The sequence below is a fragment of the Arcicella rigui genome (assembly GCF_034929435.1).
GTDB lineage: Bacteria > Bacteroidota > Bacteroidia > Cytophagales > Spirosomataceae > Arcicella > Arcicella rigui.
The window spans coordinates 1-115,343 of record NZ_JAYFUM010000018.1; the positions used below are offsets into that span (position 1 = coordinate 1).

Annotated in this window: 93 protein-coding genes and 2 tRNA genes (1 of these 95 running past the window's edge); 51 read left to right on the plus strand and 44 right to left on the minus strand. The window is 36.2% G+C overall.

Features of this window, described 5'->3' with window-relative positions; genetic code table 11:
* Window positions 1-495 precede the first annotated feature (495 nt).
* Window positions 496-1,185 (plus strand): NgoBV family restriction endonuclease, encoded by a 690-nt coding sequence (locus VB248_RS14965; protein ID WP_323297606.1) that lies wholly within the window; start codon window positions 496-498, stop codon window positions 1,183-1,185.
* Here the strand turns inward: VB248_RS14965 and dcm (VB248_RS14970) are convergent.
* The 9 genes from dcm (VB248_RS14970) to VB248_RS15010 all read right to left on the minus strand — a co-directional run bounded on the left by dcm (VB248_RS14970) (window position 1,175) and on the right by VB248_RS15010 (window position 16,539).
* Window positions 1,175-2,560, minus strand: coding sequence for a DNA (cytosine-5-)-methyltransferase (gene dcm / locus VB248_RS14970; protein WP_323297607.1), 1,386 nt, complete (start codon window positions 2,558-2,560; stop codon window positions 1,175-1,177). The genes VB248_RS14965 and dcm (VB248_RS14970) overlap by 11 nt on opposite strands.
* Window positions 2,550-2,855, minus strand: a complete 306-nt coding sequence (locus VB248_RS14975; protein WP_323297608.1) for a DUF6471 domain-containing protein — start codon at window positions 2,853-2,855, stop codon at window positions 2,550-2,552. The genes dcm (VB248_RS14970) and VB248_RS14975 overlap by 11 nt, the downstream gene beginning before the upstream one ends.
* A 215-nt stretch (window positions 2,856-3,070) precedes the next feature.
* Window positions 3,071-4,456: a cellulase family glycosylhydrolase gene (locus tag VB248_RS14980; protein WP_323297609.1), complete on the minus strand. Its 1,386-nt coding sequence runs from the start codon at window positions 4,454-4,456 to the stop codon at window positions 3,071-3,073.
* Between the two features lie 6 nt (window positions 4,457-4,462).
* Window positions 4,463-6,223, minus strand: a complete 1,761-nt coding sequence (locus VB248_RS14985; protein WP_323297610.1) for a glycoside hydrolase family 9 protein — start codon at window positions 6,221-6,223, stop codon at window positions 4,463-4,465.
* Between the two features lie 109 nt (window positions 6,224-6,332).
* The gene (locus tag VB248_RS14990; RefSeq protein ID WP_323297611.1) at window positions 6,333-8,201 is read right to left on the minus strand and encodes a glycoside hydrolase family 44 protein; all 1,869 of its coding nucleotides are present in this window, start codon (window positions 8,199-8,201) and stop codon (window positions 6,333-6,335) included.
* A 193-nt stretch (window positions 8,202-8,394) separates the two neighbouring features.
* Window positions 8,395-10,173, minus strand: a complete 1,779-nt coding sequence (locus VB248_RS14995; protein WP_323297612.1) for a hypothetical protein — start codon at window positions 10,171-10,173, stop codon at window positions 8,395-8,397.
* Window positions 10,174-10,446: 273 nt separating this feature from the next.
* Entirely contained in the window at window positions 10,447-11,625 is a 1,179-nt protein-coding gene (locus VB248_RS15000) for a hypothetical protein (protein ID WP_323297613.1), read from the minus strand.
* Window positions 11,626-11,691: 66 nt separating this feature from the next.
* Window positions 11,692-13,329 (minus strand): RagB/SusD family nutrient uptake outer membrane protein, encoded by a 1,638-nt coding sequence (locus VB248_RS15005; protein WP_323297614.1) that lies wholly within the window; start codon window positions 13,327-13,329, stop codon window positions 11,692-11,694.
* Between the two features lie 33 nt (window positions 13,330-13,362).
* A complete protein-coding gene (locus tag VB248_RS15010) occupies window positions 13,363-16,539 on the minus strand; it encodes a SusC/RagA family TonB-linked outer membrane protein (RefSeq protein WP_323297615.1) in 3,177 nt (1,058 codons plus the stop codon).
* 262 nt (window positions 16,540-16,801) lie between these two features.
* Here VB248_RS15010 and VB248_RS15015 point away from each other — a divergent pair, with 262 nt between their 5' ends.
* From VB248_RS15015 to VB248_RS15025, 3 genes are all read left to right on the plus strand, one after another.
* On the plus strand, window positions 16,802-17,386 hold the full coding sequence (locus VB248_RS15015) for an Rpn family recombination-promoting nuclease/putative transposase (RefSeq protein WP_323297616.1): 585 nt from the start codon (window positions 16,802-16,804) through the stop codon (window positions 17,384-17,386).
* 55 nt (window positions 17,387-17,441) lie between these two features.
* A complete protein-coding gene (locus VB248_RS15020) occupies window positions 17,442-17,657 on the plus strand; it encodes a hypothetical protein (RefSeq protein ID WP_323297617.1) in 216 nt (71 codons plus the stop codon).
* A gap of 332 nt (window positions 17,658-17,989) precedes the next feature.
* Window positions 17,990-18,388, plus strand: a complete 399-nt coding sequence (locus VB248_RS15025) for a hypothetical protein (RefSeq protein ID WP_323297618.1) — start codon at window positions 17,990-17,992, stop codon at window positions 18,386-18,388.
* Between the two features lie 71 nt (window positions 18,389-18,459).
* Here VB248_RS15025 and VB248_RS15030 read toward each other — a convergent pair whose 3' ends face one another.
* Window positions 18,460-20,181, minus strand: a complete 1,722-nt coding sequence (locus VB248_RS15030; RefSeq protein ID WP_323297619.1) for a tetratricopeptide repeat-containing sensor histidine kinase — start codon at window positions 20,179-20,181, stop codon at window positions 18,460-18,462.
* Between the two features lie 59 nt (window positions 20,182-20,240).
* Between VB248_RS15030 and VB248_RS15035 the strand changes: the two genes are divergently transcribed.
* On the plus strand, window positions 20,241-20,882 hold the full coding sequence (locus VB248_RS15035; protein ID WP_323297620.1) for a response regulator transcription factor: 642 nt from the start codon (window positions 20,241-20,243) through the stop codon (window positions 20,880-20,882).
* 265 nt (window positions 20,883-21,147) lie between these two features.
* Here VB248_RS15035 and VB248_RS15040 read toward each other — a convergent pair whose 3' ends face one another.
* Window positions 21,148-24,000: a putative LPS assembly protein LptD gene (locus VB248_RS15040; protein ID WP_323297621.1), complete on the minus strand. Its 2,853-nt coding sequence runs from the start codon at window positions 23,998-24,000 to the stop codon at window positions 21,148-21,150.
* A 121-nt stretch (window positions 24,001-24,121) separates the two neighbouring features.
* On the opposite strand from VB248_RS15040, the gene VB248_RS15045 reads away from it, so the two are divergent.
* Together VB248_RS15045 and VB248_RS15050 are read left to right on the plus strand one after the other, a co-directional pair.
* Entirely contained in the window at window positions 24,122-24,934 is an 813-nt protein-coding gene (locus VB248_RS15045; protein ID WP_323297622.1) for an N-acetylmuramoyl-L-alanine amidase family protein, read from the plus strand.
* Window positions 24,935-25,007: 73 nt separating this feature from the next.
* Complete coding sequence (locus tag VB248_RS15050; RefSeq protein ID WP_323297623.1) at window positions 25,008-25,964, plus strand: MlaD family protein; 957 nt, start codon at window positions 25,008-25,010, stop codon at window positions 25,962-25,964.
* Between the two features lie 105 nt (window positions 25,965-26,069).
* On the opposite strand, the gene VB248_RS15055 is transcribed toward VB248_RS15050, so the two are convergent.
* Both VB248_RS15055 and VB248_RS15060 read right to left on the minus strand, forming a co-directional pair.
* Window positions 26,070-26,537, minus strand: coding sequence for an Lrp/AsnC family transcriptional regulator (locus VB248_RS15055; protein ID WP_323297624.1), 468 nt, complete (start codon window positions 26,535-26,537; stop codon window positions 26,070-26,072).
* 33 nt (window positions 26,538-26,570) lie between these two features.
* Window positions 26,571-27,473 (minus strand): LysR family transcriptional regulator, encoded by a 903-nt coding sequence (locus VB248_RS15060; RefSeq protein ID WP_323297625.1) that lies wholly within the window; start codon window positions 27,471-27,473, stop codon window positions 26,571-26,573.
* Window positions 27,474-27,657: 184 nt separating this feature from the next.
* On the opposite strand from VB248_RS15060, the gene VB248_RS15065 reads away from it, so the two are divergent.
* The 8 genes from VB248_RS15065 (at window position 27,658) to mnmD (ending at window position 38,767) form a co-directional block, all read left to right on the plus strand.
* Window positions 27,658-28,182, plus strand: a complete 525-nt coding sequence (locus VB248_RS15065; protein WP_323297626.1) for a GNAT family N-acetyltransferase — start codon at window positions 27,658-27,660, stop codon at window positions 28,180-28,182.
* Window positions 28,183-28,395: 213 nt separating this feature from the next.
* The gene (locus VB248_RS15070; protein ID WP_323297627.1) at window positions 28,396-30,795 is read left to right on the plus strand and encodes a 3-hydroxyacyl-CoA dehydrogenase/enoyl-CoA hydratase family protein; all 2,400 of its coding nucleotides are present in this window, start codon (window positions 28,396-28,398) and stop codon (window positions 30,793-30,795) included.
* 152 nt (window positions 30,796-30,947) lie between these two features.
* Window positions 30,948-32,123 (plus strand): acetyl-CoA C-acyltransferase, encoded by a 1,176-nt coding sequence (locus VB248_RS15075; protein ID WP_323297628.1) that lies wholly within the window; start codon window positions 30,948-30,950, stop codon window positions 32,121-32,123.
* 465 nt (window positions 32,124-32,588) lie between these two features.
* Window positions 32,589-34,106 (plus strand): F0F1 ATP synthase subunit beta, encoded by a 1,518-nt coding sequence (gene atpD / locus VB248_RS15080; RefSeq protein WP_323297629.1) that lies wholly within the window; start codon window positions 32,589-32,591, stop codon window positions 34,104-34,106.
* A gap of 103 nt (window positions 34,107-34,209) precedes the next feature.
* Window positions 34,210-34,440: an ATP synthase F1 subunit epsilon gene (atpC, locus tag VB248_RS15085; RefSeq protein WP_323297630.1), complete on the plus strand. Its 231-nt coding sequence runs from the start codon at window positions 34,210-34,212 to the stop codon at window positions 34,438-34,440.
* 237 nt (window positions 34,441-34,677) lie between these two features.
* Entirely contained in the window at window positions 34,678-36,333 is a 1,656-nt protein-coding gene (locus VB248_RS15090) for a hypothetical protein (RefSeq protein WP_323297631.1), read from the plus strand.
* 426 nt (window positions 36,334-36,759) lie between these two features.
* Window positions 36,760-37,857, plus strand: coding sequence for a glutamine-hydrolyzing carbamoyl-phosphate synthase small subunit (gene carA, locus VB248_RS15095; protein WP_323297632.1), 1,098 nt, complete (start codon window positions 36,760-36,762; stop codon window positions 37,855-37,857).
* 256 nt (window positions 37,858-38,113) lie between these two features.
* Entirely contained in the window at window positions 38,114-38,767 is a 654-nt protein-coding gene (mnmD, locus tag VB248_RS15100; protein WP_323297633.1) for a tRNA (5-methylaminomethyl-2-thiouridine)(34)-methyltransferase MnmD, read from the plus strand.
* Between the two features lie 57 nt (window positions 38,768-38,824).
* Here the strand turns inward: mnmD and VB248_RS15105 are convergent, their stop codons facing one another.
* From VB248_RS15105 to VB248_RS15115, 3 genes are all read right to left on the minus strand, one after another.
* Entirely contained in the window at window positions 38,825-40,249 is a 1,425-nt protein-coding gene (locus tag VB248_RS15105; protein WP_323297634.1) for a TonB-dependent receptor, read from the minus strand.
* 264 nt (window positions 40,250-40,513) lie between these two features.
* A complete protein-coding gene (locus VB248_RS15110; protein ID WP_323297635.1) occupies window positions 40,514-41,359 on the minus strand; it encodes an N-acetylglucosamine kinase in 846 nt (281 codons plus the stop codon).
* 63 nt (window positions 41,360-41,422) lie between these two features.
* The gene (locus VB248_RS15115; protein ID WP_323297636.1) at window positions 41,423-41,653 is read right to left on the minus strand and encodes a cytochrome b5 domain-containing protein; all 231 of its coding nucleotides are present in this window, start codon (window positions 41,651-41,653) and stop codon (window positions 41,423-41,425) included.
* Between the two features lie 90 nt (window positions 41,654-41,743).
* On the opposite strand from VB248_RS15115, the gene VB248_RS15120 reads away from it, so the two are divergent.
* Window positions 41,744-42,214 (plus strand): hypothetical protein, encoded by a 471-nt coding sequence (locus VB248_RS15120; protein WP_323297637.1) that lies wholly within the window; start codon window positions 41,744-41,746, stop codon window positions 42,212-42,214.
* A 115-nt stretch (window positions 42,215-42,329) separates the two neighbouring features.
* Window positions 42,330-43,358 (plus strand): thiamine-phosphate kinase, encoded by a 1,029-nt coding sequence (gene thiL, locus VB248_RS15125; protein WP_323297638.1) that lies wholly within the window; start codon window positions 42,330-42,332, stop codon window positions 43,356-43,358.
* 97 nt (window positions 43,359-43,455) lie between these two features.
* Here the strand turns inward: thiL and VB248_RS15130 are convergent, their stop codons facing one another.
* Window positions 43,456-44,346 carry a geranylgeranylglycerol-phosphate geranylgeranyltransferase gene (locus VB248_RS15130; RefSeq protein WP_323297639.1) on the minus strand — a complete coding sequence of 297 codons (891 nt, stop codon included), beginning with the start codon at window positions 44,344-44,346 and terminating at the stop codon, window positions 43,456-43,458.
* A gap of 221 nt (window positions 44,347-44,567) precedes the next feature.
* Between VB248_RS15130 and bshA the strand changes: the two genes are divergently transcribed.
* The 4 genes from bshA (at window position 44,568) to VB248_RS15150 (ending at window position 48,892) form a co-directional block, all read left to right on the plus strand.
* A complete protein-coding gene (gene bshA, locus VB248_RS15135; RefSeq protein ID WP_323297640.1) occupies window positions 44,568-45,734 on the plus strand; it encodes an N-acetyl-alpha-D-glucosaminyl L-malate synthase BshA in 1,167 nt (388 codons plus the stop codon).
* Window positions 45,735-46,037: 303 nt separating this feature from the next.
* Window positions 46,038-46,688: a sterol desaturase family protein gene (locus VB248_RS15140; RefSeq protein ID WP_323297641.1), complete on the plus strand. Its 651-nt coding sequence runs from the start codon at window positions 46,038-46,040 to the stop codon at window positions 46,686-46,688.
* A gap of 95 nt (window positions 46,689-46,783) precedes the next feature.
* Entirely contained in the window at window positions 46,784-47,470 is a 687-nt protein-coding gene (locus tag VB248_RS15145) for a response regulator transcription factor (RefSeq protein ID WP_323297642.1), read from the plus strand.
* Window positions 47,471-47,515: 45 nt separating this feature from the next.
* The gene (locus tag VB248_RS15150; protein WP_323297643.1) at window positions 47,516-48,892 is read left to right on the plus strand and encodes a HAMP domain-containing sensor histidine kinase; all 1,377 of its coding nucleotides are present in this window, start codon (window positions 47,516-47,518) and stop codon (window positions 48,890-48,892) included.
* Here the strand turns inward: VB248_RS15150 and folK are convergent.
* Window positions 48,868-49,386, minus strand: a complete 519-nt coding sequence (gene folK, locus VB248_RS15155) for a 2-amino-4-hydroxy-6-hydroxymethyldihydropteridine diphosphokinase (protein WP_323297644.1) — start codon at window positions 49,384-49,386, stop codon at window positions 48,868-48,870. The two genes, VB248_RS15150 and folK, sit on opposite strands and share 25 nt — an antisense overlap.
* Before the next feature lie 167 nt (window positions 49,387-49,553).
* On the opposite strand from folK, the gene VB248_RS15160 reads away from it, so the two are divergent.
* The 4 genes from VB248_RS15160 (at window position 49,554) to VB248_RS15175 (ending at window position 51,224) form a co-directional block, all read left to right on the plus strand.
* The gene (locus VB248_RS15160; RefSeq protein WP_323297645.1) at window positions 49,554-50,108 is read left to right on the plus strand and encodes a YqgE/AlgH family protein; all 555 of its coding nucleotides are present in this window, start codon (window positions 49,554-49,556) and stop codon (window positions 50,106-50,108) included.
* 9 nt (window positions 50,109-50,117) lie between these two features.
* Window positions 50,118-50,579, plus strand: coding sequence for a hypothetical protein (locus VB248_RS15165; protein WP_323297646.1), 462 nt, complete (start codon window positions 50,118-50,120; stop codon window positions 50,577-50,579).
* 79 nt (window positions 50,580-50,658) lie between these two features.
* Window positions 50,659-50,952, plus strand: coding sequence for a hypothetical protein (locus VB248_RS15170; RefSeq protein WP_323297647.1), 294 nt, complete (start codon window positions 50,659-50,661; stop codon window positions 50,950-50,952).
* Window positions 50,943-51,224 (plus strand): type II toxin-antitoxin system RelE family toxin, encoded by a 282-nt coding sequence (locus VB248_RS15175; RefSeq protein WP_323297648.1) that lies wholly within the window; start codon window positions 50,943-50,945, stop codon window positions 51,222-51,224. The genes VB248_RS15170 and VB248_RS15175 overlap by 10 nt, the downstream gene beginning before the upstream one ends.
* 52 nt (window positions 51,225-51,276) lie before the next feature.
* Here the strand turns inward: VB248_RS15175 and VB248_RS15180 are convergent, their stop codons facing one another.
* The 3 genes from VB248_RS15180 to VB248_RS15190 form a co-directional block, all read right to left on the minus strand.
* Window positions 51,277-52,776, minus strand: coding sequence for an NAD(P)H-hydrate dehydratase (locus VB248_RS15180; protein WP_323297649.1), 1,500 nt, complete (start codon window positions 52,774-52,776; stop codon window positions 51,277-51,279).
* Window positions 52,777-52,899: 123 nt separating this feature from the next.
* Complete coding sequence (locus VB248_RS15185) at window positions 52,900-53,493, minus strand: precorrin-2 dehydrogenase/sirohydrochlorin ferrochelatase family protein (RefSeq protein WP_323297650.1); 594 nt, start codon at window positions 53,491-53,493, stop codon at window positions 52,900-52,902.
* A 118-nt stretch (window positions 53,494-53,611) separates the two neighbouring features.
* Window positions 53,612-55,264, minus strand: a complete 1,653-nt coding sequence (locus VB248_RS15190) for a fatty acid--CoA ligase (protein WP_323297651.1) — start codon at window positions 55,262-55,264, stop codon at window positions 53,612-53,614.
* A gap of 353 nt (window positions 55,265-55,617) precedes the next feature.
* Here VB248_RS15190 and VB248_RS15195 point away from each other — a divergent pair, with 353 nt between their 5' ends.
* Complete coding sequence (locus VB248_RS15195) at window positions 55,618-56,658, plus strand: WD40/YVTN/BNR-like repeat-containing protein (RefSeq protein ID WP_323297652.1); 1,041 nt, start codon at window positions 55,618-55,620, stop codon at window positions 56,656-56,658.
* Window positions 56,659-56,686: 28 nt separating this feature from the next.
* On the opposite strand, the gene VB248_RS15200 is transcribed toward VB248_RS15195, so the two are convergent.
* The 10 genes from VB248_RS15200 to tsaD form a co-directional block, all read right to left on the minus strand.
* Window positions 56,687-57,616, minus strand: coding sequence for a DMT family transporter (locus VB248_RS15200; protein WP_323297653.1), 930 nt, complete (start codon window positions 57,614-57,616; stop codon window positions 56,687-56,689).
* 152 nt (window positions 57,617-57,768) lie between these two features.
* A complete protein-coding gene (gene der / locus VB248_RS15205) occupies window positions 57,769-59,091 on the minus strand; it encodes a ribosome biogenesis GTPase Der (protein ID WP_323297654.1) in 1,323 nt (440 codons plus the stop codon).
* A 243-nt stretch (window positions 59,092-59,334) separates the two neighbouring features.
* The gene (gene era, locus VB248_RS15210; protein ID WP_323297655.1) at window positions 59,335-60,240 is read right to left on the minus strand and encodes a GTPase Era; all 906 of its coding nucleotides are present in this window, start codon (window positions 60,238-60,240) and stop codon (window positions 59,335-59,337) included.
* A 160-nt stretch (window positions 60,241-60,400) separates the two neighbouring features.
* Window positions 60,401-60,473, minus strand: a tRNA-Met gene (locus VB248_RS15215).
* A gap of 79 nt (window positions 60,474-60,552) precedes the next feature.
* Window positions 60,553-60,825, minus strand: a complete 273-nt coding sequence (locus VB248_RS15220) for a hypothetical protein (RefSeq protein ID WP_323297656.1) — start codon at window positions 60,823-60,825, stop codon at window positions 60,553-60,555.
* 85 nt (window positions 60,826-60,910) lie between these two features.
* The gene (locus tag VB248_RS15225) at window positions 60,911-61,633 is read right to left on the minus strand and encodes an ABC transporter ATP-binding protein (protein ID WP_323297657.1); all 723 of its coding nucleotides are present in this window, start codon (window positions 61,631-61,633) and stop codon (window positions 60,911-60,913) included.
* 39 nt (window positions 61,634-61,672) lie between these two features.
* A complete protein-coding gene (locus VB248_RS15230) occupies window positions 61,673-62,134 on the minus strand; it encodes a PH domain-containing protein (protein ID WP_323297658.1) in 462 nt (153 codons plus the stop codon).
* A 38-nt stretch (window positions 62,135-62,172) separates the two neighbouring features.
* The gene (locus VB248_RS15235; protein WP_323297659.1) at window positions 62,173-62,634 is read right to left on the minus strand and encodes a hypothetical protein; all 462 of its coding nucleotides are present in this window, start codon (window positions 62,632-62,634) and stop codon (window positions 62,173-62,175) included.
* A 37-nt stretch (window positions 62,635-62,671) separates the two neighbouring features.
* Window positions 62,672-65,122, minus strand: a complete 2,451-nt coding sequence (locus VB248_RS15240; RefSeq protein WP_323297660.1) for a tetratricopeptide repeat protein — start codon at window positions 65,120-65,122, stop codon at window positions 62,672-62,674.
* A 77-nt stretch (window positions 65,123-65,199) separates the two neighbouring features.
* Complete coding sequence (gene tsaD, locus VB248_RS15245) at window positions 65,200-66,198, minus strand: tRNA (adenosine(37)-N6)-threonylcarbamoyltransferase complex transferase subunit TsaD (protein WP_323297661.1); 999 nt, start codon at window positions 66,196-66,198, stop codon at window positions 65,200-65,202.
* Between the two features lie 177 nt (window positions 66,199-66,375).
* On the opposite strand from tsaD, the gene VB248_RS15250 reads away from it, so the two are divergent.
* Window positions 66,376-70,905, plus strand: a complete 4,530-nt coding sequence (locus VB248_RS15250) for a translocation/assembly module TamB domain-containing protein (protein WP_323297662.1) — start codon at window positions 66,376-66,378, stop codon at window positions 70,903-70,905.
* A 6-nt stretch (window positions 70,906-70,911) separates the two neighbouring features.
* Here the strand turns inward: VB248_RS15250 and dapF are convergent, their stop codons facing one another.
* Together dapF and VB248_RS15260 are read right to left on the minus strand one after the other, a co-directional pair.
* Complete coding sequence (gene dapF, locus VB248_RS15255) at window positions 70,912-71,679, minus strand: diaminopimelate epimerase (protein ID WP_323297663.1); 768 nt, start codon at window positions 71,677-71,679, stop codon at window positions 70,912-70,914.
* 36 nt (window positions 71,680-71,715) lie between these two features.
* Entirely contained in the window at window positions 71,716-72,237 is a 522-nt protein-coding gene (locus tag VB248_RS15260) for a DinB family protein (protein WP_323297664.1), read from the minus strand.
* 117 nt (window positions 72,238-72,354) lie between these two features.
* Here VB248_RS15260 and VB248_RS15265 point away from each other — a divergent pair.
* The 11 genes from VB248_RS15265 to VB248_RS15315 all read left to right on the plus strand — a co-directional run bounded on the left by VB248_RS15265 (window position 72,355) and on the right by VB248_RS15315 (window position 84,811).
* A tRNA-Asp gene (locus tag VB248_RS15265) sits at window positions 72,355-72,428 on the plus strand.
* Window positions 72,429-72,591: 163 nt separating this feature from the next.
* Window positions 72,592-74,376, plus strand: a complete 1,785-nt coding sequence (locus VB248_RS15270; protein ID WP_323297665.1) for an McrB family protein — start codon at window positions 72,592-72,594, stop codon at window positions 74,374-74,376.
* Complete coding sequence (locus VB248_RS15275) at window positions 74,373-75,656, plus strand: McrC family protein (protein WP_323297666.1); 1,284 nt, start codon at window positions 74,373-74,375, stop codon at window positions 75,654-75,656. Before VB248_RS15270 ends, VB248_RS15275 begins: the two co-directional genes overlap by 4 nt.
* 93 nt (window positions 75,657-75,749) lie before the next feature.
* Window positions 75,750-76,100, plus strand: coding sequence for an S-adenosylmethionine decarboxylase family protein (locus VB248_RS15280; RefSeq protein WP_323297667.1), 351 nt, complete (start codon window positions 75,750-75,752; stop codon window positions 76,098-76,100).
* A complete protein-coding gene (locus tag VB248_RS15285; protein WP_323297668.1) occupies window positions 76,069-77,427 on the plus strand; it encodes a DUF4178 domain-containing protein in 1,359 nt (452 codons plus the stop codon). Before VB248_RS15280 ends, VB248_RS15285 begins: the two co-directional genes overlap by 32 nt.
* Window positions 77,428-77,435: 8 nt before the next feature.
* Window positions 77,436-77,609, plus strand: a complete 174-nt coding sequence (locus tag VB248_RS15290; RefSeq protein ID WP_323297669.1) for a hypothetical protein — start codon at window positions 77,436-77,438, stop codon at window positions 77,607-77,609.
* Window positions 77,610-77,663: 54 nt separating this feature from the next.
* On the plus strand, window positions 77,664-77,882 hold the full coding sequence (locus VB248_RS15295) for a DUF350 domain-containing protein (RefSeq protein ID WP_323297670.1): 219 nt from the start codon (window positions 77,664-77,666) through the stop codon (window positions 77,880-77,882).
* Window positions 77,883-77,884: 2 nt separating this feature from the next.
* Window positions 77,885-79,381, plus strand: a complete 1,497-nt coding sequence (locus tag VB248_RS15300; protein WP_323297671.1) for a polyamine aminopropyltransferase — start codon at window positions 77,885-77,887, stop codon at window positions 79,379-79,381.
* A complete protein-coding gene (locus VB248_RS15305) occupies window positions 79,378-81,030 on the plus strand; it encodes an FAD-dependent oxidoreductase (RefSeq protein ID WP_323297672.1) in 1,653 nt (550 codons plus the stop codon). The genes VB248_RS15300 and VB248_RS15305 overlap by 4 nt, the downstream gene beginning before the upstream one ends.
* On the plus strand, window positions 81,027-82,067 hold the full coding sequence (locus tag VB248_RS15310; RefSeq protein WP_323297673.1) for a hypothetical protein: 1,041 nt from the start codon (window positions 81,027-81,029) through the stop codon (window positions 82,065-82,067). The genes VB248_RS15305 and VB248_RS15310 overlap by 4 nt, the downstream gene beginning before the upstream one ends.
* A gap of 320 nt (window positions 82,068-82,387) precedes the next feature.
* Window positions 82,388-84,811 carry a TonB-dependent receptor gene (locus VB248_RS15315; RefSeq protein WP_323297674.1) on the plus strand — a complete coding sequence of 808 codons (2,424 nt, stop codon included), beginning with the start codon at window positions 82,388-82,390 and terminating at the stop codon, window positions 84,809-84,811.
* 87 nt (window positions 84,812-84,898) lie between these two features.
* Here VB248_RS15315 and VB248_RS15320 read toward each other — a convergent pair whose 3' ends face one another.
* The 6 genes from VB248_RS15320 to VB248_RS15345 all read right to left on the minus strand — a co-directional run bounded on the left by VB248_RS15320 (window position 84,899) and on the right by VB248_RS15345 (window position 93,330).
* On the minus strand, window positions 84,899-85,288 hold the full coding sequence (locus VB248_RS15320) for a group III truncated hemoglobin (protein ID WP_323297675.1): 390 nt from the start codon (window positions 85,286-85,288) through the stop codon (window positions 84,899-84,901).
* A gap of 88 nt (window positions 85,289-85,376) precedes the next feature.
* On the minus strand, window positions 85,377-86,189 hold the full coding sequence (locus tag VB248_RS15325) for a phytanoyl-CoA dioxygenase family protein (RefSeq protein WP_323297676.1): 813 nt from the start codon (window positions 86,187-86,189) through the stop codon (window positions 85,377-85,379).
* A 102-nt stretch (window positions 86,190-86,291) separates the two neighbouring features.
* On the minus strand, window positions 86,292-87,038 hold the full coding sequence (locus VB248_RS15330) for an acyl-CoA desaturase (RefSeq protein ID WP_323297677.1): 747 nt from the start codon (window positions 87,036-87,038) through the stop codon (window positions 86,292-86,294).
* A gap of 250 nt (window positions 87,039-87,288) precedes the next feature.
* Window positions 87,289-89,226, minus strand: a complete 1,938-nt coding sequence (locus VB248_RS15335) for a DsbA family protein (protein ID WP_323297678.1) — start codon at window positions 89,224-89,226, stop codon at window positions 87,289-87,291.
* Window positions 89,223-90,392 (minus strand): pyridoxal phosphate-dependent aminotransferase, encoded by a 1,170-nt coding sequence (locus VB248_RS15340; protein WP_323297679.1) that lies wholly within the window; start codon window positions 90,390-90,392, stop codon window positions 89,223-89,225. The genes VB248_RS15335 and VB248_RS15340 overlap by 4 nt, the downstream gene beginning before the upstream one ends.
* Before the next feature lie 520 nt (window positions 90,393-90,912).
* Window positions 90,913-93,330: a heavy metal translocating P-type ATPase gene (locus VB248_RS15345; RefSeq protein WP_323297680.1), complete on the minus strand. Its 2,418-nt coding sequence runs from the start codon at window positions 93,328-93,330 to the stop codon at window positions 90,913-90,915.
* A gap of 205 nt (window positions 93,331-93,535) precedes the next feature.
* On the opposite strand from VB248_RS15345, the gene VB248_RS15350 reads away from it, so the two are divergent.
* From VB248_RS15350 to VB248_RS15365, 4 genes are all read left to right on the plus strand, one after another.
* On the plus strand, window positions 93,536-94,228 hold the full coding sequence (locus tag VB248_RS15350; protein ID WP_323297681.1) for a Crp/Fnr family transcriptional regulator: 693 nt from the start codon (window positions 93,536-93,538) through the stop codon (window positions 94,226-94,228).
* Window positions 94,229-94,426: 198 nt separating this feature from the next.
* Window positions 94,427-94,792 carry a Crp/Fnr family transcriptional regulator gene (locus VB248_RS15355; RefSeq protein WP_323297682.1) on the plus strand — a complete coding sequence of 122 codons (366 nt, stop codon included), beginning with the start codon at window positions 94,427-94,429 and terminating at the stop codon, window positions 94,790-94,792.
* 102 nt (window positions 94,793-94,894) lie between these two features.
* Complete coding sequence (locus VB248_RS15360; protein ID WP_323297683.1) at window positions 94,895-95,728, plus strand: universal stress protein; 834 nt, start codon at window positions 94,895-94,897, stop codon at window positions 95,726-95,728.
* Between the two features lie 114 nt (window positions 95,729-95,842).
* Complete coding sequence (locus VB248_RS15365) at window positions 95,843-96,607, plus strand: Eco47II family restriction endonuclease (RefSeq protein ID WP_323297684.1); 765 nt, start codon at window positions 95,843-95,845, stop codon at window positions 96,605-96,607.
* On the opposite strand, the gene dcm (VB248_RS15370) is transcribed toward VB248_RS15365, so the two are convergent.
* The 3 genes from dcm (VB248_RS15370) to VB248_RS15380 all read right to left on the minus strand — a co-directional run bounded on the left by dcm (VB248_RS15370) (window position 96,583) and on the right by VB248_RS15380 (window position 99,312).
* Window positions 96,583-97,821, minus strand: coding sequence for a DNA (cytosine-5-)-methyltransferase (gene dcm / locus VB248_RS15370; RefSeq protein ID WP_323297685.1), 1,239 nt, complete (start codon window positions 97,819-97,821; stop codon window positions 96,583-96,585). The two genes, VB248_RS15365 and dcm (VB248_RS15370), sit on opposite strands and share 25 nt — an antisense overlap.
* Window positions 97,822-98,033: 212 nt before the next feature.
* Complete coding sequence (locus VB248_RS15375) at window positions 98,034-98,921, minus strand: glycerophosphodiester phosphodiesterase family protein (protein WP_323297686.1); 888 nt, start codon at window positions 98,919-98,921, stop codon at window positions 98,034-98,036.
* Between the two features lie 217 nt (window positions 98,922-99,138).
* Window positions 99,139-99,312 (minus strand): hypothetical protein, encoded by a 174-nt coding sequence (locus tag VB248_RS15380; RefSeq protein WP_323297687.1) that lies wholly within the window; start codon window positions 99,310-99,312, stop codon window positions 99,139-99,141.
* 172 nt (window positions 99,313-99,484) lie between these two features.
* On the opposite strand from VB248_RS15380, the gene VB248_RS15385 reads away from it, so the two are divergent.
* Together VB248_RS15385 and VB248_RS15390 are read left to right on the plus strand one after the other, a co-directional pair.
* The gene (locus VB248_RS15385) at window positions 99,485-100,180 is read left to right on the plus strand and encodes an XRE family transcriptional regulator (RefSeq protein WP_323297688.1); all 696 of its coding nucleotides are present in this window, start codon (window positions 99,485-99,487) and stop codon (window positions 100,178-100,180) included.
* A gap of 141 nt (window positions 100,181-100,321) precedes the next feature.
* Window positions 100,322-100,948 (plus strand): NAD(P)H-dependent oxidoreductase, encoded by a 627-nt coding sequence (locus tag VB248_RS15390; protein ID WP_323297689.1) that lies wholly within the window; start codon window positions 100,322-100,324, stop codon window positions 100,946-100,948.
* A 90-nt stretch (window positions 100,949-101,038) separates the two neighbouring features.
* Here the strand turns inward: VB248_RS15390 and VB248_RS15395 are convergent, their stop codons facing one another.
* Window positions 101,039-102,007 carry an AraC family transcriptional regulator gene (locus tag VB248_RS15395; protein WP_323297690.1) on the minus strand — a complete coding sequence of 323 codons (969 nt, stop codon included), beginning with the start codon at window positions 102,005-102,007 and terminating at the stop codon, window positions 101,039-101,041.
* Window positions 102,008-102,292: 285 nt separating this feature from the next.
* Between VB248_RS15395 and VB248_RS15400 the strand changes: the two genes are divergently transcribed.
* Together VB248_RS15400 and VB248_RS15405 are read left to right on the plus strand one after the other, a co-directional pair.
* Complete coding sequence (locus tag VB248_RS15400; protein WP_323297691.1) at window positions 102,293-103,843, plus strand: aldehyde dehydrogenase family protein; 1,551 nt, start codon at window positions 102,293-102,295, stop codon at window positions 103,841-103,843.
* 99 nt (window positions 103,844-103,942) lie between these two features.
* Entirely contained in the window at window positions 103,943-104,320 is a 378-nt protein-coding gene (locus tag VB248_RS15405) for a DUF779 domain-containing protein (RefSeq protein WP_323297692.1), read from the plus strand.
* Between the two features lie 141 nt (window positions 104,321-104,461).
* On the opposite strand, the gene VB248_RS15410 is transcribed toward VB248_RS15405, so the two are convergent.
* The gene (locus tag VB248_RS15410) at window positions 104,462-105,985 is read right to left on the minus strand and encodes a serine hydrolase domain-containing protein (RefSeq protein ID WP_323297693.1); all 1,524 of its coding nucleotides are present in this window, start codon (window positions 105,983-105,985) and stop codon (window positions 104,462-104,464) included.
* Window positions 105,986-106,312: 327 nt separating this feature from the next.
* Between VB248_RS15410 and VB248_RS15415 the strand changes: the two genes are divergently transcribed.
* The 5 genes from VB248_RS15415 to VB248_RS15435 form a co-directional block, all read left to right on the plus strand.
* A complete protein-coding gene (locus VB248_RS15415; RefSeq protein ID WP_323297694.1) occupies window positions 106,313-106,915 on the plus strand; it encodes an RNA polymerase sigma factor in 603 nt (200 codons plus the stop codon).
* 70 nt (window positions 106,916-106,985) lie between these two features.
* Window positions 106,986-108,089, plus strand: coding sequence for a FecR family protein (locus VB248_RS15420; RefSeq protein ID WP_323297695.1), 1,104 nt, complete (start codon window positions 106,986-106,988; stop codon window positions 108,087-108,089).
* Window positions 108,090-108,284: 195 nt separating this feature from the next.
* Window positions 108,285-111,701 carry a SusC/RagA family TonB-linked outer membrane protein gene (locus VB248_RS15425; protein ID WP_323297696.1) on the plus strand — a complete coding sequence of 1,139 codons (3,417 nt, stop codon included), beginning with the start codon at window positions 108,285-108,287 and terminating at the stop codon, window positions 111,699-111,701.
* Window positions 111,702-111,713: 12 nt separating this feature from the next.
* Window positions 111,714-113,168, plus strand: coding sequence for a RagB/SusD family nutrient uptake outer membrane protein (locus VB248_RS15430; RefSeq protein ID WP_323297697.1), 1,455 nt, complete (start codon window positions 111,714-111,716; stop codon window positions 113,166-113,168).
* A 441-nt stretch (window positions 113,169-113,609) separates the two neighbouring features.
* Window positions 113,610-115,343, plus strand: the 5' portion of a protein-coding gene (locus tag VB248_RS15435) for a glycosyl hydrolase (RefSeq protein ID WP_323297698.1). The gene runs 1,140 nt beyond the window's last position; 1,734 of the gene's 2,874 nt are visible here — the first part of the coding sequence; its start codon is at window positions 113,610-113,612; its stop codon lies beyond the right edge, outside the window.

Consider the following 115,343-nt stretch of genomic DNA (forward strand, 5'->3'; position numbering starts at 1 on the left):
GACTTATCCATAAAAATGACAATTATTGTTCCTAAGTTATTTAAAGTTTTTTGTTGGGGCTTTGATTTTTTAAAAAATCAAAGCCCCAACAAAACTTACACAACTAAAGGGAGGGTGCCGGAGGGTGCCTGAAATTCAAAAAACAACTTACACAAAATATGGGATAGTGTCTACAATAGCTCATTGTTACACTACTTTAAACTTTTTACGTGTTACAATGGCTCATTGTTACACTACTTTATAATTTTTACGTGTTACAATGGCTCATCGTAATACGACATAAAAGTTAAAACCATTTACTAAAAAATAAACGAAACAACCAAGGCTATTTTTTATACCATAAAAAACTCAAAAACAGCCTAAAACAAGGTTTAAAAAGCCTTTTTTACCGTTTAATAAAAATACAAAAAGATTTTATTAAGGAATTTTGATTGTTTGATGGGAATGGGGAAATTGGAGATTATTTACTTACAACTTTAACAATTAACGCTTAGAATGATAGAAAAGAAAAAAGTTACTGCTCATGAAATTTATGATTTGTTATTAAATGACTTCAAAATAAAGGAACAAATTGGAAGTGTTGAAATTATTTTTGGAGGTATTTCAGCAAGATATAAAGGAAGAGATGCTCTTGGTGATTTAATTCAAGAATGGATTGGTAAATGGCTCAGTCAAAATAATATATTTTATAGAACAAAAATCAACACTCAAGAATTTCCAGACTTTCTACTATCAGAAGATGATGATAAAGGCTTTTTAGAGATTAAAACATTTAATGCAAATGCAAGTCCTGCCTTTGATATTGCCAACTTTAATGCTTATAGTCAATCACTTTTATCAAAACCTGAAAGACTTGATGCCGATTATTTAATACTTAGCTATAAAATGATTGATGGAGCATTAAGCATTGATAATATTTGGCTCAAAAAAGTTTGGGAAATAGCAGGAAGCTCAGGAACCAACCCTATTAATCTACAAACTAAATATTCGCAACCATACAACTTAAGACCTATAAAATGGTATGGGAAAACTAATAAAAACAAACCATTTGAAGATAAATTAAGTTTTTTAAAAGCGATAGCAGAAACTCACAACAAGTATGAAAATACTTCTAAAAGTTATAGTGAAAATTGGCTTGAGAAAGTTTGTAGTAAATACTTTGAACATACTGGTATTAAACTATAATACCAGTATATTCAAAATCCATTACTTCAACGTCTAAGGTTTCTATTACATCTAACATTCTTTCTGCTATCGCTTTAATTACTGGCACAACAACAGTATTACCTAATAAATCGAAAGCTAAAGTTTCCTTTACTGGTATCTCATAATCTTCTGGATATCCAAACAAACGTAAACCCTCTCTTTTGGTTAATCTCCTTATTCCATTACCATCTGGTACAACAATTTTCACCATGTCCGTTGCAACTAATGTTGGGGCTATTTCAAATGGATGTAATATTTTATTAATTTCAAAACTTAGCTTACCCGTAACAATATTATATCCTTTTGGTTTTGTCTCATCATAAACTCTGGATGTAATTACTCCATTTGGAGTAGCTTCACTGACTAATTTTTTAGGATGTTCATATCTTATGTATCCTTTATCTACCAAATCATCCAAAAGTGTTTTTACATCGAAACTTTCAAATAAATTATTCGCAGGGAAAAACGATTGAATTTGCTTTAAAGTTAATGGCATGCCATCCATCCAATCAATACCTATTTCACTTGCCCATTGTTTTTTTCTACGTTCTTTAAAAAGCCTATTTAATACATTTATTTGGTCTTTGGTACATTCACCTTTAATACCTATATCCCAGCTATGAATATTATTTTCTCCTCCACGTTTATCTTTAATAGACTTACCATAAAGTTCTTGTATGGAAAAATGTGAGAAAAGTTTTTTGGTAAAATCAGTATCCATTGTGGGCTTATCTTTTTCCAAAATATCGTTTAATACTTTATAGGTAGGTTCAAAATTATCCAAACAAACTTTTTGATCTTTTGTACCAACAATAAAGACACGTTTTCGAGATTGTGGAACACCAAAATGAACACTATCTAATACTTTCCATGAAACTCGGTATCCTAATTCTGTTTCGAGCTTATATAAAATCGTTTTTAACGTTCTTCCAATTGAATCACTCTTAGATTCTAAGTCATGCTTTACCAGTCCTTCAACATTCTCAAGAATAAATCCTTGAGGTTGATGATAATTGAGAATTCGTTCGATTTCAAAAAAAAGAGTTCCTCTGGTATCTGCAAAACCATTACGTTTTCCACTTGCACTAAAAGGCTGACAAGGAAATCCCCCAAACAAGAAATCAAATGGTGGAATATCTTCATTTTTAACTTGAAAAATATCTCCTACAAAATTTTCATTTTGAGATTCATCTTTTAAAAGATTATGTTTTAGTGTCTGAATTGCATAAGGCTTAATTTCTGAAGTTAAAACACACTCTGTTTCAATACCTCTTTCTCGACACGCCTGTTCAAAACCAAGACGTATGCCTCCAAGACCAGCAAATAAATCTATAAACTTTAATTTAGTTTTCATCTCTTGATATTTTTAAATCGGTTTTAGGTTCTGCAACTAACAAGTTAGATGGCTGAGAAATGATAAAACTTGAATTAAATTGTTCAATTTCAATTTTTGTACAGCCAATTACATAGAGACATTGCATAAAAAAAGATGCACTAAAAGTTCCTCTACTAATTTTACTATCAACACTTGATTTTGTTTCTGCACAGCCATTTGAGTTTAATAAAACGGTTAAATCTTCTGTTGACAAACCTCTTTTCACTAACTCTGATTTGAGTAATCTTTTGACCTTATGATTCCATTCTGACATAACACCAATATTTATATTTGCAAATATGAGAATATTAGATTAGATATGCAAAAAAATACATATTAAAGACCCTAAAGAGATTTCAGGAATATAAGAAGAAGAATATATGAGAGAGAAATATATTGTAGAAGTAAGGTGTATTTCCGTAGCACGCATTTCCAATCCAACAAAAAACGTCTATTCAATGACGGATTGGAAATCCGTGTTACGGTTTGTTATAATTTGATGATTTTTTTATAGCCTAAAATTCTATTTTTGGCATCAAAAAACTTTAAAATATACATCCCTGAAGCCTGTGTACTTAGTGTGATACTATTGTTGATTAGCTCAAATCTACCAATCATATTTCCTTGTAAATCTATCAGTTCTGATGTCGCAATGTTGTTGGCCGTATTCCTAACGATAAAAATATCTTGACTGGGATTTGGGAAAACTTCAATATTATTCAGTTCTGGTACTTCGTTTAAACCCAATACTTTTAAAGTATAGTTTTCAAGTGCCAATTTCATACAAGCAGAAATCTCTGTTGTTCCTTTTTGAAACATTGAAAAACCTGCGTCCCATTCCCACCAAGCAGAAGGAATTTCTAATAAACCCAAAGCTTTATAAATCGCCGTGGCATGACGGCAACGACTGTCTGCGTCTGAAAACTCGCTGTATGAACCAAATTCTCCCAGAAAAATAGGGACATTCTTTTGTAGAGACCAATCTTTAGCCCTTGAAAGGGCATTGTAAATCACTTCATCAGTACCTTCGTTGGCATAGTTCTTAATACTTCCTTCTATCCACGTACCTTTGGCGGATGCTGGCACTGTAATATTGGGATTGATACTGTACGGAAAAGGAATATTTCTTAAATCCTTAATTTCTGGACTCGACCAAGTTGCTCCTTGATGTGTGAAAATAAAAGGGTCATAATAATGAAAAGTATAAATGATGTTTGCATCCGCAAATGGTTCAGACTGAATCATGGCATTTCGTCCATTCCAATCATGAAAACCCACAATAAAAGTATGATTTGGGGCAATAGCACGAACTGTACTAATCAATTGATTGGCTTGTATCCGCCATTCAGTAGCAGTGACATCGTGCGGTTCATTTTGTAATTCAAAAAATACTTTTTCAGGGTCTGTATTTTTATACCTTTCAGCGATAGATTTCCACAAAGTAAGTTTTCGTTCAATCGTATTCGCTCCTTCAATCGAGCCGTCAAACTCAGGATGATGAAAATCTACAATTACTTTTAAATTATTGTTTGCACACCATTTTAACATGGAATCCACTGCCGTAAGTCCAAGAGGAAAATCCCATTGGTAAGGAGCTTGAATACTGGCAAATGCACTAAAACAAACGGGAAGACGAACAGTTTTAAAACCTGCTTTGGCAATATTAGCAAGCATTACTTTCCGTTTCATTAGCTCAGTCATATTTACAAAATCACCAAAATGATTCGCTCTTGAACCACCCCAATAATTATCTAAATAAGAAAGATTCATTCCCAAACCCATTTCAGAGGCTCTTTTAGAAGCCAGATTTTGAGCAGATAACTTATGATTCAATCCAAAACATAAGAAAAGTATGCAAACAATAAGATTTTTCATCAAGCTTTAATTTAAAATACTTGCCTGCAAGGCTTCTATTGCTCCCGCTAAATATGCCATCGGAGCATTCCAGTTGATAGCAATTTCGTTGGTTGAATAGGAACAATCGACATCTAAATAACTTTCGTCGGCTACTTTAGTTTTGTAACCTTCGCATTTATCTTGTTGTCCGGGATTAGTACCACCTGATAAAAAACCAGGTAAAGGTTCTACAATACCGTCGGCAATTGACAAGCGATGATGTGGGTGCATGGGTGTTTTTGAACCAAAAGCAGTCAGGAAAGAATAACCTGTTCCGTTTCTGCCTAAAATATAGTCAAGATTCGTCAAAGCGTAAGTTAAGTATTTTTTATCTTTCGTGAGTTGATATACTTGTATCATCGCAATGCCCTGATTGGCTGCTACTGCTGTACTTCCCCAAACAAAATCTTTGGCGGTTTTTCCCATCAAAGTCTGAAACGAGCGTTTTTCGATGCCACTTGCCAAAGTATCAGCAAAAGCAATAAGGCTTTGTTTCAGAGCTGGAAAATCTTCTTTGGCTTTGCCTGTCAACTGCTTTTGAAATCTTACCAAAGAGTAATAGCCCAACAATCTTACTTGATTCCATGATGGTACAAGCATTTTTTGTGCAGGAATGATTTGTAAAGTTTCGTAGTACTTTTCGTTTTGGGTTGTAATGTACAATTCAGAAGCTGCCCATGTCCATTCGTCAGAAAAATTACTGTCGCCATAAGCTCCTGTGGTGATTTTGGGCAAAAACTTTTCATTCATTTTATCTTGTTCGTAATGCACATCAGGGTTTTTAATCGCCCATTCCCAAGCACGAGTAGAAGCCGTCAAACAAGAATCTGCCAAAGCAGGAAATTCATTCGGAAATTGCTTGAAAATACGTGCCGCTTGTGCCATGACAGCAGCAAAATCAAGCGTTGCGGCTGTGCCTTTTTGTACAACATAGCGAGGTTTCTTTGCTTTTTTGGGCATTATCATCCCATCAAAATTGGCATTTGTCAATTTATGATATACTCCGCCGTCGGTATCTTGCATGGTTAGCATCCAACGTAAATTCCATAAAGCTTCGTCCAACACATCAGGAACAGCATTATTACTTTCAGGAATATTTAAGTGTTGTTGTTGGAAATAGGCAGGAAAATCTTCGTACATCGCAAAGAGAGTTCCCATCGTAATGCCCGAATTAACGATATACTTGTTGTAATCGCCAGCATCGTACCAACCTTTGGGCGAGGAAATCACCGTTCCTTCGGGTCTTTCAGCCGAAACGGCAGAAGCATGCACCAATACTTTATCGTCTGGATGAGCGAAAGGTCTTGCCCATTTTCCTGCAAATTTTTCAGGAATTTCGGTAGAAACTCTTTGATAATAAAAGGCTTTCAAAGACGCTTTAGCTGCTGCATCGTGTACTTTTTCCGAAATTTCAAAAGGATACGAAACGCCTAAATCAGGTACTTCTACAAGGTATTTTCCTGTTTGATTAAAACTTGAAAAATCAGCGATTTGGGTAGTTTTTTCTGAAAATTCAGAATTACGTGGCTTACTTAATTTTCCGATAAGTACGGTAGTTTTCGAATCAGCAGTTTTCACTAAAAAGGTTTGAGCCTTGGCATTTACGATAACCGCTAATTTGGGGGCATTAGGATAAAAACCTACTTGATTGAGGCGAATATCTTCGGATATTTTTTGTGCATTTAAGGCACAAGTGTTTATAATGGATAGACAAAAACCTAAGCCAAAAATGTGTTTAATTTTCATGATATAATTTTATAAATGGTTGGTAGTGATGTAACTCTTGGAAACATCTGCAATATTTTACTGTATAAATTTCTGAAAAACAAAGCAATTCGCTGTGTGTACTTGTTTGTCAAAGGGCTAATATTTTCTTGACAACCAAAGATTTATCGTTGGATATTTTCAATAAATACGTACCCGATTTTACTTTGGGACTTACGCCAATAACAGTTTCGCCGTTGGCTATGCTTTGCGTGTAAACTTGCTTACCCATTTCGTCGAACAGTTCAATTTGTTTGAATTTCTCTGTGCCTGTATCAACCGTAAATTCGTTTGCAAAAGGATTGGGGAAAACTTTAATGTTACTTTCTGGCTCAGTTGAAGTACCTAAAACGGCGGAGTATTGTCCTACTTTACCAGCCAATTGTATTGAAGTAATAGACAAAGCAGGGAGCGTCAGCGAAATGGTATTATTGGCTATGCTTACATTGCTTTTGCTCAAAGCATTTTGTGTGTGCGATACAAAAGTTTCGGTACTGGGCAAAGATTTCAAAGCCAAAGCGGTGGCATTTTTACCCGACAAAACGAAATTATTAAAACTCACAGTAGTCGTTTTTGAACTGTTTGTAGAACGATTCACTAACACTACAGTCAAAGAATCTTGACTTGCATTAATACTTGGATATGCCGAAACAAGGGTTTCGTCAGTAGAAGAACTTTTGATAGAAAAAGGCTGATTGTAACGACTGAATAAATGAACCGTTTCCCACATTCCCACTGGCCAAGACCAAGGCGTAAATATTTCAACTTCATTTTTCATAAACTCACCCAAAGTAGAAGCATACCAAACAGCAATAGCGTTGGGGTCAGAAATATTGATACCTGACTCGGTGATGCCCAATTTCACGCCATGATTTGTACCTAAATATTTATCTAACCAATCGTTGACTCTGCCAAAAATATACTCTTTTGTCTGCGAATTATCGTAGCCACCATTGATAGTTTTCACACCGTTGGCTTCGGGATATACATAATCTCTATCAAAGAAAACCCGATGGTATTGCATTACTTCATCTACTTTGTTGCTTCCCGGATAGTAATGAATGTCCAGCACATCCAGCAATTTAATACCAGAACTTTTTTGTTCTTCGGCTACTCTTTTGATGAAAAATTCTAACCACGGATAACTTTTTCCATTGACGGAAATACCATTGGGCCAGTTGTACCATTGCCATTCATTGGCTGTAACGGGGCCAACTAATTTGATATTCGGGAATTTCGCACGGGCTTTCTTGGCTACTTCGAAGTACTTTTGCATAAATGCTTCGGCTGAAATCTGTACAGGCATTACGTCGTCGTGTGTGCCATTCCAGATTTCTACTTCATTGTCCATGTTCCAGTAGGTCAATGAATTTTTGTCTAAAGCTAAATCCTTGAACCAATGGTCTAAGATGCCTACCGTAGAATCGGCGGGCCAATCTTCTAAGTATAAATTTATATCTCCTTCCACTTTAGCTTTAGAACCCGTAGGATTCAGCACCCCATTTCCTGCTAAATTCTGATTGACTCCCTCCCACCATTGCGATTTGTTGTAATCCCAATCGGCAAAATTAGCTTTGTTTGTTTTGGCTACTTTGCCCAATAGTTGAAAAGCCCACATTCCCTGTGCTTTGGGCATATTGCTGATGAGGGATTTTGCCGCAACATCCCAATCATTGCCATAAACATTATTGTACCAGTCAGGATGCGAAGATAATTTCTTTCGCCAATTGTATTTTGTAGAATTATTACCGCCACTTTCTCTGAAAAAAGTTATCCCTGCATCTTTTAGCATCGTCCAATTGATATTCAATACTTTTCCGGGGTCTGTTGAAAGAGAATTATTTCTACCATACAAGTACGGAGAAATCGCTTTTTTTTCGGCAGTAGCATCAATTTTAATAGATACTTGTGCTTTTATCGACCAACTGATAAAGACGAAAATGAAAAAAATGTATTTCATAACATTTGAGATTTGAAGCTTAATGTTTTACTGATTGGCAACAAGCAGTCATTAGTCGTGCTTTAGGCTATAAGCTTTAGGCAATAGGCAAAATGTTTATTTTTTAACGAAAAAAGTATTTTTGCTTACTGCTTACAGCCTATTGCCTAAAGCATTACAATTAATTTAATACTGCCTAATTACTTACTGATAATTACTTTTTATCAACCATCATACAAACTGAACCATAAGCAGGAACAATTACTTTGATGCCACCCGCAGTACTGGCAGAACGAGCTTTCAAGGAATGATAGTCAGCAGGGCCGCCAGCAGCTCCTTTTGGGCCAATTCCATTTACCAATACTTTTCTTGAAAATTCACCATTGTCGTTACTTCCTTCTAAGCTGTACCAATAAAAACGAGAACCCATGCGGAAGTTACTCGTTTTTACCTCCACTGTCAGTGGTACGTTTGAAGTATTCAAGAGTGTAATATTTACTTGTCCAGTCGAATAAGTTGAAGCATAAGATTTGATGGCTGTATTTCCTGTACCTGTTACAGCCGACGAAACCAATCTATCGCCAATCATTTTCTGAAAATAATACATATAATAAAACGAAGGACGAGGATTCCAACGAGGGTCGTCGCCACTACCGCCGTCGCTGAAAAGTCCGTGGTCATTACCATTTTCCCAGCCATTCAACAAGTCCCAGCGAGCCGCCAAACCGTAGTTATTTTTAATGGCTTCGCCTTGTACTGTCAGGGCAAAAAGTCCACTGATATTCGATACTTGTTGTTTCAAATCCAAAGCCCACATATTCCATTCTGTAAAAGCGATTGGCTTGATTGCTCCTCCATTTTGAGTGATTTCGTTTGTTACAAAACTCATCATTTGGGCAGGAACAGTTTGGGCAGCGGTAAGGATGGTAGCGGCATTTGATTTTTGTCCATAAGGCGTAATATAATTATGCACAATATAAAAATCAGCTTGATTATTGATTTCTGGAATCAAGGTCGCATTCCAAGTTTTGGTCGTATTGTTTTGCCAAGCTTCCGTTTTTGATTCTTGCATAACAGCCCCAATTTTGATTTTTGCTCCTACTTCTGCCGCAGCTTTTCGCATCGAATCGGCATATACTTTAAAATGTTGTGCGTATAATTTTCCTGTTAAAAATTCAGGTTGTCCGTCTTTGTTTTTACTTACATCAATTCTATAACCTGCTTCCCAGTCGGCATAATTTTCATTTCCGATTTCCCAGTATTGGGTTCTTCCTTTGTCGTAGCGTACCCATTCTGCGGCAAGGTGAGCGGCAGTTGCCACAGGATTGGCACTTGTTCCATAGCGAGCAAAGCCATAATTTACAGTGATGATACCTTTATTATTGGTTTGGCGAAGCATATCGTAATAATTAGTCAATGAAGCTCTCCAATTATCATTGGTTTGTCCATAGAAAAAGAAAGCATCTACCGCATTTCCGTCTTTGTCGATATGTTTATCTGGCACGCCCCAATCTTTCATGTACTGAGCCGAAGGTCTTTGTCGGCTACTATTATTGGGGTCTTGTGTTGGCGAAGCATTCCAGAAGTAGCCATCACTTCCACTTCCTGCTGGCCAACGAATGATGTTTGGTTTTAGATTGCTAATGTCGTTAATAAAGCTTGGTGTATCGGTAAATGTTCCCATCCAAGTATTAGCATTATGTCCAAAGATTTGTGGGGGAATTTTAGCAATAATCTTAGAGGCATCTAAAGTAACCGTTGTAAGGGCTTCGGTCGGAGCAGTGAACTCTGTATAACTGGGAACAATATAACTTTTAGGTTGCCATTCATCTAAAAAGAAACCAACGGTAGTAGCTACTTTAGGGTCAACGGCTGGAGCTACCGAAACCGTAGTATCAACGATAGCGGTAATTTGTTCGTCTGTTCCTTTTGAGCATGAAGTACACACACAGAGAGACGCTAAAAGGTAAAGCTTGTCAAATAATAATTTCATAAATCTATGTTATTAGTGAATTGAGATGAGTCAGGAATCGAGTGCTGGTATAAAAGTAGTGATTGGTATTTCAATCTTCTGAATATAAATGATTGATAGAAAACAAAAACTTACTTCAATAATTGACATACTAATAGTTGATGAATCGTAGCTAAATTGTAAGATAGCGTTAAAAAAAATCCTTCTATCAAAGCGTAGAAGGATTTTTAACCATTATACAATTTACCTAAATTATGAATGTGTTTTAGGACTACACAAGACGACCTTTGCGACTTATTTTACCAACATTACATCATCAAAGTACAAAAGGTCTGTTTTGTCTGGGCCTTTTGGTCTGAATCCGACTCTTGGTGTGATACTTCCCGAGTACATAAAGTCTAAATCTGCAATCGCAATTTTGTAATAATTCCATACTTTGGCTTTTACTTCAATTCTGTTTTTGTCAGGAAATTCTGCAAAACCTGCTTTGGTAGCATCCGAAGTAATCCAAAGTGGCATATCGTTCGCTCCGCCTTTGATAGCAAAAACTAAGTATTTATAATCTGTTGAATAGTAAAATCTTGGCCACCAACTTGTAAAACCAAACCACGACCAACCGCCTGCACTTAGAGCGATTGAGAAAGATTTTTTTCCTGCAAAAGCTTGGTCAGCGTTTACCGTTACTGGATTTCCCCATGAATCTCCATTCCATTTTCCATCGCCGTCAGGGCTTGTAAACGTTCCGAAATCTTCTGTAAAGAATGGTAAAGCAACATCGGCATTCACGAATACGTCCGAACCTTTGGTTGTACCGCTTGAGTTAGTGAAGTTAAGCGTTACACGGCTCAATTTTGTACTTGGGATTCTCACGACCAATTTATCCGTAGTTTTAGAAACTACTGTACAAACGATACTGTCTTTGATTACTTCCGTTGGGCTGTCTCTGTCTTTGTAAGCCACTACTTTTGTTACATCTTCAAAGTTTTTACCTTTAAAAGTAATGTCACCTCTACCAGTACCGAAATTATAAACATCAAATGAACCGATATTAGGCTTCGCAATAATTTTAAAATCAAAAGTAGCTTCGCCATGAGAAGTCACTAATTTGATTTTATTGCTCACTTTTGAGTCTGTTGGCGTATCGCCCGAAATACGGATAATCAAATCTGTGTTTGTATTGTAATTGGTATTGAAAGAAGTTTCGTAATCGTTGATATAGGCTCTGATAACTCCACCGAGGTTTTCGCCATTGATTACAATTAAAGTATAAGGTTCAGCCCCCACGATGGTACTGTCTTTGTGACGAGTGATGGTATCCAACACATATACTTTTTTGATAACGGGTGTGCCAGTACTGATAGGCTCTACCGAATCGGATTCTTTGCAAGACGACAGTACTACATTTGCAATTACTACCAAGGATAGTATCACAAAACCCAGTTTGCCAAATATAAAATCTATTGTTTTTTTCATTGTTCTAAGTATTTTGAAAGGAGCATTTTTCAGCTCCTTTTGAATTTTTCAAGAGGAATATTCTTGCTAAAACTTGTATGGCACTGGCGGTTTTCTCAGGTTCGGAGCTATCGCCAATTCGGTATCTGGATAAGGCAAAAATATTGTGGCATCATTGACCGAGAAGTTTCGTGGATTCACGATAGTAATCTGGAATTCACGTGCTTTGTTGGGTGCATAAGTACCCGGCTTGATGGTCAATTTATAATCCCCTTTTACTTGTGCGTTAATGTAAGCTTTTGCTTTGGTAGGATTGTAATAATACAAGCGAACAATATCATACCAAGCGTCGCCCTCAACCGCAAATTCATAGCGGCGTTCGTGCAAAAGTTGGTCATAAGTAAATGACTTAACGGCTGGCAAACCTGCTCTTGTTCTTACGGCATTGAAGTATTTTACGGCTTCTGGGTCGCTGGTTGAAGAGTTATTTCCCAAAATTGCTTCTGCATAAATCAAATACACATCCGCCAAACGTTGCATATAAGTATTGTTGCCAGTAGCTTGTACTTGTCCTTTTCCGTCGTTATCGTCGGGCGAGCCTACAATGTATTTTTTGAAGTGAGCAATGTTGGCATAAGTATTAGCATCTGGAATAGGTTCAGACCATCCTCCTCCTTTTTTGTTCAATTCAGGATAATGGTCGCCTGGGAACATATAAGTTGCTTTTCTACGGATTGAATCGCCCGGTTCAAGATTGATGATATAATCGGCAGAAGCACCGTGTCCACCACCCCAACCATCTGAACCACCAGTGATTAAGCTGTTTGCTGCAAACTGAGACTGAAAAGTATTACCAACTCCCCAAGGGTCACGCAAAGGAACCCACTGTAAACCAAACAATTGCTCTGGATTGTTATTGTTTTTAGTAAAGAATAAATCAGCATAATTTTCCATCAATTTATATTGACTGTTCATAATCACATCTCTTGCATAATACTTGGCACTATCTAAATATGCCTGACTTCTTTGTCCGTTGGTAGAACCCAAACCTGCACGAGTCAAGTAAAATCTTGCCAACATACCTTCGGCAGAATACTTTGTCAAACGACCATTTGTAGTAGTTACTGGCAAGTTTGCCACCGCATATTGCATATCACGAATAGCAAATTCCCAAACGCTTTCTACGGTATTACGAGTAAGCGTAGTATCGCCACCTTGTTTGATGTTATCAGTAATAATCGGTACTGGCCCCCAGTTTTGCACCAAGTACGAGTACGCCAAACCACGCATATAACGAGCTTCGCCAATGGCGGTTCTCTTCGCTCCTACCGAAACTGCTGGTTTTGAATAAGAGTTTACGTTACTAATCAATACATTCGCCTGAGCAATGATATTGTAGAAAGAAGACCAAGAGTCTTTTAAAGCACCGTTGGTATTTGAAACCGCAAACGTACAGAACTGCAACCAGTCAGCTACGTAAGGCGTAAAGAAGTTTCCTCCACGACCATCACCAAAAGACAAAAGCGATTGTCCGTTAGCCCCCGCCCACACTTGGTTGTACAAAGCACCTGTACTTGCCAAAAGTTCAGCATCAGTATTAAAGAAAGTACCAGCCGTTAGGTTACTTAGTGGCGGTCGTTCTAAGAAGTCTGTCTTACAGCTACTTGCCAAACCGCAAAGCGTTAGAAAGATAAATATGTATTTTAAAAGAATATTTTTTTTCATTGTATTATCATTTAGAAAGATGAAATGTAAAAATTAGAAGTCTGCCGACAAGCTAAAAGTGTACATTCTCGAAGATGGATAACGACCATTGTCAAAGCCCGGTACATTGGCTGAATTTCCAACTTCAGGGTCATAACCAGTATAGTTTGTAATCGTAAAGGCATTCTGAACACCCGCTGTTACTTTCAATCCATTGATTGGCAAGTATTTTTTCAGAATTTCTTTTGGTAATGAATAGCCCAAAGTGATGTTTTTCACACGCAAGTACGAGCCATCTTCTATAAATTTATCCGTTGCTCTACCATTGCCGTTTGGCGTATTGCCTACTCTTGGCACGTTGGTGTCTGGGTTCAAAAGTGTTGCCGATTCATCATAACTACTCGGACGAGCAAAAGTGATAGCTTCTTTATAAGCTCCACGGATAAGGTTCGTAAAACCAGAGTTGTTTAATTTTAATTGGTTGAAAATCTGATTTCCGTAAGTTCCCTGCATGAAAATCGACAAGTCGAAGTTTTTATAAGAGATATTGTTGTTGAAACCAAAAGTGAATTTTGGCCAAGGATTTCCGATAAGCGTTCTGTCTTGGTCGTCGATAATGCCATCGCCGTTTACATCCACAAATTTCACATCACCTACCCAAACGCCCTCTCTGCTGATAGGTACATTGGCAGGTTTAGCACTGTTTACTAAATCTTGGTAATCTTTGATAATTCCTGCATACTTATAAGAATAGAATTGCCAAAGTGGTTGCCCAATATCTGAACGAGAAATTACGTCTGTAAACCAAGGCTTACGAGTAGCAAAAGCTCTTTCTGTGTTTAGTTTTAACAATTTGTTTCTGTCTAAAGAAATATTAAATCCAGTTCTCCAAGTAAGTCCTTTTAAAGTCTTTGATTCAATTGGAACAAGGTTTACAGAAACACCAAGTCCTTTATTTTCCAAATCGCCAAGGTTCACTACTGGCGAACCAATCGCACCCGTTCCCGTTGTTCCTGCATAAGCGGGCAATGGAAGTTCAGTAATTAAGTTACTGGTTTTTCTGAGGTAAGCATCAAATACAATCTGTACTCTGTTTTTGAAAGCGTGTAAATCAAAACCAATGTTGTACGACTGTGTACTTTCCCATTTCAAATCAGGGTTAGCAAAATTGGCTGCCAAAAATCCTTGTCCTGTTTGCGTAGGAATGGCATTCAAAGAAGCATAAATCGGTTTTCCATAATACTGGTTTCCGGTTGTACCCATTTCTAATCTTAATTTCAAATCGTCCACAAAACGAACGTTTGTCATAAATGGCTCTTTTGAAACACGCCAAGCGGCTGAAATAGAAGGAAAATATCCCCATTTGTTGTTAGGACCAAAGTTTGACGAAGCATCTGCACGATAAGTAGCCTGTAAAATGTATTTATCATTATAAATATATCCCAAACGAGTAAAGTACGATTCTTGCGAGCTTGCATCTCTGTAACTACCACTGATAGAAGTTTTCAAATCTCCAGCTGATAATTCAGGAATGTTGTTACTGGTATAGCCCGTTACTTGTCCTGAAAGATTTTCATAGAAACTGAATTGTGCTTCGTGACCAACCGTGATATTCAAATCATGTTCTTTAATTCTTTTTGAATAATTTATACGTTGGTTGGTACTCCAGTAATAGCTATTGCTGGCATTTCTTCTTGAAGAAGTAACCGCATTGCTTGCTCCTTGTGTAATATTGTTCGCTCCAAATTGATACGAAGGATTGAAAATAGCACGAGTATCATTTCCGAAAGTACCGTTAAATTCAGCATGGAAAACCAAATCTTTCAAAGGTGTAATGTCGGCATAAACTGCCCCGAACGAACTCACACGATTGTAAATATTGCTATTGGTATAAGCCAAAGCCACGGGATTGGTTACAAACACATAAGAAGGCGTACTTGGGGTTACGTTTTGTGGACCACCCCAAGAACCATCTCCATTATAAAGGGGTGTGGCAGGTGATTGTTGAATGGCTGTACTGATAATATTGTCATCACTGATAGATAGCTTTTCAGAAGTACCAGAAACAGAAATATTTGCTCCTAATTTCAGATAACTGCGTACTTTATTTTCAAGATTTAATCTGAAAGATTTTCTGTCAAAGCCTGAATTCGGAGCAAGTCCATCTTGATTTAATAATTCAAAAGATAAATAATAAGTAGTTTTATCGTTACCGCCACTCAATGAAAGCTGTTGTTTTTTCATTGCCGCCGTTTTGAACAAAGCCGTTTGCCAGTTTGTACCTTCTCCTAAAATTGAAGGGTCTGAAAATTCAGCCTGACGACCATATCCCACAGCATCCGACCAAGCATTGCTATAAACAGCGTATTCTCTGAGGTTCATTACAGGCAATTGCTTTGGCAAAGTCTGGAAATTGTACATCGAAGTAAAGTTAATCTTCGTCTCGCCTGCCTTTCCTTTTTTAGTTGTTACTACAATTACACCATTTGAGGCTCTCGAACCATAGATTGACTGTGCCGAAGGACCAGTAAGTACGTTCATCGACTCAATGTCGTCGGGGTTTAAGCTTGCAAGAATGTTCGATTGTCCTTCCGAATCCGTAGTACTTGGAGGCATAATTTGTACGCCATCAATCACATACATTGGTTGCGTATTACCATTAATAGAAGATACCCCACGGATATATACGGAAGCCGCACCACCCGGTTTTCCAGAGTTACTGGCAACATAAACGTTAGCCGCACGTCCTTGAAGAGCTTGGTCAAGTGAAGTATTGACAGTTCTTTTAATCTCAGCTTCACCGATATTAGTTTGTGAACCCGACAGGTAACGGGTTTTCTGAGAACCATATCCCACTACTACTACCTCATCTAAAGAAGAGATATTTTCCACCATCGTTACGTTGATTCTTGTTCTGCCAGCCACTTTCACTTCTTGTGGCGAAAAACCCACCGAAGTAATAATCAAAGTAGCATCCGAGTTAGCTTCAAGCGTAAATTCACCTGCACTATTGGCAGTATTACCGATTTTCGTACCTTTCACCATAATTGTTGCTCCGGGAATTGGCTGATTATCTTGCGAAGACACAATTTTACCAGTAATTTTTTTTGAAGCATTTTGCGCATTTACGTCAAATAATTGAAACAAACACACGAAAAGAATCATAGCGAATGAAAGTACCTGTATTTTACCCACTTTTGGTGGGCCACTGCTTGGGAGAGTTGTTTTCATAAATAATTGTTTATTGAGCTACTTTTGATAAAATATGAGCAAAAAAGGGTTTACTTGAAAAAGTTAAATTTTTTGAAAGGATAGTCTAAAAAATTATAGTACAAAATTGTGTTTAATTTGCACTATATAAATCAGGGCTTTCCCCTAATTTAAAAATCAAGGGTAAACCCTTAGTTTTTGAAAAAAAATTGATAAATTTTAGTATGAAATCTTATATGGAGTGATAATAGTTAAAGTATTCTGAGACTTTAGTTTTTTTACAATGATGAGAACGTTATACACGGATAATCAAATATTTATTCCTATAATATCAGACTATGGTTTTAAAATAACCTTTGGTAACGAAGGACACACACTTTTTCTTCGAAAAGCTCTACAAGCATTTATCAAATCTGATATACCAATTAAAGAAATACAATTTGATAAAAATACTTTTGAAGGTATTACTCAAGACGGGAGAAGTGGCATTTTTGATTTAGCATGTACCGATGAAGCGGGCAATCATTTTATTGTAGAAATGCAATATGGTGAAGCTCCTGACTTTGTTCAGCGTATGAAATTTTACGCTTTACATAAATTCAATGCTATGGTAAAAAAAGGTAAATTCGATTATGGGCTACTAACTAAAATATATTGCATCGCAATTTTAGCTAATAATATTCTACCCTATCCTCAATTTCATACGCTCGCAAATCTAAGAAATGAACAAGGAGAACTTTTTGACGAGCAATTAACTTTTATTACAATAGAATTAGATAAATTTACAATTCAAGCATCTGATTGTCAGACAGATTTAGAGAAATTAATTTATACTATGAAAACTTACTCAAGCTACTCAATTCCCTAAATTTTGGGATGAAGACTGGTTAAAAATTGCTATTGATGAATTAGATAGTAGGAAAATGACTCCTGATGAAAAAGCAGCATTTGAGATGTTAGTAGCAAGAAATGCAGAAGCTGTAAAAGCTGAGAATAAAAAAATTAATCACGAAAAAGAAAGATTCATCAATTATCTATTACTTGAATCTAATAAAACTATTGAACAAATTTCTGAGATAGTGGGCGTTTCAGCTGAATTTGTAAAATCAGTTCAACAAAAAATCACTGAGAAAAAATAATCCAAACACTCCTTTTATCTAATATTTATATTGAAGAAATACATAATTTTCTTCAAAAAATTTAACTTATCCGTATTTTCTCCACTTTTTCAACTCCTTCAAGGTTAAATTGCCAATCTTTACCACTTCTTTTGAGCCATTTTTTTTCAAAAATCCTTCAAAAATACCGCTTATCAATTCCGAAAACCGACCATTCGTTTTTGTATTGAAAGCCCAGCATCTTCTGCTAATTTTGATTCAACAATAAGACGAAAAACAACATAAGTGTCTCACAAACAGTTGTTTAAAGTCAACAATCAAAAGATTTAACCGTATCTAAACAAATAAAAAAAATGAAAACTTTTGCTCAAATCATCGCCATCGCAACTTTAACAACAAGTTCAATTTTTGCTAATCCTACTATTGGCGAAACAAATGCTAAACCTAATAAAACAAACAGCTTCGCTATCGGAATGTACCAAAGCACTGGTACTTTAGCCATGCACTTAACTCTTGACAAAGTAGCTGGCAAAGTCGTAACAATTACGATAAAAGACAAAGATGGCAAGACGCTTGAAACTGAGAGAATCTCTAAAAATACTCGTTCATACCACGGGAAATTTGATATGCAGGCTTTAGGTGATGGTACTTATACCGTAGAAATTACTGATGGTTCTGAAACAATTACTCGCCAAATCAATATCAATTCTGCTAAACCTCAAGAAATTACTCGTTCAATTGTAGTTGAATAAGCGTAACAAAATTGATTTAACCTCTAAATAATACGAAACGAGGCTTTCGCTAAACCGAAAGCCTCGTTTTTTTATACAAAGGGAATTGAAATAGTGACCGAAGTACCCGACGAAGGGTCGGAATGGAAATTGATAATGCCCTGCAAATAATTCACTCTTGAACGAATATTATTCCAACCATTGTTTTCTGGCTGTACGTTTGTATCATCAAAACCAATTCCGTCGTCTTCTACCGTTATCGTTAAAGTCCTTTCTTCTTGATACACAATTTGAATCAAAATTTCTGTGGCTCTGGCGTGCTTTAGGGCATTGGTGAGGAGTTCTTGAATAATTCTAAATATCATCAAACTATTTTCGGGCGAAATTTCAAACTCTTTACCAAAATGCTGAAAAATGATATTAGGTACTGTACTTTTTTGTTTCAAAACCAAATCATCAATCGAGCGAATCAAACCAAATTTAGCAAGTGCATTGGGCTGTAAATTGCTCGAAATAATCCGAACTTCTGCACAGGCATCATCAATCATTTCAGCAATTTGTTCTTTTGATGTAGCGTTGTTTTCTGTCTGAAACTTTATCCTTGACAGCAATGTACCCAAGCCGTCGTGTAGTTCTTGTGATACTCTCAGACGCTCAATTTCCTGTCCGTTAATCAATGCTCTCAGCGTTTCAATCTGTATATTTTTCTTTACTTTATCAGCCTCCAAACGATTGAATCGCTGGCGACTGATGTAGGTATAAGCCAAAATTCCGATAAAGAAAACAGCTAAGAGTATCGACAAAATATATAGTTTTTGCCTTGATTGTAAGGTAGTTAAGGCTGCGTCTGTCAACTTTTTTTCTAACTCTATTTTTGCCAATTGGGCATTTTGCTCTTCAATTAATTTATACTCTCGTACCGAACGCACGTCTAATTCAATACTTGAATTATAATTACTTTCGCTACTGTACAAAGCCATTTGAAAATAATGATTGGCTTGTTTGTAATCGCCACTTTCTTCGTATAAATAGCCCAAATTTCGATATACCTCTTTCCTTAAAGGCAATTGAATAAAGTCGTTTTCGGTAAGTTTTAGGCTTTGCATTAGGTTTTCGGTAGCTTCTTTATTTTTCTGAAACATTTTGTTACAAACACTCAAATAAAAATACGAAACAGCTTCTAACCAGTTCACTTTCAAGGATTTAGCAATTTTCAAACTTTTAATTGCATACACGTAAGCCGTTTTCATATCCTTATTTCGGCAGTATAAATCGGCATAAGCCCCCGCAATTCTGCCTGCATAAAGGCTATCTTTTACATAGACGTTTAATTTTTCACAACGCTTCAAAAGCTTTAAGGCTACTTTAAAATTATCTTCATAAATGTAGCTACTTGCCAAATTGATAAGATGCCCAATTTCGCTTCGGGGTAATTTTTTCCTACGAAAAAACTCAGAACTTTGACTTAAATATTCACGGGAATACTTATTAAAAAACGGACGTCCCATAAAGTAAATACCCAATGAACCGTTGGCTTCATGATAATTGATAGAATCTTTTACCATCATAAAAAATTCCATGCTTTTGCGGTAGCTCTTCACTGGTGACTCATCGGCGGTGTTCCAACGCTCTTGATTTTTTGCATAGGTCAAGTATGTAAACGCCAAGCCTGCGGTATCTTTTTTACTTTGATAATATTGAAGATACTGCTCCAAAGATGCTTTAGAATAATTTTTCTGTGGGTCGGGATAGGGCTTTTGTCCGAGTACCGAAAAACTAAGCAAAAACATTAAAAGTAATAGTTGATGATTCATCTGGTCATTTCTTTATAATTTCGTCTATCAAAATTCACAATTTTATTTAAAAACATCCCATGATTCGTATTTTATTAGTTGATGACCATAAAATTTTTACGGAAGGACTTTATTCCATTTTGAGCCAAGAGGATGATATTGAAGTAATTGGCGAATGTCAAAATTCATCTCAGACTTTTGAAATGTTGAAAAAAACGCCTTGCGATGTGATTTTGTTGGACATCAATTTAGGAAACGAAAGTGGGCTGGACCTTTGTAAAAGTATTACTGACCAATTTCCGAGTGTAAAAGTATTGGCGATTTCGATGTATCATGAAGAAAGTTTTATCACCAAAATGTTGAAAAATGGAGCTTCGGGTTACTTACTCAAAAATACAGGAAGACAAGAATTGTTAAAGGCGATTCGCTGTGTGCATGAAGGCGAAACGTTTCAGAGTAAGGAAGTGACTGATATAATTTTGAAAGGTTTGAGTCGCCAGAAACAGCAAACCAAAAGTATTTATCAAATTAAATTTACCAGAAGAGAAAGAGAAATTTTAGACCTTATCGGCAAAGGATTAACCACCAAAGAAATTGCTACTGAATTGTTTATCAGCGACAAAACCGTAGAAACACATAGAAGTAATTTATTGGCAAAATTTGAAGTAAAAAATGTAGCTGGTTTAATTAAATTGGCTATTGAATATGGATATTTGAAATAGTTTACAAGCCATAGAAAATAGATTTTACTCTGAGTCAATTTTTGTATTATACCATTTCTGAAATCAGGAATATAGGTTTTACAAAGTTTTATGCCATTCCCGAAATCAGGAATATAGGTTTTACAAAGTTTTGTACCATTCCCGAAATCAGGAATATAGGTTTTACAAAGTTTTATGCCATCCTTGAAATCAGAAATAGAGGTTTTACAAAATTTTAAGCTATAAATCATCTCATAACTCATACATCATAATTCATATCTAATACTTAGAATCCACCTTTATCGTAGAAAGTATTTCTACGTGATAATTTTAGTTCTTGTAACAAAGATGATTTTACACGAAGGGTAAATGAGTAAGTACTCGCACGACCGTAGTAAGGGCTGGCGATAGGTGTCCAGTCGAAATTGGCTTCCCAACAGTGTAAATCTCGGTGAATACTGATGTTTGTCAAAGACATTCCTTTATTCACAAAGTCGTAACCTGTACTTATCGAAAAATTCCATTTTTCGGTCAATTTCACATCGCCTTTGGCTGTCATTGCCATTACTGTTGTAGCTGGTGCAAGACCAGTACGATACATGTTATAGTTGACCGCAAACTGTAAATTCCAAGGCACAGTCCAGTCCACATAATCATTGATATTTCTGTTGATTTGGTTCATTTGTCCTTCAGTTCCGTTTGCATTTGTCTTTTTAGCATTCGCTGACTGAGGCTTGAAGCTTTTACTTAGTGCAAAGTTGAAACTTGCCAACTTCGCAAAACCTTCGCCCAAACTAAACAAAAGCGTATCAATTTTTCGTCCTGTGGTTGAATAGCCATCATTTACGTACTTGTAAGGGTCGAGTGAACCACCCAAATTTATATCAAACTTTTTCACTCTCGAATTGGCAGAGAAGTTCAAGTTTGAAAGTTTGTACTGTGTAGCAAAAAAGTTGTAGTTACCCGTAAGCGAGAAATTATCAATCAAGTTTATCTTTTCAAAATCTTTCTGAGCCGTATCCGATTTTGCTCTGAGTTTAGCTTCTAAAGTATTCTGAAAACCAAAACTTATACCCCCTGATTGGCTACCTCTGTTGGTTTGTGTTGGATTAAAAGTTGAAATATTCAAATAATCGCCCGGCAAAGTTTCTTGCCCAATCATACTACTTGGAATCGTTTCTCCTTTTTGGTAAGTATGCACACGGTTATTGATTTGAACCGTTTGATAAAAGCCATACTTAGGGTCGGTAAAATCTGGCGTATAACTGATACTTATGTTCGGCGACAAAGTATGACGAATGCCTTGTAATCTACCTTTTTTGAAATTGATTGTTCCATACAAACGAGTGTTCATACTCATGGTAAAAGCATAGGAATAATCGGCATAAAATGCTCCTCCACGCAATGTATCTATTTGCACTGCCCCTTTTCCAGCTGTGGTGTCTTTACTATAAATTGCAGCTAAATCGTTGTATGATTTAAAATTATATCGATACTTCTGACGATAAATATTTCCAGACAAACTAAAGCCCGGTGTAAGGTTGATATAGCGACCAATTTTGATATTCGGTAAGGAAATCGGAATACTATACTGAGCCTTGAATGTGGCGTTTTTTAGTAAATCTGGTAAGGTTTGAAGGTTGAACGGAATTACACCATCACGAGCAAGATTAGTCGTAGTACTTGTAGAAGACGTAACGGTTAAAGCTTTGGTTTGGTCGAGGTCAAGCGTATCAATCATTCTATAAACCGTGTAACCTAAGTTGTTATAAGAACGGTTGGTCAATGCCACTTGGTTTGTAATTCCATAAGAACCCGAAATATCTAAACCCATACGGAATTGGTCGATAAAACGGTCAACAACAGCATTTTTCTTTTTAAATGGCTGAAATTGATTCAAGCCCAAAGTATAGTTTGTATTTACGTTTACCGCTTTCGTAATAGTATTTTGGTCAGCTTGCAAGCTCACACTGGTACGTACAGTTTGACCAATATTACGTGAATATTGAATAGACGAGTTCAAAGCAGTAGAAAGATAACTACTGGTACTCAAACTGTTATATTGGCTGTTTGAATTACTCTGTAAGTTTACAGAAGCCGAAAAACTCGAATTTCCTCTACTCTGTGGCGAGTGCGACCATTGAATCCCGTAGTCATTTCTGGTCAATCTATTAAACTCATCGCCATTATTACTTTGGCGGAAGTTTACATTAAAAGTACCTGCATAACGATAACGCTTGATATACTGCGAATTGGCAGTTATACCAAAACTACCTTTAGAGTAAATCTCACCCGTAAGTCTCAAACCTATATTCGGGCTAATAGCAAAATAATAACCACCGTCACGCAAGAAGAACCCTCTACCTTGTGGCTCTTCGCCATAAGTAGGCATGATAATACCCGAAGTACCCGATTCTTGTGGGGGTTTGTATGGGAAAAATCCAAAAGGTAAACCAATTGGTAAAGGAATTTCGTTTAGCTCAAAATGAAATGGCCCAGCCACAATTTCACGTTTACCTACTACTTTAATTTTGGTAGCTCTGATATTAAAATGGGGATGTTCGAGGTTACAGGTTGTATAAATGGCATTACGGATATACAAATTATCCTCATTGTCTTTTTTTACTTTTTGCCCTTGAATAAACCCTTCGCCTTGCGTAGTAATTAAGCCTTTGATAAGTGCTTTTTTAGACTTGAAATTATACTTAATTTCGTCGGCATCGTAGGGGTCGTTACCTTGCTTAAAAATGGGTTTACCTTTTATTTTGTGGGTAGTCGAATCCATCGTACCATGGGCAGTTACTTCGTTCTTTGCCCAGTCTAAAAGTATAAAATCTGACTCCAAAGAAATATCTCCATAGGTTACTTTTGCATCACCGTAGAGATAAACCATTTGGTGTTCGGTGTCCATAATGGTAGAATCTTTGGCAGTGTAAACAACTGTTGTGGTAAGTTCACTCTCTTTTTTCAAAGAGTCTGGAATGGTTTTCGCAAGGCTTAGGTTGGTAGTATCTTTCCGAACGGTATCAGTTGGAGTGATATTTTTACTTTTTTTACTCTCAGGTTTATAGGCTTTTCCGCCCAATAGTCGCTGTGATGAGGCTTTATTGACGAATAAAAGCCCCAAAAGTAAGCACATTGCGATACTGAATATGTTGATTGCTTTTTTCAGAAGTCTTTAAAATTTATATTTGTACTTTATTAATAGATTACAAAAATACTCCATTACTCTTTGAACATTGCGAAACAACCCGAAAATAATGTTAAAGTTTGTTAAAGGTTTTTTATTAATCACTTCGATATGCTCGCTGAGTGGTTTCACGCTTAGATATTCAGTTGAAGAAATTGTCGAAAAAAAAGCTACTCGTTTCGACAGTAGAATACGAACCATCGTCATTGATGCTGGGCATGGAGGAAAAGACCCAGGCTGCCACGGAGCTTCCTACAACGAATCGAAAATCGCTTTGAAAATTGCCTTGGAATTAGGGGCAAAAATCAAAGAAGAGTACCCAGAAGTACGAGTTCTTTATACAAGAATGAAAGATGTCTTCGTTGACTTACACGAAAGGTCGGCTATTGCAAACAGAAACAAAGCTAATTTATTTATTTCTATTCATTGCAATTCGCACCCTTCTTCAAAATTTGCGGGAACTGAGACTTACACAATGGGGTTACATAAGACGAACAATAATCTTGAAGTAGCCAAAAGAGAAAACTCTGTAATTTTGCAAGAAGCCAATTACGAAAAAAACTATAATGGTTTCGACCCCAATTCGCCACTTGGGCATATTATGATGGCAAATTACCAAAGTGCTTTTATGATGAATAGCATTAAGTTGGCACAAAAAATTGAACGACAGTTTAAAAGACAAACCGAAAGAAACAGCTATGGCGTAAAACAAGCTGGATTCTTGGTACTTTGGGAAACGGCTATGCCGAGTGTTTTGGTAGAAACGGGTTTCTTAACGAATAAATACGAAGAACAATACTTGGCATCTTGGGAAGGACAAGACGAAATAGCAGACTCTATTTTCAGGGCCTTCAAATCTTACAAAGAAGAAATCGAAAATTAATGCTTTAATATTTTAGCTTGGGGGGCTATCAAGTGTTTTACAAAATGACTCTAAAACTTCAGTAATCAACATTATGACTATTTCAAAAGAAACTAAAATAGGTATTTTTGCCCTCACGAGCTTTGCCATTTTATATTTAGGATTCAATTTCCTCAAAGGAAAAGACTTTCTTACTCAAGAAAATAAATATGTTGTCATTTTTGATAATATAGAAGGTTTAACCGCCGCCAACCAAGTTTCCTTGAGCGGTATGAAAATTGGAAGAGTAAAACAAATTGAATTATTATACGACCAAGCCAACAAAGTAAAAGTTACGCTATCAATCCGAAAAGATTTACAACTTCCTGCGGGAACACAAGCCATTTTAGCTTCCGATGGTCTCTTAGGCGGTAAATTAATCAAACTGAAAATGGGGCGTTTGGGCGGTGAAATTATCCAAGATGGCGGTAGTTTGGTGGCTTCTTCCGAAACAGGTGTTACGGATTTATTAAAAGAAAAGGCTCTTCCTTTGATTCAAAATTTAGATTCTCTCACAAAATCTCTTCGCTACGTAAGTAAAAGTTTTGAAGGTACAGGTGTATTAGTAAATGGTTTAGTCAGAAATTCCGACCGTTCATTATCTACCATTTCTTCGTCTTTAAACAGTACTATTCTTGAAAATCGCAATAATTTAGCTGGAATTTCAAGCAATATGAGAGTACTTTCAGGTAACCTTATCGAAACCGAAAGAAGTATCAAACCACTCATTGGGAAGTTTAATACAATGGCCGATTCGTTGAACGCCTTAAAAATTGGTCAGGCTTTGGCTACTACTCAAAAATCTTTAGAGGGTTTACAGAAAATCATGCAAGGACTTGAAGCTGGACAAGGTTCTATGGGCAAACTTATCAAAGATGATTCGCTTTACAGCAATTTGAACCGCTCTTTAGCTGACTTAGATAAGCTCTTGATTGACTTTAGATTAGCTCCAAAACGTTATGTGCATCTTTCTGTTTTTGGCAAGAAAAATACGCCACCAGTTGTTAAATGATGTTTTATGATGTATGAGATATGATGTGTTATACGAGGTACGATGTATTAAGTATGAGAAAGTAATTTACAAACAACATCATATATAACACATCATACATCTATTTCAAACATCAATCGGCACAGGCGTTTGGCTTTTTATTTCATTGACTACAAATCTGCTTTGAGCATTTCCAATATTCGAGAGTGTCGCTAATTTATGTAAAATAAAATGGCGATACTCGTCCATATCTTTCACTAATACTTTCAGTAAAAAATCTGAACCTCCCGAAATACAATAACATTCTACTACTTCTGGTAAAAGTAACACGTCTTTTTCAAATTGTTCCAAAAAACTGGCTGCGTGTTCTTTCAGCGTAACATCCACTAAAACTACCAGACTTTTCCCAAGCTTTGATTTATTCAGAATAGCCGTATATTTCTCAATAACCCCCTCATTTTCAAGCCTTTTTATCCTTTCGTGAATAGGTGTTGTGGTTAAATTCAACCTTGCCGCAATCTCCTTGTTGGTCATCAAAGCATTGGCTTGAAGCAACTGTAAAATCTTTAAATCTATGATGTCTAAATTTGCCATGTCTATATTTTTAAATGCAATTACAAACGCATTTTAAGAACGATAATTAGCGTTTTGAAAATCAAATAACTCTGTAATTTGAAGAAACTTTTGTAAAACTGGATTGTTATCATCATTTCTCCAGACAATCGAAAGTTGTGTTTTTTCAGGAATTTTCTTGAGTTCAATAAATTTTACTCGCATTGCCGAGCCAAATTTATACGAAATAGGCATCAACGAAATACCTAAATTATGCTCTACCAAACGTAAAATGGTAGCCCCATAATTCGACTCATGAACGATATTCGGAATAAAATTTTCACGCCAACATATACTCAAAAGCATATCGTAATAAGTAGAGCTTGAACTTTGAGGTGGCAAAATAAAATTTTCGTGTTTTACTTGTGCCAAGCTTTCAAAGTTATCGTCATTGATAGAATGACTTTCGGGCAATACCAAAGCAAAAGATTCTTTATAAAGTACTTTAGCATTTAAGTACTTGTCTGGATAAATCTCACGAATAAAACCCACATCAATTTCATGGTTTTTCAGGGCTGTCAGGATATAATTGTCCAAAACCTCTGATAAATTCGCCTTGATATTGGGAAAATGTAATTTTAGACTTGACAAAAGTGGAGGAATCACCGAATAAATAGCCGAACCGGGATGCCCAATTCTAATATCTCCCTCCTCCCCTGAATGTATCAATTGCGTTCTTTGTTTGATATTATTTAGTTGTGAAAGTAATCGTGAAGCTTCAACACAAAGGTACTCTCCAGCAGGCGTAAGTTTTACATTTCGCTTGTCACGTTCAAATAAAAGTACTCCTAAGTTTTGTTCTAATTGTTGAATCTGTCGGCTAAGAGCAGGCTGTGCGATAAACAATTTTTCAGAAGCCTTCGAAAAATGAAGCTCTGAAGCAACACCTAAAAAATATTCCAACTGTCTAAATTCCATTTTTTTTGATTCGTTCAGTATTGTGACTCACGGGCTTATACGAAACTTGGCGTATAATCTTACAAAAAACAATATTATTAATACCGAAAAAGCATTAATTAATACAAATTAAGTATTTTTTATTATAAATAGAAATCAGTTTCTTTGCTCAGAAAATATTTCTTTCATTCACAAGTAGAAAAAAATGAGTATAAACATTCATATAAGGAAAGCAACATTAAAGGATTTACCTGCTCTCTGTGAAATATCAGAAAGTACTTTTGTTGATACTTATCAAGAACATAATACTCCCGAAAATCTACAAAAATATTTAAAAGAGCATTTCAACGAAAATCAATTAAAAAATGAAATGCTCACGCCCAACACTTATTTTCTTTTGGTAGAATTAGAAAATTCAATTATTGGTTATGCTAAATTAAGGGTAAATACACAAGAATTTTTAGACAAAAACGCCATTGAACTGGAACGAATTTATATAAAAAAGACGTTTCATGGGAAATCATTCGGTTTGAGCCTTATGGAAGAATGCGTTGATTTTGCAAAAAAATTACACTTTGATTTGATTTGGCTTGGTGTTTGGGAGTATAATCACAAGGCAATTAACTTCTATAAAAGATACGGCTTTGAAATTTGTGGCGAACACATCTTTCAATTTGGCGAAGAAGCTCAGACAGACTATCTCATGGCAAAGACATTGAACATACCATAAGTATATGTACTTACACAGCATTTACGTAAGTATATTCAACAGCATTTACACAATTCGTGTGAATTTTTAGAAAAGGTTAATACGCAAAAAACTCACCATTTTGGTGGGTTTTTTTGTTTTATTTCTACAAATAAAATAAAAATAAAATAGTATGCTTGCATAACAATTTTATTTTTATTTAACTTTACCTATATAATTTATAAAACAACCAACATGAACCGTTCAATTAGAAAAGTAGCCGTACTTGGCTCTGGGATTATGGGAAGCCGTATTGCTTGCCATTTTGCTAATATTGGCGTTGAGGTCATGCTTTTGGATATTGTTCCGAAAGAACCCAACGATGCAGAAAAAGCTAAAGGGCTGAGTATTCAACATCCTGCGGTACGAAATCGCATCGTGAACACAGCCTTTCAACAAACTTTAAAAGCTAATCCAGCGGCATTATATTCTGCCTCTTTTGCCAACCGAATTAAATTAGGAAACTTTGATGATAACCTTTCGGAAATCAATCAATACGACTGGGTAATTGAAGTTGTGGTTGAAAATTTAGCGATTAAAAAATCTTTGTATGAAAAAGTAGATGCTTTTCGTAAAGCAGGAACTTTGATTACTTCTAATACTTCGGGGATTCCAATTCACTTAATGGCAGAGGGGCGTTCGGAAGATTTCCGAAAACATTTCTGCGGAACACACTTTTTCAATCCTCCTCGTTATCTAAAATTGTTGGAAATCATTCCAACACCTGCTACTGATGCTTCGGTCATTGATTTCTTGATGCACTACGGCGACCGTTTTCTGGGTAAAACTACCGTTTTGTGTAAAGATACTCCTGCTTTCATCGCCAACCGTGTGGGTGTGTACTCGATGATGAAAACCATGCAAGTAGTGGAAGAAATGGGGCTGACCGTAGAAGAAGTTGATAAACTTACTTCGGTAGTGGTTGGTCGCCCGAAATCTGGTACTTTCCGTTTGTCTGATGTTGTGGGTTTAGATACCACTATCAATGTTTCTAATAATCTGTACGCTGGTTTAACTGACGACGACGCTAAGGATACTTTCCTTTTGCCAGCAATGGTGAAGAAACTCCAAGAAAATAAATGGTTGGGCGATAAAACTGGTCAAGGTTTTTACAAGAAAATCAAAGGAGCAAATGGCAAATCAGAAATTTTGGCATTGAATCTAAAAACGTTTGAGTACGCACCTTCACAGAAAGTAAAATTCCCCGTTTTTGAACAAACCAAAACTTTGGCTTTGAAAGACCGCTTTGCGGTTTTATTGGCCGACAAAGGCAAAGCAGGCGAATTTTACAGAAAGACTATTTTAGATGGCTTTAGCTACGTAACAAAACGTATTCCTGAAATTTCAGATGAATTATACCGAATTGATGCCGCCATTTGTGCAGGTTTTGGTTGGGAAATGGGTTTGTTTGAAACTTGGGATGCCATCGGTGTAGAAAAAGGTCTTGAACTGATGCAAAACGAAGGCATGAAATCAGCAGATTGGGTGCATGAAATGTTGGCTTCGGGTGCAAAAACTTTCTACAAAAGAGAAGGCGGAAAACGCTTGTATTATGATATTCCGACGAAATCTTATAAAGTAATTCCGGGAACAGAATCCTTTATTATTTTAGAAAATCTTTCTAATAATATCGTCTGGAAAAATGCTGAAAGTAATGTGTATGACTTGGGTGATGGCATTCTGGGTTTAGAATTCCGTTCAAAAATGAATACAATGGGTGCTGGCGTGATTGAAGGTATTCAGAAATCAATTGCTTTGGCAGAAAAAGACTTCCGTGGTTTGGTTATCGGAAATGACAGTACAGAAGCTTTTTCGGCTGGGGCAAATTTGGCGATGTTATTCATGTTTGCAATTGAGCAGGAGTATGATGAAATCAATATGATGATTGCTCAGTTCCAACAAACGATGATGCGAGTACGATACTCTTCAATTCCTGTGGTGGTTGCTCCGCATTCTTTGGCTTTGGGCGGTGGTTGCGAAATCAATCTTCATGCCGACAGAGTAGTGGCTGGTGCTGAAACTTATATGGGTTTGGTAGAAGTTGGCGTAGGTTTGATTCCTGCGGGAGGAGGAACAAAAGAAATGGCTTTGCGTTGCTCTGATTTATACAAAAATGGCGACCCAGAATTGAATACTCTGCAAAATGCCTTTATGAATATTGCAATGGCAAAAGTAAGTACTTCAGCACAGGAAGCTTTTGAAATGAATTACTTGCGTCGTGGTGATGAAATTGTTTTGAATCGCTCTCGCTTGATTGCCGATGCCAAACAAGCTGCCATCGAATTAGCCGAGGCAGGTTATACGCAACCTAAAAAGCGTACTGATATTAAAGTACAAGGCAAAGCAGGTATTGCTCTTTTCAAAGCAGGTATTCAAGGAATGAAAATGGGTAGATACATTTCAGAACATGATGCCAAGATTGCAGAGAAATTAGCCTACGTAATTTCTGGGGGAGATTTGAGTTATCCACAATTGGTTTCAGAACAGTACTTATTAGATTTAGAACGTGAAGCTTTCCTTTCGCTTTCGGCAGAGAGAAAGACTTTAGAGCGTATGCAAGGATTACTGAATGGAGGGAAACCACCAAGGAATTAGGTTAAAGCTGTGAGCCTTGAGCTACGAGCTTTTTCAAAAACAGCTCAAGGCTCACATCTCAAAGCTTCAAACCAATTTATTCAAAATCACAATAGTTTAACAGCTCAAAGCTCATAGCTCAAGGCTCAAAGCTATACAAAAGCTAAATTAACATGAACGCATATATCGTAGCGGGCTATCGTACCGCTGTTGGAAAAGCCCCAAGAGGTGTTTTCCGTTTTACAAGACCCGATGATTTGGCAGCGGAAGTTATCAAACATTTGGTGGCACAAGTACCTGCTTTAGACCCTACTCGTGTAGATGATTTAATTGTAGGTAATGCCGTTCCAGAAGCAGAGCAAGGAATGCAAATTGCTCGCTATATTGCTCTTTTATCTTTACCACAAAATGTACCCGGTTTTACCATCAACCGTTATTGTGGTTCAGGTTTAGAAGCCATCGCTTTGGCTTCTGCTAAAATTCATTCGGGTTTAGCAGATTGTATCATTGCTGGCGGAGCAGAATCTATGTCTTTAGTACCCACAACGGGCTACAAAATGGCATTGAATTTTGAAATTGCTCAGAAACATCCAGATTATTATATCGGAATGGGCTTAACTGCCGAACAAGTACGTGAACAATTCAAGATTTCTCGTGAAGAGCAAGATGAATTTTCGGTAGAATCTCATACCAAAGCTTTGGCTGCACAAGCCAATGGTTTGTTCAAAGATGAGATCGTACCAATTACGGTGAAGGAAACTTATTTTGATGCCAATACTGGCAAAAAGAAAAACCGTGAGTACGTAGTGGACACCGACGAAGGTCCAAGAGCTGGTACAAGTATGGAGGCTTTGGCAAATTTGAAACCTGTTTTTGCCGCAGGCGGAACAGTAACGGCAGGGAATTCTTCCCAAACTTCAGACGGTGCTGCTTTTGTAATGGTAATGTCCGAAGCGATGGTAAAAGAATTAAATCTTGAACCGATTGCTCGTATGGTTACTTATACCACGGCTGGCGTTGAGCCTCGCATCATGGGTATTGGGCCAGTGGCAGCTATACCTTTGGCACTGAAAAGAGCAGGATTGAGTATCAACGACATCGACCAAATAGAGCTGAACGAGGCTTTTGCGGCACAGTCGTTGGCGGTTATCAAAGAATTAGATTTAGACCGCTCCAAGATTAATGTAAATGGTGGAGCAATTGCTTTAGGACATCCACTGGGTTGTTCGGGAGCAAAACTTTCGATACAATTATTTAATGAAATGCGTCGTAGAAATCAAAAATACGGCATGGTATCGGCTTGCGTTGGTGGCGGCCAAGGCGTAGCTGGTATTTATGAATTGTTATAGTTTAGGTTTACTAATTATAAAAAAAGGGTCGGTATTTACTGACCCTTTTTTTGTTTGTTTAGGGTTTTATTCGATTATTAGCACCTAAAAAGTTCATCGGACATCCTTTTAAGGTCAATGGAAAGGCTCGGAGTATGTTTTGACAAACAAAAAGAGTATCAAAAAGAATCTGATACAGCTTAACAAAGCCAAGATGTCCTCTGGGAAGCCAATATTCCTTTTGTCCAATCCAATATTGCCGCTCTGATAAAATAATCCTTATCTATCTGAATAAAGTATAAAAATGAAGTGGCACTCTTAAAGCAATCCAACAAAACGATACTTTTTAAGCAAAAAATATGGTAAAAATCCAAAAACAGAATTGTTTATCTGAATTTTACCAAGTAGTTTTGCAATCTGAAATACTACGTTAAGTACTGAAAAAACGTAATCACTTGACAATCAGATAACAAAATCACAATACAAATGGCAAATGCAGTCAATAAAGGGAAAGTTACGCAAGTAATCGGCCCAGTTGTGGACGTGAGCTTCGAGGGTGCTGACTCTCATCTCCCCACAATTTTGAATGCCTTGGAGGTTACAAAAGCCAACGGCACCAAAGTTATTCTCGAAGTACAACAACATTTAGGAGAAGACCGAGTTCGTACCATCGCAATGGAAGGTACAGAAGGACTTCAAAGAGGTCAAGAAGTTATTGACTTAGGACAGGCAATCTCAATGCCTACTGGCGATAGTATCAAAGGTCGTCTTTTCAATGTAGTTGGAGAGGCAATTGATGGAATTGCTCAACCTGTCACTAACAAGAAAATGCCTATTCACCGTCTTGCACCTAAATACGACGAGTTGGCTACTTCAACAGAGGTGCTTTTCACAGGTATCAAAGTAATTGACTTACTTGCTCCTTATGTGAAAGGTGGTAAAATTGGTTTATTTGGTGGTGCTGGGGTAGGTAAGACCGTATTAATTATGGAACTTATCAACAACATCGCTAAAGCTTACGAAGGTCTTTCTGTATTCGCTGGTGTTGGTGAGCGTACTCGTGAGGGTAACGACTTATTGCGTGAGATGATTGAATCAAACGTAATCCGTTATGGTGAAGATTTCAAACACGCTATGGAAGAAGGTCAGTGGGATCTTTCTAAAGTAGATGAAGAAGCTCTTCTTACTTCACAAGCTACTTTGGTGTTCGGTCAAATGAACGAACCTCCTGGAGCTCGTGCAAGAGTTGCTCTTTCTGGTTTGACAGTTGCTGAATATTTCCGTGATGCAGAAGGTGAAGACCAAGGTCGTGATATCCTTTTCTTTATCGATAATATCTTCCGTTTTACACAAGCAGGTTCTGAGGTATCAGCCCTTTTAGGTCGTATGCCTTCAGCGGTAGGTTACCAACCAACGCTTGCTACTGAAATGGGTGCGATGCAAGAGCGTATTACTTCAACAAAAAGAGGTTCAATTACTTCAGTACAAGCGGTTTATGTACCTGCCGATGACTTAACTGACCCTGCTCCTGCTACAACATTTACTCACTTAGATGCTACAACGGTATTATCTCGTAAGATTGCCGAGTTAGGTATCTATCCAGCCGTAGATCCATTAGATTCTTCTTCACGTATTTTGTCTCCAGCAGTATTAGGTGACCTTCACTACAACACTGCACAAAGAGTGAAAGAGATTCTTCAACGTTATAAAGAATTACAAGATATTATCGCCATCCTTGGTTTGGATGAATTATCAGAAGACGATAAATTGGTAGTATCTCGTGCAAGACGTGTTCAACGTTTCTTATCACAACCATTCTTCGTTGCTGAACAATTTACAGGTTTGAAAGGTGTATTAGTTGATATCAATGATACTATCAAAGGTTTCAATGCTATCATCGACGGTACTTATGACCACCTTCCAGAAGCAGCTTTCAACTTAGTTGGTAGCATCGAAGATGCCATTGCGAAAGGAGAAAGATTAGTAGCAGAAGCATCGAAATAATTTGAAAATTTGAAAGTGTGTTAATTTGAAAATAATTGACACACTTTTGATTTGAATTCTTTTTCAAATTTTCAGATTCTCAAATTTTCAAATTCTTATAGAAATGAATTTACAAATCATTACTCCCGATAAAAAAGTGTTCTCAGGTGAAGTAGAAGTAGTTACTCTACCCGGCACAAATGGTTCTTTTCAAATTTTGAAAGACCACGCTCCTATCGTTTCTACTTTAGGAAAAGGAACATTAGCGGCTGACAAAGAAGTATTCACTATCGACGGTGGAGTTGTTGAAGTATTAAACAACAAAGTATTGGTTTTGGCAGAAGCAGTATTGTAATTCGTAATTGTGAATTAATTTCCAATTACCAAAAAATATTAAAAGCACAGGCTCTTTGGAGTTTGTGCTTTTTTTTGTTTGAACAACATAAAAATATATTGTATAATTTATAAAAAAGAGTTTTAATATTTTTTCATTTTAAAGTTGAATCAGATTAATTTTCTCACAATAATTAAAGCGAACTTAATAAGGTTTGAAAAAAAACTTTTCTTTAAACCAAATAAAATATAATTGAAAATGAAACGTCCGGACATTATAAAAACTATACAAGCCTCTCTTTTCACTCAAGTAATACAAGCTAAAAAAGGAGAGGAAGATTTATGGAAAAATTGGTTTTTTAATAATGAAATACGATTAAACAATATTGGTATCAATCAAGAGATTAAACTTGATACTAAATATGAATATCCTTATCCAATAGTGATTTCAGATTGTTCTATAAATAGTATAACATTTAACGAAGGTATTTTCAATAAATATGTAAAATTTGAAAACTCTACAGTAAGCCATATTAGAATAAACTCAGATATAGTTTTCAATAATCAATTATTAGTAACAGGTTGTGAAATTGGCAATTTGTTCCTTGATGGCTCTTATCAAGATGAAGTTTACATATTTTATAATAAAATCAAGAGTATTTTTGAGACACGAGGACCAATTTTCTGGGATAAAATAGTACTTGACAATAACACTTTTGAAAAAACTGTAAGATTTTGGGGAGGTACTTTTAAAAGAGAGCTTTCATTTTATGATTCGATATTTAAAGGAGATGTTTCATTTGAAAATTCCTGTTTTGAAAAAGGTTTGCGAATTGGAGAAAATACTATCTTTGAAGCCGACCTTAATTTTCATTCTGGAAAATACAAATCACTATCAGTGTTTGGTGGACAGTTTAAAGAGATTGATATTAATGGAGGAGAATTTGGAAAGCTAAGTTTTTCAGATAACATCAAAGTAAATGATAGATTAAGACTATCTTTTTATTTTAACTTAACCGTAAATGACTTACAAATAGATTTCACAAAATTCAATTGTAAAAAAATTTTATTTGAAAATAGAAATGGACAAATTTCATCTCTCAAATTAGAAGGAATTATTCCAAAAGATACTTACTGTGAGTTTGTTAGTATTAATACTCCAACAAATATTAATATTGATAATCTAACCAATTTTGGAAATATTTATTTTAAAGATGTCACTTATCCTACACCCAAACTCAACAATGAAAAAATGGGATTTTTTATTATAAAGAATTCTGATTTGGGGAAAACTACGTTTATGGGTTCAGATTTTTCCAGACTATATCTATATTTTAAAAGCTCAAAAATAACGGAATCATTTCTATCCGATACTGTTATGCCCTTTGAAATTAAATCCGATGATGGTACAATTAGTTCAGAACAACAACGTCTTGGCTATGGGCAATTGAAAAAAATCTATGAAAATAGAGGTGATGCAGTTAGTGCTTTAGAGTATTATGCTAAAGAAATGAACGCATTGGAAAAAAGTAATAAGATTAGTTATTGGGAAAAAATGAACTTGTTCTTGGGAAAAATATCAACCAATCATGGAACAAACTGGGCTAGAGGACTATTTTCAACAGTGATATGCACACTATTATGTTTCTCACTAATAAGCTTTAGTAGTGGTATTTCCTTTTCATTCACAAAGGTTGGATGGATTTTCTTTTGTAATAATTCTATACCTGCTTTCTTAGAATTTTTCAATCCTCTACATAAATCAAAAGACATTATTTCAATTCTAAAAAACACAAAACCCGAACTAATCAAGCTTACATGGGCAATTAGTGTTGTCGATTTTCTCTCTAAAATTTTCATAACTTACTTTGAATATCAACTAATCCAAGCTTTTAGGAAGCATGGTAAAAAATAATTTCACTAACTCTTTTATTTATTTTTTCTCCGAAATTCCGCTGTTTGAGCGAAGCGAGTCGGCTCGCCGATGCGATTCGGAATTTCTTGATTTTCTTTTGCGACCGACGCTTTGGTTACTTTTCTTGTATCAAGACAAGAAATGCAAGTAACGTACAATAAAATCTCGGAAAATTCTCTCTTACTAACATTTAAAAACAATTCACTTTAAAAAGCGTTTGTCCAAAAATCATTTATTCCCTATCTTTGCACAAGAAATGAAATAAATGATGATACAAGCCGTATATACAAGTTACTTCTGGGAAATGTCCAAAGATTTACCTTCAAAAAAAGGCTGTTTTATCGTTTCTAAAAAATATTTTTATTAGGAGGTCAAATTAATTGACCTCCTTTTTTATAGTGCAATCTTTTACCAAGAAACAATCAAATGAAAGTAACACAAAGCCAAGCAGCTATTTTGTTGTTGGAAGACGGTACAGTTTTTAGAGGGAATGCTCTCGGAAAAATCGGGACAAGTGGCGGAGAAATTTGCTTTAATACAGGTATGACGGGCTATCAGGAAATCTATACTGACCCTTCGTATTTCGGACAAGTAATTGTTAATACTACTTCACATATCGGAAATTATGGCGTGGTAAACGACTTAGAAGAAGAATCTGGTTCTGTTAAAATCGCTGGAATGGTTTGTAATGAATTTTCTCCGATTCATTCACGTAAAACGGCTGATGATTCGCTTCAAAATTATTTTGAAAAAGCAGGTATCGTCGGTATTTCTGGCGTTGATACTCGTCAAATCGTTCGTCATATCCGTGAAGTTGGTGTAATGAACTGCATCATTTCTTCTGAAATTTTGGATGTAGAAGAATTGAAAAAAGAGTTGGCAAAAATTCCACCAATGGAAGGTTTGGAATTGTCTTCTCAGGTTTGTACACAAGAGCCTTACTTCTTAGGCGACCCAGAGTCAGAACACAAAGTAGCAGTTTTAGACTTAGGTGTAAAGAAAAGTATTTTAAGTAACCTTACTGATAGAGGTTGTTATCTAAAAGTTTTCCCAGCTAAAACTCCTTTCGCAGACATGAAAGCTTGGAATCCTGATGGCTACTTTATCTCGAATGGCCCTGGCGACCCTGCCGTGATGCCTTACGCTATCAAAACGGTTTATCAAATCATCGAGAACAATAGCCCTACTTTTGGTATCTGTTTAGGTCACCAAATTTTGGCACAAGCGTCTGGTCTTTCAACTTATAAAATGAAAAACGGACACCGTGGACTTAACCATCCTGTGAAAAACTTGATTACTGGTTTATCAGAAATTACTTCTCAGAATCATGGTTTTGCCGTAAAAATGTCGGAATTAGAGGCAAATGAAAATGTAGAATTAACGCATATCAACCTTAACGACAAAACTGTTGAAGGCTTGAGAAGAAAAGACAAGCCTGCCTTCTCGGTACAACACCACCCAGAAGCTTCACCAGGCCCACACGATTCACGTTATTTGTTTGATACTTTTGTGGAAATGTTGTAATCAAGACTTTAGGACTTTGGACTTTAGGACTACAAGAGAAAATAATGATAAAACTTGAGACTTGAAGATTTGAGGACTACATGATAATATAATGATGAAAGACTTGAAGATTAGGATTTAACATCCTAATCTTCAAGTCTTTTTCTCATTCAGTCTCATCATAAAACCCTAAAATCTATAAGCCATAAAGTCTTTCCCTCATTCAGTTCAAAATCCTAAAGTCTTCAAGTCCTAAATCTTAAAGTCCTTAATAAAAATGGAAAGAGTAAGAATTACTGACGATGGTTTTACTACTTTATTCAGCAGCGAGTTTAACCAACATTATCATTCTGTTCGTGGTGCTTTAGATGAAACCCAAAGAGTATATATTGAATTGGGTTTATTGGCAAAAATGCAAGAAACAAAAGCTATTTCTATTTTAGAATTGGGCTTTGGTACTGGCTTGAATGCTTTGATGACGGCTTTGGAAGCCGAGAAACAACAAATCAAAATTCACTATACCAGCCTTGAGCCTTTTCCTATTTCTGGAGAAGATGTAAAGTTGCTCAATTTTCAAAATGGTTTAGGAACAGATTTAATTCAAAAACTTCATGAAGTAAACTGGAACGAAAGCGTGGAAATTACGCCGAATTTTACCCTTAAAAAAGTACAAACTACTTTACAGGATTTTAAGGAAAAAGCTATTTTCGACCTTGTTTATTATGATGCTTTTGCTCCATCTTCACAGCCAGAACTCTGGACAGCCGAAATATTTGCACATGTGGCTACTTTTATGAAAAAAGGAGCTTTTCTTACTACTTACTGTTCAAAAACAGTAGTGAGAAGAGCAATGGAATCGGTAGGATTTAAAGTAGAAAAACACTCAGGAATTTGGGGAAAAAGAGAAGTAGTAAGAGCCATTTGGCAATAAAAAAAGGGATTATGAATCAACGCATTCATAATCCCCTTTTGATATTTTCTTAGTTTATTATGCTGATGTTACTTCACAAGGATACCCAAACAAACAATTATCTTTTACCAATTTAGATACTACTTTTGGTACTAATTCTTCCCAACCAGACTCACCCGATTGAATTAATTTAAGTACAGCATCCGTATTGATTTTCAAAAGGTTTTTATCGTAATTCTTAATGTCTGCAAATTTATCATTGTCTTGCAAGTATTGAAACAAACCTTTGAGATGCGATGGTGGCGTAAATTCTTTAGTAGTTACGATTTCACCTTTGGCATTCATCATTGGGTGCAAGTAAAGTTTAATTTTAGGAGCAAACAAAGTAGAGAAAGCCGCCAAAATACCGCCAGAAATATTGGTATAGTGTTTTTCTTCAAAAATATAATCAAGGTTTGGCATACCCAAGATTAAGCCCATTCTCAATTTTGTGAAACTACCCAAGTATTGTACAAGTCTGTAATATTCATGGAAATTAGAAATCAATACAGTATGCCCCAGCGAACATAAAATATCTACTCTATCCAAGAAATCTCTGTCGTTAATTTGTTCGCTTCCTGCTTGTAGATTTTTCAGTGTTAGCTCTGCCAAGAGTACTACTTTATCATCATCTACATCTGGTTCGGCTTCAAATTGTTTCAAACCAGTTTTAATCATATCCAGTGAAACATTCGTTACAGGACGAAAACGCCCACGAACTGCCACGATGTGTTTCTTATAAAAAGCCTCCGAAGGTTGCATTACATTTCCATCTGGGCCAAAAAGTGCGGCATTGGTAAAACCTTTTTTCACCAAATATAAAGACATCAAACGATTATCAACCTCTTTAAAATCTGGGCCGCTAAAACGAATCATATCAATCTCGATACGGTCAGAAGAAAGGTCGTCCATCAAAGATTCTAAAAGAATTTCAGGCTTTTCATGGTAATAAAAACAACCATACATCAAGTTTACACCGATAATCCCCAAAGCTTGTTGTTGTAGCACGTTGTCATTGTCTTTCATTCTTACGTGAATCACAACATCATTGGGAGCACCATTGGGCTGAAGCTGAAAACGTAGCCCAATCCAACCGTGTGGGTCGTTAGTTTTTTGGTAATTCAAAGCTGCAACGGTATCCGCAAAAGCAAAAAATGTACGTTCTGATGCCATTTCGGTCAAACGTACATTTAATAATTTATACTCACGAGTCAGCATTTTCATTAGACGAGCCTCCACTACATATCTACCCGACTCCTCTTCGCCGTAGATTGCATCAGAGAAAGCCATGTCATAAGCAGAAATGGTTTTTGCAATTGTTCCAGATGCTCCGCCAGATTTGAAAAAATTAGCCGCCACATCCTGTCCAGCACCAATCTCTGCAAAAGAGCCATAAATTCGACGGTCAAGATTGATGCGAAGTGCCTTCTGTTTTGTACCTAAATTTCTATCGTAATTTACCATGAAATTATTCTCTTTTATTTATTTGTTTTATCCTTAAAACCACTTCCTAATTTACGATTCTAAGGGCAAATTTTGGTATTTATCTATTAAAAATACAATTCTTTGTTAAAAAATTACTGAAAAATTTTCTCTTTATCAGCTCTATTTACTTAAAAAAAATTACACCAAAAAGTATTTTAGAATCTGTATAAATTACTTGTGTAAAACGACAATCAAGCTATATATATTTTTAGAGGATAAAATCAACGAATAATCCAAGCAGACTTATGATTTATGGAATAAAGTGAGTCCAGCAATGGGGCTTTCCATAATTCTACCAATGCTAAAACCTTTTTCATTTGCTACCCTTCTGAGAATATCAGAGTAATAAAATGCTACCGAACCCGTAAAATGTACGGGATATTCTTGTATGTTTGGGTACTTCGATAAGTACTTTTCAAAGAATAAGCTAAAGGCGTTTCTTGCCAAGTCGAAAGTGAAAGGATGATTGCGATTATCAAAAATAAATTTAGAAAAAGAAGCAAAGTAACGATTTGGAAAAGGTTTTTGGTAGCCATTCTCTAAAATTTCGAGACGGTCTTTTGCTCCAAATCTTTTCTCAAATTTCTCACGAATATCCTGTGGCATTTCTTTATGAAGATAGCTCAACACCAATTGCTTGCCCAAGTACGCCCCACTTCCTTCGTCTCCGAGCCAAAAACCTAAAGGTGGCACTTGAAAGGTAATGGCATTTCCATCGTAAAAACAAGAGTTTGAACCCGTTCCTAAAATACAAGCAATCCCCGCCTCACGTCCACACAAAGCACGAGCCGCCGCAAGCATATCGCTATATATTTCAGTAATTTCAACAGGGGGGAAAAGGGTTTTTATTGCCAAGCGAATAATATCAGCTTTTTCTTCATTTGTTACACCTGTGCCATAATAATACACCTCTGAAACACCTTCATCTTTAGGAAGCGTAGGTAAAAGATTTTTTTCAAGTTCTTCAATAATTGAATTACTTGTTTGATAATATGGATTTAGTCCAATGGTTTTGGCCTGTAAAACACCATTTTTAGTAATGATACGCCAGTCCGTTTTACTTGAACCACTTTCTGCGATTAAAATCATGAGATAAAATTTTGGGAATAAATAATGCAACCATTTTTGGAAAAAATGGGTCAATGTTAGTAGTTAAATTAATTCACCCACAATCGAAAATTTCTCAAATACTTTGTCGGTATGAGGGGCATTTTTGAGTTCTTCGGTAAGGTCTTGTCCAGCCCAATGCTCATAGTGTTTGCCATTTCGCCAAAGCCTTGAAGCACCAACATCATAAATAATTCCTCGAAAAGCTACCCAAATTTCGTCTCGGTCTTGACCATTACGAAGGGCTAATTGAGATTTTGTATATTTTTTTGACATATTATTTTTAATATATTGTATCAAATTTGGGGATTCCAATTTATTTTATCATTTTTAGAGTTCAAAAAATTTACTAATCATAACAGAATAATGAAAAAACTAATTCTATCTTTACCTATACTATTTGCTTTCGTCTTGGTATTCAGTAGTTGCTCAAAAACAACCGTTGAACCTACTGTAAAAGAGAAACTAACAAAGACCTTCAGTGTAAGCATTGCTAAAGAAGGAGGCGTAGAAGTTTATGATAAATCTAAAACCAGCAATACCGCTCCGGGTTATGCTAATTACAAACTTAGTTTATCTTCAACTGGTACGGCTACTCTAACAGCTAAAGATAATACAACTTTTACAGGTACTTGGTCGGTATCAAGCGATAATAAAACTTTAAGTTTGACAGGCTTAAAAACTTCAGCAGGAAGTAATCCTACTGGTACAACAGGAACAATTGAGTTTACCATTGTTACGATTGACGGTACAGGAGCAGCAGTTACCTTAGAATCTCTGCAAGTTGATTTGAAAGCTGGTAGCAAAATTGTTAATTTACAGTTAGTGAATTCTTAAACCAAACATAAATAAGTACCTTTTAGCCATTCTTCACAGAATGGCTTTTTTTGTTTATAATAAAAATCAAAGCTTTACTTATCTCAATCACAAATTCTGAACGTAACTTTGTAGCATGGAAACAAGAACAGAATTAAGTACCATTGGTGAATTTGGCTTGATTAAGTTAATCAATTCAAAATTTGAACTTAAAAATCCAGAATCTCTCAAAGGAATTGGGGATGATGCCGCCATTATTGATACTGCTGGCAAAGAATTGGTAGTTTCAACCGACCTTTTGCTTGAAGGCATACATTTCGATTTAGCTTATACGCCACTCAAACACTTAGGCTATAAAGCCGTAGCCGTAAATGTTTCAGACATTGCGGCGATGAATGCCATTCCAAAACAAATTACGGTAAGTCTCGGACTCAGTAATCGCTTTTCGGTAGAGGCTATCGAAGAATTATATGAAGGTATCAAAATCGCTTGCGATGAATATAAAGTTGATTTAGTCGGTGGCGATACTTCTGCCTCTCGTTCTGGCTTAGTGATTTCAATTACGGCTTTGGGAACTGCCCAAAAAGAAAACATTGTTCAAAGAAACACCGCCAAAGCAAACGATATTATTTGTGTTTCGGGCGACTTAGGAGCGGCTTTTATGGGTTTGCAAACCCTTGAAAGAGAAAAACAAGTATTTTTGGCGAATCCTGATATGCAGCCACAATTGGATAAAGACAAAGATTATGTAATTGAACGCCAATTGAAACCGAATGCTCGTATGGATGTGATTTATGAATTACGAGATTTGGGCGTTGTGCCTACTTCGATGATTGATGTTTCGGACGGATTGGCTTCTGAGCTTTTGCATCTTTGTAAGAATTCGGGAACAGGAGCAGTGATTTTTGAAGATAAAATTCCTATCGACGACCAAACGTATTTGGTAGCCACAGAACTAACTTTCAGCCCAATGACGGCAGCTTTGAATGGTGGAGAAGATTACGAATTACTCTTTACGATAAAGCAAGAAGATTTTGAAACCATCAAAAATATGTCTGATATTAGTTTCTTGGGCTACATGACCAACGACGTAGATGGAGTAAAACTGATGATGAAATCAGGTAGTTTAATCAATGTTACTTCTCCCGGTTTTGAACATTTTTAGATAAATGGTGATTAGAGTTTTTAATTATCAAAAATTTACAAAAAAGGCTTCATTTTTCTGAATGAAGCCTTTTTTGTTTTTTTTATTAACGCTTCTTTTAAGTTGCCATCATCGTAAGTACTCCTAAAAGCATAATAATTTTACAGGCATTACTCAAAAAAGCAAAGTCAGAAGGCTTATCTGCATAAACTAATTTATAAGTAAGAAAGCCCACGGGAATCATCAATAATAAGAAAATATAAGAAAGACGTACATTGTTTAGCTGAACCGATAAGGTAAACAATATTGAAATAAAAACAGCGATAAAAGCAAAGACTAAGTTTTTGGTTCTGGCAATTCCCCAAATAATTGGAAGAGTACGACAACCGTGTCGTTCATCGCCTTTTACGTCTTCCATGTCTTTAATAATTTCACGAATGAGTGTAATAAAAAATGAAAAAGTAGCATACACCCATACTTCTTTTTGATGTCCGGGATAATACACTGCCAAAACTAACAGCGAAAAACCAGTAAGAATTGCCACCATCAAATTACCCCAAAAAGCCAATCTTTTGAGTTTGTTTGCATACAACCACAAACAAAAAACAGCCGCCAAATTCACCAAAGCTACTCTCCTATTCACCAGTAAACCAAGTACGATTCCCGAACCATTAAAAATCTGATTGATTAATAAAGCCCATCTTCTTTTGATATAACGACCAATCACTACACGGTCGGGCTTATTAACGAGGTCGATTTTTATATCATAATAATCGTTGATGATATAGCCCGAAGCGGCTATCAAAACAGTAGCTAAAGAAATTAAGCCTAAGTTTTTCTCAAGAAGTATTTCTTTGAAATGTTCCAAAGACAAAGGCTTGTCGCTAATCAGAAAAAATCTGGTAAAGTATTGTGTAAAAACAATGATGGCTAAATTTGGCCAACGTATCAGTCGGCTAAATCCCAGAATCACTTGCCGATATGTTACTTTCCGAGGAGTTTTTAACATTCTATTATAAGATAAATTTCATTGAAGTAAACAACCGAGAATAAGGATTGAACAATGCTTAAACAACCAAATTTATCCTAATTTCATCCCTTAAAAAACTTTTTTCTTTCACAATAGAGATTTTTTTTTGTTTTTGTTTGTTAGACTTCTGATGAGATATTTCGTAAGGCTCAATTAATACATATCCACAACGTGCGGCGAACCGCTTCAACATTAAGTTAATGAAAATTGGAATTGTTTGTTATCCAACCTACGGAGGCAGTGGCGTAGTTGCCACCGAATTAGGGAAAGCTCTTGCAAAGGCAGGACATGAAGTACATTTTATTACCTATTCACAACCCTCAAGGTTAGATTTTTTTAATGAAAACATCTATTATCACGAAGTAAGTGTTTCAAGCTATCCACTTTTTCAATATTTACCTTATGAATCTGCTTTAGCAAGTAAAATCGTTGATGTTGTTCTCAATGAAAGACTTGATTTACTGCACGTTCACTACGCCATTCCGCACGCTTCGGCAGCTTTTTTGGCAAAGCAAATTTTAAAATCTAAAGGTATTCATATTCCATTTATTACTACGCTACACGGTACAGATATTACTTTGGTTGGTAAAGACCCATCATTTGAACCCGTTGTTACTTTCTCTATCAACGAGTCGGACGGAGTGACGGCTGTATCAGAAAGTTTGAAAAACGATACTTATGAAGAATTTGAAATTCTGAGTCACATTGAAGTAATTCCCAACTTTATAGATTTAGAACGTTTTAAAAAATTAAGAAAAGACCACTTTAAAATTGCAATTTGCCCGAATGGAGAAAAACTACTGATGCACACTTCCAATTTTAGAAAAGTAAAAAGAATTGAAGATGTAGTTCATGTATTTCATAAAGTAAATCAAAAAATTCCTTCAAAACTTTTATTAGTGGGCGATGGGCCTGAACGTACTTCTATTGAAATGCTTTGTAGAGAATTGGGCGTTCAGCAAGATGTAAGATTTTTGGGGAAATTAGATGTAATAGAAGAAGTACTTTCGTTGGCAGATTTATTCTTGTTGACTTCTGAAAAAGAGAGTTTTGGCTTGGCAGCTTTAGAAGCTATGGCTTGCGAAGTACCAATTATTTCTTCGGATGCAGGAGGTTTGCCAGAAGTAAATTTACACGGAGTAACGGGCTATGTTTCAAAAATTGGCGATACCGACGATATGGCAAAAAATGCGATTTCTATTTTGGAAGACGACGAAGTATTAGCACGTTTCAAACATAACGCTCATGAACGTGCAAAGGAGTTCGACATTGCCAATATCCTTCCTTTGTACGAACGTTACTACGAAAAAATAACAGCAAAAAGCTGGAAATTTCCAACCCAAATGCTTCAAGAAGTGTTTCATTAAATAAATGTGAATCATTCGGTAAACTTATCACTTGGTAAAAACTTGACTTTTATCAAGTGATAGATATAATTATTCTAACAATCATTTTTATTGATTTTAGTCATTGCTAAAAACTTTTTTTCTATTAAAGAGTAGTCATCAACAAAAAAAATGTCGGGAAATTAGTGATAAAAGGCGAACCAACGTAATTAAAAGTTCAGTATCTTTGTCGTTATAATTCAACAAAACAAAGGGTATTAAGCAATTTATATTAAATTAATACAATTATTACGCTAACCCCCCTTACTTATCCAAATTAGTATTATGGAAGCGAAACAACAAAAAATTAGACCTAAAAACAGTGGCTCTAAACAACTATTTGAAAACCCAATTTTAGAAAAACTTTCCCACACCCATATTGCAATTCCTGTTTCTTTGTTTTTTGTAGCTGGGGCAGTTTTAGGGGTTTATGCTTTTACTTATACGTCTTTAGCCAACTGGGCCATTGGTTCATTATTCCTCACAGGAGCTATTTCATTTACGTTTATCGAGTACTGGGTTCATAGAAGTGTGTATCACATCGAACCTACTACCGAAGGAAGAGCCAAATTTCAGTACATTGCTCATGGTGTTCACCATGAATATCCAAAAGACAAAACCCGCTTGGCGATGCCTCCGATTATTGCAGTCATTGTAGCTGCATCGCTTTTCGCTGTGTTTTTCTTATTAATGGGCGAAGCAGCTTATGCTTTCTTTCCGGGTTTTATTTGGGGATATGCCGCTTATTTATTGGTACATTACTGCGTTCATGCGTATGCACCCCCAAAAAACTTCATGAAACAATTATGGATTAACCACGCCGTACACCATTATAAGGATGGCAATGCGGTTTTCGGAGTATCTTCTCCACTTTGGGATTATGTATTTGGCACGATGGCTACAATGGATAAATCAAAAGTATCAGAGAATTTATAAGAAATATTTAATTCCACTCAAACTCCGCAAGATAAGATTGTTTCTTGCGGAGTTTTTTATTTTATCTTTGAACCAATATCTTATTTATAACATCCATGAAAATATTACTTATTGAAGATGAACCCAAAACCTTACAGTCGCTCAGACAAGGACTGGAAGAAAATGGCTTTGAAGTGGACATTGCTTACGATGGTACTATCGGCAAGCACCTTGCCCGTAAAAATCAATACCAAATTATTGTCACGGATATTATTATGCCCGGCATCAACGGGCTTGAACTCTGCAAGCAACTGCGTAACGAAGGCGTTACTACGCCAATATTGATGCTTACCGCTATGGGAAGTATTCAAGAAAAATTGATGGGTTTTGATGCAGGAGCAGACGATTACTTGGTAAAACCCTTTGACTTTCTGGAATTATTAGCCCGAATAAAAGTACTCAGTAAACGTACTCACATCAATAGCAGCAGTCAGCAAGGAAATATTCTAACCTATAATAATTTAGAAATGAATCTGGATGCCCACGTTGTAACAAGAGCAGGCAATAAAATCGACCTTACAGCAAGGGAATTTGCTTTGTTGGAGTACTTGTTGCGTAATCAAGAAAAGGTGATTTCTAAAGCAGATATTGCCGAAAAAGTTTGGGACAGCCGCTTCGAAATGGGAACAAATGTCATTGAAGTTTTTATGACGATGCTTCGTAAAAAAATTGATAAAAACTACGATACCAAACTTATTCATACGCAGTACGGTGTAGGATATGTGTTGAAAGCTGAAGAGTAGCCAAGCTTCATAAACGATTTTAAAACTTCTTTTTAGAGATAAATTATGCAAATCAGAGCAAAACTTACCTTACAATTTACACTTTTGGTGTCGGTAATTGTATTGGCAATTTTTATCGTTATTTATGGTTTACGCTATAATTATGTAAAAGAAGAGTTTTATAAACGTCTGACACAAAAAGCTTCTACTTCTGCCGAACTTTTGGTGACGATTAATGAAGTAAACTCCAAGCTCCTCAAGAAAATCAACCAAACCAACAACGACGTTCTGTATCGTGAAAGCCTAATTATTTATGACTACGAAAATTTAGAAGTATATGCCAGCAACGATACCAGTGGTTTTAAAATTACCTCCGAAATGCTCAATCAAGTACGAAAAGAGCGTATTTCAAGGTTTACACAAGGTGATTTTAAAATTGTAGGGATTTTGTATCGAGATAGATTCAACAGAGTTGTTACAATTGCTGGTGCGGTGGATTTATCTGGCGAGAAAGATTTAAAAAATCTTCAAAATACCATGTTTAGCTTGTTTTTCATTGTAGTGGCTGTGGCGGCTGTGGCGGGTTGGTATTTTTCGGTAAGAGCTTTGTCGCCTATTTCGGCTGTTATTCAACAAGTAAAAAATATTTATCCACAAAACGTCAATCAAAGACTTACGATTCAGAATCCAAAAGATGAAATCGGACAACTAACCGCTACTTTCAACGAACTTTTAGAAAGAATCAGTGAAGTATTCCGTTTGCAGAATTTATTTATTTCAAATGTTTCGCATGAAATGAAAAATCCACTGATGAAAATAGGTTCGCAGATTGACGTTACTTTGCTGAAAAGTAGAAGTGAAGAACAGTATTTAGCTACGCTTCATTCGGTAAGACAGGATATTCGTGAATTAGGGCAATTGTCGAATACTTTGCTCGAATTAGCCAAAGTAAGTGACCTAAATCACAGCCTTATGTACGATGAAGTACGGCTCGATGAAATTATTTGGGAAGCTGGCGACCTGTTGCTACAAGCTGAAAAAGATTATCAAGTACAAGTAAATTTCACGAGTGAATTAGAAGAAGATTCTCAATTAGTGATTCAAGGAAATGCACCTTTATTAAAAACAGCTTTTGTTAACTTGATGGAAAATGGCTGTAAGTTTTCAGACAATCACTTGGTAAAAGTAAGTATTTGCTTTTTGGATAGTTACATAGAAGTACAATTTCAAAACAAAGGAACGATGGCTCAAAGCGAAATTGCTTTGGTATTCGAGCCATTTTACCGAAGTCAAAATACAGCCAATATCAAAGGTTATGGCGTAGGTTTATCTTTGGTAAATCGTATCGTAAAACTACACGGAGGCAGTATCAACGCCCATTGTACCGAAAACAATACTTTCTTTACGGTGCGTCTTCCCTATTCTGTGGGTAATGGCAAGTAATTCAGCACTTTCACTTCTGCAATATCATCACAAGTATTGTATAAATTTTGGATAGTTTTTTTCAAGGTTGGATGCTCAAAATCTGGAGCGATTTCCTGCAAAGGCACTAAAACAAAATTACGTTCTTGCATCAATGGATGCGGAATCACCAAGTCGGGCAAGTTGATGACGGCATCGCCATAAAAAATTATATCGACATCAATTAGTCTTGCTCCCCATTTTTCTTTTCGTACTCTTCCCAATAAATCTTCAATTTGTTGGGTTTGTTTTAGTAGCTCAACAGCAGGCAAAAGCGTATCAACCGCAAGGGCAATATTCAAATAATTGGGCTGATTCTCTACGCCCCAAGGAGCCGTTTCGTAGTATTTTGAACACAAAATAATTTTCCCAACACGCTCTTCGATGGCTTGCATTGCATTTTCAAGAATTTCTTTGCTATTTCCTAAATTTGAGCCTAAAAGTAGGTAAGTAGTTTGGAGATTTAGTATTTCCATTGTATTTTTAGTTGAACATCTTTCTTGTAGTTTAAAGCTATTTCAAACTTACAAACTGAACCATTTCAGTTCGATAAAACATCTGAACCTAAGTATTTGCCTGAGTTTACGTTACAAAGATTTACAAAGATTCGCTAATTTCATCATTAATCCTTCAAATACCTACCATGAAAAATGTCACAAAAGGCTCTATTCTTATCTCCGAACCCTTTTTAAAAGACCCTCATTTTGGTCGTAGTGTGGTGCTAATTTGCGAACATGAGACTAATCAAGGCTCTTTTGGACTTATTCTAAACCAAACTTCTAATCTCAATCTTGATGATGTATTAGAAGAAAACATCTACCCAGATGTTCCATTATTTGTGGGTGGGCCCGTGCATCATAATACTTTGCATTATGTGCATCGCCGTCCGGATTTAATTGATGGCGGAATAGAAATCATGGAAGGCGTTACTTGGGGAGGGAATTTCCAACAAGTAAAAACTTTGTTGAATAATGGCGTTTTATCGCCTAAGGATATTCGCTGTTTTATTGGTTATTCTGGCTGGGAAGAATACCAATTAGATAACGAACTAAAAAAAGACTCGTGGATTGTATCTAAAACAACGGCTGATTTTATTTTTGATACTCCCACCGAACATTTCTGGCGAACGATGCTCAAAGAAATGGGGGGTTCATTTAAAGTATTGGCCAATTACCCAAGCGACCCACGTTTGAATTAAGAAAATTTGATGAATACTCACGAAGATATTCCAACACATTCAATTATTTATAGTCGTCCCACAGACCAACTTTTGTTATTATTAGGAGGTCTGGGGACGTTTTTATATGTTATCATTTTTCTGATAAAGACAGCCTATTTTACGGCTTTTACATTTTTGATATTAAGTATCTTTTTGGTTTACAAATACTTAGACAACAGTAAAGCAAAACCCAAACTTATCCTTAGTAAAGAAGGGATTCAATTCATTGGACAGCCTTTTGTGTCTTGGGCTTTTGTTCATGGACTCCGAATTCGTTCGGATGTAAAAGGGAATACTTATTCCGAAACTTTAGTTTTTACCAATAATGGTAGAATTCAAGAAATACCATTGGCACAATTAGACATCAGTTCTTGGCAATTAGAACAACTCTTTGAACAATATCAAGATAGTTTTAGAGAAAGCCTTACGGAAGATTCAGAGCTTTATTGAGTATTGTATCATAAAACACCTTTTTGAGCAAATTATTATTGTTATATTTGTATGGAAAATAAAACAAACATTTAAAGCTATGGCAATTGAAATAGTTGATAATTACAAAAGTTTAGTTGCTAACATTGGGCAGTTAATTGAAGTTTCGGGTTATAGAAACGATTATATTGCCCACAAAATAGGAATTTCTCCCACTACTTTTTCTGTCAAAAAAGGTAGAGGTTCATTTTCTCTTGATGATATAGAAAAAATCATTAAGGTCATTGAAAATGAAGACGTAGAAAACTATTTAATGTTGGAAATTATGAAGTCGAGAAAAGATGACGAGAATGTTCCTTACAGCGAAGCTAAAAAATTACTTGGATGGAAATAATTTTAAAACGTAAGTTTATTAAGGAAGCTGGAAAATTACCATCAAAGGTTCAAAAGTCTATCCGTGACATTATTGATACTTTAGAACGTTCGGAAAGCTTGGAGACATCGGGAGTTGATTATATTGCTATGGAAGGACAACAAAAAGGAGATAATTATTATCGAATTAGGGTTGGTCAATGGCGGATTGGAATTCAGTATGTTGAACCTTCTTTGATATTTATAACAGTACTTAGTCGTGGTGATGTTTACAAAAAATTCCCACCCAAATAAAATTACCTATATTTTAACCTTTATTTTTAAGTTCAAAACGCTGAACTCTCACTTACCATCTCAAATTCTCAATAATATCACTGGCTATCAATGCCATTTTTCCTCTGTTTCCTGCGGCAAAATCTCCTGCTTTTCCATGCTGATAAACGCCTAAAAGAGCAGCTTCTTTGGCTGAATAGCCCTGAGCTAATAAAGCCACAATTATTCCTGTAAGTACATCGCCACTTCCTGCGGTTGCCATTCCTGCATTTCCTGTTGAATTAAAGAAAATATCACCATCTGGCATCGCAATGGCTGATTGATAACCTTTCAGCACAACAATTACTTCATATTTTTCGGCAAAAGCCCGAAGAAGATTGAGCTTTTCAAAATCATCTTTCCAAGTATGCCCGATAAGTTTTTGGAATTCTTTTGGATGGGGAGTTAGAATGGTATTTTTAGGTAACAGTGTCAATAATGCTCTTCCTTTTTCTGTGCCCAATAAATTCAAAGCATCGGCATCAATCACCACTGCTTTATTTTTTGCCATTAACAAAGTGCTTTTCAAAAGCTCAAATGCCTCGGGTTTTGTACCAATGCCCGGGCCAATGGCTATGCTTTGAAAATTATCAATCTCGATTTCAGATAAAACCTCATGAGTACTTTCAGGATAAGTCAAAGTCATGGCTTCTGGCACTGAAATTTGTAAAATATCATAAGCAAAATCAGGCACAAGACAAGTGAGTTTTCCTACACCCGAACGCAAACAAGCTTTGGCAGAAAGAATCGCCGCTCCCATCATTCCTCTCGAACCCGCAATCAGCAAACTATGTCCATACGTACCTTTATGAGAAAAATTTTGGCGTACTTCGGGCAAAATCTCTGTTAAATAATAATTTTCAACCTTCGTTTCCTGAATAAATTGTTGGTTCAATCCAATGTCTATTACTTGCCAATCGCCTACAAAAGCTTGGTTTTGTGGCAACATCATCGCCAATTTTGGCAATTGAAAAGTAATCGTTTTATCAGGTTTTAAAATCACATCTTCGGGCAAATTAGCACTATCCATGTACAAGCCTGAAGCAATGTCTATCGAAATTTTTGTCGCTTTTAAAACATTGATTTGTTCAATAATCGTTTTCAAAATTCCTGTTACCGAACGATTTACGCCTGCTCCTAACAATGCGTCAATAATGATTTCATTCGGCTTAATATTCTTCAAAAAAGCTAAATCACTTTCAGTTTGAATACTGGTAATTTCCTGAATTTTACCGAAATTAATTTCACAATCAACACTTTTCTGTTTGGCATATTCTACCACGAATACATGTACTTTAAACCCTTTTTGGCGTAATAAACGAGCAATCGCTAAACCATCTCCGCCATTATTTCCCAAACCACAAAAAACATGAATACTTAATTGCTGTACGGCAAAGTACTCTTGCATAAACCAATTGACGAAAGCGACGGAGGCTCTTTCCATTAAATCAACAGAAGCGATGCCTTCTTGCTCTATCGTAAAAGCGTCTAAAGCTTTGGTTTGGCTGGCACTTAGGATTTTTAGGGTTTTCATATTTAGTTAGTGAATTAGCGAGTTAGTGATTGATATAAGTAGTGATTAATAAAAAGTGACTGGCAATTAGCATTTTAAATATCTAACAATCAAATACTTATCAGATTCTAACACCAATCATTACTACTTCTTATTTATCAATCCTTCTGTTACTTCATTCATAATTTTAATTTTTTCTTGAAAGTCGCCTTTGATTGATTTTCTGATTTCTCTGAGATTTTCCAATAATTGTTGTACGTCTGCTGGAATAATATCATCCAAAAACTCACGCATTCTTTTTGCCATCGTTGGCGATTTCCCGTTGGTTGAAATACCAATTTTTAAATCTCCTTTTTGCACAATCGAACCCAAATAAAAATCACAAAGCGATGGCGTATCGGCTACGTTACAAAGCAAATGTCGTTCGGCGGCGATGCGTTTGATACTTGCGTGTAAGTCTGGATTGTCTGTTGCCAAAATCAATAAATCTTTATTTTCTAAGTCGGAATACTGAAATTTTCTTTCAACCAACAATACGTTTGGATAATCTTTGGCAAAGGCTTTCAATTCATCACGAATCAAATCAGCGACAACCGTAATTACTGCGTCTGGACTATTATTCAGCATTGCCGAAAGTTTTTCTAAACCAACATTTCCGCCACCTACCAGTAAAACGTTGAGTTCTTCTAATTTTAGAAAAACAGGGAAAAGTCGGTTTTTTATATCAGTATTTTGCATTTCTTGAGGAATGAGTATTGAAATTAAAAAACGAAGATACAAACAAAAAACCTTGCTCGGAATCCGAGCAAGGTTTCAGTAATCAAGCATTTATATAAAAATCATTATGAAGTTTCTCTTACTGTTTCAACAAAATCGCTCTAATCACTTTTTTGTCGATTTTCCCAACCGAAGTTTTAGGAATAGCTTTGGCAAAATCTATCGAAGTCGGAATCGACCAAGGCGTAATGGTACTGTCATCCACATAAGTTTGCATAAAATCTTTTACGCCTTCTTTGCTCAAAGTTTTTCCTTCTTTCAGTACAATCATAGCGTGCGGTCGTTCGCCCCATTTCACATCCGGAATCCCCACAATGGCTACTTCCTGCACGGCTTCGTGTTTGCCAATAATATTTTCTAATTCAATCGAACTCACCCATTCGCCGCCCGATTTAATTACATCTTTGATTCTATCCGTAATTTTCAATGAATTCTCTGCGTTCATCGTAGCCACATCGCCAGTATGCAACCAACCATCGTTCCAGAGTTCTTCTGATTTTTCTGGTTCATTAAAGTAGCCTTGTGTCAGCCACGGTGTTCTTGCTGTAATTTCCCCGATCGTCTCGCCGTCGTGCGGAGCTACGTTGCCACTTTCATCAAGCAAACGTAAATCAACCAACATGGCTGGCGTTCCCGAACGAGTACGGGCTTTTACTTGGAAATCAATATCTGGGTTTTGTGCATCCGCTGGACTCATGTAAACTGTCGATAAAATCGGACAAGTCTCAGACATACCATAGCCCGTAATTACATCAACGCCTCTTTGTAAAGCTGATTTTGCCAAAGCTTCTGGCAAAGCCGAACCGCCAATCACTACTTTCCATTTTGAAAGGTCGATATTTTGCGTAGCTGGATGCAACACAAACATTTGTAAAATGGTAGGCACACAATGTGAAAAAGTAACTTTTTCTTTCACAAAACATTTCAAAACCATTTCTGGCTCAAACTTACCGATATATACTTGTTTGGTATTGCACATCGTAGCCACATACGGAAAACCCCAAGCGTGAACATGAAACATGGGCGTAAGTGGCATATACACATCCGAATTATTGAATCGGCAAGCTCCGTCGATAGCACTAAAAGTTACACTTACCGACAAAGTATGCAAAACCAATTGGCGATGCGTAAAGTAAACGCCTTTCGGATTGCCAGTTGTTCCTGTTGTATAAAAAGTCGTTGCTACGGCATCTTCATCAAAATCCTCAAAATCATATTCTTCTGAAGCCTCAGCTAATAAAGATTCGTACTCTCCGAGAATAGGTAAAGATTTTTCGTTTTGAAATTCTCCGCCATCAGCACAAACGATAATGTGTTTTACCGTAGGCATTTCTTTCGCCATTGAAGATAATAAAGGCAAAAAATCTGCGTGACAAATAATTACTTCGTCTTGAGCGTGATTGATGGTATATAAAATCTGAGCAGGAGAAAGTCGCCAATTGATGGTGTGAAGTACATTTCCCGTCATCGGAATTCCAAAAAAACATTCCAAATAACGATGCGAGTCATAATCAATTACAGCGATGGTTTTTCCGCCATCTATTCCCATATTTTTTAAAACATTCGCCTGCTTTCTTACTCTTTTATTTAGCTCGAAATAATTGTATCGAACAAGGTCTTTATAAACAATCTCATTCTCAGGCTCTAACATAGTTGAATATGCCAAAATACTTTTGATGAGTAGTGGATACTTAAAAGCTTTACTTGCTGATGGTAATTTGCGAATATTCATAGAATTCACTTATAAAATTCTCTGATTTGTTATAAAAAATATAAAATAGTTAATAGAACACAAAGTTATATCATTTAAAACATTTAAACACTTTATTTCTATAATATTTTAAGATAAAATTATCTTAAAGCAAGAAATAGCATTAATAAAAGATGCCAAGATTATTGATTTCGGATTTCAGTTATCGGATTTCGGTTTTATAAAACGCATTTTTTAGAAGTATTTTATAAAAATTCTTAAATCAGAAATCTCAAATCCTAAAAGCTATAAAACTTTCGTACCGCACTAATTCCAAGAAAGTGCTATTTTGAATAGCTTTTTGTACTTTAGTATTTCAACAAAAAATTTCATCTATGAAAACGCTTAAAAAAATCATTTACTTATTCTTCTTAGTCATTTACCAAAATGCTAATGCTCAGTGGCTCAAACAAAATGTAGTTACGGATGCAAGTTTTAGGGCTGTTCATGCTATTTCTGAAAAAGTAGTTTGGATTGGTGGCTCAAAAGGTACTTTTATCAAAACGCTAAATGGTGGTAAAAGCTGGGAAGTAAAACAAGTACCACAAGCTGAAAAATTGGATTTTAGAGATGTATATGCTTTTGATAAAAGAACGGCAATTTTGATGAGTGCTGGCGAAGCAGAAAAAGGAAGTGCCAAAATTTACAGAACCGAAAACGGTGGAAAAACATGGGAAGTAGTATTTCAGACAGAAGAAAAAGGTGTTTTTTTTGATGGAATTGACTTCTGGGACAAACAAAACGGTATCGCTTTCAGCGACCCAATCAACGGGCATTTTTATATTATCAAAACAAAGGACGGTGGAAAAACTTGGACGAAAGTTAATCCCGATAATATTCCTGCTACACAGGAAAATGAAGCTGCTTTTGCAGCCAGTGGCACAAGTTTGATTATTTCTGGGCAAAGTAATGCCTACATCTGCACAGGAGGAGCTGAAAATGCCAGAGTTTTTAGAAGTACCAATCAAGGGGAAAATTGGGAAGTAGTCGCTACTACAATGCCAGCGGGCAAAACCAATGGTTTATTTGGTTTAAGATTTTGGGACGAACTTCATGGTATTGCCGTTGGTGGCGACTATCAAGATGTTAGCAAAAGTATTCCTAATGTTTTACTGACAAACGATGGAGGAAAAACATGGCTCAACGCTCCAGAAACGAATCCTGTAGGACTAAAAGAAGGAGTTGATATTTATAAAAAAGAAATTTTAATAGCCGTTGGTCCTTCTGGCACAAGTTATTCAAAAGACTTCGGGAAATCTTGGCAAGCCATCAACACCGCCGCTTTTCATGCCATCAGTATTTTTGGAAATAGCATTTGGGCAGTGGGTGGCAGAGGAAGTATTGCTAAATTAGAGCCTACATTTTTCGGAAAATAGGTAAAAGCAAAAAGCTCACAGCTATAAGCTATGAGCTTTTGCTTAAATTACTTTTCCCTTTCCAAGAAATCATCAATACCCCAATCAAAACCACAAAAGTACCAGCCAATTGCCAAGCAGAAATTTGTTCACCCAGAAAAACATTTGCCATAATAATAGTCGCTACTGGGCCGATACTACCAATAATCGAGGCATTGCCCGAACCAATCCTACGAATGCCATCCGAAATCATAAATGAAGGAATAACTGTTGAAAAAACTGCCATCGAAAAACTCAACCAATAAGCTCCTGCTGGATATGAAAGTAATCCTTTTCCTACCGAAACGAAATAATGGATAATCACCATGCCCGTAGAAATCAGCATTGAATAACAAGTAAAACGCAACGCTCCTACTTTTTGAATCATTTCGCCACTTCCTACCAAAAACAAAGCATAAGTAAAGGCACTCAGGAAAATCAAGAAACAACCGATAAGTAAATCTTTTTGCAAGCCCAATTTTAGGTCTGGAATAAAAGCTAATGCCACACCAAAATACGTAATCAACAAAGCCACATACTGAATTTTATAAATTGGTTTCTTCAAAAAAATAGCCGAAATCACTACAACAATAGTTGGATAAACAAAAAGAATAAGCCTTTCTACGCTGGCGGTGATATAATTCAAACCCCAAAAATCAAAAAGTGAAGCCAAGTAATATCCCACCAAACCTATCGCAAACATCCAAAACCACTGGCGACGGTTGAGCTTTACTTGTGCTTCTTTATTTTTTTGGAAAAATAAAATTATCAAATAAAAAGGTGCTGAAAACAGCATTCTCAAAGCCAACAAAGGCACTGTATCTACGTGATAGTGTAGGTAATTATACTTTACCAAAACGGCTTTTCCTGCAAATAAAACTGCACCAGTCAACACTAAAACTACTCCTATGAAATACTGAAACTTACTTTTTTCCGTCATGGTTTATTTCAAATTAAGGTAAAAAAAAGACCTTCCACATTGCTGAGAAAGGTCTTTTGAATCATATTATTTATCAAATAGTCACTTATCTCATGCCTTTGGGGCTGATTGCGAGAAGTGACCAATATGCTGAAATCATATTCATTTGATACTTATTTTTTTCTAAAGAAAATCTGAATTGGTACGCCTGTAAAATCGAAGTGTTCACGCATTTGGTTCTCTAAATAACGTTCATACGACTCACGAATATACTGCGGTAAATTACAGAACATCACAAAAGACGGAGCTTTTGTTGGTAACTGTGTCATGTATTTGATTTTGATATACTTTCCTTTCCAAGCTGGCGGCGGATAGTTTTCAATCACTTTCAACATCACATCATTCAATTTAGAAGTAGGAATTTTACGAGTTTTATTTTCATATACTTCTAATACTTTTTCTACGGCTTGGAAAATACGCTGTTTATCTTTTACCGAAGTAAAAATAATTGGCATATAATTGATAGGTGCCATTCTCTGACGAACCGCATCTTCGATACGCTTAGAAGTCATTGAATCTTTTTCTACCAAATCCCATTTGTTAATCATCAACACAATACCTTTTTTAGCACGGTCTGCCATTGATACAATGTTCATATCCTGTGCTTGCAAACCAGTCTGAAGGTCAATAGTAGTAGCGTCAACAATAATTACAGCCACATCACATTCTTCCATCGCCTTGATTGAACGCAAAATTGAATAGTACTCAATGTTATCGTCAATTTTAGCTTTTCTACGAATCCCGGCGGTATCGGTAATAATAAAATCTTTTCCGAACAAAGTATAGTGGTTGTCAATCGCATCACGAGTTGTACCTGCAATATCCGTTACGATACTTCTTTCTTTTCCTAAAAGTGCATTCAAGAAAGAAGATTTACCAACGTTTGGTTTTCCTAAAATAGCGATTTTAGGAATGCCAGCATTAGGGTTTTCAATGCCTTCTTCTGGGAAATGGCTTACTACTGCATCTAATAAATCACCTGTACCTGAGCCACTTTCAGCAGCAATTGGATAAGGTTCGCCCATACCTAATTCGTAAAACTCAACGGCTTCCATACCTTTTTCATAAGTATCAGCCTTGTTGGCAACAACATAAACAGGTTTTTTCGAGCGACGAAGTACTTTAGCAAAGTCTTTGTCTAAATCTGTAATTCCCGTAGAACAATCTACCACGAATAAACAAACGTCTGCTTCTTCGATAGCCAACTCTACTTGTTCACGGATTGCACCTTCAAAAGTATCGTCTGAACCATGAACATAACCACCTGTATCAATGACGGTAAAATACTTACCTGTCCATTCTCCGTAACCATAGTGACGGTCACGAGTAACGCCTGAAACGTTATCCATAATTGCCTTTTTCTGTTCGATAAGGCGATTAAAAAGCGTAGATTTACCCACGTTTGGGCGACCTACAATTGCAACAATGTTTGACATTTTTTTAATTTTTGAGCTGTTCCCTGCGTACCTTTTTTGATTAATTTCCTGAAAATCAGTTGCTCAATCTTTGGCATAACAAGCACCTCAATGTTAAAGATTACAATATACTGTTAAAAATTAGGGGTAGAAAATAGCTGTGAGCTATGAGATTTCAGCTTTCGGATGTCAGTCATCGGCTTTCAGTTAATGTAAAATGATTTATACAAATTAAAAGCTGAAAGCTGAAATCCGAAAGCCTGATTAATCTTGACTATAACCAAATGATTTCACTTTCTGTGCTTTTGAACGCCAATCTGGTTCAACTTTAATAAATTGCTCTAAGAATACTTTTTTCCCAAAGAATTTCTCCATTGCTTCACGGGCTTGCGTACCTACTTTTTTAATAGATTCTCCCTTGTGACCAATCAAAATAGCTCTTTGGGTTACTCTTTCCACATAAATTTCAGCGGCAATTCTGATAAGATTATCCTCCTCTTTGAAAGAAGTAATCACTACTTCACAAGAGTAAGGAATTTCTTTTTTATAATTCAAGAAGATTTTTTCTCTTAAAATCTCAGAAGCGAAAAAGCGTTCTGGCTTGTCGGTCAATTCTTCTTTATCAAAATACGGCGGATGAAGGGGTAGTTGCTCAATAATAGAATCAAAAATTTGCCCAATATTTTCTTCTTTCAAAGCAGAAATAGGAATAATAGCTTGCGTAGGGAAACGTTCACGCCAATGAGCAATTTTTTCCTGTACTTGTTCTTCCGTCGCCAAGTCAATTTTGTTAATTAATAACAGAACTGGTACATGGTCGATTCTCGCTAATTTATTGATAACATCATCTTCGTCGTACTTTTCAAAAATATCGGTTACAAACAAAATAACATCAGCATCTTCCAATGAACTATGCACAAATGTCATCATTGATTTATGTAATTCGTATTTAGGAAGAATAATCCCGGGCGTATCAGAGTAAACCAATTGAAAATCAGTCCCATTATGCGTTCCGTTCAAAATTCCCATGATACGGTGACGGGTAGTCTGAGCTTTTGAAGTAATAATTGAAAGGCGTTCGCCCACCAAAACGTTCATCAAAGTAGATTTTCCAACGTTTGGTTTTCCGACAATACTGACAAAGCCTGCTTTATGATTAAGTTGTTCCATTATTATCCTCGTTTATTTGTCAAAATTACTGAAAAAATCAGTAGAGGAAGGAATCAAGATAGTTTTGGGGAGTAGCTAACGAGTTCCCTACGGGATGACAAAACGAATTGTATTAATTTTAAAATAAAAAGACGAGCCGTATTGACTCGTCTTCTCTTCGTAGCAGGAACAGGACTCGAACCTGTGACCTTTGGGTTATGAGCCCAACGAGCTACCTACTGCTCCATCCTGCGGTGTTGTTTCCATTTGATTGGACTGCAAAGATACGAACTTTTTTTTACGATGCAAGCATTTGATTAAAAAAAAATAAAATTATTTTATAAAAAATTTAAGAAAGGTAAAAACTGCTACTAACTGACTCGTCCAAAATATAAACATCCATTTGATAATTTCTGACTTATTTTCAGCAATTTGATTCTTGAGTTCTAAAATATCAGATTTAGAAGCAAGTATTGATTTGCTTTTTTCAAACTCTTTATCCACTCTACTTTCTATAAAATCTGTCAATACTTGAGCTTGTTGGTCTCGGATTTTTTCTTTAAGAATATTATAAAGTTGTATTTCCGAAATTTGAATTGAAGCCATAGTTGTAAATTTTAGCATGAAACAAATATAAAAGAAAGTCAAATACAATATTTACAATAACTTACTACAAAACAAGTCTTTGAGCTTATTTTTCTTGATTCATCAAATCTTTTGCCTTCTTTACATTCAAATTTATCTTATCAGATTCTACCAGACCGTCACGTAATCTTACAATTCTGTGGGCATACTGGGCAATATCGTCTTCGTGTGTTACCATTACAATGGTATTTCCTTTAGAATAAAGCTGATCGAACAAATCCATAATTTCGTAAGAAGTCTTAGTATCTAAGTTTCCCGTAGGTTCATCCGCCAAAAGTATCGAAGGGTCATTTACCAAAGCTCTGGCAATCGCCACACGCTGACGCTGACCACCCGAAAGTTCATTAGGTTTATGACCTGCACGATTTTCCAAACCTACTCCTTTCAGAGCCAACATAGCTTTCTCGATTCTGTCGGCTTTGTTGTAGCCTGCATAAATTAATGGCAAAGCAACATTTTCTAAAGAAGATTGACGAGGTAATAAGTTGAAGGTTTGGAACACAAAACCAATTTCTTTGTTACGAACAGTTGCCAATTCATTTTCAGACATTTCACTTACGTCTTGATTATTCAAAATGTATTTACCCGTTGAAGGAGTATCCAAACAGCCAATGATATTCATTAGCGTAGATTTTCCCGAACCCGAAGGCCCCATAAAAGCTACATACTCGCCTTTGCTTACGGAAATACTAACATCTTTTAAGGCTTGAATTACTTCTTCGCCCATTACGTAACGTCTGGAAATATGACTGGTTTCGATGATTTTCATGCTAATTTTTTTTATCGGTTAAGAGCGTATCCGTTCTTTTTATACTGCTGGTTGAATTGCTGTTTGTACTAATATCTTTGAGTCTATTTCAATATTGGCGTTTAGTTCTTTCAAGCTTTGGACAAATCCAAGTTTATCTTTGGGGCTTAGGCTTGTAGGATATTTACTTGTAGAGGTCTCAATTATCAAATATTGTTTTCGCTCAAATATCTTTGTAATGTTATTAATTTCAAGTTTTTTAAGGGTGATAAAACCACCAAATTTGATAACAATAGAATTTTCACGAATAAGGTAAGTGTCATATAACGAAATAGTATAGAACAAAAATTGAAATATAAAAACCCATTTCGTTGGTTTATTCAAAATCACATCAACAAATGCGTCAATAAAATCTATTTTATGGACATACATTGAATACAAGCTAAATCCTAAAGCTATAAGTATCAGAACGATTATAGCTCCAAAATTACTTTTCTTGATATTTGATTGAAACTTCTTCATGTAGATTCATTTGATAAACAGTCAAAATGATGAATTATTTACATATTGTTTCTCTTTTGTTGATAGATAGAGATAAGAAAAATACCAACAGCTAAACATTTGTTATTTTCTTGATAGATTTTTATAGTTCCATCATTTGTAAACAAGTTTTTTGAAAAATGAATCATTAAGCCTTCTTCATTTTGAAGTTCCCACTCACTGGACATTAGACCAATTTGTTTAAACAAAAAATTACCTTCGTTTTCTAAGAAGATTTTAGCTTCTGTATTCCAAAAATTAATGTTGATATTACCAATAACTTTATCTTTATTTTCGTAGATAATGATAGTGTCGGCAAGCAATCCAGTAACATCGAAAAAATATTCTTTATCGCCAATTCTTACATTTGAATCATAAGACCAAATTGATTTTTTCTCTGTTCTTACCAGAACTTGACTCCCATCTTTAACTTCATAAGTAGAACTCCAAAAATCTTTGGAGAATGTTAATTGCTCGTTCATAGCTATTAGGTTATTCTTAATGAACAAACTTAATAATTTACTGAAAACCAGCACTTGCCTTTTCGATAGAAGCCAATTTAGCTTGATAGGTTGGTAAAAAACGCTGATAGTCGGTTGGAGACAATTTTTGTAATGCCTTCATTCCATCTTCGGCGTAGTCTTTCATCCCAATTGTTAAGGCTTGTTGAATGTATAATTGATACAACATTGGCGAGTTTTTTCGCCAAGAAATAGCATTTAAAACTACTTGATAGGCTTTTTCGGGCTGACGATTTTTATTCAATAGCTCAACAGCTTTGCTTACGATTGCTTCGTTCAATGGATGTTGCTTTAGCCCTACTCCTATCATATCTTTTATTTCTGCCAAATTCACTTTTTCGACAGCCTCTTTTTTCAGAAAAGTATTGAGCAATAACTGATAATACTTGCCTTTTTTATCCGTAGAATCACCCACTGCCCAAGCTTGAAGATTCTGGAAAGTAATTAACTTGTCCCCTTTATAATACTCTTGAATTACATTGGCAAAAAGTAAATCTTCGGAAAGTGATTCGTTTTCTTCTATTTCAGAAAATCTTCTTAAATCAAAGTTTTCACCCAAAGCTTTTTGATAGAAAGTTTGGTTATAAATCCATGCAAAATTGGAAGCATTCAAAACAGAATCCGAGGATAAATCAATGGCAAAATCATTGTCGGTAAGCTCTGAAAATTTCTTCTCAATAATATTTTTCATCGCCAGTTTATTGGCTTGATACGAATTATACTGAATATCTTCGGATTGTTGCAAAAGCTCTTCAATGGCTGTTTTTTTACCATTATTTGCCCAAAAAGCCAATAAATTACTGGCTGGTACTTCTGATTTTTGGGCATTTTTTACTGCCATTTCATAGTACAAAACAGTGGAATCTTGCACGTTCGATTTATTGAATAAGTAGGCTAAATTATTTTGTAACTCACCACTTTTCGGAAATTTCTGCAAGCCTTCTTTTAAAGTAAACATGGCATCAAAAAAATGTTCGCCATCGTAAAAAGAACGACTAAGCCCTTCATAAGCAAAAACTGAAGGATTTTTGGCTAAAGATTTTCGGAAGTAAACGGCAGCCGTTTCATTATCACCTTGCAGCAATGCCAAACTCGCCAAAGCATAATTAGTTTTATGATTTCGGTACTCGTAAACCAAAGCCATTTTGTACTCAATTTCGGCAAATTTATAGTCTTTTTCGGCAGTATAATAGTCGCCCAAAGCGTTGTAATGTGCCGCAAAAGCTTGCTGTACTGTAAAAAATCCTTTTAAAACCAACAAGGCTGCAATGAGTATAATGGCTAATACTCTAAATGTCCAAATCGGTAAACGCAAAGGCTTAAATACCACTTTGTGTACTTCAAAAGCCTGTTTGAAAAGGGGGAAAAAGTTGAGTAAAACATACAATAGAAACATCAAACCCATGGCTAAATGGGTGTAAGTAATGGCATCTTCCATTACTTCTATCATCGGGTCGTTGCTGGTGGCAAATGCCAAAGCACAGGTAGCAATGGTAAAAATTGCTAAAGAGAGATAAGTGAATGCTCCAGATTTTTCAAAATTTAGCCAATCTAAAATTGATTCTGTTCTTTTTTTGAAACCCCAAATACCCAATACAGACGAAAGTACAATCAATAAAAATGGACTGAGGTAAATCATTTCCCAGTCGATTATTTTGTTGTTATGAAGAAAAACCAGCAGAACATTTACTAAATAAATCAAACTAATCAGCAGGAAATTCTGTAAAGATTGCGTGCTTTTTACCGAAGTACTGATAATCAAAAACCCATTTACAATTTCGTAAGCTACTAAAAAAATAAACGCTGTACTCAGGAGCATCGCTCCTGCAGTTCGATAACTCGCCAGCAAAAAAAATGGATGGTTTACTTTAGCCGTGAAAAAAATCACAAGAGCAATAAGGGCAGTCAGAAAGAAAAAACTGATGAAGCGTTTAGCAATATCAATGTCTGGACGAAAAGCATGGAAAAAATAACTTAACCCAACAAATAGCACAATCAAAGCCGTAGTAAAATACTTATTGGCAACATTGTACAATAATTCGAGGTTGAAAGTAACCAAAAAGACAATCACCAAACCCATACTTACCAAGTACCAAAAGCGAGGCAGAGCTGATAAAGCTGAAAGTAAGAGTACAAAAGCAAAGCTTAAAAGCCCTAAAAAAACATAATTACCGATAAAATTGATAGCCATTGGCGAAGCCACAAACTGTTCGGTTACGGTAAAAGTTTTGGTTGGTAATGAAAGCGTTTCGCTTCCTACTTTAAATTGGTCGAGAATAATGGGAACTTCGCCCAACTCACTAAGAATATCCCAATGAACAACATTTTCTAAACCTTTAAAGTAAAAAAAACTTAAAGTAAGAATACTAAAAAGCAATATACTTAGTGAAAAGATATAGAGATTTCGAGAAGATTTTTGCCAGTTTTTCCAGAATTGCAATGAATTCATAATGGGGAAATATTAAGTAAAATCAGAAGCAATGTCGCTTCTGATTCATTTTTTTGATTTTCTGAATTAGCTAAAATTTACCAAGCCATGCGTGGCATTGGGCTTACTTCTTGTGAACAAAACTCGCCTTTTTCAGCCTTGAAATGTGCTGCCATCGCAATCATACCTGCGTTGTCGGTACAGTATTGAAAAGCTGGAATATAAACATTCCAATTTTCGGCTTCTCCCATTTTTTGGATTTCAGTTCTTAGTCCAGAATTTGCCGAAACGCCACCTGCAATAGCAACTTCTTTGATTTTATACTGTTTTGAAGCTTTTTTGAGTTTTTGCAAGAGTATTTTTATTAAAGTAGCCTGCATAGATGCACAAATATCGGCTAAATTTTCTTCCACAAAATTGGGATTTTGCTTCGTCTCTTTTTGTAAAAAATAAAGAAAAGCCGTTTTAATTCCTGAAAAAGAATAATTCAATCCGGGCATTTCTACTGTTGGGAAAGGGAATCTATCTGGATTTCCTTCTTTGGCATACTTGTCGATAAGTGGTCCGCCTGGGTAAGGCAAATTCAACAATTTGGCAGTTTTATCAAAAGCTTCTCCTACGGCATCGTCTTGCGTTTCGCCGATTACTTCCATTTCTAAAGCCGAACGCACAAATACAATTTGGGTATGTCCGCCGCTAACTGTCAGGCATAAAAAAGGGAAATTTGGCTTCGGTTCGTCAATAAAATGAGCCAAAACATGGGCTTGCATGTGATGAACATCAATCAACGGAATGTTCAAACCCATCGCCAAAGCCTTTGCAAAAGAAGTACCTACTAATAAAGAACCTAAAAGTCCGGGACCACGAGTAAAAGCGATGGCATTTAAGTCATTTTTTGTTATCTTCGCTTTGTCAAGTGCTTCGGCTACAACAGGCACAATATGTTGCTGATGAGCCCTACTTGCCAACTCTGGTACAACACCGCCCCATTTAGTATGAATAGCTTGGCTGGCTACAATGTTGGAACAAACTTTTCCGTTAATAATGACAGCCGCAGAGCTGTCGTCACAAGAAGATTCTATTGCTAAAATGGTCATAATGTTACAAAAATAAGCATAATTGATAGAATGCTTAGGAGTTTAAAGCTCTTAGAATGTCCTTAAAAAGAATTCTATCTATAAGAACTGATATTGATTCGTAATATTTTAATAAAAACCTAAAATCAAAAAATAGTTGCCACTGTTTTCTTGAACGATTCTAATTTAAAAGCTTAAATGTTCATAAAAGTTTCTAAAATATTCACAAAAGTAATCCTCAATACGATTGTTGGTTTACTTTTGTTTGCTATTTTGGGATTTTTGACCCTCCGAAGCTCTTATGTTCAAACTTTTTTAGCCCAATATTTCGCTCCCAAAATCTCCAAAGCTTTGGGCTATCCCATCGAAATTAAAAAAGTTACCATTCGTTTTTTCGACCAAGCTACTTTTGAAGGCGTAAAAGTAAAAGACTACCAAGGACATCAAATGATTGATGTGGATAAGTTGGATGTGGATTTTCAGATTAAAAATCTTTTTCAAGATTCGCTTCATACAAAATTGGATTACGTCAGGTTGTATCGCCCAAATGTACATTTGATAACCGACAAAAAAGGGAAACTGAATATTGATGAATTTATCAGACGTATTTCAGACCTTACTTCCTCGCCCGACGATAAGCCCAATCCCAACCCTTCACCTTTTATCATTGGCGAAGCTGATGTAGTAGAAGGTATTTTTAGTATGGACGATGAGGCCGAACCTTATATGCACAACCGAAAATCCTTTGACCATTATCATTTTTCATTGCAGGAAATTTATGGACACCTCAAGGATTTTACTTTGATTCGAGATACCATCTCTTTTCAAACCGTATTGAGTGCTTATGACCGTAGTTCAAATCTGAGAGTAAAGACGCTTAAAACAAACTTTTTGATTTCAGACCGACAAATGCGGTTTGATAAGTTGTTTTTACGAGTGAATAACTCTGTGGTAAGAAACAGCATCGTCATGTCATTTCAATCTCAGCATGATTTTAAAGATTGGAATGCCAAAGTACGCATGAGAGCCAACTTCGATTCTACTACAATCGTTGCCAGCGACATTGCTCGTTTTGCCAACGCTATGTATGCCTACAAAGACGTATATTATCTCAACGGCAAATTCGACGGAACGGTCAATGCTTTCAAACTCAAAAACTTTGATTTGTACTTTGGTAAAAAATCAAAACTTCGTGGTGATTTCGCTTTTAAAGGTTTACCGAATATCGACAAAGCACTGATGGATTTTAATATGCGTAAATCTGTTGTGCAGGTAAATGATTTAGAAAAATACATCGGTAAAAGTACAGTAAAAAGTATTCAAAAATTTGGCAATGTTGTCTTTGACGGTACTTTCAACGGCACTACTTCTAATTTTAAAACAAAAGGTTTATTAACTTCTGATTTGGGAAAATCGGATGTAGATGTGGCAATGGTTTTGAAACCCAATTCCGCTAATTCGACCTACAAAGGAAAACTTACTTTAGAGAATTTTAAATTAGGAAAACTCATTGATGATGCTGGTTCGCTTGGCGATTTGTCTCTTTCTGGAAAAATCGAAGGAAAAGGTTTTACCATCAAAGATGCCAGTTTGCATTTCGACGGTACGGTGAAAAAAATCATTTACAACGATTATGATTACAAAAATATTTACGTCGATGGTACACTTGCCAAAGAACTTTTCGACGGAAAAATTGCCGTAAATGACACCAATTTAGTACTAAGTGTTTTTGGGAAAGTAGATTTAAGAAATGGAAAAAGTGATGTGGAAATGATGGGAAAACTCACGAGAGCGAATCTTAAAAACCTAAATTTCACTAAAGACGATTGGCGAGTTTCGACGATTTTAGACATTGGCTCGAAAGGTGGAAAATTAGACGACCTTTCTGGAAAAGCTAAATTTTTCAATACTTATATTACTCGTGGTACAAGAAACTTGATTTTAGATTCTTTGTACATTACGTCTGATATTGGTGAAAAAAGCCGCCGATTGAGTATTAGTTCTGATTTGATAAATTTAGATTTTTCAGGAAAATTCAATCCTTCCACTGCGATTGATGATTTGAAAATGCTCTACCAAGAGTATAAAATCTATTTTACAGGCGACGAGGCGAGTCGTAAAGCATATTATGCCCAAAAATTACAAACTCCTCCACCAAGTTATCAGGTTGATTATTTATTCAATCTCAAGAACTTCGACCCTATTTTAGAGTTTTTCTATCCTGATGCACATATTTCAAGAAAAACCCTCATCAGCGGAAGTTTTGGCATTGGTAATACTTCAAAATTATCTATCAATTCCAAAATTGACACTTTAGTTTTGGGTCAGAAATATCGTTTTTATGTTTCAGAAATAGACCTCAACAGTTCCAAGTTTTTCAATTCACCAGAAGTATTATCTTCACTGATACTTTCGTCGCAAAGCCAAAAATTAGGCGTACTTGCCCCAACCAGTAAACTCATTACAGAAGCGTATTGGGATGTTGATAGAATTTCATTCAGTTCAAGACTTCGCCAAACGGGTACAAAAAATAACGTTAGTTTAGACGGAACACTTCAGTTTATTCAAGATGGTTTGGCACTTCAATTCAATCGTTCAAAGTTCCATTTGCTCGACCAAGATTGGAAAATCAGTGCCGATAATGCTATCACCATTATCGGAAACGAAATCACAGCCAAAAATTTGGCAATCAGTAATTCAGACCAATTGATTTCACTCAACGGCACGATTTCGGAAGATTCTCTTAAAAGTATCAACTTCAAAGCCAAAGATTTCCAATTAGAAACCCTTGCTCCGATTGTCCTTTTGGATATGAAAGGATTGGTAAATGCCGACGTTGAATTAAAAAATGTATTCAAAAATATCAATGCAAACAGTTCTTTGAATATTAAAGATTTGTTTCTTGATAAATTCCTGATTGGTAATATTACGGGAAACGGACTTTTCGATAACGAGCGTCAACTCGTGAACATAGACTACTCTTTAGAAAGGTTAAACAATGAAATTTTGAGTGTTCAAGGCATTTATGACTCTAAACAAAAAGAAAATTCATTGGATTTAGAAGCCGTTTTGAACAAGACCAATCTTCAAATTGCAGAACCATTTACCAAAGGTTTATTCTCGAAAATCGGAGGCGTTGCTACTGGTAAAATCAATATTACGGGCAAGCCAACACACCCTATTTTAGCCGGAGCAATTGATATTAAAAAAGGAACGCTCTTCTTTGATTACTTGGGTTCGGTTTTAAATTTTGAAGATAAAATTACTTTTGAACCCGACGAAGTGAGAGCAAAAAGCCTCCGCCTGACCGACGACGAAGGTAACAAAGGAACATTGAAAGGAAGTATATTTTTTGATGGAGACAAGACATTCAACGTACAGTTGGATGCAGCCATGAACCGTTTTAAAATTTTGAACACCACTCGCCGAGACAACGACGTGTATTATGGAACGGCTTATGCAACGGGTAATTTGAAACTTGGCGGTACTTTTGATAATTTGGTGATTACTGCCGACTTAAAAAGCGACAGAGGTACTCGTTTATTCATTCCACTTGATAAAGCTCAGGATGCAGGAAACCAAGAAGAAATTGAGTTTTTGAGTGCGAAAGTATTACAAGATTCTTTGAATAAAAATCAAAAAACAAGTATCAGTAGCAGTGGGATTAAAATGGATTTCAACTTCCAACTTACGCCTGATGCCTACGGTGAAGTACAATTTGATAAACAAACGGGCGATGTAATGAAAGCCAATGGTTCGGGAGCAATCAATTTGAAAGTTGATACCAGAGGTGGTTTTGACATGACAGGCGACTACAATATCGAGCGTGGAGATTATACTTTTACTTTTCAGAATGTAATTAATAAAAAATTCAGTATTCAACGAGGAAGTAAAATTTCATGGTCGGGAAATCCTTATGAAGCCATTTTGGACATCAAGGCAGCTTATACTCAAAATTTGAGTTACTTAGGTTCTGTCATTGATTCAACTGGGCGAGGAACAGAGTTTAAAAATAAAACCGATTATACTCGTCGTTATCCAGTCGATGTTACGATTAATTTAAAAGACAGACTTTTACAGCCAACGATTTCATTCAATCTAAAACTACACGATTATCCACAAAATCCAGATTTCAATTCGTCCGTAACAGCATTTGAAAATAGAATGAAAACCGACGAACAAGAACTGAACAGACAAGTAAGTAACGTATTGTTGTTGGGACAAATGGTTTCACAAACCAACAGTACGGCATTTGCGGCAGTAAACTTGGTGAATAACCTTACTGAATTATTATCGAATCAGTTGAGTAATGTATTTTCAAAAATTGACCAAAACTTAAATGTAGATTTAAGTTTAGCAGGAAATTCACTCAACCAAGACTTGATTAATAATTTACAATTGAGGCTTTCGTACAACTTCAACGATAGATTTAGAATTACCCGTAGTGGTGGTTTTACAACGGCTACCAATCAAACCAATGCCCAATCACTCATCGGCGACTGGGCATTAGAATGGTTTATTACCAGAGACGGAAATTTAAGATTTAAAACCTATAACCGTAATTTACAAACCTCGATTTTGGGTTCATTAAATACTTATCAGACCTTTACTTCTGGTGGAGCGAGTTTGCTTTACACCAAAAGTTTCAATTATCTTTTTGTCAACAGAAAGAAATCTAAGAATCCTATTGCTCAATCACTCACCGAGCAACCCATCATCAATCCATAAAATATTTTAGGCGATTTCTCCTTCAAAAACCCTCACGGCCGGGCCAATTAAATAGATGTTTTGGTAGCCATTTTCTGTTTTTTCAAATTCAATTCTGAGTTGTCCACCCATCACTTTAATATCAACATAATTATCAAAACCCAAACGCAAATTTGCTGATAAAGCACAAGCCGTTACTCCCGTTCCGCAAGCATAAGTTTCATCTTCTACCCCACGCTCGTAAGTACGAACCGCCAAGGCATTTTCACCTTTTACTTCAACGAAGTTCACATTTGTTCCACCTTTACTACCAAAAGGCTCGCCGTAACGGATAGCTTTTCCTGAACCATAAACATCGTAATGTTCCAAATCATCCGTATAAGTAACATAATGAGGTGAGCCAGTATTCATAAAATCATAGTCGGCTTGTTGGTCAATTTCCGACACATCAATCATTTTCAATGAAATTTTATCTGCCGAAACCTTCGCCTCATGTTCACCATCCACAGCGATAAAAGTAGTTTGTTCGCCAATGATTCCTAAATCGTGGGCAAAACGCACCAAGCAACGACCGCCATTGCCACACATAGAGCCTTCCGTTCCGTCTGAGTTAAAGTAAATCATCCGAAAATCATAGCCCTCTGCATTTTGTAAAAGCATCAAACCATCTGCACCAATACCAAAACGACGATGACACAAATGAGCGATATATTCCTGAGAAATTGGGAAAGAATTAGCACGGTCATCTACCACTACAAAATCATTTCCAGTACCTTGATATTTATAAAATTTCATTTTAACAATTATTCAAAACTTTAAACGCCTTAATTTTTACCCAATATTATATCGTTCTTTCAAAACATTCAAATGATGGCGTTCGTGACCAGCAATCATCCAAACCAAAGCACGAGCCGAAACAGCATGACCATTGGCATTTCCTATCCGAGAAGCCACTTCCTCAGAAAAAGAAGAAAACAGAGCAATCGAACTTTCTCTTACTAAACGATACTGTTCGAGTAAAGATTCAAAGGATTGTTCATTAAAATGTGACGCATCCATGTATTCATTTTCATCAAAACCGGGCAAAGCCTGTTTTTCTCCCCTTGCAATACACAAAGCACGATAACCAAAAATACGTTCTGTATCGGTAATATGACCCAAAATTTGTTGTGGAGTCCACTTATCAGGAGCATATTGATAGATTTGTTGCTCGTTTGACAAATTTTTATACAAATTTATCACTAACTCTTTCTGCACCATAAGTGCCTCAATAACATTTTGAAAATCAATTTGTTCTATATAAAAAGAAAAATACTTATCCTTTGGAAATTCATTTTCGATCGGTTTTTTCATATTTTTTTGCATTTTTTTTCACAAAGGTATTGTATTCTCAAATAAAACGACTAATTTTGCATCACAATAAAACAACGACATAAACACAAAGTTAAGTAGCTGTTAAAATTGTGAAAAGGTTTGGTAGTTCAGCTGGTTAGAATACATGCCTGTCACGCATGGGGTCGCGGGTTCGAGTCCCGTCCAGACCGCAAAAAAGCTCAGAAAGAAATTTCTGAGCTTTTTGCTTTTATAGCCCTTCACCTTACACTTTTTAGATTTATCTTTGGTAAATAATTATGGCTTCTTCGATATAAAATTCCCTATTTCACCCATAGTTTTAAAACAACCTAACAATCCAAAGCCCATTTTAACATGCAACCAATACTGCAACTACACAGCGAGATTTACGATTTTTTGATGGCATATCATCAGACTAACCCTGATTTTTATTTTTTCCCCAGAAGGACAAGAGGCGTTAGAAATTGGGAAAATGGTTATCTCATGGGAGGTGACGATGATTCATATCTAACTATTGGGCTTTATAAGCCAAGTGATAGACTCAATCAAACGCAGACTATCAGTATTTTCATAGATTACAAGCATAACCGAATAAAATCAGTATATCTTCTCATTACCTTTCGTGATAGTACTTTACAAGCTGAAATACCATTTTATCATGAGTTGATTGATAGGCTCAAAAATGTAGCACCTATACAGAAAGAACGAGAAAACAAGTATCAATTAATTTTTGAAAATCCTGAAGATTGGCGTACTTGCTTGGTATATTATCTTGAAAAGATAAGACCTGTTATAGAAGAATTTATTTATGAAAAATCAAGACAAAAGGATTTTTTCATAGAAGAATTAAATTTTACAGAATTAAGCCATAAAATCAGTAATTCACTAAAAATCAACGAATCGAATAGTTCAATTGATAAAACAACCATTAATCCCATGCCCTCCTACCCGCTCAATCAAATTCTCTACGGTCCTCCCGGCACTGGCAAAACTTATAGTACTGTTGAATTGGCTTATAAAATTATTCATAACGATACTCCAAGCAGTTATGAAGAAGCACGCAATTGGTACAAAATGGCTTTAGCTCATACAGAAGACCGTCAGGTTGAGTTTATTACTTTTCACCAAAATTATAGTTATGAAGATTTTGTGATGGGTATTAAGCCACAATTGAATGAAGATACTTTGGGCTTTCGTGAACATAAAGGGATTTTCTTTGAGATTTGTAATAGGGCTTTGAAGAATTTACGGCAATCATCATTAGAAGAAAGTGTAGAAGAACCTACTTTTTCTGAGGTTTTAGATGAATTTATTCGTCCACTTGTCGAAGAAAATAAGCCGATTGTAATTTCGATGAAATCTAATAACTATTCATTTAAACTCATCAATTTAACAGAAAAAAATATTGGTTTTGAAAAGCAAAGTGGAGCTACAAATCATAGTTTAAGCATCAAAACAATTCAAGATTTATACGAAGGGAATCGAGAGTATAACCTTCAAGGTTTAGGAGTATATTATTATCCACTCATTGAAGTTTTAAAAGCATTTGCCAAAACTAAAACAAAAAGAGTACAACCAGTAGCCCTCAAAAACTACGTAATCATCATCGACGAAATCAATCGGGCGAATATTTCACGGGTATTTGGCGAGCTAATTACTTTAATTGAAGAAGACAAACGTTGGGGAAATGAATTTGAAACAGAAGTACGTTTGCCCGATGGTGTTACCAAATTTACTGTGCCTAAAAATCTCTACATTATTGGTACAATGAACACCGCTGATAAATCAATCGCTTTGTTGGATATTGCCTTACGAAGACGCTTTGAATTTACGGCTTTATATCCTGATTCATCGAAAGTTAGTCCCAATTATAAAACGTTTTTTGAATCGCTAAATGAGCAAATTATCGCTAAAAAGGGAATAGATTTTACCATTGGGCATTCTTATTTTATGACTAAAAATGGGGAGGAATTAGACTTCGTTAAAATGATGAATAAGAAGGTAATTCCATTGTTGAATGAATACTTTTACAACGCTAAGGATAACAAGCTTGTCGCTGAGTTGTTAGAAAAAGCGATTGCCAAAGCTGGTTTTACCCATACTATTGTTCCAAGTGCTTATCAACTGCTCATTCAATGATACAATCTATTTATGAATTTGGTAAAGAAGTAAGTACTGGCTTTTCTGACGATAAAATCAAGCGTTTTAAAACCTATCTCGATGAAGTTTGGCAAAGCAGAAAACAGTATGGTTTGGAGGATGACGAACGTGATTCTTTCTATGGTTCAGACAAGAAAAAGCAGCGTTTCCTGACTTTTGATGGTGATAAAATTAGAGCGAATAACTACGTTGGTTTCATTCAGTTTGAAGAGCTTAGGCTTAATATTTATCCTAAAATTTGCCAAGAAATGCCCCAAGAGCAAATTAGCTCAAAGGTACTTTACTGGTTAAGTTATGGGAAAAAAATTAATTTACCATTTGCTGAATTACCGCTCGACCGCCAAGCATTTGATACTTGGCTGGAAGCCTTTATTTTTCTGTTTGCACACCATACAGAAGAAATTTTGACCAATCAGCCCTATCAATCTTACCAAGAAATTACAGAAGAAACGAGTTATTTGCGAGGTTCATTAGCCATTCAGCCGTATGTACAACATAATTTATTGACAGGCAGACACCAGTTTTTTCATTGTACATACGAGCCATTTTTATACGACAATCAGTTTAATCGAATTGTAAAATTCGTTTCCAGAATGCTTTTATCATTCACAAACAATGAAAAAAGTAAGCAAAAACTGAATAGTCTATTGTTTTTATTAGACGATGTGGCGGATGAATATTGCCAAGAAAGCCATTGTGATTTGGTAAAACTCAATCCACTTTATCAAGATTTGGCGATTATATTAGAAATGGCTCGAATGTTTTTGTCGTCGTCAAGTATTAGTCAGTCGGATGCCAATAAAAATAATTTTTGTCTTTTATTACCGATGGAAGTAGTTTTTGAGGAATTTATTTTTGGAATCATTGAGACTCATTTTAGCGATAGAAAACCCAACGCTCAAGGAAAAGGATTTTTAACAGAGCAAAGCGTATTTCAGATAAAGAATGACATTATTCTGCAAAATCCCAACTTGATAATTGATACCAAGTATAAAATCAGAGATAAAAAAGATAGTAAAAAAGGGATTTCACAAACCGATATGTATCAAATGCTTGCCTACTCCATAAGGCGAGAAATTGACCAAGTATTATTGATTTATCCAAAAAACGGAGCGAAGCCTTCGGAAGTAGATACTTTTACCATTGCCGATAAATTTGCCAATGATAAATTAATAACAATTAAGGCGGCTGACATTGATGTTTGTGGTGAAGAAGATAAGATAATTGAGCAGATTGACGAAGTTTTAGCCTTTAATTAATTGAAAACTATTATCATCTTATTTAACCGTTTATTATAAATTTTCTTGCGTTAAATTAGATTTTATCTATTTTTACAGAAAAAAAATCTACCAATGTATCAACCGGGATTGCACCTTATTTGTGACTGTCTTAGTAAAGAAACCACACAATTGTCTGATTTTAACGCTTGCCAAATACTCCTCAACCAACTGATTGAAAGTGAAGGCTTATCAAAAGTTGGAGAGGTGTATCATAACTTTCCTTCGGGTGGTTTTACAGGAGTGGTTTGTCTTACAGAATCACATATTTCTATTCATACATGGCCAGAATTTGGGCGAATAACTTTTGATGTTTTCCTCTCAAATTATCAGAAAGTCAATAATCAAATAGCTCATAGAATTTACGCTAAACTGATAGAATTGTTCAACGCCAATGTCATTGCTTCTCATGAGATTAACCGCTAATCAACTTTATCGTTATGACCAAGACCATCAATGTGGTGCTTGTTCGTCGTTACTCAGCATTACGAAAGATGAAACAAAAAACTTGGTCTGTAAATCATGTGGTACTCTACATGTATTACAAAAAAGTATCGTTTATGATGGTGAGTTTCGTGTGGATGAAGTCCATAAAAATAAGTTTCAAAAAAGTAATTCCGACATTCCCACAGGTACTAAATTAACCCTTAAAGGTAATGATTTTGAAGTTGTTGGCGTACTAAAAAAAGCAGAAGGCAATACTTATACTTGGCAAGAATATTATTTGTACAATGCCAAAGTAGGTTATCGTTTTTTAACTGAATATCAAGGACATTGGACTTTTTTAGAGGAGATAGATGATAAAAAGCTCATAAAAGAGCAATCTCACGACAAGGAAGCAGTTTACAATCATGATTATTATCGTTTGTTTAGCCAATACCATGCAAGTATAAAGGGTGCTAATGGCGAGTTTCCGATAGACTTACTCAAAGTACCAAAGACTTTGGTGAAGGAATATATTTTGCCTCCATTTTTAATAACATCAGAAAAAGGTGAGAATAAAAAACATTGGTTTAAAGGCGAATATCTTGCAGTAGAAGAACTGGACGAAGCTTTGCAAGGGAAAATACGCCTTCCAGAGTCATTTGGTGTTGGCGTTTTAGAGCCTTATAAGCCAAAAATTCGGTTTACTGAGTTAATGCAAATTAGCGTTGTTGCGGTGATAATACTCTTGGTTATCCAAATGTATTTTACAAAAAGTGAATTGGTATTTGAAAAGAGTTTCTACTACGACACTGTTAATGAAATGCGTACTGTTGGTAATGGTTATGACAGCTCGAAGGTCTATATCTCGCCAAGTTTTCAATTAAAAAATGGAAATGCCAATGTAGAATTTACACTCGATGCCAATGTCGATAATAATTGGCTCGAAACGGATATTGTTTTGATAAATGATAAAACGGGAGACGAATATAATGTGTCGATGGGAGTTGAATTTTACTCAGGTGTTGAAGGAGGAGAGTCTTGGACAGAAGGTAGTCATGAAACAGATGCTATGATTGAGAAAGTACCAGAGGGATTATACCATTTAGAAATTTCTCCCTCTACAACATTTCCCAGTTTAGTGTCCAATTTTAGTTTGAAGATGCATCGAGGCGTAGCGGTTTATGGTGGATTTATATTTATTTTACTTTTACTGAGCATTTACCCTGTTATTAGTTACTATCAGGAAAGAACTTTTGAGTATCGTCGTTGGCAAGCAAGTGATTATTCTCCTTTTGAAGAAGATTCTTGGTTGGACGCATTTAATTAAGATTGGCTATGAAAATTAATAAACCAGCACCCGAAAAAATGACTTACATTGGTATTGTAGCTCTTTCATTATTCTACTTTTCATATTGTAGATATAATGGACAAGGCTTATTTTACTTCATGGATTCTCACCCTGAAAAATGGTCGCCACAAGGTGCGAATAATGGATTTCAACATAAATAAGTATTTTACAGTCAAATCATTTTCGATTTCGCATAAACCCTTTAGCACAAAAACATGGAAAATATCATTCACCTAAAGTCTGTTGTTGACTCAATTCTTTTCTCATTTATTGGCATTTGTATTTTAGTGATTTCTTTCGTGATTATTGAAAAAATAACACCTGAGAATATCTACAAACAAGTGGTGGACAAAAACAATACGGCTATTGCCATCATTTTTGCTGCTTTTATAATTGCCATTGCCATCATTATTAGCTCGGCTATTCACGGATAATTATGCCCATACTTTTATTATTCGCCGTTTTTGTGATTGCTACTTGTGGACTTATCTACGAGCTTATCGCTGGAACGCTCGCCAGTTATTTGTTGGGTGACTCCGTAACGCAGTTTTCAACTATTATTGGGGTTTACTTATTTTCGATGGGCGTTGGTTCTTTTTTCTCAAAATATGTTGAGAAAGAATTATTGGCTTGGTTCGTGAAAATTGAAATCTTAGTGGGTTTAGTAGGCGGAACAAGTTCATCAATTTTATTTTTGGTATTCGATAAAGTAGCCTCTTTCAGAATCATTCTTTATTTCCTCATCGGTCTTACGGGTATTTTAGTAGGTTTAGAAATTCCCTTATTGATGCGAGTATTAGAAAAAAGCAAGTTTGAATTTAAAGAAATTGTCTCTAAAGTTTTCACCTTCGACTACATCGGAGCTTTGTTGGCTTCCGTGCTTTTTCCCTTGCTTTTTGTGCCTTACATGGGTTTGATTCGTACTTCATTTTTCTTTGGCGTTTTCAATACGCTTGTTGCCTTAATTGTTTGTTATAAATTTTCGGATGAATTAAAGAATAAAATTGCCCTAAAAGTATCCGCTTGGGCAGTGTTGGTTCTATTAGTGATTGGCTTTGTACTTTCCGATAAAATTATGTCTTGGTCGGAATCTATGGCGTATCAGGATAAGATTATTTTTGCGAAATCAAGCCATTATCAACGCATTATTTTAACTCGGAATAAACGAGAATTGAAATTATTTCTGAACGGAAATTTACAGTTTAGTTCAACCGATGAATACCGCTACCATGAAGCACTCGTTCATCCGGGCATGGCAAGCCGACAAACCATTAAAAAAGTATTGATTTTGGGTGGTGGAGATGGTTTAGCGGTGCGTGAATTATTGAAATATCCTCAAATTCAACACATTACTTTGGTTGATTTGGATACTTATATGACGGATTTATTCAAAAAAAATCCGCTACTTACTTCGCTAAATCAAGGTTCGTTGACGAATCCAAAAGTAAAAGTTATCAATACAGATGCCTTTCAGTGGGCAAGAAATACGAATGAGCAATTTGATTTTGTGGTGATTGATTTTCCAGACCCTTCTAATTTCTCCGTTGGAAAATTATATACTAATACTTTTTACCGTGAAGTTTCTAAATTAATGAGTGACGAAGCCATTTTGGTGGTGCAATCAACATCGCCGTTTGTTGCTCCAAAATCATTTTGGTGTGTCAATAAAACGCTTCAGTCGGTCGGGCTACAAACGCAGCCTTATCATTGTTATGTGCCTTCATTTGGAGAATGGGGCTATGTTTTAGCTTCAAAATCAGCATTTCATGTAGCTGAAATGTATGTGCCAAATTTGAAATTTTTAACCAAAGATTCTTTCAAACAAATGGCGTATTTTCCGAAAGATATGCAATCGGTTCAGACAGAAACCAATAAATTGAATAACCAGATTTTGGTACATTATTTTGAAGAAGAATGGGGAAAAGTGCAATGAACAACAGGCTAACACGTAAAACTTTTTTACTCCGTTCTTTGGCTGGATTAGGAGCTATTTTCGGATTGTCTTGGGGAACAAAAGCAATTTTAAACCCTGTGAAACCCACCATTAAAGGACGAATATTAGGAGCTAATCATCAAATAGGGCATTTATTAAGAAACTTATCTATTCTTAAAAAAAGCGATGAAAAGCAAAGCGGAGAAATCATTGAAGTACCCATTTTAATAGTAGGAACGGGGATTGCTGGATTAAGTGCCGCTCGGAAATTACACAAAGCTGGTCATAAAAATTTTCTATTAGTAGATTTAGAAGACCACATTGGCGGAAACGCTGATGCAGGACGAAACGAAACCACCTCTTATCCTTGGGCTGCTCATTATTTACCAATTCCTAATAACGAAGACAAAGAATTATTGACATTCTTAGAAGAACACAATATCATAACAGGTTATAATTCAGACGGTTTACCCATTTACAATGAATATCATTTATGTCAATCGCCACAAGAAAGACTTTTTTTGAAAGGACGTTGGCAAGAAGGATTAATCCCGAATTATGGTATTTCAGAAAATGACAGAAAGCAAATAAGTGATTTTTTAGCTTTGATGAATCAATACCGTCAGGAAAAAGGAATTGATGGACGTTGGGCTTTTGATATTCCTTTGGCTTTGGCATCGAAAGATGAAGTGTATCGACAATTAGATATTATTTCAATGACTGATTTTTTGAGTCAGCATCATTTTGATTCTGAATATTTACTTTGGTACGTCAATTATTGTTGCAGAGATGATTATGGTATCACGAGTACAAATACTTCTGCTTATGCAGGTATTCATTATTTTGCCGCCAGAAGAGGAAAAGCTGACAATGCTGAAACTAACGCAGTATTGACTTGGGCAGAAGGAAACAACTTTTTGGCAAAAGCCTTATCAACCGATTTCAAAGATAAAATCAGGACTAAAACACTGGTAACGCAAGTAAATTGGAATAATGACGGAGTAGAAGCCACCGCTTACGATTGGAACAAGAATGTTTCAGTAAAAATTAAAGCTCAACGAATTATTTTGGCTACGCCTCAATTCGTCAATCAGCGAATTTTACCAAAAGAATCCATCCAAATATCAACTGATTCATTTCAATACGCACCTTGGTTGGTTGCCAATATTACCGTCAATAAAGTGCCAATTGAAAGAGATGGTTTTTTATGTTGGGATAATGTGGCATACAATTCTACTTCATTGGGTTATATCAGTGCCACGCATCAACAAGTAAGTCGGCAGCTTGATAAATGGGTACTCACTTATTATTTACCTTTATCGCATAAATCGCCCGTGGAAGCACGTAAAGAGGCAATTCAGAAAACTTATGAAGGATGGACGGAGGAGATTTTGACCGATTTAGAAAGTTTTCATCCTAATATAAGAGCAACAGTTGAAGAAATTAATCTTAAAATTTGGGGACATGGCATGATTGCTCCAACACTTGGCTTTCTTTCATCTGAAAACCGAAAATTGGCTTCCCAAAATATTGATAATCGAATATTCTTTGCCCATAGCGATTTAAGTGGTATTTCTATTTTTGAAGAATCATTTTATCAAGGCAATCGAGTAGCCAATGAAATACTACCATACTTATCAATTTCATGACAAAACAACCTTGGATTACCAACGCAAAGACTGATTTATTGTTCATCATTGCCCCAACTTTTGTGGCATTAGCACTCGCTTTCGTTTTTGCTCAATCTTATTTTTTCCATGAAACAACGCCCCTATGGGCTTGGGTAGTTTTTGTATTATTGATAGATGTAGCTCATGTGCATAGTATGCTTTTCAAAACCTATTTTGATGCAGGAAGCTTTAAAAAACATAGAATACTCTATACGCTGACTCCCCTACTCTGTTATTTCGTTTTTGTCTCTATTTATTGGCTTGGCGGAAGTGAATGGTTTTGGCGTATTTTAGCGTATTTAGCTGTTTTTCACTTCATAAGGCAACAATATGGATTTGTTCGCTTGTACAATCGCCAACATAATCAGTCAAAATATTTAGATTTATTTGATGAAATCACCATTTATGGAGCGACTATTCTGCCGATAATCCATTGGCATTTGAATTCACCAAGAGAATTTCTTTGGTTTGTAGAACAAGACTTTTACTCATTTACTAACACTCAATATTTATCAATTATTAATTGGATTTATGCTGGATTAATCGTGCTATACTTATTCAAGGAATCTTACTGTGTGCTTAATCATCAAGTAAACATTCCTCGAATTTTACTGATAGCAGGAACAATGGCTTCTTGGTATTTTGGGATTGTTTATTTTAATAACGACTTAATCTTTACCATACTGAATGTAGTAGCTCATGGCGTTCCGTATATGTGCTTAATTTGGTTTGACCTTCATAAAAGAAAAGGGCAAGTAAAAGGATTTAGTAGGCTTATATTTAGTAAGAATGGAGTATTGTTTTTCATTGTTATCATTGTTTTGATTGCCTATTTTGAAGAAGCTATTTGGGACGCAACCCAGTGGCGGAGCTACGATACACTTTTTTCTTGGGCATATTTTTTACCTACTTCGTTTTCAACAAGTGCTCTATCTTTCTTCGTTCCTTTGTTAGCTCTTCCACAAGTAACTCATTATGTTTTAGATGGTTTTATTTGGAAGAAAGGGTTTGAGTAAGAAGTGACCTTCATGATTTATTTTTACACTTAAAACATCTCCGTCTCCATAAATCTTGACCATAAGCCTTCAACCAAAGATTTATTAATAATTATCATAAACAATTTTAATAAGTTTTATTTAAACTTATTCTAAATAAAAATAAGAATATTCTGAATCCCTTCCTAATTTTGTATCGACAAGTAACACAAAATAGAAAGTTACGATTGTATGGGCATATTCATTGAGTATCCTTCAAAATTTATCATTTTTTAAATTACTGATAATCAATAATTTAAAAACAAAAAACTTCTTTTTACTTATAAATAATTCTTTAAAATATGAAACTTCTTAATACGGTTGCTGTATTATTGATTATTCAAGCTTCTTTATTTGGTCAAAAAATTACGAGTATTTCTGGAAAAATTACAGATGAGCATCACAATCCTTTGGCTGGTGTAAGTGTAGTATTGAAAGGGACTGTCCGTGGTGTGCAATCGAATACCAATGGCGTGTATGCCATTAATTCTTTAAAAACTGGCGTTTATACCGTTGTGGTTTCGAGTGTAGGCTATAAAACCCAAGAAAAAACTGTGAATACAGCTACTGAACAAGAGGCAAGTTTTGTATTAAACGAGTACAGTGAAACCTTGCAAGATGTAGCTGTAACTGCCAATGGAATGCTCAAAGGAAACGAGCATTTAGCTGAGGTAGAGGGCTTTAGCATCAATGCAGCTAAAAAAAATGAAGTGATACAATTAGCTCACTTGAATGCTAATTTAGCGATGAACAACAGCCGACAAATATTTAGTCGCACGCCAGGGATTTCGATTTGGGAAAACGATGGTTCTGGCGTACAACTGGGGGTGGCATCAAGAGGACTTAGCCCTAACAGGTCATGGGAGTTTAATATTCGCATGAACGGCTACGATATTACACCCGACCCTATGGGCTATCCGGAGGCATATTATACGCCACCAATGGAGATTGTCGAGAAAATAGAACTTGTACGAGGGGCTTCTTCGCTACAATATGGCTCACAATTTGGAGGATTACTCAATTTTGTTCTTCGCAAACCCGATATTTCAACCCGAATCACCGTAGAATCGCAAAATACGGTAGGAAGTAATGGCTTATTCAGTAGCTTCAATTACATTGGTGGCACAGAAGGTCGATTGAGCTACACTGCCTATTATCAAAAACGCCTTGGCAATGGCTGGCGAGAAAATAGCCAATTTAATACCGACCACGCTCATATAGAACTCAGTTATGCTCTTAGCAACAAACTCAAAATAGGGTTTGATGCCACGTATATGAACACCGCCCTTCAGCAGGCAGGTGGGCTAACCGATGCACAATTTGCACAAAATCCAAGACAAAGCCTCAGAAGCCGCAATTGGTTTAGTACGCCTTGGTTTATTCCGTCGATACACGCCGAGTATGTATTTAATACCAAAACAAAACTCAGTTGGAAAGTTTTTTCAACCATTGCCGAACGCAACAGCGTGGGTAATGTAGCCGCTATTAACACAGCCGATAATCTCAGCAGTAACCGACAAGTGGACCGTGATTTTTATACAACTCTTGGCACAGAATTACGCTTATTGACCGACTATAAAATATGGGGTTTCAACAATACACTGGCTACTGGATTAAGGTATTTTAGAGGACATATAGACCGTAAGCAACTTGGTAAAGGCACGGCTAATAGCCAGATGGATTTTAATTTGGCAGAAGGTGATTTTGCTCGAAATCTTGATTTTACGAATACCAATCAGGCAGCTTTTGTTGAAAATATCATGCGTTTTAGTCCAAAATTCTTACTAACGGCTGGTGCAAGAATCGAACACATTGAGTCGAAAATGGAAGGACAACTCAATAGTAGCAATGGCGTTCCGACAAACTTAACCCCTCTGACTCGTACCCGCACTTTCTTTTTGTTGGGAGCAGGAGCAGAATACCATGTGAGTCCGCAAACAGAATTTTATACCAATATTTCGCAGGCTTACCGCCCTGTACTTATTTCAGACCTAACGCCACCAGCCACCACAGACGTAATCGACGAAAATCTACAAGATGCACGAGGCTATAATTTCGACTTGGGCTACCGAGGTAAGGTAAAAAATTTCTTACGATTCGACCTTGACTATTTCTACCTCAGTTATAACAACCGCATCGGTACAATTAGTAGAACTAACGCCACTGGAGGCACTTATCAATTTCGCAGTAATTTAGGACGCTCCGTAAGCCAAGGCTTTGAAGGCTATATCGAATTTGACCCAATCACGGCTATTTTTAAACAATCGCCCTTTGGTAGATTATCCTTTTTTGCTTCTATTGCTTACATAGACGCTACCTACCAAGATTTTAAGACAACATCGGTAGTAAATGGACAAATCGTAGAAGGGAATTTGGCTGGCAAACAGGTAGAAAATGCTCCAAGGCATATCAACCGTTGGGGAATTACGTATGCTAAAAAAGGCTTTTCTATCACTTGGCAATTGAGCGACATCGGGCGAGCTTATGCCGATGCCAGTAACACCACTTCACCCAATGCGACGGCTACCACAGGTTTGATACCAGCCTATCAGGTGCAAGACGTATCGGCAAGTTTTAAATTTTTGAAATATTATAACCTAAAAGCAGGCGTGAATAACCTCAGCGATGCCCGTTACTTTACCCGCAGAGCAGGCGGATACCCTGGACCGGGCTTGTTGCCTGCCGACGGGCGAACAATCTATGTGAGTGCTGGGTTTAAATTCTAAATTAAATTCAGTCATAAATAATTTCATTAGAAATCAAAAAGCTCAGAAACGAATTTCTGAGCTTTTTGATTTTATATCCTTACTCGACTATAATTCCGCTTTGTTGAGATGATGAATTTTAAATGCCCAAGATAAGGCTACATTTTTTGCTCTGGTTTTGATTTCATTAGCTTTTTCGCCTTCAAAATGTTCATCGACCGTATTGTCAAAAAGAGCAAGCCATGTAGCAAAATGATGTGGATTTAGGGGATGTTGTTGATTGATAATTAGGTGCGGACGCAATGGGTGACCGTCGTAGCCTTCTTTATTGAACAAAATCATTTCCCAAAAACTATACATTTTAGGCAAATGTTTCTCCCAATTTACTTTTGCCACTTCATCAAAGATGTAGCCAATTGAAGCGTCTTGGCGTATTTTATCATAAAAACTATTTACTAAGAGTTCTATGTCTGCACGGGTTTCTAAATTCTTTTTCATCTGAGTAATGAGTTATGAGCCTTGAGCTTCGAGCTTTAAAAAACAATGACTTCTAAAAGCTCAATGCTCATAACTCACAGCTAAAAAACTATTTTACCACTAATTTACCCAATTTATGATAAAATGGTGTTTTACTCTTTTCATCTTTGGGTTGATATTTTCCTTGAACTATTGGAAAATACATGACTCTTCTACGAGATTTTTCGCCTGTAAACGGACATACTTCTACTCTATGCCAAAGGTCGCCGTCGTGAACTGTCAAATCTCCTGCTTCGATGTTGAGTCCTACTTCATTTTTATCTGGATTATGGTCGATAAATTGTTTTTTCAAAAACAGTACTTTCATCTTGCTCAGTTTGTGCGTACCCGGAAGTACTCTCAAACCTCCGTTTTCCATCGGACAGTCATCTAAATGAGTACCGACGTTGAGCATCTTCAAGATTTTTTGCCCTAAAAATAAATCTCTTGGGCTGTCGGTATGCCATCCCATTTGTGAAAATTTACTATTATCAGCATTCACATAATGATTGAACACCAAACCGTCTTTTTCATCTTCACCGATGCGATTAGCATTATCTGGAACTAATGTCAACAAAGCTTTCAAGCGTGGGTCTTGCAAATACTCATGTAAAATTGCACTATGCTGTGACAGGAAACACAAACGCTGAATCATAGGATTTCCTTTTTCGTCTTTCCCGAATTTCAAAGGAATACCATTTATTTTATCAACTCCTGCCGCCAGCCACTCTTTTTCTACTCGCTGAGCCTCTTTTTTAAAAGCTTCTACGGTTTCTTTACTGATAAAATTTTTAAAATGTAGGAATCCATATTGGTCGAAATACGCTTTTTGTTCAGGAGTAATTTGTTCCCCAAGCGTAAAAGTTTTTGCTTCAAAGTCCATTTTAATTGCGATTGAGTGATAGTTAGTTGTGAGTTAGTAAATTGTGAGTTAGAGGCTTTAACTAAAATCACTAACTCACAATTCACTAACTCACAACTGATTTTACATATAATTCAAATCATTATTACGTTTCAGCTTAATAATGTGCAGTAAATTCAAGACCAAAATAACTGGATAAGTAGGGTCGAATTCATGCCATTTGATACCAAAGTTGGCTCTTCCACCCAATTTATGGTGATTGTTGTGATAAGACTCGCCCATCATCAAGAAATCGAATGGTAATAAGTTTTTGGCAGTATCATTTACTTTGAAGTTGATATAACCATATTTATGAGCAAACCAGTTGATGATTACTCCATGTACTGGCCCCATTAAATAATGAATCGGCAACAAAGCATATTCCCAAGTATGGGTAGCAAACTTCATATAAAAAAGTGTATATAATGTACCCCAAGCAATTCTAACAAACCATTTGTCTCCCAACTTTTCTACTAAAGCATAGTAAGGGACATTCTTTAAAAATTTCGGTTCGATGCCAGCACGGTCGTTTAAAACAGCATTATAATAATCCTTTGTTTTCCACATCATGTCGAAAAGATTATCAGAATAACTTGGAGAGTGTGGGTCTTTTTCAGTATCAGCATAAGCGTGATGCAAACGGTGCATGATACCATAAGCTTTCGGACTCAAGAAAGATGAGCCTTGTGTAACAAAAGTGAACCAGTAAAAAAACTTCTCCCAACCTTTCGACATCGTGAACATCTGATGTGCTGCATAACGATGTAAGAAGAAAGTCTGTGAAAAAAGAGATAAATACCAGTGTGCTACGAAGAAAATTAAAATTGCCATAATATATATTTTTTTACAAAATTATAGCAACTGAAAGGCTTAAAATATGACAAAAGTCAGCATATAGGCTGAGGATGATTAATATTATTTGATAGGCTTCTTGTATTTTATGAGTAAAAATATTGGTTGCATTCACTATTTGTTTTACTGATAAAAAAAGAGAGATTCTGTTGGGATATTCATAAAAAAAGTCTGCCTGTAAAGTAAAAGATACTTCACAAAGCAGACTCTGTGGTGTGTGCTATGATACCTAATAAATGGCTAATTTACTTTTCCAGATAATTCCGTTTTTACTTTCATATTTATCTACATAACCTTTTGTATATAAATCGAGTAAAATGTTTTCTGTTTCTTCCATTGAAGTATTACTCAAAAATGAGTACTCTTTGTTGGTCATCGTCGAGAAGTTACCAAACAAATACATAGGGTCTGAATTGATGATTCTTTTCTTTGCGTTTGGTACTAATTCATGAATGATTTGTTCAAGATACTCATACTCTTGATACCCTTTACTTACCAATTGTTCGTTATTTTTATTGGTAAAAATTAGGGTCGGAAAAACGCCCACTTGCATATCTTGAGCTTTGATTAAATCTTCTCTAAATGCTATTTCGGCAGTACTTTCATAGTCACGGAGAAATCTGGCGGAATCAAGCCCTACTTCAAAAGCTGCTTTTTCGAGATAATCTAAATCAACAATATTTTTTTTCTCTAAAAAGAGCATTTCTTTAATTCTTCTCAGGAACAAAACCGCCAAATCAGCATCTTGCATTTGAGCCGCTTTGAAGGCAATCGAAGGAGGATACGACGAAGGTAGCGGATCTTCAAGCCAAATATCTCCATCTAAAGGAATCCCGTGCAGAAGACAAACCTCCTCCCAATGTGGTGCTACATCCGAAGGCTTACTGATTGCTCCTCTTTGGAAATCGTCCCAAGAAGGTAGCAATCCTCCCATACGATATTCAATATTAAAGTACGCTCCATATTCCAGTTTGAGCTTTCTCAATAACGGCTGAACTACCCAGCAAGTAGAGCAAATTGGGTCGGTAAAGTACTGAACATCAATGAGTTTTTCAAAACGAGCGTCTTCATCTATCTTTTTAGAAATCAATGGAACTACCATCTTTTCATTATCTGTAAGCGATGGATTTACGAAAAGTTCTTTCAGTTCTCGTCCTAAATTGATATGTTTTTCGATAGATTCTTTTCTGTCATCATAAAACTGCGTAAATGCCGCCTCGCAATCTTCATGAATGAGTAATTGCTCCGTTAGTTTATGGGCATCTAAAATAGCATTAGTTGTGCCAGCACTTGTAAATGGCAATGCCAAATGTGCTGCATCACCAATGAAAACTACATTTTTATGATGAAATTTTGGAAGCAAACCAAAATCACGAGTATTCCAAATGTAGCTTGTCTTATAGTCATTATTAGATAACAACTCCGCTACTACTGGCGGAAAATCAGCTAATTGATATTCACAAAATGCTTTTAGTTCTTCAGGAGTACAAGCCTGATTACAGTCTCCATCCTTTACACTGTATTGCATAAACCAAACAAAGTCTTTTTTGGAAACAGGAATCATTCCAAAACTAAGCCCTTTGTTTTGGTACTGAAACTTAGTGAAAACATTCTGATAGATTTCTCCTAATTTTTCATGGCTACTAATACCAACTACTTCTTTTACTTCTATTGCTGTAAAAGGTACTGGGCCAATGGTAGCTTCACGCACCGCCGAACCGGCCCCATCAGCACCTACAAATATATCACCATACTCTACTTCTCCATTTTGAAAGACCGCTGCCACAACTTTATCATTTTCATAGATAAAATGTGAAAACGCACGCCCACCTTTAAGCTGTTCGGCTGGAAATAAATCATACAGAAATTGAATTAAATCTCTGCGTTTAATACATCTCCATAAATTCAGCTTTTGTTTTTTGATAGGTACTCCGTTTTGATTATTCAAGCAAAATACACCTATTTCTTCTCCGGGTAGCGGAATATCTAATCCTTCTTTTAGTTCTTCTAAAATAGACCAGCCGTCGATGTGCATCAAAAAGGCATGACCTCTTGATGTCATTTTAGCATTTTTCTCGCTAATAACAACCTCAAAATTATTTTTCTTCAACAAGAGTCCCAACGACAAGCCAGCAACCCCACCGCCAATGATTACTACTTTTTTCATAATAAGTTCAAAGTGTTTTTAATTTGTGATAAAGCTTGTGAAAGTATTCCATTTGAAGTAGCAAAACTGAGGCGAATATGCCCATCTGCTCCTTCTCCGAACCACTCTTTTAAGCCGGGTACTACCGCCACTTTGGCTTGGTTCAACAGTAATTCATGTATTTCTTTACTGCTTTTGCCAGTCTGCTGAATATTGGCAAAAGCTACATAACAACCTTCTGGTGCGATACAATTTACGCCTTTGATGCTATTGAGTTCCGTTACACAGAGGTTTCGCATTTGATACAAATGTGCTACAAAAGCTTTTAACCAATCCTGACATTCATTTAGGGCAGTACATGCCGCTATTTGCCCTATAATATTTGCCCCATGTACGGTAGATTGATGTAAAGACGCTCTCATTAATCTATCAAAATGCTTCTGGTTGGAAGTCATCACCGCACCGATTCTCAAGCCTGCCAAACCATAAGATTTACTGTAACCCGTTACCGTAACGGTGCGTTCTCTGATGGCTTCATCCAACGAAGCAATACTTGTATAAGTATGTGGAGCAAATACAATATCACTCCAAATTTCATCCGAAAGAATCGTTAAATCATACTTACAAGCAATCGTTCCCAACTGGGTTAACTCTTCTTTTGTAAATACTTTTCCTGTCGGATTCAAAGGATTGCACAAACAGATTAAGCGAGTTTTTGGGGTAATAAGTGATTCTAAAGCGGTAAAATCGACTTTCTCTGTTCCCGCAGGAATGGCAAAAGGTACGGCAGTTGCTCCGAGTGTTTCGATAGAATACCTAAATAAAAAATCAACAGGGTCGAAAATTATTGCTTCGTCATCGGGCATTAAAAATGCTTTACAAATGGCATATATTCCAAAAGCTGCACTATCTACGGGAAAAATATATTGTGGATTTGCAGGTACGCCTCTTTTATCTTGAAAAAATGTCGCTACACTTTCTTTGAAAATGGGTAAACCATCAGGCGGGCCATAACTTAAATATCTGTCTTTGATGTAGCGGTTAATTGCCTCGGTGATTTCTATGGCACAAGGAAAATCAGGGTCGGCGGCTGTGAGTGGTATTACTCCCTCTGGAAGAGTTGCCCAACGTAAATTATAGGCTCGTTTTTTTAAAGTAACTAAATCGACCGAGGTATTTTCAAACATAATTTCAAGATTTTATTAAAGTTTGGATAGATTAAACACGATACTCCACTTTTACTAAAAGTTAAATATTATAAACAAATGCAGAAAAAACAATTTAAGAAAAGAAATTGTTTTTTAATTTATCATATTATTTTCTAAAAAATTGGTTCATCGAAATCTTTGAAAATTGTATTTGGCTAATAATGAGGATACTTACGTGAAAAACTAAAAATCCGATTGGTCTTCTTTTATTAGTTTTATCAAAATGAGTATTTAAGCACTCAACACAGAATTTAAACGTACATAAACTATGCCAATTTTGCTCTGAAATAATTCTTTAATCTTGAAAATAAGCGAGCCAAAGAAGTGATGAAAAACAGAGATTCTGTGATTAGTGCTGTAATTGAAAAAATTTGACAGGAGAATAATAGGTTTTGAACCGACAATCGGGCTTTTCGGAGAAATTGCTACAAAACAAAAAGACTAAGCCTTGTCACAAATGAAGGCTTAGTCTTTTTAGTTTTATGGATTATCTACAAATTTATTCGCTTTTAAACATTCTTTTGCCTTTCCAAACCATTCCGATAGAAGCAATTCCGACCAGAGTTATAGAATTTAGTGGCATCAACACCGCTGCTACAATCGGTGAAAGCGTCCCTTGAATGGCAAAGGTCAAACCTATACAATTGTACATCAGCGAAAACACATAACTGAAACGAATCAATTTTAAGCCAAATTGGCTATACTTCATAAATGCTGGAATCTGTTTCAATTGCTCTGCCGCAATAATGGCGTCACTCATTGGGGTAAAATTCAAAGTATCATCGGTTACGGCAATACCAACTTCTGCTTGTTTCAAAGCTCCAGCGTCGTTGAGTCCGTCGCCAATCATCACTACTTTTTTGCCTTCGCTTTGTAATTTTTTGATGAACGCCAATTTATCTTGTGGACTACATTCAAAATGAAGATTTTCTTTGTTAGGAAACCAATTTTCCAACTGCGTTCTTTCATTCTGATTATCGCCAGAAAGTAAATAAATAGTGTAATTTTTACCCAAAGTCAAAATCGTTTCATCAATTCCTTTACGATAATGATTCGGCAAAGCAAAATAGCCTAAATAATTGCCATCAATCGAAAGGTGTGCAACCGAAGCTGTAAAAATTGCTTGCTCTTCTTCTAAATCTGGATGCACAAAAGTACTTGCTCCTAATTTTAGGTAATGTCCATGATAATTTCCTTCGATGCCTTTTCCAGTGATTTCTTGAAAGTTTTCAATCTCTAAGAAATGTTTATCGTGCGACAATTCTTTGATTTTTTGTGAAACTGGGTGCGAAGAATTATGTGCCAACGAAACTACCATCATTTCTTCAAACAAGGAAAGCGGGCGTTTGCCATGAAACTGTGCCTTTGAACCTTCAGAAGTAGTAAGAGTACCCGTTTTGTCAAATACCACGGTATCGCAATTGGCCAACGTTTCGATTACTTCTCCATTTTTTAAATAAAAATGATGTTTTCCTAAAATTCTAAGCCCATTTCCTAAAGCGAATGGATAACTCAAAGACAAAGTACAAGGACAAGCAATAATCAAAATCGCAGAAAAGGCATTCAACAATTTACTGGAATCTTGAAAATACCAATACGTTGCCACTGAAAATGCCAAAGTCAAAACCCCAAAAGTAAAGTACTTGCCTACTAAATTTGAAAAAGACTTAATCCGACTGTCTTGTTCTTTCTGAAAAGTATCATTGTTCCAAAGCTGTGTTAAATAACTTTGTGATACTTCTTTCAATACTTCCATTTCAATCGTTCCGCCTACTTGTCGTCCGCCAGCGTAAAGGAAATCGCCGATTTTCTTTTCCTCCAAAGCAGATTCGCCCGTTACAAAACTGTAATCTATTTGAGCATCGCCACGGTATAAAAGCGAGTCGGCAGGGACTAATTCACCATTTCTGATAAGAATTTTATCACCTTTTTTCAAAGCACTTACCGAAACAGATTCTTCTTTGCCATGCACCAAACGAGTAACCGCCAAAGGGAAGTAAGACTTATAGTCACGTTCAAAAGAAAGAAAATGATAGGTTTTTTCTTGAAACCATTTCCCGATTAATAAAAAGAAAATGAGTCCTGTTACCGAATCAAAATAGCCTGCACCATGATTGAAAACGACTTCATAAATACCTCTGAAATAAGCGACCAGAATACTCAGTAAAATCGGGAAATCAATATTGACAATTCCTTTTCGGAGGCTTTTATACACAGATTCAAAATAACCCGAACCCGAATAAAACACTACGGGCGTAGCCAGCACGATGTTGAGATAGCCAAAAAGTAACTTATAAGTATTGTCTTGCAAACCCAAGTACTCCGGAAAACTAAACAACATAATATTACCTGCACAAAAACCCGCAAGCCCCAATTGTGTGAGTAATTTCCGATAAGTCGGTTTTTGCTTTTCTTTCACTACATCATTCAAAGACATCAGCGGTTCGTAGCCGACCGAACTGAGGAGTTCTGCCAATTGACGAAGGCTAATACTTTCATCATCAGCACTTTCACTTTTAGCATTTCTGAAAGTAACGGCTACTTGTTTTTTCAAAAAATCTACTTGCGAGCGTTCAATGCCTTTGTGAAGACGATACAAATTTTCGAGTAAATACAAACAAGAGCTACAATGAATGGTAGGAATATAGAAGGTTACTTTCGAGATATTTTCGTTCTGAAAATCTAACAGCGATTTGGCAATTTCTGGATTATCTAAGAAATCGAAACGGGCAATTTGTGGTGTATTGCCTGCATTTTTATCAAGGTCGTAATAATTACAGAGATTATTTTGGTCGAGAATCTGATAAACCGTTTTACAGCCGTCACAGCAAAAGTACTTTTCTTCCAGATGAATATGGTCGTCGGGGCATTCGTTTCCACAGTGGAAACAGAGTTGCGTAGTTTCGGTAGCAATCATAAAGGATGGCATTTGATGAGTTCCCCAAGCCAATTCAAAGCAAGAAAATAAAGAAATTGTAAAGGCTTAGGTTTTTGGTCTATCAAAGTTCATATCCAGTGGTTGATTAAAATATGAGGAAGGAGATTTTTAAAACTGATAAAAGTCATTTACAAAAGAAATATAAACGAGCAATTTCGGTGATAATATTAAAATGATATAGCCCATGAACCCTAATTGTAATACTTGCGAATTCAGACATTCATCTCTTTTCAAAAACTGTACACACGACGAACTTAGCCAACTTAGCGAAAACAAATGCTTTAATGTTTATAAAAAAGGGCAGGTGATTTTCCACGAGGGCAATCGTCCATTAGGACTTTTCTGCATTTTTGATGGCAAAGTAAAAGTAAGCCGTTTAGGCTCTGATGGTAAAGAACAGGTAATCAGACTGGTAAAAAAAGGCGATACTTTAGGCTATCGTTCTTTGATTGAAAATACAAAATACAGTGCTTCGGCAATTGCCTTGGACGATACTCAGGCTTGTTTTATTACCATTTCAGAATTCAATCATTTGATAGATACCAACGTAAAAGTAGCCAGTGATTTGATGAAAATGTTGGCAAAAGTACTTGGTGATACACAAGATAAACTGGTGCATTTGGCGATGAAGCCAGTTCGTGAACGTTTGGCGGAGGCTTTACTGCTCTTAAAAAATACTTACGACGATAAAAAAGCAGAACATTTTTCAATTTCTATTTCTCGTGAAGACCTCTCTTCGATTGTAGGTACAGCCAAAGAAACTGTTATTCGTTTTCTTTCAGAATTTAAAGAAGAAGGAATTATTTCTACCAAAGGAAGTGAAATCACGATTTTACGTTCGGATAAACTCCTAAAAATCAGCAGTCTTTACGATTAAGAATGAAGTATTATTCAGAATCAAGCATTTAATTCAGATACAGTAACACCATTTCATCTTCAAATTGACGAGCCGCAACCTTCGCAAAAGGTCTGCCATAAAAAACTGGAATAAATTTGTCAATAAAGCCATTGATAAAAGTCATTTCAGCAAAATGTTCTAAGCGGTAACTTGTCGGCAGAATAATTTGAAACAACCATGAACGACGCAGAAAAGATAATACTATCCAGTGGGATACAGTTAAGTTTTAAACAAGGTGATTTTTTATATAGGAAAGGGCAACACCCTGATTATGTTTTCTACATCAAAGACGGAAGTGTGGAACTGAAGGACGGACAAAAAAACACAAAAGTTCTTAAAAACAAAAAATACTTTTTGGGCTTAGAAGAAATGCTTTTAGAAAAAGAGCATCCTTATACCGTAAGAGTATTGGAACATTCCATTTTTCTGATTTTTGAAAAATCACTTATCGACGCTCTTATCCACGAACATACAGATATTCGTCGGTATTTTATGATGAGTATCTGCAACCAATTGGAAGAAAGCGACAAGACCTTTGAATAGTTCAATAGGTTACTGATAAATATCATTTTTTCATCAAAGTAGCGTCATAATTTCTTGCAAAAAAATAGAAGAACTTCGAGCATAAATCTTAAACATTGTTATATGAAAACGATTCTTTTCCCATCAGATTTTAGTGATAATGCTACCCATGCGGCACAGTATGCGGGTATGTTGGCGAAGTTATTCAATGCAAAAATTATTTTATTAAATGTATATAGCATTCCTACTGTTTCTGAATATCAGCTCCCTTCTGAAATAGAGGATTTTATCATAAGAAATAGAAAAGAAGCAGAACAAGCTTTACAAAACTTCACTGTAAAATTTATTGAAAAAACAGGTTTAGCTCCCGAAAGAGTAAGCCAACGAGTAGAGTACGGCTTGGCGGCTGATAAAATTGTCAATATTGCCAATTCTATCAAAGCCGATATGATTGTGATGGGAACAAAAGGTGCAGGTACAATTCTGGATCGTTGGTTGGGTACTCATGCACAGCAAGTAATGAAATTGGCACAATGCCCAGTTTGGGTAATTCCAGAAGACGCTTCTTTCAATTATCCTAAAAATATTTTATACGCCGCTGATTTTCAAGGCGATGAAATAGACGCTATTCAAAGAATTTATAGTTTCACCAAACCCTTGGGTACGCAACTCAAAGCCGTTCATATTCACGATTATTTTGAAATGAATCTCGGACATTCTATTCAAGAAATGATTCATTTGTTAGAAGATAAGTTTCAACACGAAGGACTAAAAGCTATTACACTTAGTCGTGCAGAAATCATTGATGGCTTAGAAACTTATATCAAAAACCAGCCACCCGATGTTTTACTTTTGGCGGTACACGAAAAGCCATTCTTAGATAAACTTTTCAACGATAGTGTTACAAAACACTTCGTTCAAGCAGGAAAATTACCATTACTATTTTTCCAAAAGTAAATATTCAAAGCCTATATCAGAACGGGGTTTCGTAAAATTTCAATGATTTTACGAAACCCCGTTCTATTATTAGTAATTTTGTTGAGGACATTTTTCAACCTCAAATGACCCAATATGGAAAATAAATATGTAGCTTTTATCTCAGACGAACACCTACTTCGCTGTGTGGCTAATCTTCATACTGCTTATTTAAAGGCAAAAAGTAACGTTTCAAAAAAGAATTTTTACAACAATAAAGTCGATAGCATCAAACTTACTTTTGATGCAAAATTCAATAGTATTGATGAAGAAAGCCTGATTCAAGCAGAAGTTTTACGCCAAATTGATAAGTCTTTCAACAATTCAATCGGTACTTTTCACGAACAAATTTTGGGTGGTATCGAGGGTTTTGAGGTTGGAAATCTGAGTGGTTTTGATATAAAAGCAAAAGACAATAGCCTTTTTGCCGACATCAAAAACAAACATAATACCATGAATAGTAGCTCGGCTGAGAGTTTGTTTCAGAAATTGGCTCGCTACGCCGATAGCTACAAACAAGCTAAATGTTATTGGGTTCAGATTTTAGCAAAGGGAAGTTTCAACGAAAGATGGACGGGCGAAATCAATGGAAAAGAGTACGGACACAGCAGAGTATATAAAATTTCGGGCGACCAATTTTATGCTTTACTTTCAGGACAAGAAGATGCACTTTATCAATTATATAAAGTACTTCCTCTTGCCATTGAAGATTATCTTTCTTCTATCGAAAACAATCAAGAAGTAATTGAAAACTCGGCTTTGGATGAAATTAAAGCCGAAACTGTACTTTCTGAAAGAAGTATTTTAGACCAAATTACAGCCGAAAATTATGGCTATTACTTGGGTTTTGATAAACTATAATACTGATTTAAAAACTTAACGATTGAATAACCGACTTCTCGTCCTAAGTTCACAGGGACAGCGTTACCAATTTGCTTGTATTGTTGTGCAATTGAACCTTCAAATTGCCAATCGTCAGGGAAAGTCTGAATACGAGCGTACTCACGCACAGTAAACGGACGAGTTTCTTCTGGATGACATCTTTCAGTTTGTTTCTGAGCAGGGCTACAAGTCAGCGTCAGGCAAGGTTCGTCCCAACCGATTCTTCGGGCAATACCTGTTTTTCCTCCGCCCAAATGGAAACTTCCACCCATAAAAGATTTCTGAATTTCCAGTGGTAAATCTCGCCAATAGCCTTTTTGTGGCACTAAATCCAAGACTTCTTTTTTACTTTTTGGGTACTTCGCTCCTTCTGATTTTGGTACATGACTATCAAACAATTCTCCTTTTTTCAAGGCATCACGCAAATTATATACCTTTTTATACGGCTTCGGATACTCGTATTGCAGTTCAATGTCTTTTCTGATACCTACCAAAATCAAGCGTTCACGCTTTTGTGGTACTTTATAATGAATGGCTTTCAGCACTTGTACAGGTACAACATTGTAGCCAATTTCATCTAAAATAGAAATCATACCTTCCAATGTTTTGCCGCCTTCGTGGCTCAATAAACCACGAACATTTTCGCCAATACAAATCGGAGGATTCACTTCGTTGACTACTCTGGCAAATTCATAAAAGAGTGTTCCTCGTGCATCAGCCAAACCCAATTTTTTCCCAGCATAACTAAATGCCTGACAGGGAAATCCGCCCGTGACAACATCTATTTTATTATGATATTCCGAGAAATCAAAAGCCTTGATGTCACCTTCTAATACTTTCCAGTTTGGTCTGTTTTTACGAAGCGTTTGGCAAGCCCATTTATCAATTTCGTTCAGAGCTACGCATTTCAACCCTGCTTTTTCCATGCCCACAGCCAAACCACCTGCACCTGCAAAAAGCTCTAAAACGGTATAATCTCGTTCGGCTTCCACAAAATTAGATACTTCTTCATTCATGTCTTGGGCAACAAAAGCCGCAAACAAAGCCTCTACTTCCTCTTTTTTATATAACCTATAATTACTCATTGGCTCACGAATGGCAGATAATTTTCCTTCTCTGTCCCACCTTCTCAAGGTTTCTTTGCTTTTTCCTATTAGTTCAGATGCTTCTGCTAACGTTAAGTATTCACTCATAACCAAATTGTTTAACCTTATACAATGGTTACAAATTTAAGACTAAAAAAATAAGTACCCAAATGGTGTAAATGAAGAGTGAGGAGTTTGTAATGAGGAGTTTTTAGTTAATCTTATAACGATTTTTAATCTAAAATTTTGACATACAGAACTTTGAATGCAAACAGAGACGAGCTATTTGCTTGATTTTCAGTAAAAAAATCTTTAAAAAATTATAAATCTTTAGCTCGATTAGGATAATCGCTGATGAGTCCGTCAACGCCAAGGGCTTTGGTTTGTTTCATTTCCTCCACGGTATTTATCGTCCACGGCACTACTTTTACCTGTTTATCATGGCAAAATTGTACTTCTTCTTTCGTAAGAATTTTAAAGTAAGGACTATAATAACTTGGCAAAAAGCCTAAAGCCGAAAAAGTAGCTTGGGCATCTAATTTTTCAACCAATGCCGAAAGTGCGATATTTTGATATTGCTTATTCAAGATTTGTGAATGCCAATATTTCAAAACGTTGAAATCAAAACTTTGTAAAATCACACGGTCGGCGGGTAAGTGGCGGATAATTACTTTGTAAACGAGGTCGGAAAATACTTCAACAGTTTTGGGCTGAGAAATTCCGTACTCACTTTCTTCTGATTTGATTTCAATATTGTAGCGAACGGGTTGCAAACCTTTTTCTTTGATATAAGCTTCGCAAGCCTGAATCGTTTCGACAAGTAAAGGCTTGTGAACCGCCATTTTTTGCTGCTCAGGAAATCTTTCATTTCCACGTTTGCCAGTATCAAATTGCTTGATTTCGGAGTATGTCATCTTGAAAAGATTGTAATTACTTTCCTCCTCTTTCGTAACGGGCGAGCCGTCGGGTTTTGAAACATACAAGGCACTCATATAAGGCTCGTGCGAAACTACCACTTGTAAATCTTTTGAAATACAAACATCCATTTCGAGCGTAGTTACGCCCAAATCCAATGCTCTTTTGAAAGCTGGAATGGTATTTTCGGGCATCAGTCCTCTTGAACCACGATGTCCTTCAATATCAAAAACCTGAGCCATACTCGAAAAGCTCAGAAAGCAATAAGTCAATAATAAAACAATATGTTTCATAAAAAAGGGCTGTTTGTTGATTGTTTTCTTCATAGAAAATTACTCAAAGCACAACAGCTTTCATGCTGAAATAGATTATTTTTTGATAAAATGTTTTCCTCCAACAGAATTCGAGTCCTTCGGCTTGCCGAAGGACTCTACTGATAGACATAGAGGTTAAACAAATCCCATCAAAAAAGTAGAAATATTGGTAACTGGGTTCAATAGAACCAAGCTTTTAATTGCGGGCGAAAGAGTGATATTTAATCGTTACTCTATAACCTTTTTTATCAGGCAATACTTCCGACTTGTCTTGTATCACTTGGTGATTTCCTGCGTCAATAAAATGAGCGGCTCTTTCAATGGCTTTGATTAAGTCGTATGAAGTAAAAAGTTTTGTTTTCGGTTTCATAATATATTGGAATCAAATCGTTCAAAAAAAGGAAACAATCACGTATTTTATTATTCTTGATTAAAAAAAGTATTCATTTTGAATATTTGACTAAATTTTATATTTTTACATTTAGTAATATTTGCAATTTATCTACTAAATTTACTCAAAATAAAAATTAAAAACCAAATATATGGATACATTTTTTAGTCAAAATCTACAATTTTTACGCAAAAGCCTTGAAGGTAAGGTTTCACAGGAGAAAATGGCTGATGAATTAATGATTAAAAAATCTACACTTGGCTCTTATGAAAGCGGAAGAGCAGAGCCTCGCTATGGAGATTTAGTAAAATTATCGGCATATTTTAAAGTAAGTATTGATGAATTATTGAAAGAAGACCTTTCGATAAAACCTGCTTTTCCGAAACAAGAAGAAAAGTTGAGGATTCTTACAACGACCGTCAGCCCCGACAATGAGGATAACATCGAGTATGTACCCATCAAGGCTGTGGCTGGCTATGTAAATGGCTATGGCGATTTGGAGTACATCAGCAATTTGCCTGTATTCAATGTACCATTTTTGGCAAAAGACAAAAAGTACCGAGTATTTCCGATACAGGGCGATTCGATGTTGCCTTTGAAAGAAGGTTCATTGGTTTTTGCAGAATATATAGAAAACTGGAAAACGGTGCGTGACGGAACTGTTTGTGTAGTGGTCACTCGCAGCGAAGGCATTGTACTAAAAAAAGTATTCAATTACTTAACAGAAATGAATGTTTTGGTACTAAAATCAACCAACGAGCATTATGCTCCTTATCCAGTTTTGGGCGATGATGTACAGGAACTTTGGCGTTTTGTGGGTTATTACTCATCAGTATTTCCTGTATAATCTATATGATTTATAGAACTTAATACCATTTAGAGCAGATTTCTTCGGGAATCTGCTCTTTTTTTGATGGATGTTGAACTAAAATACAATTAAATGTTGTTACATTAAATGTATAAGTACTTAATTTAACGACATCAAAACATGAGCATATTAACAACCCTAAATTGGCGTTATGCCACAAAAAGAATGACTGGAGGAATAGTTCCTCAAGAAAAAGTAGATACTATTTTAGAAGCTATCCGTTTGTCAGCCTCTTCATTAGGTTTACAGCCTTTCAATGTAATTGTGATTGATAATCCAGAACTAAAAAGTAAAATTCAGCCGACTGCCTACAATCAGCCACAAATTGTAGAATCGTCGCATTTATTAATTTTTGCCGCTTGGGACAACGTAACAAAAGAAAAAGTAGATACTTATATGGCTCAAATTGCTTCGGAAAGAGGCGTTTCTGTTGAATCTTTAGCAGGTTTCAGAGCAAATTTTGAAGGAATTTTAAACCGTAGTGCCGAAGAAAATTATCAGTGGGCGGCTCGTCAGGCTTATATTGCTTTAGGAACTGGCTTGGTTGCCGCTGCAAGCGAAGGCGTTGACGCTACTCCAATGGAAGGTTTCAACCCAGCAGCATTAGATGAATTATTGGGCTTGAAAGAAAAAGGTTTAAGAAGTGTTTTATTGATGCCATTGGGTTATCGTGATGTTGAAAAAGACTTTTTGGCATCTGCTAAAAAAGTAAGAAGAAGTAAAGAAGATTTCTTCATCCATTTATAGCCAACAAAAGCGATTGTTTATAAAAAGGAAGAGCGGTCAAATGAAAACTTTGACCGCTCTTCCTTTTTTATATGAGTAATGAATATAAGGCTACCCAACCATTTTTGGAGTAATATTCACCAAACCTCTTCCGCCCGACAGCATACATAATTCTTTGAATTTCCCGGGCGTAACCCCTACGTGTTTTTTGAAAATAATAAAGAAGTAATTGGTACTTCCAAAGCCAGCTTTAAAACAAGCGTCGCTAATATCATTTCGGGTTTCAGCCAATAATTCTTTGGCGATTTTGATTCTTTCTTGGTTGATAAAGTCAACGGGCGTAATGCCGAGTTCTCTTTTAAATTGTCTGAAAAAATTGGGTTTACTCATACAAGCCAAATCACAGAGTTTTTCGATACTTAGCTTTTCGGTAATGTGTTCTTTGATGTACTGCACCACAAAAGCAAAGCGGTTTGTATTGGCGTATTTTTTATAATTATCCACAATCAATACTCTTGCTTGCGTTTGCATCAATCTGATTAATAATTCATTAATCATAAAATTGGCAAATAAATCTTTTGCCGAATTGGTTTCTGTGGATACTTTCACCAAGCGGTCGATGGTACTGGTTACTTCTAAAGAATTTTTTAAATGAAAAGTATCTAAATCTATTTTCCAAGAATCGTTCTCCTCTACTTTAGCATACTTCTCGTTCAGTAAATTGATAGTTTCTTTAATCTGCTCACTCTTAATTGCCAAAGCCATACACTGTGTGGGATTCGAAAAGTCGGCTTCTGGAAAATCAATTTTCATTTCTTCATCCGCTGGCACAATAACAGATTCGCCCGGGAGGTACTCAAAGCCTTGTTTATCGAACAAGTGCATAACTTTTTTTCCCCGAAACATGGTCGTCAGCACAAAACTATTAAACTTCAAGCGAACGTCTTCACTGCGTTGATGTGTCTCGAAAATATTTAGTTCAAAATTATCTAATGAGTAAACAGTACGGTTCTCTACGAGTGTCGTTAAATCCTTTATCGGCTTGAGTGCTGGCGATTGGGGCTTATGAATCTGTTTCATTTGTTTTTGATTGAACTCTAATGTTAAATGTTATTCAATGGTTGATTAACAATCTATACAATAATAATTATATCAAACGCTTGATGCAATTATTTAATTATACAAAGATACAATTGTCAATTTTTATGATACTATCATCAATTTTATAGTAATAATTCAAAATTATGGCTGAAAAATACAATGATACTATCGTCAAGTTTTGTGATATAAAAGTAAACACTTATTGTAACAATTCAAGATAAATTTGTATAAAATAAATCAATCAATAAAGACTTTAATAAAATCATGGCAAATCTTGAAGCAGAAGCTCCTGTAACAGCGAGCGTAAATACCGACAATCTTGTAGCAAGACCAATTTTTAGAAATCAGTACGAAAACTTTATCGGCGGCAAGTGGGTTGCACCTATCAATGGGCAATACTTCGAGAACACTTCTCCGATTGATGCAAAAGCGATTGCGAAAGTAGCTCGTTCTACGAAAGAAGATGTTGAATTAGCTTTGGATGCAGCACACGAAGCATTTAAAACTTGGTCGAAAACTTCGGCTACTACCAGAAGTAATATTTTATTGAAAATTGCCGATATTATCGAACAAAACTTGATGTATCTGGCTGCTGTTGAAACGATTGATAACGGTAAGCCTATAAGAGAAACCATTCATGCAGATTTACCTTTAGTAGTTGACCACTTCCGTTACTTCGCTGCTTGTATCAGAACAGACGAAGGTTCTGCGGCTGAACATGATCCTAATACACTTTCGTTGATTATCCACGAACCAATTGGTGTAGTTGGACAAATCATTCCTTGGAACTTCCCACTATTAATGGCTACTTGGAAACTTGCTCCTGCTTTGGCGGCTGGCTGTACCGTAGTGATGAAACCAGCAGAACAAACGCCTGTAAGTATTATGTGTTTGATGGAATTGTTGCAAGACGTAATTCCTGCTGGGGTTGTAAATATCGTGAACGGTTTTGGTTTGGAAGCTGGTAAACCTTTAGCAAGCTCTACCCGTATTGCCAAAGTTTCGTTTACAGGTGAAACTACAACTGGTCGCTTGATTATGCAGTATGCTTCTGAGAACATTATCCCTGTAACGATGGAATTAGGCGGAAAATCACCAAATATTTTCTTCCCAAGCGTAATGGATGCTGACGATGAGTTCTTCGATAAATGTTTGGAAGGTGCAGCGATGTTTGCTTTGAACCAAGGTGAAATCTGTACTTGTCCTTCAAGAATTTTGGTTCACGAGTCTATCGCTGATGCCTTTATTGCAAGAGTAATCGAAAGAGTAAATGCTATCAAAAAAGGTCATCCATTAGATATGACTACGATGATTGGTGCTCAGGCTTCAAACGACCAATACGAAAAAATCTTATCGTACTTGAAAATCGGTGAAGACGAAGGTGCTGAAACACTTTGCGGTGGCTCGGCTCACTTACAAGAAGGCGACGCTGCCAATGGTTACTATATCCAACCTACTATTTTGAAAGGACATAACAAGATGCGTATTTTCCAAGAAGAAATTTTTGGGCCAGTAGCCGCTCTTACTACTTTCAAAACCGTAGAAGAGGCTATCGAAATTGCTAACGATACGCTTTATGGCTTAGGTGCTGGTGTTTGGACTCGTGATGCACACGAATTGTATCAAGTACCAAGAGCTATCCAAGCGGGTCGTGTTTGGGTGAACTGCTACCATGCTTATCCTGCTCATGCTCCATTTGGTGGATATAAGAAATCTGGTTTCGGTCGTGAAAACCACAAAATGATGCTTGACCACTACCGTTCTTGCAAAAATATGTTGATTTCTTATGACAAAAAGGCTTTAGGATTCTTTTAATAGCTATCAGCAGTCAGTTTTCAGCTTTCAGTTTTTGATAACTAAAAGCTGAAAACCGATTGCTGAAATCTGATGACCGATAGCCACTCAATAAAAACCATGGACAAAACCCCAAGAGTATTACTCACTGCTGCGGCAGAGGAGCTGATTGATAGACTTCGTAAAGAACATGGGCCAATCATGTTTCATCAGAGTGGCGGTTGTTGCGACGGCTCTGCTCCGATGTGTTTTCCTGTTGGTGAGTTTAAAACAGGTGTTAATGATATTTTACTGGGCGAAATCTACGGATGCGAGTTTTATATGAGTGCTTTTCAGTTTGAATATTGGCAATACACTCAATTAACGTTGGATGTTGTAGCTGGTAGAGGAGCAAGTTTTTCCTTAGAAATACCTTTGGGTTTGCGTTTTATCATTCGCTCGCAAGTGTATTCTAAAGAGGAATTAGAAAATTTATCGCCTGTTTCTAATGGATTGTGAGACTTGAGGATTTGGAGACTTGAGGACTTGAGGACTTGAAGACTTGAGGATTCTATATTATTCTTAAAGTCTTAAAGTCTTTAAGTCCAAAATCTTAAAATCTAAAGTCATATAGTCTTCAAGTCCTAAAGTCCAAAAAAACTATTTCCCCACCAATTTAATATGATACTCCTGAATCAAAGCAGGGTTTTCTGGTGTTAGCGTAAAGCTTACTTCAATATTGGCGTTTTCGCCTTCTAAAGTAAAAGTACCTCTTAAATTATTTTCTGGTTTGATTTCCTTCAAACCTTTGATTACTCCAGCTTTCTCAAAAATAGCTTTAGCTTCGCTACTCAAACTCTCCTCAAAATAATCAAGGAAAAAATTCTCAGCAAAAATGCCCGTACTTTCTGCATTTTTCCATGAAGGCAACAAAGCCTTTAGCTCATTTACTCTTTGTTTCAAAATCGGCGTAACAGGAATTGGATGAGGTTTCAGCTTTGCAAGAGCCACCAAAGTATCCAATACTTGTACATTGAAATAACCCGTACCAGCATAAGTAAGATTACTAAACGAAATTACGCCCAAACCATAATCTTGTAAAATACGCCAGTTACTTCCGAAACCGGGCAAACCTCCGCTATGACCAACCGAGCGTCGTCCTTCGCCATCCAAAGCGTGCGACAAACCATAGCCATAAGCATTGGTCATTACCGTTTTGCGTCCAGTGGGATACCTGTAATTCGCATTCAGACCACTAAATTGCCAAGGCTGTTGCATTTCTCGCACAGAACTTCTTTTGATTGGGCCTTTCTCTGGGCCATCACTGGCTGGCCAAACTGACTGATGAAAAGCTACATATTTCGCAAAATCGTCAATAGTAGTAATCAAACCGCCCATTGCACCATAAGCTCCATCATGCAAAAGAGGTTGCTCGACCCACTCTTCTTTCAACCAACGATAGCCATGAGCGAGCTTATCAGCAGGTACTTCATTGTATTCCCAATAAGTATGACTCATGCCCAAAGGCTTGAAAATATGTTCTTGCGTATATTTTTGGTAGCTTTTTCCTGATACTTTTTTGATGATATAACCCAATATCGCAAAACCCATATTGCTGTACTCATAAGCTGTACTTGGATTATTGGAAAATGAAATTCCTTTTTTAAACATATTCAACATAGCCGCATCGCTAATTGCCAATTGGCGGTCACCCCAAGGATTATCTTCTGGGAAACCTGCTGAGTGTGTCAATAAATTACGAATCGTAATCGCAGGAGCATCTTTGGTGGGCAAATGTTGGCTCTTTAATTCAGGAACGTACAAATAAGCAGGGTCGTCAAGTTTTAATTTTCCTTCATCTCTTAATTTCAAAATCGCCATAGCCGTCACACTCTTCGACATACTGGCAATTCTAAAATCAGTTTGGTTGTTGGCAGGTATTTTTTTCTGAAGATTTGCGTAGCCAATATTGCCCGAATGAATCAGTTTCCCATCCAACACCAAACCATACACAAAAGCTGGATAATGGTTTTTCTGGGCATATTCTTTAAAAATTTGGTCGATTTGTGGTAAAGCAGCTTTGATATTTTGTAAGCGTTCGTCATTACTTTGGGCTTTGCCTTGCCACGCCGTGCAGACAAAAGCAACTAAACAAAGTAAAGATAATTTTTTAAAAAGATTCATGTTTGTTGATTTTATGAAATGGTTTGAAAAGAATATTCCAAAATACTTAAATTGTTCGAGATTACACTATTATACACTATACTTTAATTTCCTTCATGCTATCTTATGCTCTAAATAGCACTTAAAATCCGACATACCAATAAGTGACTGATTATAAATCAATTAAGAAATAATAAAATCTACATTTTTTTTCTAATAAAATTTATTTTCGTTATTTCTTCCATTTCTCGACTCCTAAAGCATTATATTTATACAAATTTTTTCAGTAATTATCCTATCTAATTGCCCTTTAAAGAGTATTTGTTTTATCAAATTTCTTTTCTGTACATGCAAAGTCAAAAGAGTCTTACTTCCGAGAAAATACTGTGGAATACCTTTAGACAAGGTGACAGAAAGGCTTTTGCCCTAATTTACGAACAATATATTCAAGCACTTTTGAATTATGGTCATAAAATTACTCAAGACGAAAGCTTGATTGAAGACAGTATTCAAGATTTATTTTACGAACTCTGGAATAGTAAGAGTAATCTTTCCGAAACAGATTCTATAAAATTTTACTTGTTCAAAGCACTTCGAAATAAGATTTATCGGAACAAGGAAAAAAATACTTTTGATGTTATTGACGAAAACCAAGATTTACCCGACTGGTTGAACGAAGTATCAACAGAGTACAATATTATCCTTCAAGAAAAAGAGGCTTCGCAACTCAATTATCTAAAAAAAGCCATTCAAAAACTCCCAAAACGCCAACAAGAAGCCATTAATCTTCGCTTCTTTCATGATTTTAGTAATGAAGAAGTAGCACAGTTGATGGGCGTAAATTACCAATCTGCCTGTAAATTTATCTATACAGGTTTACGATTTTTAAAAGAACACATCATTTATCCAATCCTTATCATACTGATTAGTAATCAATTAAAAATATTTTAAAATATTTTTATATAAAAATGGATTAAAATAAGCTCTTTCTTGCATTAGTAAGTATAAGACGTTCAAAACTATGTCGATGAATTATCAAAACTTTGAAATAGAGGATTTTGTAGCAGATGATTATTTCAAAAATTGGGTATTGAATCCCAACGCAGAAAGTGATGCTTTTTGGCATCGGTATCTGGAAGAATATCCTGAAAAAAACTCAGTCATTGAAGATGCCCGTTTGCTCGTCATTGGTCTAAGAGAAGCCGAAGCACAATATTTTCCGCTTGAAAAAACAGCTAAAATCTGGGATAATATTCAACATAGAGTACAAGATAGCGAAGAACGACAAAGAGAAAATCATCTATTCAAATTTAGAATTCCGTATTTCCGTATAGCGGCAGCGTTAGTAATTTGCTTGGGTATTTCGTTTTGGTGGAAAACCCAAAACAAGCATCCAATGGCTTATTTGTCCAGCTATTCACAAACAGACGGAGATTATATTGAAGAAGTAAACCTGAGCAATACCACTAAAAAAATCTATTTGAGCGACGGCAGTGTGGTGAGCTTAGAAAAAAACTCAACATTGAGATTTAAACAAGCTTTTGAAGCCCACAAAAGAGTAGTGTATTTAACAGGAGAAGCCTTTTTTGAAGTATCAAAAAATCCTAAAAGACCCTTTTTGGTATATGCCAACGAACTCATTACCAAAGTATTAGGAACAAGTTTCAGAATAAAAGCCTATGCCAATGCGAAAGAGGTGACGGTTTCGGTAAAAACGGGTAAAGTATCAGTTTTTGCCAATAAATCAACAACCGAAAGAGACGAAAAACTGGAAGATGAATTGAAAGGCGTAGTACTAAAACCCAATCAGCAAGTAGTTTATGAACGAAAAAGTGACCGTTTGAATAAAATGCTTGTGGAAAAACCAGCCATTTTGGTTGAGCCTTCTAGCTTTCAAAACTTTGAATTTGACAACACGCCCATAAGTATTGTATTTGCTACTTTACAAAAAGCTTATGGAATTGAGATTGTCTATGATGAAGACTTGATGAAAAAATGTTATCTGACAGCTCCGCTTGGCGATGAACCTCTGTTCGATAAAATGAAACTAATTTGTAAAACGATTGGAGCGAGCTATGAAATTATTGATGGGCAAGTAGTCGTTTATAGTAAAGGATGTGAATAAGTAAAAATAACAATAAACCCAATTAAACTATTTCTATGAGTTAATCATTACACAATCTAATTTTTATTGGAAAAAAGCCGGGTGATGGTACCAGCATCAACCGACTTTCATTTGTCCCTCTTCTTCGCACGCTAATGAGAAAGAGGAAGGGAAGCATTTTGCATTTTTTATCAATTACAAAACCGTTTCAAAAGTATGGAAAAACATCGAAAAATTACCCAGATTTTTCTGAAAATCATGAAATTATCTTTTCAACAGTTTCTTGTAGTAATCCTCTTTACGAGTATGAGTTTCGCTCATACCAGTGCACAGGCTATCTTAGAAAAGAAAATCTCTTTACATGCCGATAAAAGAGATATGAAAAGCGTGCTGAAAAGCATCGAGAGTTCGGCAGGAATTAGGTTTACTTATATCCAAAACCTTATTCCCTCAGATAAAGTAATTTCTGTCAATTTCAATAATGAGAAATTGGCAGTGATTCTTGATAATTTATTCAAACCGAATAAAATCAATTATGAAGTATCTGAAAAATACATCATCCTGAGTCGGCAAAGTAACGAAGCCAAGTTTCTGCCCATCAAAGAATACATGGATAATTCAGAACAAGCCTTTGCTATTGCGATTACTGGAAAAGTAACAGATGAAAAAGGCGAGGCATTGCCGGGCGTTTCTGTAAAAGTAAAAGACACGTCTAAAGGAACAACTACCGACAACAAAGGAGAATACAAAATCAATGTAACAGACGGACAAGCTGTACTTGTCTTTTCTTTTATAGGTTTTCGTAGTCAAGAAATATTGGTTGGCAATCGTACTGTTATTAATGTTACTCTTGCTGAGGAAGATAAAACCTTATCAGAAGTAGTAGTTGTAGGTTATGGAACACAAGACCGTAAAGATGTAACAGGAGCAGTAGCTACAATTAAAACACAGAATATCAAAGATTTACCCGTTACCAGTGTTGACCAAAAATTAGCAGGACAAGTAGCAGGTGTACAAGTAAACCAAGTATCAGGCACACCGGGAAGTGGCCCCGTTATCAGAATCAGGGGTTCTGGTTCTATCGGTGCAGGAGACGACCCTTTGTATGTAATTGATGGATTTCCGATGACTAACTACTACAGTAAAACGTCTAACCCATTAAGTACAATTTCACCTGATGACATTGAGTCAATCAGTATTTTGAAAGATGCCGCTTCTACTGCCATTTATGGTTCAAGAGGTTCAAATGGTGTAGTTTTGATTACGACTAAGCACGCCAAAAATGGTGCTACCAATATTGAATTTAGTGCTTATACAGGTTTGCAAACAATCCCCGACCGCAACCGAGTGCAAGTAATGACTGCCGCAGAATTTGCCCAAAACAGGATTGATGCGGCACAAGGTTTGGCTGCCATCAAAGGACAAACTTTTAATATCAATTCAGTTGCTGAGGCTTATCGTAACCCAAGTAGTATTGGAGCTGGCACAAACTGGTTTAATGAAATCAGTAGAGATGCTCCGATGCAAAACTATAATTTAACCATTACCAAAGGCACAGAAAACTTGCGTTCGATGGTTTCGATGGGTTACTTCAATCAACAAGGGGTTTTATTGAATACAGATTTCCAACGCTTTTCTATTCGTGGAAATATTGACGCTAATATTTCTAAGAAAATCACGGTTGGATTAAATATTTCTCCTTCGTTTACTATCAGACATTTAGCAGAAACCGAAGGACACTTCAACTCGGCTATCATTACGCAGTCGTATCTAAACAGTCCATTCCCAACTGTTTACCAAGCTGATGGTACTTATACGCCCAATATTACTTCGGCAGGATTTTTCAACAATGCCAATCCTGTGAATATGTTGGTAAATACAACCAATTATGGAAACAACATCCGTACTTTGGCAAATACGTATTTGGGTATAGAAATTCTACCGAATCTTAAATTCTTGACTACTTTCAATACCGATTTATTGATTGATACACAAGATAAATTTACGCCCTCAACCGTCGGCGGATTCCGTAACCCTCCTCCTACTTTGGCTACGGGAAGTAATTATTCTGCTCGTACTTTCAACTGGTTATCCGAAAACACACTTACTTATAGCCAAAGTATCAAAGACCATAGATTTACGGCTTTGGTGGGCTATTCTGCTCAGAAAGAAATCTTTAAATCGACAACAGTCAACGGAAACGGTTATGCAGATGATGTAATTCAGACCATCAACTCTGCCATTGCCACTGGCGTAAGTGCTTCTGCTGGCGGTGGAAAAGCGGCTTTGCTTTCATATTTAGCAAGAGTTACTTATGCTTATAAAGACAAGTATTTGTTCAATGCGACTGTGCGAAGAGATGGTTCTTCAAAATTTGGGTTAGATAATCGTTGGGGAACTTTCCCTTCGGCATCTGTGGGTTGGAGAGTTTCAGAAGAAAGTTTCTTTCCAAAATCAAACATTGTTGATGACCTAAAACTAAGAGTAAGCTACGGTTTGGCAGGAAACAACAACATCGGGAACTTCACAGCTCAGAAATTATTAGGCTTGGATAACTACGTTTTTGGTGGAAAAATCGTAACAGGTCAAGCAATTACTTCACTCGGAAATACCAATTTGGGTTGGGAACAATCTAAGCAAACAGACATTGGTTTAGATGCTTCTTTATTGAAAGGAAAGCTTAATCTTATCGTAGAACTTTATGAAAGATTTACCGAAAGTATGCTACAAAGTATTGATATTCCTTCGTCTTCTGGCTTTAGTTCTACCATTACTAACTTAGGAAATGTGCGAAATAGAGGTTTAGAGATTTCATTAAGTAGCAGAAATATCAATAAAAGTAAATTCCACTGGGATACTGATTTCAACATTTCCTTCAATAGAAACAAAGTAATCAGTTTGGGTAACCGCACCAAAATTCAATCGGGCGATAATGGTAGCGTTACTTTACTCGACCAACCAATGGGCTTATTTTATGGCTATAAAATGGCTGGTGGATTTTTCAATACAGTGGAAGATTTGGCAAAGTACCCACGTGCTTCTGTACAAACGATTGGCAGTATTCGCTTTGAAGACATTAACGGCGATGGGAAAATCGATGCAAACGACCAAACCGTTATCGGTAGTCCATACCCAGACTTTATTTGGGGCATGACCAACCGTGTAACCATTGGAGATTTAGACATTTCTGTATTAGTCAATGGTTCACAAGGCGGACAAATCTTAGACTTTTACAAAAGATTTCTTTACAACCAAGATGGTGTCTTCAACTTACACAAAGACGTACTGAATGCTTATAAAGACATCAATAACCAAGGAAGCGGACGCATACAAAGTGCAGGTTCGGCTTTAGCTGGCGATTCTTTCTCAAGAAATACAAGCGATGCTTGGGTAATGGATGGCTCTTATATGGTAGTGAGAAATATTACAGTTGGTTATAATTTCAAACCTAAGAAATACTTCAAAGGCTTGAGAGCCTATGTATCAGGACAAAACCTTTTCACGGTTTCACCTTACACAGGTTCGTTCCCAGAAGTAGGATTCAATGGCAGTAATTCATTAGCTCCGGGCGTAAATTATGGTAGCTATCCTGTTGCCGCTACTTATACATTAGGTATTAATTGTAAATTTTAATTAGGAATCAACATGAAAAAAATATTCATCTTAATACTTTCTTTTGCTTTAGTTGCTTGTAAGGATTCCTTTCTTGAGCTAACGCCAGATACAAATGGTTCGGTTGATAATTTTTATCAAACCAAAGACCAATTTATACAAGCCGTAAATGCAGCGTATTCGCCACTTCAAGGAATTTATACAGGTACTTTATGGCTTTTTGCAGAAATGCGTTCGGATAATACTTCGTATCAACAAAACACTTCTGACCGTTCAGGAACGATTCGTGAAGAATTGGATGAATTCAGAGAAAATGACCAAAATGCCAATTTCCAGTCATTTTTTAGTGCGAGTTACTTAGGTATTAGTCGTTGTAATCTTTTATTGACAAAACTGTCTTCTGCTACTTTCGACCAAGCTACTCGTGATAGATTAGAAGGAGAAGCACGTTTTCTAAGAGCATTTTATTACTTCAATTTAGTAAGAGTATTCGGTGATGTTCCTTTAATTTTGAAAGAAGTAAATTCGCCCGAAGATGCTTTTGCCACCGCTCCAAGAATTGCCGAAGCAGAAGTGTATAAAGCAATTATCGAGGATTTTAAAGTAGCAAGTAGCAAATTACCAGCGTCGTTTACAGGAGTAGATTTGGGTAGAGCTACTTCGGGTGCAGCTAAAACTTTGTTAGCAAAGGTATATCTTACTCAGAAAAATTATACTGCCGCCAACGATTTACTAAAAACCATAGAAACCGAAGGAAGCTACCAATTAAATGCGAATTATGCCGATAATTTTAAGAAGAAAAATACGGCTGAATCTATCTTTGAGATTCAATATGTAGAAGGTGCAGGCGGAAAAAGTAGTAATTTTTCTTATTCTTTCGCTCCTTATAATTCGGGAACAATCGTTACGGGTTTTGCATTGGCTTCTGGTGCAGCGGCTGGCTGGAATATTCCTACTCAAGATTTAATTGATACTTATGAAGCAGGCGACAAACGTTTTGCTACTTCTATCAATACCGCATTTGTTGACCCTACTACTCAGAAGGTTGTGCCATATATTCAAAAATACGCTAATCCTCCTTATTTAGAGCGTTATAATACAGGCGATAATTTTATTGTAACTCGTCTGGCGGATGTTTTATTAATGCAAGCCGAAGCTTTGAATGAAATTAGTTTTCCCAATCAAACAGCTTTTGATTTATTAAATAGAATTCGTTCAAGAGCAGGATTGAGTGCCAAAACACAGGCAGACATTCCGACACAAGCAGCGATGCGAGCAGCTATAAAACAAGAAAGAAGAGTAGAATTGGCATTTGAAAATCACCGTTGGTTCGACTTAGTGCGTACAGGCGACGCCGTAGCGGTAATGACAGCACATGCCATCAAAGAAAAGTCTTTGAAGTCGTACATTTTACCAAGTGCCTATGCAAGTATTGCTTTGAAATTCCCGTATCCATATCGTGAAACACAAATCACGACAACGAAATAGGTAATTTTTGTACTGCAAGTACTTATATTAATAATGCGGTTGCTTAATGTATAAAATACAGTACTCATATTTGCCGTGCGATTGCTTAATGTATAAAATACAGCACTAATATTTGCCGTGCGATTACTCATATTCACTGTGCGATTGCTTAATGTATAAAATACAGTACCAATATTTGCCGTGCGATTACTCATATTTACTGTGCGATTGCTTATTGTATAAAATACAGTGCTAATATTTGCCGTGCGATTACTCATATTCACTGTGCGATTGCTCATATTTACTGTGCGATTGCTTATTGTATAAAATACAGTACTCATATTTAAAAATGTAAGTGGCTATTTTTACAATGTTAGTATAATTTTAGATTAGACAACTTTCAAAAAGTTGTCTAATCTTTTATAATAATCACTATTATCCCTCCTCTAAAAGACATTTTCCATGAATAACATCAGCAAAAAAACTCCTTTACTCTTTTTATTATTGGCTTGTTTGCTAACCAATTACCCAAACATCGCTCAACAAAAATCAACGATTATTCAAGACAATATTTTCCAGAAACCTACACAGCAATATGGGATTCGTTGCTGGTGGTGGTGGCTGAATGGCAATGTTACAAAGGAAGCAATTACTCGTGATTTAGAGGAAATGAAAGCCAAAGGTTTTAGTGGAGCTTGTATTTTTGATGCAGGAGGCTATAATCAAAGAGGAAACGGTGATGTACCAGAAGGCCCGATGTTTGGCTCGAAAGCTTGGCGAGAACTTTATTTGCACGCCATCAAAGAAGCCAATCGTTTAGGATTAGTGATGTCGCTGAGTATTCAAAGTGGTTGGAATTTGGGTGGGCCAGATATTACTCCAGCCGAAGCAGCCAAACAAGTAGTTTCAGCTGAAACAAAAGTGCAAGGCGGTAAAATGCTTGATATTACTTTGCCTTTGCCCAAAATCAAAGATGATTTTTACAGAGAAATTGTAGTCTTGGCAATTCCAGATAAAGGCATTAAAGACCGTAAACCTATCAAAGATTTTGAAAATAAAGCCGCTACTCGTGAAGTAGGCTGGTCTGTACCCGAAACCAGACCTTTGTTAGTGGATATTCCTGCCACTGCTGGCGAAGAAGATGCACAGAAAAAAGAAGTCATCAATGTATCGCAATGGGTAAAAAATGGCAAACTTCACTGGCAAGCCCCCAAAGGCAATTGGCTTATTTTACGCATGGGCTACACCGTAACGGGTGCGGAGGTTTCGACCTCAAGTGGCAAATGGCAAGGTATGGTGATTGACTATACCAGTGAAAAACATTTTAACCGCTATTGGAATACCAACGTTGAGCCTTTGCTAAAAATGATTGGCCCAATGGCTGGCAAAACTTTACGCTATTTGCAAACCGATAGTTTTGAGGCTGGTGGCATGAACTGGTCGGATGGCTTTGAAAATGAATTCAAAAAAAGAAGAGGCTACGACCCTATCCCCTACTTGCCCGTATTGGCTGGAAAAATCATCGAAGACCGAACAGCAAGTAATAATTTCTTGAACGATTTAAGAAAGACTTTGAGCGATTGTATTTCCGATAATCATTATAAAGTATTCGCATCAAGAGCAAAAAAGTATGGTATGGGCATTCAGCCAGAGTCGGCTGGGCCACACGCTGGGCCTTTTGACGGACTGAAAAACTATGGACATTCTGAAATTATGATGAGCGAATTTTGGTCGCCTTCACCGCATCGCTCAAAAGACATTGACCGCTTTTTTGTAAAGCAAGCAGCCAGTGCTGCAAAGATTTTTAATAAAAAATTGGTCGGGGCAGAATCTTTCACAACCATTGGCCCACACTGGAACGACGTAATTTGGGCAGATATGAAACCCAGTGCCGACCATGAATTTTGTGCTGGACTAAACTTGGTTTACCTACATACTTTTACTTGTTCGCCCAAAGAAATGGGCTTACCAGGACAAGAGTATTTTGCTGGTACGCACTTTAATCCGAATGTTACTTGGTGGAATTATTCTACGGCATTTATTCAATACCTCAGTCGTTGCCAATACATGATGCAAGAAGGTAGAGCCGTAGCAGATGTATTGTATTATTATGGCGACCACGCTCCAAACTTGGCACGCTACAAAGCCGACGACCCCGCAGGTGCTTTGCCAGAATATGATTATGACGTGATTAAT

Bases quoted from the DNA above. Each gene is read 5' to 3' on its own strand.
- mnmD (WP_323297633.1), top strand. From the start codon at position 38,114: ATGGAAAGAGTAAGAATTACTGACGATGGTTTTACTACTTTATTCAGC.
- VB248_RS15030 (WP_323297619.1), bottom strand. From the start codon at position 20,181: ATGAATCATCAACTATTACTTTTAATGTTTTTGCTTAGTTTTTCGGTA.
- VB248_RS15340 (WP_323297679.1), bottom strand. From the start codon at position 90,392: ATGTTTGAAAATACCTCGGTCGATTTAGTTACTTTAAAAAAACGAGCC.
- VB248_RS15000 (WP_323297613.1), bottom strand. From the start codon at position 11,625: ATGAAAAAAACAATAGATTTTATATTTGGCAAACTGGGTTTTGTGATA.
- VB248_RS15335 (WP_323297678.1), bottom strand. From the start codon at position 89,226: ATGAAAAAAGTAGTAATCATTGGCGGTGGGGTTGCTGGCTTGTCGTTG.
- VB248_RS15270 (WP_323297665.1), top strand. From the start codon at position 72,592: ATGCAACCAATACTGCAACTACACAGCGAGATTTACGATTTTTTGATG.
- VB248_RS15410 (WP_323297693.1), bottom strand. From the start codon at position 105,985: ATGAATCTTTTTAAAAAATTATCTTTACTTTGTTTAGTTGCTTTTGTC.
- era (WP_323297655.1), bottom strand. From the start codon at position 60,240: ATGGAACAACTTAATCATAAAGCAGGCTTTGTCAGTATTGTCGGAAAA.
- VB248_RS15140 (WP_323297641.1), top strand. From the start codon at position 46,038: ATGGAAGCGAAACAACAAAAAATTAGACCTAAAAACAGTGGCTCTAAA.
- VB248_RS15165 (WP_323297646.1), top strand. From the start codon at position 50,118: ATGAATACTCACGAAGATATTCCAACACATTCAATTATTTATAGTCGT.
- VB248_RS15025 (WP_323297618.1), top strand. From the start codon at position 17,990: ATGAAAACTTTTGCTCAAATCATCGCCATCGCAACTTTAACAACAAGT.
- tsaD (WP_323297661.1), bottom strand. From the start codon at position 66,198: ATGACCATTTTAGCAATAGAATCTTCTTGTGACGACAGCTCTGCGGCT.
- VB248_RS15305 (WP_323297672.1), top strand. From the start codon at position 79,378: ATGAACAACAGGCTAACACGTAAAACTTTTTTACTCCGTTCTTTGGCT.
- VB248_RS15400 (WP_323297691.1), top strand. From the start codon at position 102,293: ATGGCAAATCTTGAAGCAGAAGCTCCTGTAACAGCGAGCGTAAATACC.
- VB248_RS15150 (WP_323297643.1), top strand. From the start codon at position 47,516: ATGCAAATCAGAGCAAAACTTACCTTACAATTTACACTTTTGGTGTCG.
- VB248_RS15420 (WP_323297695.1), top strand. From the start codon at position 106,986: ATGTCGATGAATTATCAAAACTTTGAAATAGAGGATTTTGTAGCAGAT.
- VB248_RS15070 (WP_323297627.1), top strand. From the start codon at position 28,396: ATGAACCGTTCAATTAGAAAAGTAGCCGTACTTGGCTCTGGGATTATG.
- VB248_RS15240 (WP_323297660.1), bottom strand. From the start codon at position 65,122: ATGAATTCATTGCAATTCTGGAAAAACTGGCAAAAATCTTCTCGAAAT.
- atpD (WP_323297629.1), top strand. From the start codon at position 32,589: ATGGCAAATGCAGTCAATAAAGGGAAAGTTACGCAAGTAATCGGCCCA.
- VB248_RS15325 (WP_323297676.1), bottom strand. From the start codon at position 86,189: ATGGACTTTGAAGCAAAAACTTTTACGCTTGGGGAACAAATTACTCCT.
- VB248_RS14975 (WP_323297608.1), bottom strand. From the start codon at position 2,855: ATGTCAGAATGGAATCATAAGGTCAAAAGATTACTCAAATCAGAGTTA.
- VB248_RS15260 (WP_323297664.1), bottom strand. From the start codon at position 72,237: ATGAAAAAACCGATCGAAAATGAATTTCCAAAGGATAAGTATTTTTCT.
- VB248_RS15375 (WP_323297686.1), bottom strand. From the start codon at position 98,921: ATGAAACATATTGTTTTATTATTGACTTATTGCTTTCTGAGCTTTTCG.
- thiL (WP_323297638.1), top strand. From the start codon at position 42,330: ATGGAAACAAGAACAGAATTAAGTACCATTGGTGAATTTGGCTTGATT.
- VB248_RS15010 (WP_323297615.1), bottom strand. From the start codon at position 16,539: ATGAAAACAACTCTCCCAAGCAGTGGCCCACCAAAAGTGGGTAAAATA.
- dcm (WP_323297607.1), bottom strand. From the start codon at position 2,560: ATGAAAACTAAATTAAAGTTTATAGATTTATTTGCTGGTCTTGGAGGC.
- VB248_RS15280 (WP_323297667.1), top strand. From the start codon at position 75,750: ATGTATCAACCGGGATTGCACCTTATTTGTGACTGTCTTAGTAAAGAA.
- VB248_RS15360 (WP_323297683.1), top strand. From the start codon at position 94,895: ATGAAAACGATTCTTTTCCCATCAGATTTTAGTGATAATGCTACCCAT.
- VB248_RS15385 (WP_323297688.1), top strand. From the start codon at position 99,485: ATGGATACATTTTTTAGTCAAAATCTACAATTTTTACGCAAAAGCCTT.
- VB248_RS15160 (WP_323297645.1), top strand. From the start codon at position 49,554: ATGAAAAATGTCACAAAAGGCTCTATTCTTATCTCCGAACCCTTTTTA.
- VB248_RS15405 (WP_323297692.1), top strand. From the start codon at position 103,943: ATGGACAAAACCCCAAGAGTATTACTCACTGCTGCGGCAGAGGAGCTG.
- VB248_RS15430 (WP_323297697.1), top strand. From the start codon at position 111,714: ATGAAAAAAATATTCATCTTAATACTTTCTTTTGCTTTAGTTGCTTGT.
- VB248_RS15185 (WP_323297650.1), bottom strand. From the start codon at position 53,493: ATGCAAAATACTGATATAAAAAACCGACTTTTCCCTGTTTTTCTAAAA.
- bshA (WP_323297640.1), top strand. From the start codon at position 44,568: ATGAAAATTGGAATTGTTTGTTATCCAACCTACGGAGGCAGTGGCGTA.
- VB248_RS15235 (WP_323297659.1), bottom strand. From the start codon at position 62,634: ATGAACGAGCAATTAACATTCTCCAAAGATTTTTGGAGTTCTACTTAT.
- dapF (WP_323297663.1), bottom strand. From the start codon at position 71,679: ATGAAATTTTATAAATATCAAGGTACTGGAAATGATTTTGTAGTGGTA.
- VB248_RS15295 (WP_323297670.1), top strand. From the start codon at position 77,664: ATGGAAAATATCATTCACCTAAAGTCTGTTGTTGACTCAATTCTTTTC.
- VB248_RS15380 (WP_323297687.1), bottom strand. From the start codon at position 99,312: ATGAAACCGAAAACAAAACTTTTTACTTCATACGACTTAATCAAAGCC.
- VB248_RS15180 (WP_323297649.1), bottom strand. From the start codon at position 52,776: ATGAAAACCCTAAAAATCCTAAGTGCCAGCCAAACCAAAGCTTTAGAC.
- VB248_RS15320 (WP_323297675.1), bottom strand. From the start codon at position 85,288: ATGAAAAAGAATTTAGAAACCCGTGCAGACATAGAACTCTTAGTAAAT.
- VB248_RS15425 (WP_323297696.1), top strand. From the start codon at position 108,285: ATGGAAAAACATCGAAAAATTACCCAGATTTTTCTGAAAATCATGAAA.
- VB248_RS15230 (WP_323297658.1), bottom strand. From the start codon at position 62,134: ATGAAGAAGTTTCAATCAAATATCAAGAAAAGTAATTTTGGAGCTATA.
- VB248_RS15020 (WP_323297617.1), top strand. From the start codon at position 17,442: ATGACTCCTGATGAAAAAGCAGCATTTGAGATGTTAGTAGCAAGAAAT.
- VB248_RS15105 (WP_323297634.1), bottom strand. From the start codon at position 40,249: ATGGTAAATTACGATAGAAATTTAGGTACAAAACAGAAGGCACTTCGC.
- VB248_RS15415 (WP_323297694.1), top strand. From the start codon at position 106,313: ATGCAAAGTCAAAAGAGTCTTACTTCCGAGAAAATACTGTGGAATACC.
- VB248_RS15040 (WP_323297621.1), bottom strand. From the start codon at position 24,000: ATGTGCTTACTTTTGGGGCTTTTATTCGTCAATAAAGCCTCATCACAG.
- VB248_RS15065 (WP_323297626.1), top strand. From the start codon at position 27,658: ATGAGTATAAACATTCATATAAGGAAAGCAACATTAAAGGATTTACCT.
- VB248_RS15390 (WP_323297689.1), top strand. From the start codon at position 100,322: ATGAGCATATTAACAACCCTAAATTGGCGTTATGCCACAAAAAGAATG.
- VB248_RS15330 (WP_323297677.1), bottom strand. From the start codon at position 87,038: ATGGCAATTTTAATTTTCTTCGTAGCACACTGGTATTTATCTCTTTTT.
- VB248_RS15090 (WP_323297631.1), top strand. From the start codon at position 34,678: ATGAAACGTCCGGACATTATAAAAACTATACAAGCCTCTCTTTTCACT.
- VB248_RS15145 (WP_323297642.1), top strand. From the start codon at position 46,784: ATGAAAATATTACTTATTGAAGATGAACCCAAAACCTTACAGTCGCTC.
- VB248_RS15300 (WP_323297671.1), top strand. From the start codon at position 77,885: ATGCCCATACTTTTATTATTCGCCGTTTTTGTGATTGCTACTTGTGGA.
- VB248_RS15060 (WP_323297625.1), bottom strand. From the start codon at position 27,473: ATGGAATTTAGACAGTTGGAATATTTTTTAGGTGTTGCTTCAGAGCTT.
- atpC (WP_323297630.1), top strand. From the start codon at position 34,210: ATGAATTTACAAATCATTACTCCCGATAAAAAAGTGTTCTCAGGTGAA.
- VB248_RS15310 (WP_323297673.1), top strand. From the start codon at position 81,027: ATGACAAAACAACCTTGGATTACCAACGCAAAGACTGATTTATTGTTC.
- VB248_RS15110 (WP_323297635.1), bottom strand. From the start codon at position 41,359: ATGATTTTAATCGCAGAAAGTGGTTCAAGTAAAACGGACTGGCGTATC.
- VB248_RS15345 (WP_323297680.1), bottom strand. From the start codon at position 93,330: ATGATTGCTACCGAAACTACGCAACTCTGTTTCCACTGTGGAAACGAA.
- VB248_RS14995 (WP_323297612.1), bottom strand. From the start codon at position 10,173: ATGAAATTATTATTTGACAAGCTTTACCTTTTAGCGTCTCTCTGTGTG.
- VB248_RS14980 (WP_323297609.1), bottom strand. From the start codon at position 4,456: ATGAAAAATCTTATTGTTTGCATACTTTTCTTATGTTTTGGATTGAAT.
- VB248_RS15195 (WP_323297652.1), top strand. From the start codon at position 55,618: ATGAAAACGCTTAAAAAAATCATTTACTTATTCTTCTTAGTCATTTAC.
- VB248_RS14965 (WP_323297606.1), top strand. From the start codon at position 496: ATGATAGAAAAGAAAAAAGTTACTGCTCATGAAATTTATGATTTGTTA.
- VB248_RS15365 (WP_323297684.1), top strand. From the start codon at position 95,843: ATGGAAAATAAATATGTAGCTTTTATCTCAGACGAACACCTACTTCGC.
- VB248_RS15250 (WP_323297662.1), top strand. From the start codon at position 66,376: ATGTTCATAAAAGTTTCTAAAATATTCACAAAAGTAATCCTCAATACG.
- VB248_RS15355 (WP_323297682.1), top strand. From the start codon at position 94,427: ATGAACGACGCAGAAAAGATAATACTATCCAGTGGGATACAGTTAAGT.
- VB248_RS15350 (WP_323297681.1), top strand. From the start codon at position 93,536: ATGAACCCTAATTGTAATACTTGCGAATTCAGACATTCATCTCTTTTC.
- der (WP_323297654.1), bottom strand. From the start codon at position 59,091: ATGTCAAACATTGTTGCAATTGTAGGTCGCCCAAACGTGGGTAAATCT.
- VB248_RS15225 (WP_323297657.1), bottom strand. From the start codon at position 61,633: ATGAAAATCATCGAAACCAGTCATATTTCCAGACGTTACGTAATGGGC.
- VB248_RS14985 (WP_323297610.1), bottom strand. From the start codon at position 6,223: ATGAAAATTAAACACATTTTTGGCTTAGGTTTTTGTCTATCCATTATA.
- VB248_RS15055 (WP_323297624.1), bottom strand. From the start codon at position 26,537: ATGGCAAATTTAGACATCATAGATTTAAAGATTTTACAGTTGCTTCAA.
- VB248_RS15290 (WP_323297669.1), top strand. From the start codon at position 77,436: ATGAAAATTAATAAACCAGCACCCGAAAAAATGACTTACATTGGTATT.
- VB248_RS15115 (WP_323297636.1), bottom strand. From the start codon at position 41,653: ATGTCAAAAAAATATACAAAATCTCAATTAGCCCTTCGTAATGGTCAA.
- VB248_RS15395 (WP_323297690.1), bottom strand. From the start codon at position 102,007: ATGAAACAGATTCATAAGCCCCAATCGCCAGCACTCAAGCCGATAAAG.
- VB248_RS15130 (WP_323297639.1), bottom strand. From the start codon at position 44,346: ATGTTAAAAACTCCTCGGAAAGTAACATATCGGCAAGTGATTCTGGGA.
- VB248_RS15075 (WP_323297628.1), top strand. From the start codon at position 30,948: ATGAACGCATATATCGTAGCGGGCTATCGTACCGCTGTTGGAAAAGCC.
- VB248_RS15315 (WP_323297674.1), top strand. From the start codon at position 82,388: ATGAAACTTCTTAATACGGTTGCTGTATTATTGATTATTCAAGCTTCT.
- folK (WP_323297644.1), bottom strand. From the start codon at position 49,386: ATGGAAATACTAAATCTCCAAACTACTTACCTACTTTTAGGCTCAAAT.
- VB248_RS15005 (WP_323297614.1), bottom strand. From the start codon at position 13,329: ATGAAAAAAAATATTCTTTTAAAATACATATTTATCTTTCTAACGCTT.
- VB248_RS15285 (WP_323297668.1), top strand. From the start codon at position 76,069: ATGTCATTGCTTCTCATGAGATTAACCGCTAATCAACTTTATCGTTAT.
- VB248_RS15120 (WP_323297637.1), top strand. From the start codon at position 41,744: ATGAAAAAACTAATTCTATCTTTACCTATACTATTTGCTTTCGTCTTG.
- VB248_RS15035 (WP_323297620.1), top strand. From the start codon at position 20,241: ATGATTCGTATTTTATTAGTTGATGACCATAAAATTTTTACGGAAGGA.
- VB248_RS15170 (WP_323297647.1), top strand. From the start codon at position 50,659: ATGGCAATTGAAATAGTTGATAATTACAAAAGTTTAGTTGCTAACATT.
- VB248_RS15220 (WP_323297656.1), bottom strand. From the start codon at position 60,825: ATGGCTTCAATTCAAATTTCGGAAATACAACTTTATAATATTCTTAAA.
- carA (WP_323297632.1), top strand. From the start codon at position 36,760: ATGAAAGTAACACAAAGCCAAGCAGCTATTTTGTTGTTGGAAGACGGT.
- VB248_RS15275 (WP_323297666.1), top strand. From the start codon at position 74,373: ATGATACAATCTATTTATGAATTTGGTAAAGAAGTAAGTACTGGCTTT.
- dcm (WP_323297685.1), bottom strand. From the start codon at position 97,821: ATGAGTGAATACTTAACGTTAGCAGAAGCATCTGAACTAATAGGAAAA.
- VB248_RS15045 (WP_323297622.1), top strand. From the start codon at position 24,122: ATGTTAAAGTTTGTTAAAGGTTTTTTATTAATCACTTCGATATGCTCG.
- VB248_RS15050 (WP_323297623.1), top strand. From the start codon at position 25,008: ATGACTATTTCAAAAGAAACTAAAATAGGTATTTTTGCCCTCACGAGC.
- VB248_RS15175 (WP_323297648.1), top strand. From the start codon at position 50,943: ATGGAAATAATTTTAAAACGTAAGTTTATTAAGGAAGCTGGAAAATTA.
- VB248_RS14990 (WP_323297611.1), bottom strand. From the start codon at position 8,201: ATGAAATACATTTTTTTCATTTTCGTCTTTATCAGTTGGTCGATAAAA.
- VB248_RS15015 (WP_323297616.1), top strand. From the start codon at position 16,802: ATGATGAGAACGTTATACACGGATAATCAAATATTTATTCCTATAATA.
- VB248_RS15190 (WP_323297651.1), bottom strand. From the start codon at position 55,264: ATGAATATTCGCAAATTACCATCAGCAAGTAAAGCTTTTAAGTATCCA.
- VB248_RS15200 (WP_323297653.1), bottom strand. From the start codon at position 57,616: ATGACGGAAAAAAGTAAGTTTCAGTATTTCATAGGAGTAGTTTTAGTG.